The organism is Aminobacter sp. GW821-FHT11F06 (assembly GCF_058808215.1).
This window is the reverse complement of record NZ_JBXARL010000010.1, coordinates 55834-167801: the sequence shown is the minus strand read 5'-3', so window position 1 is coordinate 167801 and position 111968 is coordinate 55834. Positions and strand designations below refer to the sequence as shown.

The following is a 111968-nucleotide window of genomic DNA, read 5'->3' as shown; positions in this document are numbered from 1 at the left end:
GCGCCGCGCCGACGGCACGGTCGACGTTCAGGCGACCACCCAAATGCTCAACGACACAGTGGAGCGCTGGATTCGCGAAGATCCGGGTCAGTGGATGTGGTTCCACAAGCGCTGGAACCTGTCCCAAGGCAAGCGCCGCAAGGTCAATGCCGCCGGCAGGATCGCTGCGGACTCCTGACGGCTTCAGCCGCCGTAATAGTTCATCACCGCATGGCGGGCTTCGGCGAAGAACAACCAGCGTTCGACGACCAGGCCGAACGCGTAGAACAAGACCGCCAACACGGAAGCCAGCGCCGCGATCACGCTGCCGCCGGCAAAAATAACCACCAGCAACAGCATAATGGGTATTGCTCCGCCCACGAGAATTGCCAGCATCGACAGTTTGAGCGCGTGCTTGCGCGCGACGACAAAACCCATTTCGCGGGTCAGGTAATTGTCGTTGATGTGTGGCCGCTCAAACAGCCTGACTTGGCCGATATTGCCGAGGCCGGTTGCGCTCTCCGGGGTCGAGAGTGGCACCAGCGTTCGCAGCCGCTTCCACCACGCGCTTTTCGCCAACCAGGCGGCGATAACAGCAACAAGCGCCAGCGCCGCGCACAAAACGCCGCTGCTCCCCGAGACAACGGCAACGACAGTTGCGAGCAGAAGCCCGCCAGCCGCAGCAAACAGCAGGTAGCACAGCGGCGTGAGGCCGGTGTTCCACGCCTGGATCGCGCGCAGCGAGGCGTAGATCATCGCGGTGCAGTAGACGGTGACGCCACACATCACTGCCCCGACCAGCCCGACCAGCGGAAGGTAGCGGCCTTCGACCACCGCGAACCATGCCGAAACCGTCAACGGCACAAAGGTCGCCATCGCCATCACGCCTTCGCGCGACAGCCAACTCGATCGCCATTGCGACAGCGCCCGCCAGGCGCGCTGCGGATTGCCGAGATGCAGCGTCGACGACAACAGGCCGCCCGAAATCATCATCAGCGCTGCGATATGCGCGAGTTTTGCCGACAAGGTGGAAGCATCGAGCAGGCCAAGCCCAAGCATCGCCGCCAGCCCGTAGCCGAGCCCGGACAGCGTGGTGAACAAGATGATGGAAGGTGCGGGGTGCATTTTTCAGATTCGGTCCAGCATGCCGTCGAGCCAGGCAAAGAAGCCCTTGGCGCCGTCGGTGTTTTCAGCGAGCACGGTCGAACCAGCACTTGCGGCCAGTGGCTTGCGCGCGCGCGGCGGCAGATATTTGTTGGTCGGGCGGGTGCCCTGCTCCGGCATCAGGTCGTAGCCGCCGCGCTCAGCCACCATGCGCGAGACATCTGAAGTCGGATCACCGAGGTCGCCATAGTGCCGGGCATTGGCGGGGCACGTACGTACGCAGGATGGCACGCGGTCGATTTCCTTCAGCGTCTCGTTGTAGACGCGGTCGACGCACAGCGTGCATTTCTTCATCACGCCGGCGGCAAGGTCCATCTCTCGCGCACCGTAAGCGCAGGACCAGGCGCACAGCCCGCAGCCGATGCACTTGCTCTCGTCGACCAGCACGATGCCGTCTTCGGCGCGCTTGTAGGACGCACCTGTCGGGCAGACAGTGACGCACGGCGCGTCCTCGCAATGCAGGCACGACTTGGGGAAATGCACGATGCGTGCCTCGCCCGCCTCGCCGATCACCTGCCCGCCTTCCGGCACGACCTCGAAGGTATGGATGCGGTTGAGGAAGGTGCCTGAAACGTCAGCTCCATACGGGTCCTGATCCGACAGCGCCGCGCCATAGCCGCCGGTGTTCCATTCCTTGCAGCTGATGACGCAGGCATGGCAACCGACGCAGACATCGAGGTCGATGACCAGCCCGAGCTTCTTCGGTGTCGGCAGCGAAGGCAGGCTGGTCATGGTCTCTCCCTTCCTTCTCCCCGTTCACGGGGAGAAGGTGGTCCGAAGGACCGGATGAGGGGCAGCGCAAATTGGCAATCGGAGTGCCGCCCCTCACCTGCCTGCCGGCATCCTCTCCCCGTGAACGGGGAGAGGAGACTTGTCCGCGCCGCAGCAATCCTCATTTCGCCCACTCCTGACCGTAGCGCAGTTCTTGCAAATGCGGCCGTGGCTCACCCGGCTGCGCCACAGCGGGAAAATGCGGCTCGCTGACCTCAGCCCGTTCGGCCTTCTCGATACGCACGCGCAGATCGTACCAGGCAGCTTGGCCGGTGATCGGATCGGAGTTCGACCAGCGCATCCCGTCGCCTTTGGGCGGTAGAAGTTCGTGGATCAAGTGATTCATCAGGAAGCCTTTTTTGGCTTCCGGCGCATCCTTGTCGAGCGCCCAGGCGCCTTCGCGCTTGCCGATCGCGTTCCAGGTCCAGATGGTGCTCGAATTGACCGCCTCCATGCGCGCGATCTCAACCTTGATGCGCCCATGGTGCGAAATCACCCAGACCCAGTCACCGTCGACAAGCCCGATCTCGTCGCAGATCGGCCCCGGCACATAGAGCGGGTTCTTGGTATGGATTTGCCTGAGCCAGGCGTTCATCGAGCCCCAGGAATGGTACATCGCCGCCGGCCGCTGGGTGATGGCGTGATAGGGATATTCCTCGCGGCTGACAGCCGCTTCCTCGAACGGTCGATACCACATCGGCAGCGGGTCGAAGGTGGCGAGGATGCGCTCGCGATGCGTCTCAGGCGCCACCGGCTCGCGCAGGCCTTCGGCCGAGAGCCGGAATTTCTGCAACGTTTCCTGATAAAGCTGGAAGGTCACAGGTTTCGGCTCGTCGAAAAAGCCCATGCGCACGGCGAAATCCTGATAGGCCTTGTTGGCGTACTTGAAGAATTGCGCTTCAAGCGGAATATGCGCCGAAAAGAACGAGCCGTTTTCGATGTAGCGCTTGAGCTGGTCGGGATTGGCCGCGCCGCGCCCGGTGCGGGTGCCATCACTGCCGCGAAAGCCCGCCAGCGGGCCGATACCGGGCCTGCGTTCATGGCGAACGATGTAATCGGCGTAATCCTTGTAGAGCGGCTTGCCATGATTGTCAGCGAAGCCCGGCAGCCGTAGCCGGGCACCGAGATCCAGCAGCACACTCTGGAAGCCGCGCACGTCGCGGTCAGGCTCGACCACTGGCCAACGGATCGCATCCTGCACGGCATCAGGCTCGGAGATCGGCCGGTCCAGCAGCGAGATGCAGTCGTGGCGTTCGAGATAGGTGGTGTCGGGCAAAATGAGATCGGCATAGGCGACCATCTCCGACGAATAGGCATCGGAATAGATGATCTTGGGGATGCGATATTCGCCGGTGGCCGGATCCTTGTCCTCAAGCATCTTGATGACGCCAGCCGTGTTCATCGACGAATTCCACGCCATGTTGGCCATGTAGAGGAACATCAGGTCTATCGGGTACGGGTCGCCGGCATGCGCATTGGCGATCACCATGTGCATCAACCCATGGGCGGAGATCGGCGCATCCCAGGAGAACGCCTTGTCGATGCGCATCGGCCGGCCTTCGGCGTCGAGCAACAGGTCTTCTGGTCCTCTGGGAAAGCCGAGATGCGGGCCCGAAAGCGGCTTGTTGGAACCGAAATGCTCGGCCTTGCCATGCGGCGTCGGATGCGCCTCGACAGGCTTTGGGTAAGGCGGCTCGAAACGGAAAGCGCCGGGGCAATCGACGGCACCGATCAGCACTTGCAGCATGTGCAGCGCGCGGGCCGTCTGGAACCCGTTGGAGTGGGCCGAAATCCCGCGCATCGCGTGGAACGACACCGGCCGGCCGATAAAGGCCTCATGGCGCTCGCCGTTCATGTCGGTCCATGGCTGGTCGATACTGATCGCCTCGTCGAAGGCGACGCGCGCGATCTCGGCGGCGAGACCGCGGATGGTCTCAACCGAAACGCCTGTCTCCTGAGCAACAGCCTCCGGCGCATATTGCGGGTCGAGATACTTTTCCGCGAGAAGCTGGAACGAGGGCACGGCGAAACGGCCGTCAGGCAGCTCGAATCGGCCGGAAAGTGCCGGACGTGCGCCTTTGGTGCCGAGTGGCACGACATGCTCGGTCACGGTTTCGAAGACCTGCGGCTTGCCATTGTCGTCACGCACGAAAAGCCCGTGCTCGGCCGTTCCGGGCGCGTCGACCACCAGCCAGGTCGCATTGGAATAACGCACGATGTAATCGACGTCGATCTTCCGCGCCTTGAGCAGTTCGTGCACGACGGCAAGGATCAGCAGGCCGTCGGTTCCGGGGCGGATGCCGATCCAGTTGTCGGCGACGGACGAATAGCCGGTGCGCACCGGATTGACCGAAACGAAGCGCGCGCCGCGCTTCTTGAGCTTCGAGATACCGATCTTGATCGGGTTGGAGTCGTGGTCCTCAGCGACGCCGAACATGACAAACAGCTTCGTCCGGTCCCAGTCGGGCGCACCGAACTCCCAGAACGCCCCCCCGATGGTCATGATACCGGCCGCAGCCATGTTGACCGAGCAGAATCCGCCATGCGCCGCATAGTTGGGCGTGCCGAACTGCTGTGCCCAAAAGCCGGTCAGCGACTGCGACTGGTCACGCCCGGTGAAAAAGGCAAGCTTCTTGGGATCGGATTGACGGACGCCGTCGAGCCAGCCGGTGGCGAGCGCCAACGCCTCGTCCCAGGAAATCTCCTTGAATTCGCCCGAACCACGCGGACCGGTCCTGAGCAGCGGCGCCTTCAGCCGCGCCGGCGCGTAATGCTGCATGATGCCGGCCGAGCCCTTGGCGCACAAAACGCCGCGATTGACCGGATGGTCGCGGTTGCCCTCGATGTAGCGGACTTTGCCATCCTTGATGTGGACATCGATGCCACAGCGGCAGGCGCACATGTAGCAGGTGGTCTTGCGGACCTCGTCGGAGACGGGTTCCGAAAGCGCAACGTGCGGTTCTGACTTCATCCGGCGAACTCCCTGAGGATGAGTCCTACCGAGGCACCGCCTGAAAGGAAATGCCTTGAAATGGCAGTCTACGGCAAAATTTATCTATGCAGGAAAAAGAACTTGGTTCGGACGGCTAAGGTGCCGCCTAAAATAGAAAGACCGGGGAATCCCCACTCCCCGGTCTTTCCGATGCCCGTCACCCCGACTTAAATCCAGATCAGAAAACAATGGTACGGTCAGTTGCCTTATGCGGCGACCAAAACCAACGTCATGAAATTCCCATCGACAAGCCTGAGCACATTAGCAGCCGCTTTCGTTTCCGGGTATGATTCGCACCCCGGATTGCGCCTCCTGAAGCGCGTTTCGCAGCGGAGGTGAGACAATTACGCAACAAAACTACCGTTGCGTCACCCAACCCCGAACAAAAATGCAACCGCCGATCATGCAGCTCAAAGGCCGCTCGCCTAGTTGGTGACCACGATTCGGGTCTTGCTCGCTCCAACTTCCCTGACCAGCGCATAGAATTTGGCGGCGTTGGCTATCTGCAGCCTTACGCAGCCATGCGATGCCGGGCGGCCAAGTTGCCTGACCGAACCAGTGCCATGGATGGCATAGCCACCATTGTAGAAGACCGAATAGGGCATCGGCGAATTGTCGTATTTGCTCGAATACCACATGCGGTGGAGCCGCTTGGGCCGCCAGCTGCCGCGCGGCGTGACATAGCCCCTGCGCGCCGTGGATACCGGCCACTGGTGGATCACGCGCCCATCCATGCTGACGGTCATTGTCTGCGTCGCGACGTTGACCCTGGCGACAAGAACATCGGCAAGTGCCTGTGTCGGAACTCCAGCGAAGGTCAACGCGGCGACCACGAAGAGCGCTTTGTACATTTTCCCTACACACCTCTTTCCGGCATTTCTGATGCCGGACGAAGATCGCATCATGAAAAGCTGTACGCTTGGTAAACCAAGCGCAAGAGCTGAACGGCAGCGAGCAACACCACCTCAGGTGGAAGCCATGTCCTTGGCTGACATTAAGGTGGCCTAAACCAGCTTCCCGCATCGCCCGCTCTGGCCCAGTTGACTTGCCTCCCCTCGGGCATAGGTTAGCCCGTGCAGCTGGAGCGACGTTCCACGATGCCCCAGCGCGACAACGTGCGGCCAACAGCGGACCGTCGCCCGGAGGATCTCAGAAATGCAACAATCCCAATATTTTAAAGGCATGAGCAGGCGAAACCTGCTGTCGTTGATCGGCCTGACGGCTGGTACGGCGGCGATGTATCAGGCCATGACCAGCCTCGGCCTCGCCGTGGAGTCAGGCTACAAGGGACCGGTCAAGCTCGAAGGCGATCCGAAGGGCGCCACAGTGCTGATTTTGGGTGCGGGCCTTGCCGGCATGACGGCGGCACTCGAGCTTCGCCAGGCCGGATACAAGGTAAAGATCCTCGAATACAACAAGCGGTCAGGCGGCCGAAACTGGACGCTGCGTGGCGGCGACACCTACACCGAGCTTGGTGGCGCGACGCAGAAATGCGAATTCGACGAAGGCCTCTACATCAATCCCGGCCCATGGCGCATTCCCTATCACCACAACGGGCTTCTGGCCTATTGCCGGCGCCTGGGCGTGACGCTGGAGCCGTTCCAGCAGCTCAACCACAACGCGTTTCTGCACAACTCCAAGGCTTTCGGCGGCAAGCCGCAGCGCGTCCGCGACATCAAGATCGATTTCCAGGGCCATGTCTCGGAATTGCTGGCGAAGGTCGCCCACACCGGCAAGCTCGAAGGCGGCGTCTCCAAGGAAGATCAGGAGAAGCTGGTCGAAGCGTTGCGCTCCTGGGGTGCTCTCGACAAGGACTATGCCTACACCAAGAGCGTTGCGAACTCCGAATTCCGCGGTTTCGCCAAGGATCCCGGCGGCGGCCTGGGCGCAGCTCCCATTCCGAGCGACCCGATTGCGCTGACCGACATTTTGAGCTCGGGCCTGTGGGGCAGCCTCGCCAATTTCGCGCTTTACGAGTTCCAGACGACCATGTTCCAGCCGGTCGGCGGCATCGACATGATCGGCAAAGCATTCACCAAGGAAGTCGGCGACCTCATCACCTACAACGCCAAGGTCTCCAAGATTCATCAGGACGACAAGGGCGTCACCGTCACCTATGAGGACGTGACGAAGCCGGGTGCGATGAAGGAGGAGAAGGCCGACTGGTGCATCTGCACCATCCCCCTGACCATCCTCAGCCAGATCGAGATCAATGTCGGCGCCCCCATGCAAGCGGCGATCGAAGCCGTGCCTTACGCCTCGTCGGTCAAGGTCGGCCTGCAGTTCAAGCGCCGTTTCTGGGAGCAGGACGAGCTTATCTTCGGCGGCGTCAGCTATACCGACCTGCCGATTTCACAGATTTCGTACCCGAGCACCAGCTTCAACACCAATGGCAAGGGCGTGCTGCTCGGCGCCTACACATGGAATGGCCCGCACTCTTACGAATTCACCTCGATGGCGCCGGAAGAGCGGGTCAAGCGCGCCGTCGAATACGGCTCGCAGATCCATCCCCAATACAAGGACGAGTTCGAAAACGGCATCTCCATGGCCTGGCACCGCTCGCCCTTCACGCTTGGCTGCGCCGGCGACTGGACCGAGGATGCCCGCAAGGAGCATTACGACAATCTCTGCCAGATCGATGGCCGCATCGTTCTGGCCGGCGAGCACGCCTCCTACATCCCGGCGTGGATGGAGGGCGCGATCCTGTCGTCGCTCGATGCGATCACCAGACTGCATCAACGCGTCGTGGCGGGATGACGGGGTTATGTCCGTTCATCCCTCAACCCTCGTTTTCGCAAGGCATGTCGACATGACCCAGCAATCCAAGCGCTCACTCGGCCTTCTGGCCGCCACCGCCTTCTTCACCGCGTTCACCGCTGCGGGAGCGTTCGCCGATTCGGCGGGCGTCACCTTCAGCGATGGTGACAACTTCACGGAAAAGACCGGCCAGGAACTCTACGCCAACGTCTGCCAGGCCTGTCACATGGAAAAGGGGCAAGGCGCGGTTGGCGCCGGCAAGTATCCGGTACTGGCCAAGAACGAGAACCTGGAATCCGGCGGCTACCCCGTCTACGTCATCTTGCATGGGCTGAAAGGCATGCCGCCGGTCGGCTCCATGATGAGCGACGACCAGGTCGCCGCGGTGGTCAATTATGTCAGGACCAATTTCGGCAACGACTACAAGGATGCGGTCACGGCTGAAGAGGTCGCGGGCGCACGCTGACACATCCTCGCCGAAGTTGGATGGCGATGATGTGCGAATCCAACAGGTTGGAGCGATTGCTCTAGCAACCGGAGCAGCCGGCACACCTTGCCGGCTGCTCCAATTCCATGCGGCAATGAAGGAGTAAGAAATGACAAAGATGCGGATCGGCGCCGCCACGCTTGTGGCCGGACTTTTCCTCACCGGCAGCGCGATGGCCCAAGACGTCGTACGCCACAAGATCCCGAATTCCGATTTCCCGATCGCCCAGGCAGTAGAGGTGCCGGCTGGCAAGACGACCGTCTATGTCAGTGGCGCGGTGCCTACGGTTGTCGACGAAAAGGCCGAAAAGGGCAGCCTGGCGGCCTTTGGCAACACCAAGGCCCAGACGGAAACGGTGTTCAAGTCGATCGAAAAGACGCTCGAGGGTCTTGGCCTCAAGATGGGCGACGTGATCAAGATGCAGGTCTTCCTCGTTGGCGACCCCGAAAAGGGCGGCAAGATGGATTTCGGCGGCTTCATGGAGGGCTACACGCAGTTCTTCGGCACCAAGGAGCAGCCAAACCTGCCGTCGCGTTCGGTGATGCAGGTTGCCGCCCTTGCCGCTCCGGGCTGGCTTGTCGAAATCGAAGTCACCGCCGTTCGCCCCTAAGCTGACGTTTGCGCAGGCTGCTCGACATGGGGTGGCCTGCGCGCTCGACACGGCTGGGCTGATGCGCAAGACTGACTGTCGATCCGCAAAAGTGAATCGTGTCGACCGCATGTATGACAAGCTTTTCAAGACCATAGACGACAGGCGTGAAGAACTGGCCGAGCTGACGGCACAGCTGATCCGCTTTCCGACAATCAATCCGCCTGGGGATGCCTATCGCCCTTGCGCCGAGTTCCTCGGCAACCGCCTGGCCAAACGCGGGTTCGAAGTCGAATATATCCGCGCCGAGGGCACGCCTGGCGACACGGACCGCTTTCCCCGTATCAATGTCGTCGCCCGCTTCGACGGCAGGTCGCGCGGCCAGACCGTGCATTTCAACTCCCACATCGATGTCGTCGAGGCCGGCGAAGGCTGGTCGGTCGATCCATTTGCCGGTGTCATCCGCGACGGCCGTGTCTATGGCCGCGGCGCCTGCGACATGAAGGGCGGGCTCGCCGCCTCGATCATCGCGGCCGAAGCCTTCATGGACGTCAACCCGGACTTTCCCGGTGCCATCGAGATTTCCGGTACCGTCGACGAAGAATCAGGCGGGTTCGGCGGCGTCGCTTATCTCGCCGGCAAGGGCTATTTCTCAAAACCCAAGGTCGACCACGTCATCATCCCCGAGCCGCTCAACAAGGACCGCATCTGCCTTGGCCATCGCGGTGTCTGGTGGGCCGAGATCGAGACCAAGGGCGAGATTGCGCATGGCTCGATGCCCTTCCTCGGCGATTGCGCCGTCCGCCACATGGGGGCGGTGCTGGAAGCCTTCGAGCAGGAGCTGTTTCCCGCACTCGACCGCAAGACGACGCGCATGCCTGTGGTGCCCGAAGGTGCGCGGCGTTCGACCATGAACATCAACTCGATCCATGGCGGCCAGACCGACGATTTCCGCCCCGGCCTGCCCTCGCCCAATGTGCCCGATTCGTGCCGGCTGACCATCGACCGCCGCTTCCTGCTCGAAGAAAACATCGCTGACGTGAAGGGCGAGGTCACCAGCATTCTCGAGCGCCTGAAGCGCGAGCGCAAAAAATTCGACTACGAGATCCGCGACATCATGGAGGTGCAGCCGCTGATGACCGAACGGGATGCGCCCGTAGCGTCGGCCATTGCCAGGGGCATCCGCGAAATTTTTGACAAGGAGCCGGAATATGTCATCTCGCCTGGCACCTACGACCAGAAGCATGTCGCCCGTATCGGCCATTTGTACGATTGCATCGCTTATGGCCCCGGTATTCTCGACCTCGCCCACCGGCCTGACGAATGGGTGGGCATCGACGACATGGTGCAATCGGCGAAGGTCATGGCAATAGGCCTCGACATATTGTTGCGCGGCCAGTTCAAAGGTTGAAAGGGCAAGCAAAGCTGGCTCGTTCGACCAGGAAATTCATTTCGGCAGCGTCGCTGCAATTGCAACAAACTTGATTTACTCGGCCGGAAAATCGCGCTTCTATCCGGCCGGTCGAAGTTGAGCGGGGAGATTTGAGCATGAAGCAGTGGAAAACCATCCTGGCAGCCGCAGCGTTTACCCTGGCATCCAGCGCCGCCGCCATGGCCGCCCGTACCGATCTGGTGCTTGGCATGCCGCTGGAACCGCCTCATCTCGACCCGACAGCAGGCGCAGCGGCCGCCATCGACGAAGTGCTCTACGCCAATGTCTTCGAGGGCCTGACCAGCATCGGCTCGCGCGGCGAAGTGCTGCCCGACCTCGCGCAGAGCTGGACCATTTCCGACGACGGCAAGGTCTATACCTTCAAGCTGCACAGCGGGGTGAAATTCCACGACGGCAGCGACTTTGACGCTTCGGACGTGAAATTCTCGCTCGACCGCGCTCGCGGCGAAAACTCGGTCAATGCGCAAAAGGGCCTGTTCGCGGCGATCGACGCTGTGGAGGTCGTCGACCCCAGCACCGTCAAGGTGACGCTGAAGAACCCGCTCGGCTCGTTTCTGTACAATCTCGGCTGGGGCGATGCGGTGATGGTGGCGCCAGAGAGCGCCGACACCAACAAGGAAAAGCCCATCGGCACGGGTCCGTTCAAGTTCCAGAACTGGGCCAAGGGCTCGTCGATCACGCTGGTCAAGGCTGACGGCTACTGGGGCGACCCTATCGCGCTCGACAAGGCCGAGTTCCGCATCATCCCTGATGCCGCAGCAGCGATCCCTGCTTTGCTTTCCGGCGACGTGCAGGCGCTGCCCAACTTTGCGCTCGGCGACGCGCTCGCCCAGGTCAGGGCCGACCCGCGCTTCAAGGTCGTCATCGGCACGACCGAAGGCGAGACGGTGCTTGCGACCAACAACAAGCGCCCGCCCTTCGACAAGCTCAAGGTGCGTCAGGCAATTGCGCATGCCATCGACCGCAAGGCGCTCATCGATGGCGCCACTGGCGGCCTCGGCACGCCGATCGGCTCACATTTCGCGCCACACAACCCGGCCTATGTCGACCTCACCGGCACCTATCCGCATGATATCGCCAAGGCCAAGGAACTGCTCAAGGAGGCAGGCCTGCCCGACGGCTTCAAGGCGACTCTCAAGCTGCCGCCGGTCGGCTATGCTCGCCAGGGCGGCGAGATCATCGCCTCGCAGCTGCGCGAGATCGGCATCGACCTGCAGATCATTCCGGTCGAATGGGCCGATTGGCTTAAGCAGGTCTTCACCGACAAGGACTACGACCTGTCGATCGTCTCGCATACCGAGCCCAACGACATCGATATCTATGCCCGCAAGGACTACTACTTCAATTACGACAACCCCGCCTTCAACAAGGTGATCGACGAGCTCAACCTGACCTCGGACGAGGCCAAGCGCAGCGATCTCTACAAGCAGGCACAGAAGATCCTTGCCGACGACGCCGTCAACGGCTTCTTGTTCGAGCTGCCGAAGGTCGGCATCTGGGACGCCAAGGTCGAGGGTCTGTGGGAGAATTCGCCCATCCAGGCCAATGATCTGACCAAGGTGAAGTGGGCTGACTAGCGATAGTTCTGTGAACTGCGCTGCTCCGCAACTCCCGCGAGCTTTCGGAGCGGCATTTTCTCGGGCAGTTTGCGTTCGATGACGGCCTATTTGCTCAAACGCCTGCTGATCGGAATGGCGACCCTCGCGGTCGCTTCGCTCGTGGTGTTTCTGATGCTCGAGGTTGTCCCGGGCGATCCGGCACGGCTGATGCTGGGCATGAACGCCAGTGACACTCAGGTCGAACTGCTGCGCGACCAGATGGGGCTTAACCAGCCGTTGATCATGCGCTACCTGCACTGGGCCGGCGGCCTGCTGTCGCTCGACTTCGGAAAATCCTACACCTATTCGGTGCCGGTGATCGACCTAATCAAGGAGCGCCTTGTCGTCTCGTTCCCGCTCGCGGTCATTGCACTCACCTTGTCCACGCTGATCGCCATTCCGGTCGGGCTGTTTGCAGCCGCACGCCGTGGCAAGGCCGCCGACACCGCTGCCATGGCCGTGGCGCAGGTCGGCGTCGCGATGCCCAATTTCTGGTTTGCGCTGCTGCTCGTCTATGTCTTCGCCGTCTGGCTCAGGCTGGTGCCGGCCGGCGGCTTTCCCGGCTGGAGCAACGGTGTCTGGCCGGCTCTCAAGGCGCTGATCCTGCCGGCAGTGGCCCTTGCTCTGCCGCAGGCCGCCATTCTCGCCCGCGTCACGCGCGCCGCGCTGATCGAGGTCTTGGGCGAAGACTACATCCGCACCGCCCGCGCCAAGGGCATGCCGATGCGCGCGGTGCTGTGGCGGCACGCTTTGCGCAACGCCATGATCCCGGTGCTCACCATCATGGGGCTGCAGTTCGCCTTCCTGCTCGCCGGCACCATCATCATCGAAAACGTCTTCTACCTGCCCGGTCTCGGCCGGCTGGTGTTCCAGGCGATCACCCAGCGCGACCTGATCGTGGTCGAAAGCGTGGTGATGCTGCTGGTGGCTGCGGTGGTCGTGGTCAACCTGCTCGTTGATCTCTCATATGCGCTCGTTGATCCGCGCCTGAGGACGCGGCAATGAGCGACGCAGCACCGCACCGCGACGAAACCTTCGGCGACCTCGTCGCCCGCGCACTTGCCAACCGCTCCTTTGTCATCGGCCTGTTCATCACCCTGGTCATTGCAGCCATGGCGCTGGCGTCCTTCTTCTGGACGCCGTTTGACGTCACCAGGCTGATCGTCGCCGACCGGATGCAATCGCCATCCGCAACGCACTGGTTCGGCACCGACCATTTCGGCCGCGATGTGTTGTCGATGATCATGCTCGGCGCCCGCAACTCGATCGCCGTGGCGCTTGTCGCCGTCGTCATCGGCATGGGCATCGGCGTGCCGCTCGGCTGCTGGGCAGCGGCGCGCGGTGGGTGGGTCGACGAGGCGCTGATGCGCTTCAACGACCTCGTCTTCGCATTCCCTGCATTGTTGTCGGCGATCATGATCACGGCGGTCTTCGGCCCCAGCGCGATCAACGCCATCGTCGCCATCGGCATCTTCAACATTCCGGTCTTTGCCCGCGTCGCCCGTGCCGGAGCGCTGTCGATCTGGCCACGCGAGTACATTTTGGCAGCGCGCGCCGCCGGCAAGAACAAGACGCGCATCACCATCGAGCACATCCTGCCCAACATCGCCAACCTGCTGCTGGTGCAAGGCACCATCCAGTTCGCGCTCGGCATCCTCGCCGAAGCTGCGCTGTCTTATGTCGGGCTCGGCACGCAGCCGCCGATGCCGAGCTGGGGGCGCATGCTGTTCGACGCGCAGACGCTGATGATGGTGGCACCCTGGCTGGCGCTCTTCCCCGGCTGCGCCATCCTGCTCACTGTCTTAGGCCTCAACCTGCTTGGCGACGGCATCTCCGACATCTTCGATCCGCGTGCGAGGCGCCGGATATGAGCCTGCTTTCGATCGAAAAACTGTCGCTCAATATCGGCAGCCTGCCGATCCTCAGGGACATAGACCTGTCGATAGCACCGGGCGAAGTCATGGGGCTGGTCGGCGAGTCCGGTTCCGGCAAGTCGATGACGGCACTGGCCATCATGCAGCTTGCGCCCGCCTCCGCACGGGCCAAGGGCCATATCACCTTCAATGGCATCGACATCCTCGGTGCCTCCGAAAAGCAGATGTGCGCCCTGCGCGGCGACGACATAGGCATGATCTTCCAGGAGCCGATGACCGCGCTGAACCCGGTCAAGACCATCGGCGAGCAGGTTGCCGAAGGCATCCGCTGGCACACCAGGGCCAGCCGCGCCGAGGCGGAGGTACGCGCCAGGAAAATCCTCGACCGGGTTGGCCTGCCCGAGCAGAAATTCGCGCTGTCGCGTTATCCGCACGAGCTATCAGGCGGCCAGCGCCAGCGCGTGGCGATCGCCATTGCCTGCGCGCTGAAACCAAAGCTTCTGATCGCCGATGAGCCGACCACAGCACTCGATGTCGTGCTGCAGGCGCAGATCCTCGACCTGCTGAAGGAACTGGTCAGCGAAAACAAGATGAGCCTGCTGTTCATCTCGCATGACCTTGCCGTGGTCACCGAGATGGCGGACAGGATCACCATCCTGCGCCAGGGTGCCGTCGTAGAGACCGGCGACACCGCCCGCACGCTGTCGGAAGCCACTCATCCCTACACGCGCCAGCTCACCCTTGCTTCCACGCACGTGCCGGCGCGGGTGAAGCCGCATGTCGATGACGCAGGAGCAGAAAACCTGCTCGAAGTGTCAAACCTCACGCGCGACTATCCGGGTCGACGCAGGTCGCTGTTTTCCAGGCCGGAGCCGGTCCGCGCGGTGGACAATGTCTCGCTGACGATGAAGCCGGGCGCGTCGGTGGCGCTTGTCGGGCGCTCCGGCTGCGGCAAGTCTACCCTCGCCCGCATGATCCTGGCGCTCGACACGCCGACTTCGGGTGCCATCATGTTTCGCGGCATGAACATCACCGGACGCAGCGAGGCCGACCTCAAGCCCGCTCGCCGCAACATGCAGGTGGTGTTCCAGGATCCCTATGGCTCGTTTGATCCGCGACATACGGTAGAGCGGCTGGTCGCCGAGCCGCTGCACCTGCTGGAACGGCGCCCGGACGCCAAGGAGCGCCGCAATATGGTGGCGCGTGCGCTGCATGAGGTCGGCCTCAACCGGTCCGACATGGAGAAATATCCGCACGAATTCTCCGGCGGCCAGCGCCAGCGCCTGTCCATCGCCCGCGCGATCATCACCAGGCCCAAGCTTGTGGTCGCCGACGAGCCGGTGTCGGCCCTCGACGTGTCGATCCGCGCCCAGATCCTCGATCTGTTCGCCGAACTCAACCACAAGCTCGGCGTCGCCTATCTGTTCATCACCCATGACCTGACGGTCGCCCGCGCCATCGCCGACGACGTTCTGGTCATGCATGAGGGCCGTATTGTCGAGCGCGGCAAGACAGCCCAGGTGCTCGACCACCCATCGTCAGAAGCCGCGCAGTCGCTGGTATCAGCCGCGCCCGATCTGCGCCGGGCGATTGCCCGGCGGCTGCAAGAGCAAGGGTAAGCCGCCGGTTCGCCGGATTTAAGTTGCCGGCTTCACCACATCGACCGGGCTGATGCCAAGCAAATCCAGCGTTCGGCGCAAGAGCTTGACCTCGTTTTCCGCCAGATGGGCGTCGGCCTTGGCGATATCGGCCATGTGGCGCGCGAGTTGCTTGCGCCGCTCAATATCCAGGTCGTGAAACATCGCAATCGCCTGCGAGCCGTTGGTCTCGTAACCGAACTCGTTGAGATATTCGACAACGGCATCGACACTGCCCTCGGCGATACCGAAGGCTTCGGTACAGATCCGGCGAAAGACAGCCATCTCGCTCTCGCTCGCAACGCCGTCGGCCAGGATCATGCGAAAAAGCAACAGCAACTCGGCCGAAAGCACCGGATCGTCGGCGACCTTGCGCACGCCGGGGTCGCCCTCGAACATGTTGCGAATCTGGGTCAGCAATCCTGTCGCCATGCGAATCCCTTCCGTCGAGCTACCTAGTGTTTCCGATATAGAACAAAGTTGGGCGAAAGACACTTGGCCCAACGGCTAAGCCTCGACTGATGCGCCGCCGCTATTGCGCAAGCCGGTTCGCTGTGGTCGAAGGCGGCTGATCCCTCCAGCGCGAAGCTTGGCGCCGATGTTCGACATAACCACCGAAACCCTCCTGTTTTTGACTGCGGCGGCGTTCATCGCCGGCTTCATCGATTCCATTGCCGGCGGCGGCGGGCTGATCACCATTCCAGCACTGCTGCTGGCCGGCCTTCCTCCAGTGGAAGCGCTCGGCACCAACAAGCTGCAATCGCTGTTCGGCTCGGGCTCGGCAACGATCTCCTATGCCGCCAAGGGCCATGTCGATATCGGAAAGCAACTGCCTTCCGCCGCCACGTCCTGCATCGGCTCTGCATTTGGTGCACTGCTGGCAACCGTCCTGCCGATTGAAATCCTGCGCACATTCCTGCCTTTCCTGCTGGTCGCGATCGCGCTCTATTTCGCCTTCAAGCCCAACATGGACGACGTCAACCGCACCGAACGGCTGTCGCCTTTCCTTTTCGGGATGACGGTGGTGCCGCTGATCGGCTTTTACGACGGCGTATTCGGCCCCGGCACCGGCTCATTCTTCATGCTCGCTTTCGTCGCTTTGGCCGGCTACGGCGTGCTCAAGGCCACCGCGCACACCAAGCTGCTGAACTTTGCCTCCAACATCGGTGCGTTTGGCGTCTTCGCGCTGGTCGGCGCCATATCTTGGAAGATCGGCATCGTGATGGGCATCGCCCAGTTCCTCGGTGCGAGGCTCGGCGCCCATATGGCCATGCGCAACGGCGCCAAGCTGATCAAGCCGCTGCTGGTCTGCACCTGCGTCGCGCTCGCCATCCGCCTGCTCATCGATCCGACCAACCCGCTGCGGGCAATGATGGGGTTCTGACGGTTTTGACCGCAAGCTGTCGCTGGGCTAACGTTGTGTTGCCTCAGCGGAGCCAGCACGATGGCAAGCGGCCAACTATCTGCGGAAACATCGGCGGATCTCGCGGCGCAATTCGAGTACGTGCGGCGCGCTCCGTCACCGCTGCTTGCCGGCATCGTCACCGATCTCATCGGTTTTCGCGAACTTGTTTCCGTCTACAGCCGCCAGACTGAAGCCGCCTCGCTGACTGTCCCTCTGGTCATCAGCTTTGGCGAACCATTCGCCATCGGCTTGAGCCGGACGCCCGGCGACAACGACCGCTTCGCAAGCTTCGCCTCCGGCCTGCACGCCGGGCCGGTGGTTATCGATTCCTTCGGCAGATCCTGCTGCGTCCAGGTCAATTTCACCCCGCTTGGCGCCCGCCGTTTTTTCGCCGTGTCAATGAGCGAGCTGGCCGACCGCATGGTACCGTTCGACGAACTTCTTGGTGTCTCGGGCCACCATTTGCGCGAAAGGCTCGGCGAGCAAACCGACTGGCATGTACGCTTGGATATTGCCGAGAACTTCATCATCGAGCGCCTAATGAAGGCAGCTTCCGTGTCCGCCGAAGTCGGCTGGGCGCTGGAGAAGATAATGGCCAGCGGCGGCCGCAGCCGTATTGCCGCCATCGCCGCAGAGATCGGCTGGAGCAGAAAACACCTCGCCACGCGCTTCGCCGACCAGGTCGGCGTCGGCCCAAAGGCGATTGCACGCATCGTCAGGTTCAATCGCGCCGCAAGCCTTTCAAAGCAGGCCAATCGCGCAGGCTGGGCCGATCTTGCGGCCGAGTGCGGCTATGCCGATCAGGCGCATCTCGTTCGCGAGTTTCGCGAGCTTTCAGGTGCTACGCCGACGGGGCTTGGCCTCAGCTGAGCTGCCGGTAACATTTGTTCAATACGGCCAAACGGCACTCGGCCACAGTGGGGTATCGTTCAACTGCCACAAAGGAGGCGCCAGATGCCCGCTCCCGAAGCTCCCCGCATATTCCCGACATTGCGCTACAACAACGCCGCCGACATGATCGATTGGCTGGGCAAGGCGTTCGGCTTTTCCGTCCACGCCCAATACATGAACGGCGCTGACGTCGGCCATGCCGAACTCGCCCTCGGCTCGTCGATGATCATGATCGGCTCGGCGCGCCCCGACGACTACGGCGCCATCGTCGGCGAACCCGGCCCAAATGGCGGCAAGTCGCTCTATGTCGCCGTCGAAGACGTCGACGCAGTCCACGCCCGCGCCAAAGATGCCGGCGCTGTCATCGTCCAGCAACTCACCAACCGCGACTATGGCAGCCGCGAGTTCGTCTGCCGCGACCCCGAAGGCAATGTCTGGTGCTTCGGCACCTACTGGCCAAAGGTCGGCGAACAGGCCACCTGACGGGCGTCAGCGTGCGGCGGCGAAAATCGCGTCGCAGTCGAGATGCCGTTCGAGATGTTCGGCGATCTCGTCCAGGGCGCGTTCGACTTCGGCGCGATAGTCGATGCCCCCCCCCCTGATGCCAAGGCTTTCGAGGAAGCGCCCGCGAAAGCCGTCGGCACCAAACAGGCCGTGCATATAGGTTCCGAATACCTTGCCGTCGGCAGAGGTGGCGCCATCATCGACGCCGTTGATGACAGCTGTGGGCCGCGTGCAATCGGCACCCGTCGTCCGGCCAAGGTGGATTTCGTAGCCCGACAGCGGCTCGCCATAACGAACCGACCGCGCCTCGACATTGCGAACGGTCTTTTCCGGCTCCATCACCGTCTCGACATCGAGCAGGCCCAACCCCTCGGCCTCTTTGACGGTGCCCTCGATGCCCAGCGGGTCGTGCACGACCCGGCCGAGCATCTGATAGCCACCACAGATGCCGACCACATGGCCGCCGCGCCGGCGATGCGCATCGAGATCGCGATCCCAGCCGTTTTCGCGGAAATGCATCAGGTCGCCGATTGTCGACTTCGAGCCGGGAATGACCACCAGCCCGGCATCGTCAGGCAGTGGTTGCCCGGGCGGCACGAACACCACCTCGACCTGGGGTTCGGCACGCAGCGGGTCGAGATCGTCGAAATTGGCGATGCGGCCGAGCATAGGCACCGCCACCTTGAGCGCGCGTTTCTCGCCTCCGGCCAATCGTTCGAGGATCACGGAATCCTCCGACGGCAGAAGTGCTGCCGCCTTGAGCCACGGCACGACACCAAAACAGCGCCAGCCGGTGAAGCGCTCTATGGCGGTGATGCCGTCGTCGAACAGGCTGGCATCGCCACGGAACTTGTTGATGAGATAGCCGACGATCATGCGCCGGTCTTCTTCCGGCAAGATGAGATGCGTGCCGGCAACCGATGCGATCACCCCGCCCCGGTCGATGTCGCCGACAAGGATCACCGGAACGTCGGCGCGGGTGGCAAAGCCCATATTGGCGATGTCGCGCGGACGCAGATTGATTTCGGCCGGCGAGCCCGCGCCCTCGACGATGATGAGATCGGCACCCTCGCCCAGCTTGGCCCACGAATCGAGCACAGCCCCCATCAGTTTCGGCTTCAGTTCCTGATAGTCGCGCGCCTTGGCGTGGCCAAAGACCTTGCCCTGCACCACCACCTGGCTGCCGATGTCGCTTTGCGGCTTGAGCAGAACCGGGTTCATGTGGATCGACGGCTTCACCCCGCAGGCGATCGCCTGCAGCCATTGCGCCCGGCCGATCTCGCCGCCGCCCACCTCGCCCGGAATGTCGGCAACGGCGGCATTGTTGGACATATTCTGCGGCTTGAAAGGCCTGACCTGCAGCCCGCGATTGCGTGCCGCGCGGCACAGCCCAGCCACCAGCACGGTTTTTCCGACATCGGAGCCGGTGCCCTGAAGCATGATCGCCTTGGCCATGGTTCAGCCCCTTCCGCCAACGTTTCCGGTCACTGTCGATTTGGCCGCGAGCGGCCCGCCACGCCAAAGATAGAGCGCGAGCAGCGGGGCGCTGCCGGTGCGCATGGCGTGATTGACATTGGAAGCATGATGGATCACCTCGCCGCCACGCCTTTCGCGAAAGGGCGCATCGCCCATGCGCCACTCCGTGCCACCGGTCAGCGGAATATAGATCTCTTCGGCGACATGGTGATGGTCGGGATAGTCGATGCCGGGGCCGAGAATAAGAAAACCGGCGGCGACCTTCTCGTTCATGAAGTGCCCACGCGTGCCGAACAGCTCGACCCAGCCGTAATTGTCGAGGAAATGCTGGCCGAAATCGGCGGTGGTGTAGGTCTGGTCCCAGTGCAGGGCGTCAGCGCGATTCGCCAGAAGCTCGACCAACTCCCGCTCCGCCGGCGCTGCCATCTCGGCGATACGAGCCATATGCGAAAGGCAGGCCAGGGATTTCGGTGCCAGCCTCCGCGCAGGCATCGCCCAGTCGATATCGTCGAGAAATTCGCCTACAGGCGGGACCGAACCGGCCTTTTGGACATAGCCCCGGAAGGCTCCCAGCAGCTCATCAAATTTTGTCGCCACGTCGCTTCTCGCCCATGCATTTACGCACAGCCGCTCTGTTGAAGGTTAGGTTGCGCGGCTGCATCATTGGTCTAGATTGAACGCCGCGCATAGCCAAAAAAACGACAGGGAGGCCGACATGGACGCCGCAATCGATGCGACAGCCGGTCAATTCGAACTCAACGAAGACCAGCTGGCCATTCGCGAAATGGCAGGCAGTTTCGCCGCCGAACGCGTGGCGCCTCTCGCGCTCGAATGGGACAAGGCCAAGCACTTTCCCGATGACGTCATCCGCGAGACCGGCCCGCTCGGCTTCGGCGGGCTCTATGTCAAGGAGGACGTCGGCGGCTCCGCCCTCACCCGCCTCGATGCCGTTTTGGTCTTCGAGCAACTGTCGAAGGCCTGCCCGGGTTTTTCGTCGTTCATCTCGATCCACAACATGGTGGCATCGATGATCGACCGCTTCGGCAATGCCGAACAGCGCCAGCGCTTCCTGCCCAAGCTGACTTCGATGGAATGGCTGGCCAGCTATTGCCTGACCGAGCCTGGCTCGGGCTCGGATGCGGCGGCTTTGCGCACCCGCGCCGTGCGCGATGGCGACCACTACGTCATCAACGGCGCCAAGCAGTTCATTTCAGGCGCCGGCGACAGCGACATCTATGCCGTCATGGTGCGTACCGGCGCGGATGGCCCCAAGGGCATCTCGACGTTGGTCGTGCACAAGGACACGCCCGGCCTTTCGTTTGGGGCCAACGAGCACAAGATGGGCTGGCACATGCAGTCGACGCGGCAGGTGATCTTCACCGATTGCCGCGTGCCGGTCGAAAACCGCCTTTCCGACGAAGGTGCCGGCTTCGGCATCGCCATGGCCGGCCTCGACGGCGGCCGCCTCAACATCGCCGCCTGCTCTTTGGGCGGCGCCCAATCAGCACTCGACAAGGCGCTCGCCTACACCGCCGAACGCAAGGCCTTCGGCCAGACCATCGACCGCTTCCAGGCGCTGCAGTTCCGCCTCGCCGACATGGAAACCGAACTCCAGGCCTCACGCCTGTTCCTCTATGCCGCAGCCTCGAAACTCGACCACAAGGCGCACGATGCCTCCAAATGGTCGGCCATGGCCAAGCGTTTCGTCACCGACACCGGCTTCAACGTCGCCAACGAGGCGCTGCAACTGCTCGGCGGCTATGGCTATCTACACGACTACGGCATCGAGAAGCTGGTACGCGACCTGCGTGTCCACCAGATCCTCGAAGGCACCAACGAGATCATGCGCGTGATCATCGCGCGGCACATGATTGGAAAATAGCGAATAGGGAGTAGCGAATAGCCAGTAGAGGGCTGGCCTTTCGAGACATCGTTCCTACTCGCTACTCGCTATTCGCCATTCGCTATTTCCGGAGGACCATCCATCATGACCACAGTCGCCTTCATCGGCCTGGGCAACATGGGCAACCCCATGGCCGCCAACCTCGTCAAGGCCGGCCACACAGTGCACGGCTTCGACCTGATGCCCGAGCACCTCGAAACGGCGCGGAGCAATGGCGTCACCGTCATGGCCAACGCCGTTGCCGCAGCCAAGGACGCCGACGTGGTGATCACCATGCTGCCGGCAGGCAAGCATGTGCTTTCGGTCTATGAAGACATCGCGCCGAAGGTGAAAAAAGGCTCGTTGCTGATCGATTCCTCGACCATTGACGTCGACTCGGCCCGCAAGGCGCATGCCATTGCGGCCAAGCATGGCCTGCTGTCGGTCGACGCGCCGGTGTCGGGTGGAACAGGCGGTGCCGCAGCCGGCACGCTGACCTTCATGGCAGGCGGCGCGCAGGCAGCTTTCGACACGGCCGAACCAGTGCTCCAGCCGATGGCGGGACGCATCGTCCATTGCGGCGATGCCGGTGCCGGCCAGGCGGCCAAGATCTGCAACAACATGATCCTCGGCATCTCGATGATCGGCGTTGCCGAAGCCTTCGTGCTCGCCGAAAAGCTCGGCCTGTCGCATCAGGCGCTGTTCGACGTGGCTTCAACATCGTCGGGCCAGTGCTGGTCGCTGACCTCCTATTGCCCGGTGCCGGGCCCCGTTCCCAATTCACCGGCCAACCGCGACTACCAGCCAGGCTTCGCCGCGGCCCTGATGCTCAAGGATTTGAAGCTGTCGCAGGAAGCAGCGCAGCAGGCGGGCGCGGTCACCCCGCTCGGTGCCGAGGCAACCCAGCTCTATGCGCTCTATTCGGCGCTCGGCCACGGCGGCACGGATTTCTCCGGCATCATCAAGTTCCTGCGTGGTCAGCCTGCCTGATCATTCCAAAAAAGTTCAAAATTTAGGTTTGATTAAGCTCTCGCTAACCACGCGGTAACGATGTCCAGCTAAAAAGGTTTGCAAGGGCGGTCTTTCGCAGCCGCCTCGGGCTCCGGATCAGGTCTTGCGTACCGGAGCTGTAACCTTCGCTAGTCAAGCGTCGCGAAGGGCCATGCGTTCAAATGGCAAAGCCGCGTTCCCGTTTCGGGGCGCGGTTTTTGCGTTCAGCACCATTTACGTGCCGGATTTTGTCGCCAGACGGCGGAAATTGGCCCTCACGCGGTTGCTCGCCGGCCGCATTGCTGCCGCGACCGACTGCTGTGCCGCAACACCATTGAGCACCGAGGGCGTGCGCCCCGACAGCACTTCGGGCCAGAACTGCATGGCCGACTGGAAATAAGACATCTGCGCGGCGACAACGCCTTCGGCCATCGCCGCCGTCTTTTCGGTCATGGCAGCCAGAGTTTCACCCCGCAGCATGCCACCCTTGCTTGCTTCGGTGGCCATCATCGGCAAACGCATTGCCATGACCATGGGCGCCAGCATCAGATTGCCGGCAATAGCGGTGGATTGGCGCGAGGCGCGCGTCAGGCGACGGTTCTTCATATGGCTTGCTCCAGCGGGCCTTGGCGGACCGGCGAAGGCTGCCCTCTGGCGACAGCCCTGATGATTGTGCAGTGCACAATACGCGCCCGGGTTGTCATGAACAAGCCGAAACGGCTCAGCCTCTCGGCGCCCTACGAATTGCTCAAGCGATGATCGAACGAGCGCATGGGAATGGGCAGGCTTTATGCCTGCCCAACTTGCTCATTTGGTCCGGCAGCGCCCGGTCTTGGTCGTTTCCTTGTCGCCGTCGTCATAGGCTATGCCAACTTTCTCGCCAGCCAGCGAAACGATCTTGCCCTTGTACCACTCACCAGCGCCCTTGAAGTTGCACTCGACTTTCGTGCCGATCTGCCAATCGTAGGGGCGGACCTTGCTGACGTTGGTCGTCTCACGCTCATTGTCGTCGTATCGAACAGTGATAGTGTCGCCCTGCACCTTTTCGATGACCCCAGCGAACCAATAGCCAGAGCCCTTGTAATTTCCGAGAACCCAATCGCCAGTTGTCTGAGCGCTCGCGGTGCCGAGGGTGGTGGCGAAAATGGCGCCGGCGGCCAACAGAACAGAAATATGCTTCATCAAAATATCACCTTGGGATGCAACCCTAAACAGCCCGCTATTGAACTGTGTAGGAATGCATATTCGAGCCAGTATGAATGCACGATGAAAGCACTTCGCTGGGCGCCGAAAACTGCGGCCCGCAATAGCTGAACGCAGAGGATAGCTTGCCGGGCAGGAGCTTGCCCTGCCCGGCTGGCTTCATGTTCAGGCTTTCCGGAGATCGGCTTCGGCGAGGTCGAGCGCCTTCAGGATACGGTCGAAAGCCATGTCGATGGTGGCGCGGGTCCAGATCAGCGGTGGCGACAGGATCATCGAATCGCCGGTCGCGCGCAGCATCATGCCGTGGGCTATGGCATGGTCGCGCACTTTGACCGCCGCACTGCCAACCGGCGAGAAACGTTCCTTGGTTGCCTTGTCCTTGACGATCTCGATCGCGCCCATCAAGCCGACCGAGCGCACCTCGCCGACCAGATTGTGGCCGGCAATGCGCTCCTTCAGCATCTTGGCGAAATACGGTCCCGTATCGGTTTTCACCCGCTCGACAAGGCCTTCGCGTTCGATGATCTCAAGGTTCTTGAGCGCTACCGCACAGGCCACGGGATGCCCGGAATAGGTGTAGCCGTGATAGAACTCGCCGCCCTTTTCGACCAGCGTATTGGCGATCCGATCGCCGACCAGCAGCGCTGACAACGGCTGATAACCCGACGTCAGCGCCTTGGCTGTGGTGATCGTGTCGGCCTCGATGCCAAAAGTCTGGGCGGCGAACCATTCGCCGGTGCGGCCGTAGCCGGTGATGACCTCATCGAGCATCAACAGCACGTCATGTTTGCGGCAGATGCGTTGCACTTCCGGCCAGTAGCTCGCCGGTGGGATCTTCACCCCGCCCGCGCCCATGATCGGTTCGCCGATGAACGCCGCGACGTTTTCCGCGCCTGCCTCAAGAATCGCATCTTCGACCGCTTTCGCCGCGCGCAGGCCAAAATCGTGGTCGCTTTCACCCGGCAATGCCAGCTCATAGGCGTAAGGCATCATGACATGAACGATGTTCGGCACGGCACCGCCGAGCTGGTGGTGCATGCCTTCCATGCCGCCAAGCGAGGTGCCGGCGACTGTCGAGCCGTGATAGGCCATCTGGCGCGAAATGATGCGGTTCTTCTGAGGCTTGCCTTCGAGCGCCCAGTAGTGGCGCACGAGTCGAAGTGCCGTGTCGTTCGATTCCGAGCCCGACGAGCCATAAAACACCTGGTTGATGTTCTTGGGTGCGAGTTCGGCGAGTTTCTTCGACAGCAGCACCGGGGTCGGCGTCGAGCATTTGAAGAAGGAATTGTAGTAGGGCAGCTCCTTCATCTGCGCATACGCCGCTTCCGCAAGCTCGGTGCGGCCATAGCCGACATTGACGCACCACAGCCCGGCCATGCCGTCGAGCAGCTCGCCACCTTCCGAATCGTAGATGAAGGGCCCTTCCGCGCGCGTGATCATGCGCGAACCGATTTCGCGCAATTCCTTGTGGTCGGTGAACGGGTGGAGGTGATGCGCGGCATCTATCTGCTGAAGCTGCTTCAGCGAATAATTCTGATAAGTCATAAACTTGTGCCTTTCTCTTGAATCAATCCGGCAAGTGCCGGGGCGGATTCGAGATCAGGCGGGCGGCGAATAGCCGATGCGCGCGCACAGCCGCATAAGCTCGGTATGCCGCGTCCGTGGGGACGGCGTCGAAACCGCGCTGGGCAACGGGATATGGGCGTAAAAAGCGCACATGAGAACACTCTAACCCGGCGTTTTGCGACTCCACAAGCGCCGGAAAAATCGTTCTCACGTACTGGTGCTGGAATAAAGGCGCCCTCAGGCGCGTTGATTGCGTGTGTGGCCGGCATTTTGCGGCCAAGCCCAGGGAGCGATCATCATGAAAACGATAGTCTCAGCTTTTGCCGTCCTGCTTGTGAGCACTGCAGCCTTGTATGCGGCCGAACCCGCCAAGGTCATGGAAGGCGCTGGGGGCAAGATCTACACCGACGCCAAGGGCATGACGCTTTACACCTTTGACAAGGATGCCAAGGACAAATCCAACTGCGACGCGACCTGCGTCAAGAACTGGCCGCCGTTCAAGGCCGCTGCCAGCGCCAAGGCAGAAGGCGAATGGACGCTGGTCAAGCGCGCCGACGGCTCGAATATGTGGGCCTATGAGGGCAAGCCGCTCTACACATATGCCGGTGACAAGAAGGCCGGCGACATGACGGGCGACGGCAAGGGCGGCGCATGGCACGTCGCCAAGGCGATGTAGCGACCGATCACGCTCAACAGCAGTGATCCGCCGCCATACATCTCCGCAAGCTGTGGATCGCCCACAGCTTGCAATGCCGGCCTGTGTTCACGAAAACCTGCGCTTGGCGGCGCGATAAAGCGCAAAGGCGACCAGCATCACGTTGAGGCTGACCATCACAGTGGGCAGGCCCGGCGTTCCCAATATCTGCATGGCCACACCGGAACTCGGTGGCCCGACGATACCGCCGACGCCCCACATCAGCGCAAAGGCGGCATTTCCGGCCACCAGTGCGCTACCGCCAAAGCGGTTTCCCAGTTCGACGAGCGCCATCGTGTAGACGCCGTAGCCCACAGCCCCAAGCACGACCAGCACAGGCCAAATCAATGGGGTTGCTATCAGCATTGGCAGCAACAGGGCGCACACCGCGGTAGTGGTCGCGCAGAACACGATCATGGCCCGACCGCCGAAGCGCTCCGCCAAAAGGCCCAGCGGTATCTGCAACAGGATATTCCCCAGGGAAAGTGCCGTCAGCATCGCCGCCAGAATTGCTTCCGGCAGGCCGTATCCGGCGCCAAAGACCGGCAGCAGCGAATAGGTGCTTTGCTGGTTGGCGGCAGAAACGAGAACCGCAAACAGCAGCGCCGGCGCAAGTGCGGCGAAACCAACGACCCCACCAACGGCCTGGCCGTCGTCCTCGAACCCGGCGAGCCCCGCCGACAGCAAGCGCAGCATCACCGCACATGCGACGAAACCGGCGATCGCGACCACAAAGGGCGTCCAGCCCGATGTGCCGACAATGGTGAGCACCAGTGGCCCTGAAGCGTATCCCACGCCCATAAGCGTGTTGAACACGCCCATCACCCGCCCGCGACGCGACGGCGGCGCAAGCGACAGCGCCCAAACCTCGCCGAGAATGTAGAGCGGGTTGATGACCACGCCTACGAGGAAGCGGATCAAGAACCAGGCCACCCAGTCCTGCAGATAGCCGATGGTGAAAAAGCAGAGCGCGCCAGCAAGCGAGCAGCCGATCGCCAGGGGGCGAGCCCCCACCAGTCGCACGGCAAGGGGCACGAAGGGCGCGGAAACGATGAGGCCCAGCGGCATCATCGCAGCCGACAGTCCGATCATCGCCGGAGACATGCCCTGCTTTTGCATCAGCAGCGAAAACAGCGGGTAGCTCAGCCCTTGCGCTGCGCCGAACATCGCCAGCGCAGCGGTCACGCCGCCAAGGGCTGCCCATCTCAATGGTGGCTCAACGGTAGAAATTGGAGATGTCATCGCGGCCACCAAAACGAATCTGTCGAAACAATCCTATCGACGGACCACTACGTCCGGGATGCCTCACCACGCCACAGAGCGTCGGTCCAGGCCCGTGCGTTATGTCGCTTCCCTCGCGCTATTGGTCGCCGCCTCCGCAATGAGGGTTTTTCACCCGGTCCATTATGCCCACGACATTTGCCTTGCCGTGAGGATTCCCATGACCGTGGCCCTGCCCTCCGCCGAACCGGTGCACGCCACCGATCGAGCCCGCCGTGGCGGCCGTGCCGGCAAGCGCGCCGGCGCCTCAGCCGCTTTCGAGCAGCCGCCCTTTCGCCAGCTCAAGATACCCTTTGCGCCAACCAAGCTGATCTCCGACGACCAGCTTGAATCGATCCATCTGGCCTCGCTGAGGGTGCTGAAGGAGATCGGCGTCGACGTGCTGCACGACGAGGCGCGGCGCATCATGAAGGCGCATGGTGCCGATGTGCGTGATGGCTCAGAACGCGTGCGCTTCGATTCCGACATGATCCTCGAGCTGATCTCACATGCGCCGGCGGAATTCACCCTGCACGCCCGCAATCCGGCGCATAATGTGCGTTTTGGCGGCAACAATCTGGTCATTTCGCAGATGGCCTCGGCGCCCAATTGCTCCGACCTCGACCGTGGCCGGCGTCCGGGCAACCAGGCCGACTACCGCAATTTCCTCAAGCTCGCCCAGATGCACAACATCCTGCAAACGACGGGTGGCTATCCGGTCGAGCCTGTGGATATCCACCCTTCGGTGCGCCATCTCGAATGCATCCGCGACCTCGCCACCCTCACCGACAAGGTGTTCCACATCTATTCGCTCGGCAAGGAGCGCAACGTCGACGGCATTGAGATCGCCCGCATCGCCCGCGGCATCTCGCGCGAGCAGATGCTGGAGGAGCCTTCGGTCTACACCATCATCAACACCAACTCGCCGCTCAAGCTCGACGTGCCAATGATGGAAGGCATCATCCAGATGTCGTCGATGGGTCAGGTTGTGATCGTCACGCCCTTCACGCTGTCGGGCGCCATGGCTCCCGTCACCATCGCCGGTGCGCTGGTGCAGCAGAACGCCGAAGCCCTTTCAGGCCTCGCCTTCACGCAGATGGTGCGCAAGGGCGCACCCGTCGGCTATGGCGGCTTCACCTCCAATGTCGACATGAAATCGGGCGCGCCGGCCTTCGGCACGCCTGAATACATGAAGGCCCAGCTGATCGGCGGCCAGCTCGCCCGGCGCTACAACATCCCCTACCGCACCTCGAATGTCTGCGCGGCCAACGCTGTCGACGCACAGGCGGCTTACGAAAGTGTGTTTTCACTGTGGGGCGCGATCCAGGGCGGCGCCAATTTCATTCTCCACGGTGCCGGCTGGCTCGAAGGCGGCCTCCGCTGCTCCTACGAGAAGATGATGCTCGACATTGACCTGCTGCAGATGGTGGCCGAGTTCCTGACGCCGCTCGACCTGTCGGAAGAAGCGCTTGCCATCGACGCCATCCGCGATGTTGGCCCCGGAGGGCACTTCTTCGGCACCCAGCACACCCAGGACCGCTACAAGAACGCGTTTTATGCGCCAATCATCTCCGACTGGCGCAATTTCGAGACCTGGGCCGAGGCGGGCAGTCCAACCGCCGTGGAAAAAGCAAATCGCGTCTGGAAGGAGCGCCTCGCCTCCTACGAGGAGCCATGGATGGACCCGGCCATCCGCGAGGAACTCAACGCCTTTGTCGACAAGCGCAAGGCCGAAGGCGGCGCCCCGACGGATTTTTGAGGAGATTTCCCATGCACAAACGCGAGATCAACTCGCCAGATGCCCCCATGCCCGCCGGAGGCTACGCCCAGGCGATCGAGGTGACCAACAATTCGCGCACGCTTTACATCAGCGGCCAGATTCCGGTCGCCAAGGATGGCTCGGTTCCTAACGATTTCGACAGCCAGTGCTGGCTCGCTTGGCGCAATGTTGAAGCGCAGCTGCACGCAGCCGGCATGAACCTCGACAATCTGGTCAAGGTGACGATCTTCCTTTCCAGCCGCGCTCACGCGCTCGACAACCGCCGCATCCGCGCCGAAGTGCTCGGCGACCGCAAGATCGCGATGTCGGTGATCATCGCTGGCATCTTCGACGAGGCTTGGCTTCTGGAAATCGAAGGCGTGGCAAGCGCCTGACCCCTCAGACCACCTCGCTTGACTCATTTTACGCACAACTGGACATAACCTCATGAAATCCCATGTGAAAGCGGTTGTCATCGGCGGCGGCGTGGTTGGCTGCTCGGTGCTCTATCATCTGGCCCGCGCCGGCTGGACCGACATCATGCTCATCGAGCGCTCGGAGCTGACCTCCGGCTCGTCCTGGCATGCCGCCGGCGGCTTTCACACGCTCAACGGCGACCCGAACGTCGCCAAGCTGCAGGCCTACACAGTCCAGCTCTACAAGGAGCTGGAGGAAGTTTCGGGGCAGTCCTGCTCGCTGCACCTGACCGGCGGCGTCATGCTCGCCGACAGCCCCGAGCGCATGGATTTCCTGCGCCTGGCGCACGCCAAGGGCCGCTATCTCGGCATGGACACCGAGTTGATCACGCCGTCCGAAGCCAAGAAGATGTTTCCGCTGATGGACGAAAAGCACTTCGTCGGCGCCATGTGGGATCCGGTCGAGGGCCATCTCGATCCCTCCGGCACGACGCATGCCTACGCCAAGGCGGCGAAGAAGCTCGGTGCCGAAATCGTGTTGCGCAATCCGGTCAAGGAACTGACGCAGGACGCAGACGGCACCTGGAACGTCGTCACCGAACAGGGAACGGTCCGAGCCGAGCACGTCGTCAACTGCGGTGGCCTGTGGGCACGCGAGATTGGCCGCATGGTCGGCGTCGAGCTGCCGGTGCTTGCCATGGAGCACATGTATCTGCTGACAGAACCGATGCCCGAGGTCGAGGCCTTCAACAAGGAGACCGGCCGCGAGATGATCGGCGTGCTCGACTTCAAGGGCGAGATCTACACACGCCAGGAGCGCAACGGCATCCTGCTCGGCACCTATGAAAAGGCCTGCAAGCCGTGGTCGCCGGTCAATACGCCGTGGGATTTCGGCCACGAACTGCTGGAACCCGACCTCGACCGCATCGCGCCCTCGCTTGAGGTCGGCTTCCAGCATTTCCCTGGCATTGCGAACGCCGGCATCAAGCAAGTCATCAACGGCCCGTTCACCTTCGCTCCCGACGGCAACCCTCTGGTCGGTCCGGTTCAGGGCCTGACCAATTTTTGGGTAGCGTGTGGCGTCATGGCCGGCTTTTCGCAAGGTGGCGGCGTCGGGCTCGCACTGTCGAACTGGATGGTCAATGGCGACCCTGGCTTCGACGTCTGGGGCATGGATGTCGCGCGCTGGGGCGAGTGGGCGAGCCTGCGCTACACCAACGCCAAGGTGCGAGAGAACTATTCGCGCCGCTTCTCGATCCGCTTTCCCAATGAGGAACTGCCGGCGGCGCGCCCGGCGCAGACCACCCCGCTCTATGACACGATGGTGGCCAACAACGCTGTCATGGGAGACAGCTGGGGTCTGGAAACGCCGCTGTGGTTCGCGCCAAAAGGTACCGAGCCCAAGGATATCGTCTCGTTCCACCGCTCCAACGATTTCGAGCACGTCGGCAACGAGGTCCGCGCCACCCGCGAGCGCGTCGGCGTGACCGAGATTGCCAACTTCGCCAAATACGAGGTCTCCGGCCCGGCTTCTGAGGACTTCCTCAACCGGCTGATGACCAACCGCATGCCGAAGAAGGGCCGCATCGTGCTGACGCCGATGCTCAACGAGTTCGGCCGGCTTATCGGCGATTTCACCATCGCAAAAACCAGCGACGACAAGTTCATGATCTGGGGCTCGTCGGCGGCGCAGAAATACCACATGCGCTGGTTCGAAAAGCACCTGCCCAAGGAAGGCTCAGTGCGCATCCACCGCTTCGACCAGACGCTTGTCGGGCTTTCCATCGCTGGTCCCAAGTCGCAAGCGCTGCTTGCCAAGCTCGTCGACGAAGATGTGTCGAGCAAGGCCTTCCGCTTCATGGACTTCCGCGAAATGGCTGTCGGCGGCGCGCCCTGCATGGTCAACCGCATCACCTATACCGGCGATCTCGGCTACGAGATCTGGATGGCGCCAGCCTACCAGCGCCTCGTCTACAAGGCGATCAAGGATGCTGGCGAACAGTTCGGCATCGTCGATTTTGGCATGCGCGCGCTGCTTTCCATGCGGCTTGAGAAAAACTTCCCGACCTGGTTCCGCGAGTTACGGCCGATCTACGGCCCGTTCGAAGGCGCGATGGACCGCTTCATCAAGCTCGAGAAGAACGACTTCATCGGCCGCGAGGCTGCCGCAAAGGAACATGCCGAAGGGCCAAAACTGCGCCGCGTCTCCTTCTATGTCGATGCACATGATGCCGACGTGATGGGCGACGAGCCGATCTGGGCCAAGGTCGGTGCCAAGGATTTCGGCACGATCGAAAAGCCGCACGGCTATGGCGCGCCACGCTTTGACGAGACCGGCAAGGAGGTTCGCGGCTCTGCTGCTGCTGATGGTGCATCGGCGGTGCGCGGCATCGTCGACGGCGACTGGCGCGTCGTCGGCTGGGTCACCTCGGGCGGCTACGCCCACTATGTGCAGAAATCGATGGCCCAGGGCTATGTGCCGGCAGCACTCGCCGAGAACGAGGCTGACGGACTGTTCGAGATCGAAATTCTCGGCCGCCGGCTGCCTGCCCGCATCAATATCGAGCCGCCCTTCGATCCCTCGGGCGAGAAGATGCGCGGATAAAATTCACGCAGACTTGGTCGGCAATTTTGACGCTCAATCACCCCCACTCCGCCTCGCTTCGCTCGGCACCTCTCCCCCTGCCCGGGGGAGAGGAAAGGCAGCGGCGAACTTGGCGTCCTTCCTCTCCCCCGTCTAACGGGGGAGAGGTGGTTTGCGCAGCAAACCGGAGTGGGGGTCGACTCCTCGGCGGCCCGCGATGAACACCGGCATAACCTTCGGCCGTCACCGCAAGATCATGCCTTTCGAGCCGGGTTCGGTCGAACAGTTGCGCGACGAAGCGCGCAGCAAGGCGGCGTCCCTCAATCAGCATGTGCTGGGCTATGGTGCCGTCGCCGAAGCCGAGTGGGCCGCCGCGGGCATCCCGGCGCCCAACCTGCCCGCCATGCGGAAATACCGGCTTGAGCGTATCCGCGCTGAACTCAAGCGGCGCGGCTATGCCGGCGCGCTGCTCTACGACCCCGTCAACATCCGTTACGCCACCGATAGCACCAACATGCAGCTGTGGGTCGCGCACAATCCGACCCGCCATTGCTTCGTCGCCACCGAGGGGCCGGTGGTGCTGTTCGACTATTTCTCCTGCGAGCACCTGTCCGACCATTCCGGCATGGTCGACGAGGTTCGACCGGCGGTGTCGTGGATGTATCTCTACAGCGGTGAGCTGACCGATCTTAAAGTGCGGCGCTGGGCTGAAGGCATCACCGACCTCGTCCGCGAGCATGGCGGCGGTGTCAGCCGCATTGCCGTCGACCATCTCGACCATGAAGGCGTCAACGCGCTCGCCCGGCTCGGCATATCAGTCGGTAATGGCGAAGCGGTGATGGAAAACGCCCGGCTGATCAAATCGGCTGACGAGATTCTTGCCATGCGCCGCGCCATTGTCGCTTGCGAGGCGGCCATGGGCGAGATGGAGCAAACGCTCAAACCCGGCATTTCGGAGAACGAACTCTGGGCCGAACTGCACCGCGGCAATATTGCCCGTGGCGGCGAATGGATCGAAACGCGGCTTTTGTCTTCGGGACCACGCACCAATCCATGGTTCCAGGAATGCTCATCGCGGGTGATTGTGTCCGGCGATCTTGTTGCTTTCGACACCGACCTCATCGGCCCTTACGGCTTCTGCGCCGACCTGTCGCGCACCTGGCTATGCGGCGACGGCCAGCCGTCAAACGAACAGCGCGACCTCTACCGTATCGCCGCAGGCCAGATCGCCCACAATACGGCGCTGATGCAACCAGGCATTACGTTCAGGGAGTTGGTCGAGCGCTCGGCGGTGCCGCCACCCGACTGTTTTCCAGCGCGCTACGGTGTGCTCTACCATGGCGTTGGCCTCGCCGACGAATACCCGACCTTGCCACACGCCGCCGACTGGACCGCTGATACGCCAGACGGCGTGCTCGAACCCGGCATGGTGCTTTGCGTCGAGAGCTATATCGGCCGTCTTGGCGGGCATGAAGGTGTCAAGATCGAGGAACAGATCCTCATCACTGAGACCGGCAACGAGCAGCTTTCGACCTACCCGCTGGACGAAAGATTACTCGCCGGCTGATCCTGCAATTGGACAGCTACGATTTGCTGGAGCGCCGCAACGACTGCGTCCGGCGTCAAGCTGGACGTGATAAATGGCAGCCCCTTGCGTTTGCCGGTCCAGCCGACCACCACGACATCCCTTGACGCCGGCTCGAAGCGTTGCGCCAGTGCCCAACTCTGGCAATCGATGGTCGCGACATCGGCACGGCCCTCGGCGACCGCGATGATCGAGGCGCGGTGACCACCGCTTTCGATGCGTTCGGAAAACAGCCGCAGTCCTTCGCCCATGGCGGCAAGATCGCGCGAAATGCCGATGAAGCCCGACATGGAATCATGGCTGTTGAAGGCAAAATGCTTGTCGCGGATCAGATCGAGCGGGATGAGTGGCGCATCGCCCTCGGGCGCGTGTGCATTGTCGGCGGTGACTGTTCCGCGCCGGATGACAATCGCACTGGAATAGAACTCGCCTCGCCCGCCTTCGATGCCGTCATAGTTTGGTTGGCCGATCACTCTGACCTGCGTCGCCAGGCCGGTCGTCTCCATAGGGCCCCAGCAGGTCTGCCCGAACAACAGCCGGGGATGCCGCCATAGCGTCGGCAGATCGAGTTCGTCGGGCGGCAACGTCGCCGGATCAGGTGCGATGACCGCGCCTGATCCGGCGCGGATATCACCTGGCACCGGCGGCAGGTCGGCGTTGCGTCGAGCCAGGTTTTCCGGCGCATCGATGCCCGATTTGCGGATCGCCGTCCGCAGCTTGGCCCATTGCACATCGATTTGATCGCTGATCTCAGGCCAATCATACATCGGCAATGCGGCAACGAAGTCGGTCATCATGTCATTTCAGGCTTAAATGCTGGAACTGGCAAGCGGAGCGAAAGCTATTCCTTCGGCGGCTCCGCCGGCACGGGGGCTGTGCCAAGTCCGTTGACATTGCGCGCCCTGACGCGCGGCACAAACGCCCTGCCCTGTTCTGGCGCGCGGCGCAGCGCGGGATGACACACCGGCTCCTTGGCGCGGAAGGCATAGGCTTTGATCAGCGCGAAATAGTTCGGATAGGCATAGCCCTTGTTCATCCTGAGCCATTCCTCGCGCCGGGCGCGAAACAGCGCCGGCAGCTTGTACCAGGCAACCGTCGGGCTCTTGTGATGCACGAAGTGCAAATTGTTGTTGAGGAACAAAAGCGACAAGGGCGAGCGCTCGACGATGACCGTGCGCCCTTCGGGGTGCTCGGACCACTGATGCTCGGCAAAGGTTCGGATCGAAATCAGCGACTGGCCGAGCCACGCCGGCACCAGGATGTAAAGCCACAGCGGAATGCCAAAGCCGAATTGGACGATCGGCACGATCACCAAGAGGCCAGCGCCATGCAGCAGCCACGCCTTGCGGATCGCCTTGTCACCCGCGATGACCGCCTTGGCGTCGTCGATGAAGAAGCCGACACAGGCAAGCAGCGGCCCCAGCACGAAGCGGCCAGCCATGGTGTTGTTGATCCGCAGCACGAGCTTCATTGCGTCAGGCAGATCGCTGTGCTGCCACAGCGCGCGATAATAGCTTTCGGGATCGTCGAACGGATCGGTCAGGCGCTCGTCGGCATGGTGGCGCAGGTGGATGGTCTTGAAGCGGCGATACGGCCAGACGAGACCGATCGGCAGCGACACCAGCGCCTCGTTGATACGTGCGTCGCGTGTCGGATGGCCGTGCAGCACCTCGTGCACCAGCGACGACTGCAGCGCCACCGTCAGCGCCATCACGGCAAGGGTTACCACCGGATAAGCGGGCCAGAGCAGCAAGCCGGCAAGGAGCCAGGCGCCATAGCAGGCCAAAATGAGAAACACCGTCGGCCATTCGACCCCTGTGGTCGTGCCGCGTTTGTTTCCCCTGTTTGCCATGCTCTGCCTGCTGTCCTTCGATGCCTGGAACTCGATGATTCCTGACATAATGCTGTCAGTAGGCTTGCGTTTCTGCAACGAGACAATGCGCACAGATTGTTTACATTGCGCTACTTAAGCCGCAGATGTTATGTTTAGTAAACAAATGGGACGATGAATCTATTTTGAGTGGAGTGGGAACCGGGCGTTCGCAAAACCATTCCCCCATTGGACAGGCCATGGACAAGCGCGATCTATCCGAAGTCTTCAGGGAGCGGCTCAAGGCGCTGTTGCAGCGCTCCGGCCTCAACCAGTCGGCCTTTGCCGCATCGGTCGGCATCGACCGTTCGGCGCTGTCGCAATTGCTGTCGGGCACCACGATCCGTCTGCCGCGCGCCGAAACGCTGCTGACAATCGCCACCGCGCACAAGATCTCGCTCGATTGGCTGCTCGGCCTCAGCCAGGACGAAGGCGTCACCGGCGAGATCCGCGAAAGTCTCGAGATCGAGGAGGCCTCGGGCGGTTTCGAACGCACGCTGATCGCCAAATGGCATGCCGAGGCCGCCGGCACCAAGATCCGCTATGTGCCGGCCGGCATACCCGACCTTTTGCGCACCGAAGCGCTGATCGACTATGAGGCCGACATTTCCAACAAGAGCCGCGAGGTTCAGGCCGGCGAGACGCAATACCGCATCGACTACAACCGCCGGCCCGAGACCGACATGGAGGTCTGCATGCCGCGCCACACGCTGGAGATCTTTGCACGCGGGCTCGGCGTGTGGTCGGGTTTTCCCGACACGGACCGCAAGGCCCAGTTGCGGCACATGGCCGACCTGCTCGACGACCTCTACCCGACCTTCCGCCTGTTTCTCTATGACGGGCGCATGCGCTATTCCGTGCCCTACACAATCTTCGGCCATTCCCGCGCCGCGATCTATGTCGGCGACATGTATCTCGTGCTCTACGCCACCGAGCCGATCCGCACCCTGACACGCCATTTCGACAACCTGATCCGTGCGGCCGACATCAACGCTCATGAAACGGCGGCGTTCGCGAGACGACTGGCCGTCGCATCATTTCCAGCCGGCTGGGCCTGATCGGTCAGGTTGAATTTTGCTCTTCAATGCGGCAGCGTGCGGCCGCATTCCGAGGAAAACCATGTCAAACCAGAATCGTATCGTGGTGCCCGCCCAGTCGGGCCGTTCCATCCGCGTCTCGCGCGGCGACCTTGTCCGCATCATCGATCCCAAGGGCCAGCAGGTAGCCGACCTCTGGGCGTTCACGACAGACATGCTGGACTGGCTGAGCACGTCGAACACCCGCGACATCGGCGAACGGCTGTTTCCGAAGGTCGGCGAACATTTCTACGGCACAACCGGAGAGCCATTGCTGACGCTGGTCGAGGATGCCTCGCCAGGCCCGCACGACATGCTCTATCCAGCCTGCAACCATGCGCTTTACGTGCGTGCCGGGTTTCAGGATCATCCCAATTGCCAGGACAATCTGCACGCCGCACTGGCCACAGAGGGCATCAGCTTGCCCTTCACCCCTGATCCGGTCGACCTGTTTCAGAACTCGCTGCCGCAGCCGGACGGCAGCATCGACGTGTTTGCCTCGATCAATCCGCCCGGCGGCTCCGTCACGCTACGCGCCGAGCGCGACCTTTTGCTCGTCGTCACCGCATGTTCGGTCGACCACTATCCCACCAATGGCGGCATCTGCACGGAGATCGAGGTCGAGGTCACAACCGCGCGGTAGCGCCGTTTCTCGAACGCAATCATTGACTAGATATAAAGACTTCTTTATATCGTTATCCATTCTCCAGATATGAAAGTCGCTGTGATGACGACCAATCCGATCGATGCCCTGCTGGCCGAAAAGGGTGTGCTGCTTGCCGATGGCGCAACCGGCACCAATCTGTTCGCCATGGGCCTCGAGGCCGGCGAAGCGCCCGAGCTGTGGAACGAAAGCGCGCCCGAAAAGATCACGGCGCTGCACCAGAACTTCGTCGAGGCAGGTGCCGACATCATCTTGACCAACTCGTTCGGCGGCACGCGTCACCGGCTCAAGCTGCACCACGCCCAGGACCGCGTGCATGAACTCAACAAGCGCGCCGCCGAGATCGCCCGCGCCGTCGCCGACAAGGCCGGCCGCAAGGTCATCGTCGCCGGCTCCGTCGGCCCGACCGGCGAGCTTCTGGTGCCGCTCGGCGCCATGACCTATGACGAGGCGGTCGATGCCTTCGCCGAACAGATCGAGGGCCTCAAGGCCGGCGGTGCTGAAGTCGCCTGGATCGAAACCATGTCGGCGCCGGACGAAATCCGCGCCGCCGCCGAGGCCGCCATTCGCGTCGGCCTGCCCTACACCTATACCGGCTCGTTCGACACGGCCGGCCGTACCATGATGGGCCTGCTGCCCAAGGACATCCACGGCGTCGTCGACGGCCTGGCCCAGACGCCGCTCGGTGTCGGCGCCAATTGTGGTGTCGGCGCATCCGATATCCTTGCCTCGCTGCTCGACATGAGCGAGGCCAAGCCGGATGCCACCATCATCATCAAGGGCAATTGCGGCATCCCGGAATTCCGTGGCACCGAGATCCATTATTCCGGCACGCCCGAACTGATGTCGGACTACGTCCGCCTGGCGGTCGACGGCGGCGCAAGGATCATCGGCGGCTGCTGCGGCACCTCGTTCGAACACCTGGCGGCAATGCGCAAGGCGCTCGACGCCCACAAGAAGGACGTTCGCCCGACCGTCGAGGCGATCGTCGAGCGCATCGGCCCGATGCGCAACAAGCTCGCTGCGCCGAACACCACTGAAACCAGCGAAGGCCGTCGCGAACGCCGTCGCGGCCGGGTCTAAGACACGAAAGTTGCGCGTCCAAGTCGACGCGCGACGATGTCACGAAAAAGCTCCCGCTGAGACAGCAGGAGCTTTTTTTGTTTCAGGCGTTATCAGCCAGGATTACAGGTCTTCGAGGTCGCCTCGCGCTTTCTTGAGGATTTCGCGGGCCTTTTCGGCCTGGGCCGCACTGAGCGAACCGCCGCGCAGGCGGCTGAACAGTGCGAACTTCAAAGCCCTGAACTCTTCGCCGAGCGCCGCGCCGCCGACTTGCGCCGAGGCCTCGTCGATCTGCGCGTTGATCTTTTCGAGCTCAGCCGCATGCTCGGCCAGATAGGCTAGGCCCTGCTCGGTGATCGAATAGAGACGCTTGTTGCCATTGGCGACCGAGGCGACGAGATCCGCCTCCTCCAGCATCTGCAGCATCGGATAGATCGCACCCGGGCTCGGGCTATAGGCGCCCTGGAACTTGGCCTCCAGCGCCTTGATGATGTCATAGCCGTGACGCGGCTCCTCGGCGATCAGGCCAAGCACGACCAGGCGCAGCGCGCCGGGATCGAACATGCGCGGCCCGCGCCCGCCGAATGGTCCGCCACGATGGCGCCCGAACGGGCCGCCCCGGCCGTGATGACCGCCTGCCCTGCTGCTGTCGTCGGACTGGCCCGACATGGCCCAGGCACCACCGCAGCGATGATTGAAATGAGGGGTGAACATGTGAGTACCTCTCCAGGATTGTTGCTTCATGCAGCTATATCTATTCAAAGATATATCTTTTGCAAGATACAACGTAAGAAATTTTTGCCTCGCCTGCTGCCGTGAATGCGAAAAGGCCGGCGAGGTTTCCCGCGCCGGCCTGTCTCGATGGTCATGATAGGGGCAGCCAGGCCGCCCCAAAGCCTGGTTATTCGCTGTTTTCGGCGTAGATCGCGCGGGCCGACCTGAAGTCCATGCCCGAACCTTCCGCTCGCTGTAACATTATCACCACGTCCGATGTGCCAACGTCCGAAAGCAGTTCCAGCGCATGGCTAAACCGCTCATTGTTGAGCGCCGACAAGGCAGTCCGGTGGGCATTTTCGACATCCTTGTCGATCTTGCGCGCTCCACCGGCATCAGTGTCCAAAACTCTGGAGATCGCAAAGAACTGCGCCGGCTTTGTCTGCACATGGACATAGCTGCTGCGCGCAATCGGATCCTGCTGCGTCGCAGCGGTGACAGATGCCTGCAGCGGCCTCGGCTGAATCCCGCCATCCGAAGACGGCATCGACCTGCCATTCGGTCGAACAATCTGACTGAGCCCAGAGCCCAGACCGCCAATAAACATGCACGTCCCCTTACGCATCACCCGCCCCGCCTTAGCCACGAGGTCTTGCCATCTCCTTCCTCAAAAACACTGCATTTGATCGAACTGCCCGATAGTGCGTTCGAAACATTAGGTTTTTCGGAAACGCCAGGCGGACGGCAACCAAAGACAAAAAGCCCTTCGGTGCGCGCCTCGCCGATCGCCGTCAACGAGTGACCTGAGCCGATCTCGCTGGCGTCGACCCAATTTCACCGAGCACGCGGCTGTAGAGCTCTTCCTGTCGCTCAAGCCATTCCCAAGCCTCCGGCCAATTGGCCGGATCGATCGTCCCAATCGGATTTCGGGTCAGGTAACAGAGGTCGTATTCGCCGTTCAGACTGGCGTCGAGTGCAAGTCCCAGCTGAGGCTCCCAGGCAGAAAGCCGGTTGGCGGTGGTGGCATGACCTTCGCCGCGCTGTCCCCGAACGAACAGTCCGACGCTGCGATTGGTCAGGTACAACGAAATGACCAGATCGTCGGATACGTGCCGCCACCGCGAGTAGAGACTGCCATGACGGACGCGCGGGTCGTTGCGGCGGGTGAGATAGCCGTCCCAGAAGACCTTGATCTCACGCGATGACAAAGAGCGAAGCCGGCCATGCGCGATGTCCCATTCGTCCAGCTGCCTGTCTGCCATGGCCTCTCCCTTCGGCGGCACATTTGCAAAGCCGCACGTGCAGACACATACAAAAAGAAAGGCCGACGGAAAGCCCCTTTCCGCCGGCCAGCCACCGCCACTCGCTACTGTTTGCTGTCCTGCAGCGACGATGCCAGCCGCACCAAAGACAGGAATTCGGCGCGATATCCGAACGGATCGCTACCCCGCGCGGCCGTGGCGATCTCGCTGATCCTGTCGAAGCCGAATTTCACGGTCGCGTCCTCGTCGCGCAGCTTCTGGCCGAATGCAGCGACCGCGACCGAAAAGCGCTGGTCGGGACCAGCCGCGTCGAAGCTCGCGACCTCATTCGCCTTGGTCACGGGCGTGGTGATCAGCTTGCTCGTGTCGCCGTCCGGCGCCTTGTAGCGGATCTTGACGAAGGCATATTCGTCGGCGTTCGCCACGCCGCCATTGCCGGCAGTCGCCTCGCCGTAGCGCAGCTTGTCGATCTGCTGGGGTGCGCCCTTGGGCGTGATCTCGTAGATCGCCGTCACCGAATGCCCCGAGCCTATCTCGCCGGCGTCGACCCGGTCGTTGTTGAAATCCTCGCGGTTGAGCGCACGCGTCTCATAGCCGATCAGGCGGTATTCCGAGACTGCTTGCGGATTGAATTCGACCTGGATCTTCACATCCTTGGCGATGGTGAACAGCGTCGAGGAAGCATCCTCGACCAGCACCTTCTCGGCCTCGGCCAGCGTGTCGATATAGGCGGCCGCGCCGTCGCCGTTCTGGGCGATGGTCTGCATCATCTGGTCGTTGAGATTGCCGCGACCAAAGCCGAACACCGACAGGAACACACCAGACTGGCGCTTGTCCTCGATCAGCCGCTTGAGGTCCTCGTCGTCGCTCTGGCCGATGTTGAAATCGCCGTCGGTCGCCAGCATCACCCGGTTGACGCCGTCCTTGACGAAGGATTTCTGCGCCAGCCGATAGGCCTCGCGGATGCCCGCCTCACCCGCCGTCGAACCGCCCGGTGTCAGTGTATCGATCGCCCGCAGGATTTTTGCGCGGTCGGACGCCCTGGTCGGCTCGAGCACGGTGCCGGCATCACCCGCATAGGTGACGATGGAAACAGTATCGTCGGGGCTCAGCTTGTTGACCAGGAGCCGGAATGCCGAGCGCAGCAGCGGCAGCTTGTCCGGCTCGTCCATCGAGCCCGATACATCGATCAGGAAGACGAGATTGGCCTTTGGCTGCTCCGCCGGCTTGACGTCATAACCCTTGATGGCGACGTGCATCAGCTTGGTGTGTTCGTTCCACGGTGTCGGCATGACGCTGACGGTGGTGTTGAACGGCGTCGCGGCAGTTTCAGGCCCCTTCCAGTCATAGGGGAAATAATTGACCATCTCCTCGACCCGCACTGTGTCGGCCTGCGGCAGGACACCCTCCTTCAGCGAGCGGCGAACGAAGGAATAGGACGCCGTGTCGACATCGATCGAGAAGGTCGAGACCGGGTCTTCAAGTGCCGAACGTACGGGATTGGTCTTGAAATCCTCGACGCGGTCGCGGTTTTCAGCCTGCGGCATCGGCATGTCCGATGGCGCGATCTCACCCTGCAGCTGGGTCGTCAGCGTTGGCGCAGCCATGCGGCTCATTTGCGACGCCGCATCCGCCAGCGGCGCCGGTGCAGGCGCTGCCTCGTTCATGACAACCGCTTCTTCGGCAGCCACTTTTGCCTCGGCCCTGGCCGCTTGAGAGGTAGCAGCCAATGGTTTGGCCGACGTAACCTGTACCGTCTCCGCATCGGCCTTCTTCAGCGCAGCGGCCGGCGCTTCTTTCGAGCGCATAGCAGGCGCCTGCGCGATTTCCTGGTCCGCGCCAAAATTGAACGGCGACCCTTCCGTCAGATAAAATGTGGCGTAGCCGGCAATCGGCAGGGCAACGAGCCCGGCAAGAGCCGGTGCTGCGATCAGCTTCTTTTGCATGATGTCTCTCCAGAGCTTTTGTGCTCGCCCTGTGAGACGTTGGCCTTTCGCCGATCCTTGGGTGGCCGCCGGATTTATTTCGAGATCGTAGGCAGCCATCGCCGCAGCCAGTGCGCGCGCCTTGGCATCGGCGCTCGGTGCGGGCACTGGTATATTCCGGAGCATGTCGAGTTCGTTGTCGTCGACCATGGTCACTCTTCCCCGGCCGAACGCATGAGCAGCTTCAGCCGTTTCTTCGCTTCATGGATGTGCCAGGACACGGTGGTCTCGGCGATGGCCATCGCATCGGCCGCCGCCGCGTGGCTCAGCCCCTCGCCATATATGAGCAGCACCGCGTCGCGCTGCTTGTCAGGCAATTGGCGCACCGCGGCCCATAGCCGTTCGGCTGGGTCTTCTGGCGGCAACGGGCCATCTGCCGAAACCAAGGCATGGACGCCATAAGCGGCAGTCTTTGCCGTCTCCCGCGCCGATTTGCGCTGCATATCCCGCGCCGCATTCAACGTCATCGCATAGAGCCAGGTCGTGAAGGCAGAACCGCCGCGATAGTCGCGGATGGCACGGCCAAGCCGCGCGCAGACCTCCTGCGCGATGTCTTCGGCATCCGACCTGTTGCCACACCAGCGCCAGGCGACGCGGTGGACGAATCCGTAGTGTCTTTCGACGAGTTCGCCGAAAGCCGTTCTATCGCCTTCGCGTGCGCGTCCGATCAATTCGCTATCGGAGGCTTCGCTTTCGTCCAGCATCATCGCCATCATTTGTCCGTTGGACGAAAGCTCTTTGGCAATCCTTGGGGTCGTGTGAAAATTTTTCTAGACCGCCTGCCCGGCAGCCCAGCCCGACGACCAGGCCCACTGGAAATTGTAGCCACCCAGCCAGCCGGTGACATCGACGACCTCGCCGATGAAAAACAGGCCGGGGACGGCTTTGGCCTGCATCGTCTTTTGATCCAGCCCCTTGGTGTCGACGCCGCCAAGCGTCACTTCCGCCGTGCGATAACCTTCCGAGCCTGCCGGCTTGATGCGCCAGGCGTTGACCGCCGCATCGACGGTCTTGAGCTGCGCATCGGACAAATCGGCGAGATTGCCGTCAAAGCCGGTGCGCTCGGCGATCGCTTGCGCCAGCTTCTTCGGCAAATGCGTGGCGAGTGCCGTTTGCACCGCCTGCCGTCCATTGGCGTGCTTGGCTTCACGCAGCAGACCGGCGACGTCGGTCCCCGGCAGCATCGAGATCGCGATCTCGTCGCCCTCGCGCCAATAGGACGAAATCTGCAGGATCGACGGGCCGCTGATGCCACGGTGGGTGAACAGCATGGCCTCGGAGAATTTGGTCTTACCGCAAGCGACGTCGGCATCGACCGCGATACCGGAAAGCGGCGCCAGCTTCTGCAAGGTATTGGCATCGAAAGTCAGCGGTACCAGTGCCGGGCGGGTCTCGACCACCGGCAGCCCGAACTGCGCTGCAAGCTCATAGCCAAAGCCGGTCGCGCCCATCTTGGGTATCGACTTGCCGCCGCACGCCACCACCAGCGACGTGCACGCAACCCGGCTGCCGGAGATAAACAGCTCGAACCCGTCAGCGGTCTTGCTGACCTCCTCCACCGTGGTCGACAGGCGCAGTTCAACGCCATTGGCCTGCATCTCCTCGACCATCATGTCGATGATCTGGCGTGCCGAACCATCGCAGAACAGCTGGCCAAGCGTCTTCTCATGATAGGCGATGCCGTAGCGCTCGACGAGCGCGATGAAATTGCGCTGCGTATAGCGGCTCAGCGCCGAGATGCAGAAATGCGGGTTCTCAGAGAGAAAGTTCTTCGGGCTGGCATGAATATTGGTGAAATTGCAGCGCCCGCCGCCGGAAATGCGGATCTTTTCGCCGGGTGCCGCAGCATGATCGATGATCAGCACCGAGCGGCCACGCTTGCCGGCTTCAACCGCGCACATCATGCCCGCGGCACCGGCGCCGATCACCACGACATCAAAGGACTGCATTTCGGAATATTCCCGCTGGATCGCCAGCGCCTTGTTGGCGCGCGAACCCTGTTGGTCGGTCAAAGCTGTTCCCGTGCCTGATAACCGAACCTGTCGGGATGGCAAAGTTGGAAGTTACGCCAGCGTTTCAGCAAAAAACGTCGTCAGCCGCTTCCAGTGGCGTTCGGCGCCTGCCGCGTCGTAGACGCTATGATCGGAAACACACCAGCCATGGCCCATGCCGACGTAGTTTTCGAGGATGTGGTCGACACCGGCTGCGCGTAGACTTTCGGCCAGGAGTGCCGACTGTTCGGGGGGAAAGCTGCCGTCGACGCCAGCCGTGCCGACATAGACACGCGCCTTGAGCTTCGCTGCCTGCCGGTGCGGGCTGTCGGGCGCATCGCTCGCCAGATTGCCACCGTGAAAGCTTGCCGCCGCAACGATGCGGCCGGGATGGGCCGCTGCCGCATTGAGCGCACGGCCGCCGCCCATGCAGTAGCCGACGGTGCCGACGGGGCCGGTGATGCCCTCGGCCTTAAGCGCGTCAAGGAAAGCGCCGGTGTCACGCATGGTCATTTCTTGCGTCGTTGCGCCAATCAGAGCGCGCAGTTCCGCGCGGGTCTTTTCCTCGCCAAAGGCGGTCTTGGCGTCGAATGGTCCGTAAGCGCCGCTGCGATAAAACAGGTCGGGCACCAGAACGGCATAGCCCTCGCCGGCAAGCCGCTCTGCCATCAGGTCGAGTGCCGCGCGTGGCCCGAACGCATCCATGTAGAGGATGACGCCCGAACGTGCCTTGGTCGAGGATCGGAACAGCCCGGCCTTGGCAACGCCGTCAGCAGTCGTGATGGTGATGTCGCGCTTGGTTGCCGTGGTCATGAACTGTCTCCGTTGCAGTTGCGGAGAACATAGTGACTTTACCGCCTGTCGCAACGTCACCGTTGTGAGATCAATCCTGGATCCGGACCGTCCTGGCGCCGACATGCAGCGCGCGCCCTGCGCCCAGGCCCATGACGGTAACGCCAATGCCGAGCGCCACGAACAGGAAGGCGGAGGCCGAAAAGCTGCCAGTCCAGCTGCGGATCAGGCCCACCAAAAGCGGCCCGGTTGCGGCAAGCACATAGCCGACGCCTTGCGCCATGCCCGACAGATGCGCGGCGACATGCGAATCCGGCGAACGCAGCACGATCAGCGTCATCGCAGCCGCGATCAGACCACCCTGCCCGATGCCTTGCAGGATCGCCCAGAACAGCACTGTCGATGTCGGCGCAAACAGGATGCCGAGCAACGCAATCACCGCAGCCGCGGCGAGCGTTACATTGACGCCGCGCTGGTCCTTGCGGCGCACGGCAAAGGACGGCACAGCAAGGCAGGTCACCACCTGCGCCATGACCGACACAGAAACGATGGCGCCCGCGGTGGCGGCATCGAACCCGCGCTCGCGCAGGATCGGCGCCAGCCAGCCGAAGACGCAATAGGCAAGCGCCGACTGCAGCCCCATGAACAACGTCACCTGCCAGGCCAGGCGATCCCGCCACAGGCCGACAACGCGAAAGCCACTGTGGCTTGCCTGCCGCCGACTACCGAGCGCCTGCGGCGTCCAGATCATCAGCACGACCAGCGCCGGCACCGCCCAGGCAGCAAGCGCCCCCGACCACGAGCCGGTGAGCAGATGTTCGATCGGCAGCGTGAGGCCGGCAGCGGCCGCCGAGCCGGCGCACAAGGCCATGGTGTACAGCCCTGTCATCATCGCGGCCTTGTCGGCAAAATCTCGCTTCACCAGTCCCGGCAGCAGCACGTTGCCGATGGCAATGGCCGCACCCGCAAGGAAGGTGGCGACGAACAGCAGCGGAACCGAGCCGAACCAGCGCAGCCCTGTCCCCAGCGCAAGCAAGGCGAGCGCGCCAAGCAGGGTGCGTTCGGCACCGTAGCGTTGGGCCAGTTTCGGCGCGAACGGCGCAAACAGCCCCAGGCACAATACGGGCAACGTCGTCAGCAGGCTCGCGCCTATCGTCGAAAGTCCAGTTTGCTGCATCACCTCGGGCAACAGCACCGACAGGCTGGAAAACAGCGGCCTGAGGTTGAAGGCAATCAGCACGAGGCTTGCACCAAGCACGATCTGGGCAGCACGGCTGCGCAGCACCGGTGGCTGCGGCTTGGGCAGGCTGTCCGCCTCAGCATCGATGAGTTGGTCATCAAGACCGGTGAGTGCCTCTGGCTGACGAAAAGTCTGGTTCATTGAGCAAGCAGTCGTTCGAGTTCGAAAAGCACCGGCGCCATGAAAGCGCGCACGGCCGAGACGGCACCGTCGGGGTCGCTGGCGGCGATGGCGTCGACGATGGCGGCATGGGCCTGATGGGACGGTTCGGGCAGATCGCCACCAAGGGTTGCGTGGATGGTTTCAGTGATGGCAGCGGTGAAGAAGTCGTAGATCTCCATCATCGCCCGGTTGCCGGACGCTGCGACGATCGATTTGTGGAAGGCGATGTCGCGGCGGATGAAAGCCTCGCTGCCGCCATCCGCGACCGTACCGCGCGCAGCGAGCAGTTCACCCATGCGAGCGAGATCGGCCGGCGTGTGTCGCAGGGCAGCAAGGCGTGCCGCTTCGACGTCGAGTGCGGCGCGTGCTTCCCACTGATCGCGCAGGCCGGCGCGCTTGACCCGGTCGAGTGCTGCCGAAGGGTCGACGGCGGAGCGCACATAGGTGCCCGAGCCCTGGCGTGTGTCCAGCAACCCTTGCGAGACAAGCATCCTTACCGCCTCGCGCACAGTGCCACGGCTGACCGACAAGAGATCGCTGAGTGCGGCTTCATTGGGAATGCGCTCGGCCACGGCCCAGCGGCCGCTGACGATTTCGGCGCGCAGGCTATCGGCGGCACTATCGGCAAGATTGGTTCGGATGGCGGGCTGCATTGGCCAATTCATCAAGTCATCAGATGACTTTGGCAATAAGCCCGTGACCGTCTGCCGTCAATGGAACGAATTAGGACAGAGAAACGGCGTGTACGATACCAGTCGCGCGGTGGTGGCCTCGATCCGGTGCGATCAGCCGAGTGCGGCAAAGCTTGCCATGTGAAAGGCCTGCACCTCGGCTGGATAGCGATAGACGGTGCCGAACGGACAAGCGTTGCGGTCGAGACAGCCGCCGGTTCGGCAGGGCCCGCCATGTGCCCCGCGCACATGGCCGAGGCAGTCCTGATAGGCGAAACCGGCGGAAGAATAAGCGTCGACCGGACAGGATTTCAGGCAAGGTTTTCCGTCACATAGATCGCAAAGGTGAATCTGTTCGCGAGGTATCTGAATCGGAATCTCAACATCAAACAACAGCGCCCCACGATAGGCATGCCACAGCCCGTATTCCGGGTGAATGAGAATGCCGAGCGGCGACGGCCTCAGCCCCTCAGCACGCATCGCCCATTGCTGAAACGGCAGATAAGGCTTGTCCGAAGGCGACACGGCGCGAGCTCCGAACTCTGCCGCCACCGCGCCGATGATCTCGCGCGACCATGTATCGAGCGGATTTTTCAGATCGTCCGGCTGGCGCTCGCGCCAGCGCAGGAAATGCGGCCAAGGTGCTGCCCCGGCCTGACCGACCAAAAGGACCGATTTGGCGGGGACGCCAGAGAGACCGGACGGGGCTGGTTCTGAGGCGTCGAAGTTGAACCCGCCACGCGGGATGAGGCCATGGGTGGCCAGGGCCGCAGCGATTTCATCGGTATATTGTTGAGAAGCATGCACTGCCCCTCATCCCCCTGCCGGGACCTTCTCCCCGTATAGTGACGGGGAGAAGGAGAAGCGGAGGCGTCGCGGCCAATCCCCTTCTCCCCGTTCACGGGGAGAAGGTCCCGGCAGGGGGATGAGGGGCGGCGTTACGTTGAAAAACAAGTCAATCACCTCTTGCCCGGATCGGAGAATGCGCTCCGCCAGACTTCCTTGTGAATGATGTTGGCGACTTTAGCCCCGCCTGAATCGGGCTCCTTTCACGTGAAGGCGTCGGGCATCGACGCCTTCTTGGCGGCAATGAAGTCCTTGAGACCGTCATCGATGCCCGGGTCGAGATACGGCGCCTCGTAGCTTTCGAGCCAGCGGCGGGCGAGTTCGTTGGCACGCTGCGGTGCTGTCTTCTGGCCCTCGGCCAGCCATTGCTCGTAGGAATTGTTGTCGGCGATGCTGGAGCGGTAGAATGCCGTCTGGAAATTGGCCTGCGTATGATCGCAGCCGAGATAATGGCTGCCGGGCCCGACCTGGCGGATGGCATCCATCGCCTGGCCGTTTTCCGACAGGTCGACGCCTTCGGAAAACCGCTGCGTCATGCCGAGCTGATCGATGTCCATCATGAATTTTTCGTAGCAGGAGGCGAGACCGCCTTCGAGCCAGCCAGCCGAGTGCAGCACGAAATTGGTGCCGGCGAGAATGGTCGAGTTGAGCGTGTTGGCGCTTTCATAGGCGGCCTGGGCGTCCGGAACCTTGGAGGCGCAGAGCGAACCGCCGGTGCGGAACGGCAGGCCAAGCCGACGCGCCAGCTGGGCGGCACCGTAAGACACCAGCGACGGCTCCGGCGTGCCGAATGTCGGCGCGCCCGACTGCATCGAGATCGACGAGGCGAAGGTGCCAAACAGAACCGGCGCGCCCGGACGGATCAGCTGCGTGAAGGAAGCGCCGGCCAGCACTTCGGCCAGCACCTGGGTCAGCGTGCCGGCAACCGTCACCGGGCTCATCGCGCCGGCAAGGATGAACGGCGTGACGATGCAAGCCTGGTTGTGGCGCGCATAGACCTTGAGCGCGCCCAGCATGGTCTCGTCGAAGACCATCGGCGAGTTGGCGTTGATCAGGCTGGTCAAGACAGTGTTGTTTTCGACGAAATCGTCGCCGAAGACGATCTTGGCCATGGCGATCGTGTCTTCCGCGCGTTCGGGCGCGGTCACCGAGCCCATGAACGGCTTGTCGGAATATTTGATGTGGGAATAGATCATGTCGAGGTGGCGCTTGTTCACCGGCACGTCGACAGGCTCGCACACAGTGCCGCCCGAATGGTGGATCGACGGCGCCATATAGGCGAGCTTCACGAAATTGCGGAAATCCTCGATCGTCGCGTAACGGCGATTGCCGTCGAGGTCGCGCACGAAGGGCGGACCATAAACCGGGGCAAAGACGGTGGCGTTGCCGCCGATCTGCACCGAGCGCTCGGAGTTGCGGGCGTGTTGGGTGTAGATGGAAGGTGCGGTCTTGAGCAGCGAGCGGCACAGGCCCTTGGGGAAGTGCACTCGCTCGCCCTTGACGTCGCAGCCGGCCTCTTTCCACAGCTGCAGTGCTTCGGCGTCGTCGCGAAACTCGATGCCGATCTCCTCGAGCACCGTGTCGGCGTTCTTCTCGATGATCGCCAGCCCCTCTTCGTTGAGGACCTCATAAACGTTGATCTGGCGCTTGATGTAGGTGAGCTGGGTGCCGGGCCCGCCACCCGAACGCGCCGCGCGCCGCGCTGCGGCTCCGCCGCTTGCACCACGCCCGCGCCGCGCGTTCGACGCTTCCTGATCGGTCACGAGGTTTTCTGTCATCGCCGTCATCCCTGAAACACGTTTGGCCGCATGTCGCAGCACCTCGTCGGATCGTAATCATGCACCCTAGGCGAAACGGCTTGCCAGCGCCAACGCCTGTCGCAAAATCGACAAGCAGGTCGGCAAGTTATCAGTCGCTTTCGTTTTGCAGGAGGTCGCAAATCAGCTATGGATTTGGAGCACTTGCAAGCTAGGTATAGCGCAGTAGCCGCACGCTGAATTTCGGCGCTGCATGAGGGAGCCTCCAAAGATGTCCGACGACGAAATCATCCTGTCCGAGCTTTCCGACGACGAACTCGTGCAGCAGATGCACGACGACCTTTATGACGGGCTCAAGGAAGAGATCGAGGAAGGCACCAACATCCTGCTCGAGCGCGGCTGGGTGCCTTACAAGGTGCTGACCGAGGCGCTGGTCGAGGGCATGCGCATCGTCGGCGAGGATTTCCGCGACGGCATCCTGTTCGTTCCCGAGGTGCTGCTTTCCGCCAACGCCATGAAGGCCGGCATGTTCATCCTGCGCCCGCTGCTCGCCGCCACCGGCGCGCCCAAGCAGGGCAAGATGGTGATCGGCACTGTCAAGGGCGACATCCATGACATCGGCAAGAACCTCGTCGGCATGATGATGGAAGGTGCCGGCTTCGACGTCATCGACCTTGGCATCAACAATCCCGTCGAAAAATACCTGGCGGCGATCGAGGAACACCAGCCCGACATCATCGGCATGTCGGCGCTTCTGACGACGACCATGCCCTACATGAAGGTTGTCATCGACACGATGAAGGAAAAGGGCATCCGCGACGACTTTGTCGTGCTCGTCGGCGGCGCCCCGCTCAACGAGGAATTCGGCAAGGCCGTGGGTGCCGACGCTTACTGCCGCGATGCGGCGGTGGCTGTCGAGACGGCCAAGGATTACATGAAGCGCAAGCACAATCTGCGCGCCTCAGCCTGAACAGAAAAAGCCGTGCCTCGCAGCACGGCTTTTTTTGTCGGAGCCTATGGATCTGGCTTATCGCCGAACCGTCTCTTCAACGGCGTGGGCCGTGCCTTTGACATCCCTGCCGACGCCACGAACGGTATTGGCACAGGCCGAAAGTGCAAGCACGCAGGCGATAGCGGCGATTGGTGCAAGGCGTGACAGTTTCATGGACGACGTCTCCCTCATGATGTTTGCAATATTTGCCCATCAGGAACGAAAACCGGCTAAACTGGTTCCATGACCGCGCAGCAAAAGCAAAAACACAGTCCAAGCGAGAAATTGCTGGTCATCGGCTGTGGCATGATTGCGCGCGAAGTACTGGCGGTAAAGCAACAGCTGGGGCTTGATCACCTCGAACTGACCTGCTTGCCGGCTGACTTCCATTTCCATCCCGATCGCATCGCGCCCGCCATGGACAAGGCGATCACCGAAGCAAAGGCGCAAGGTTACCGGCACATCTATGTCGGCTACGCCGATTGCGGCACCGGCGGCTTGCTCGACCGCGTTTGCGAAAAACACGGTGTCGAGCGTATGGCCGGGCCGCACTGCTTTGCCTTTTACCAGGGCGCTGCTGCTTATGCTGAAGTCAGCGACGCCGACATGATGTCGTTTTACATGACCGACTTCCTGTGCCGTCAGTTCGAAGCCTTCTTCATCAAGCCACTCGGCCTCGACCGGCATCCGGAACTTGTGACCGACTATTTCGGCAACTACGAAAAGCTGATCTATCTCGCCCAGACAAACGATCCTGCCTTGGACAAGGTGGCGGAAGATGCGGCTAAGATGCTCGGCCTCGTCTACGAGCGCCGCGCCACCGGCTATGGCGACCTGCCCCAGGCTCTTGCCAATGCCACCGCCGCTGCGGCAGATCATCCAAGCGCCTGAGTCCTCTTCCGAGATTCGGGCGGTTGGGGAGATCATCATGGCTTTTCGCAAACTGATGCTTGCTGCGGTTTTCACTGTATCAGCAGGTTTCGCCCATGCCGACGGCGTGGTGCAGAAACTGATGACGCCAGCCGACAAGGCGCGCCTCGAAAAATACGAGACCACGCGCAAGGAAGCACTGCAGGCGGCCAAGGCGGGTGCCGCAGCCGATGTCGCCACACTTGACCAGATGCTCGCCAAGCCGCTGCTTTCCGTGCCTGACTTCAACATGGCCGGCAACTGGCAGTGCCGCACCATCAAGGCCGGCGGTATCAGCGACCTCGTCGTCTACGGCTGGTTCAAGTGCAAGGTCTCCGACGACGGTTCGGGTTGGCAGCTGGAAAAGCTGACCGGCTCCCAGCGCACCAAGGGCCGTTTCTACGACGATAGCGAAAAACGTTCGATCTATCTCGGCTCCGGCTTCATCGCCGGTAGCAAGCCGAAAACCTATGGCAGCGGCCCCGAAACCGACCAGATCGGCTACACCTTCCGTACCGGCCCCGCGGAATGGCGTATCGAATTTCCAGCACCCAAATACGAATCCAAGCTGGACATCATCGAATTCCGCCGCTGAGATTGCATTCGGCACCAAGCGACATCACATTCGGACCTTCCGGGGTCATCAAGGATTAACCTGGCCGTCGCACACTGCGATGGGGTCAGGCGCGTATGAAGACGCGCCGCAAGTGGGCTAAAGGCTGGATGCAAAGGCAAGACAACGAACCCGACGCGAGCAAGATCGACGCAGCGCCGCAGCGTCGGCGTGGCAGGCGCCTTTCGGCAATATTCGCCCAGCTCGCCCGTGACGCCAAAGGCAGTATCTCCATCGGCGACATCCGCGACACGCTGGGCAAGCGCAGCTTCGCGCCGCTGCTCGTGCTGTTTGCCGCTTTCAACATGCTGCCGCTGCCCCCAGGTGCTTCGGCCGTGCTTGGCCTGCCTCTCTTGATCGTGGCAGCACAGATGGCCTTCGGCAGCAATCGCGCCTGGCTGCCCAGTTTCATCACGCAGCGCTCGCTTTCAGCCGAGCAGTTCCGCACCGTCACCGACTGGGTCATCCCCCGGCTCATCCGTCTCGAAGAAGTGGTGCGGCCACGCTACTGGCCGTTCTGGCGCAAACGCGGCGACCGGGTGATCGGCATCATCGCACTCATCTTGTCGGTCTCGATCACGCTGCCGATCCCGTTCGGCAACTGGCTGCCGGCCTTCGCAACGGCTTTGCTGGGTTTGGCGTTGTCTGAACGCGACGGCATCCTCTTTGCTGTGGGCAGTGTCGTCGGCATGGCCTCGCTAGCTGTCGTTGGCATTGTCGTGGGCGGTGCTGGTTTTGCCACACACGCCTTCCTCGCCTGGCTGGGGTAGACTGGATGGAGCGCAGTCCGATCGTCTTCGTCACCGAGGGCGGCGAACATATCTGGGCCATCATCAACAGCCTGACCGATCGCTTCGGGCCGATATCGGTCGTTCTCGAAACACCCTATTCCAAACGCCAATTGCTGATGCACCGCGCCAAAAAGCTCGGCTGGGTCTCCGTCGCCGGCCAATTGGGCACCATGGTGCTGATCCGCCTCACAAAGCGCTTCATGCATGGCAGTGTCGAACGCCTCATTGCCGAGGAAAAGCTGGAAACCAGACCGCGTACCGGCCAGGAAATCGTTTCGGTTTCTTCGGCAAATGGCCCTGAACTCGTCGAGACAGTCCGCAAGCTTGAGCCGGCCGTGGTGTTTCTCGCCAGCTGCCGGCTCTTGTCAGCCAAAACGCTCGCCGCCGTCCCCTGCCCGGTCATCAACTATCATTCCGGCATCAATCCGAAATATCGCGGCATGAACGGCGGTTACTGGGCGCTTGCAACAGGCGACCGCGCGAATTTCGGCTCGACGGTGCATCTGGTCGATACCGGCGTCGACACCGGATCGGTGCTGTATCAGTCCAGGGGCAAACCCGGCAAAGGCGACACCATCGCCAGCTACGCCATGCGCCAGGCCGCGTTTTCGCGCGACATTTGCGCCAGGGCCATCGAAGACGCGCTCGCCGGTCGGCTGACGCCGGTCGACACCGGACTGCCCTCCCGGCAATGGTACCATCCGACCATCTGGCAGTACCTTTGGACAGGCATCCGTCGCGGCGTCTGGTAGGCCCCGACACCACTATCCCACATCTATCTTTTGCGACACCACGCCGCGTCGCTTTTGAATGCGCGCGCGTCGTCCCATAACAAGCAGCATCCGCATGGTTGCGGCAAAGCTCAACGTGACTGAAAGCGAGACCGAAATGGCCGACCTGATCATCGTCTACTGGCGCGACATCCCTGCACAGGTCATCGTCAAGAAGGGCCGGCAGAACGCCAAGCGTGAATTGCCGCTGCGTTTCACCGAAGCGATCGACATGTGCGCCATGCGAACAGGCGCCGGCGACACCGACGCCTATCTGGCGGATTGGCGCAAGGCCGAGCCGGTTCCGGTCAGCGACGACCTTGAAGCCGAGGCCGACAAGGCGATGGCCGAGATCGATACGAACTTCACACGCGAGCGGCTGGTCGCTCTCGTCAAGGCAGGCGGCAAGGATGGATGATACCCAGCCGACGGTAACCCAGGCGACTTTGGTCAAGAAGGCCGCGCCCAAAAGCGACTACAAGCCAGCCGACGTGTCGCCGCAACGCCGTGTCCAGCGCAGCTATACCGTGCGGCTATGGTCGATACGTCATTCGCGCCTGCTCGAATGGTTCTACAGCAGGTTCGCCGACATCTTCCTGCTGCTGCACCCGCTGTGGAAGAAGATCGGCTATGGCCGCGTCGAGGCCCCAATCAAGTTTGTCGAAAAACGCGTCAAGGGCCTGATGTTCGACTGCCGCATGTGCGGCCAGTGCGTGCTGTCGTCCACCGGCATGTCGTGTCCGATGAACTGCCCCAAGCAGCTGCGCAACGGCCCATGCGGCGGTGTGCGCGCCAATGGCAATTGCGAGGTCGAGCCGGATATGCCCTGCGTCTGGGTCAAGGCCTGGGAAGGCTCGCGCAACATGGTCAAGGGCGACGCCATCCTCAACGTCCAGAAGCCGGTCGACCAGTCGCTGCGCGAAACCTCGGCCTGGCTCCGGGTGACGGCGCAAGCGGCAGCCACACGCGAAACCTCAGCCAAGGAAGTCGCATGACCCCGCCGCGCCCGCGCCAGCCCGACGAACATCCTGATGGCATCGACCTGCCGCTCGATCGCCTGCCCGGCCATTCGTCGCGCGGTCGCCTGGAGCGCGTGCTGCGTCGAGGCGAATTCGCCGTCACCACCGAGCTGAACCCGCCCGACAGCGCCGATCCGGAAGACGTCTACAACCGCGCCAAGATCTTCGACGGCTGGGTCGATGGCATCAATGCTGTCGACGCCTCGGGCGCCAACTGCCACATGTCGTCCGTCGGCATCTGTGCTCTGCTCACCCGCATGGGTTATGCGCCGATCATGCAGATCGCCTGTCGCGACAAGAACCGCATCGCCATCCAGGGCGACGTGCTCGGTGCCGCCGCCATGGGTGTCGCCAACATCCTTTGCCTCACCGGCGACGGTGTGCAGGCTGGCGACCAGCCCGGCGCGAAGCCGGTGTTCGACCTCGACTCGATGTCGTTGCTCGAAACCATCCGCATCATGCGCGACAATGGAAAATTCCTGTCCGGCCGCAAACTGACCACGCCGCCACAGCTTTTCCTTGGTGCCGCGGTCAATCCTTTTGCTCCGCCCTATGACTTCAGGCCCGTCCATATGGGCAAGAAGATCGCCGCCGGCGCGCAGTTCATCCAGAGCCAGTACTGCTTCGACGTGCCGATGTTCCGCACCTTCATGAGCCGCGTGCGCGATCTCGGCTACGACGAAAAATGCTTCATCCTGGTCGGTGTCGGACCGCTGGCTTCGGCCAAGACCGCCAAATGGATCCGCGCCAACGTGCCGGGCATCCACATCCCGGACTCGATCATCGCGCGCCTGGAAGGCGCCCAGGATCAGAAGAAGGAAGGCAAGCAGCTCTGCATCGACATCATCAACGAGGTCAAGGAGATTGCCGGCGTATCGGGCGTCCATGTGATGGCCTACCGGCAGGAGGAATATGTCGCCGAAATCGTCGATGAATCGGGCGTGCTGAAAGGCCGCCGGCCATGGAAGCGCGAGGCCCGTGCCGACGACCAGCGTGTCGCCGAGCGGCTTGAGCACATTTTGCATGACGACGTCACCGAATCGCAGGTCGACATGGTGAAGACCGCGCACTGACAGCCAGGCGCGGCCGCCGCGCTTGAACGAAACCAGACAACGATATAAAGAAATCTTTATATCCTACGGAGGATTCATGACCCGCACCATCGTCGCCTCGGCGACCCGCGAAATCGTCATCGGTTTCGACCAGCCTTTCTGCGTCATCGGCGAGCGCATCAATCCGACCGGCCGCAAGAAGCTGGCCGCCGAGATGATCGCCGGCAATTTCGAGACGGTCATCCGCGACGCGCTGGAGCAGGCTGCCTGCGGCGCCACCATGCTCGACATCAATGCCGGCGTCACCTCGGTCAACCCGAACGAGACCGAGCCGGGCCTTTTGGTGCAGACGCTGGAGATCGTGCAGGGCCTTGTCGATCTGCCGCTCGCCATCGACAGCTCGGTGTCGGCTGCGATCGAGGCCGCACTGAAAGTCGCCAAGGGCCGCCCGCTGGTCAATTCCGTCACCGGCGAGGAAGAAAAGCTCGAGGCCATCCTGCCGTTGATCAAGAAATACAACGTGCCGGTCGTTGCCATCTCCAATGACGAGACCGGCATTTCGATGGACCCGGACGTCCGCTTCGCCGTCGCCAAGAAGATCGTCGAGCGCTGCGCCGATTTCGGCATTCCCGCTCATGACGTCGTCGTCGACCCGCTGGTGATGCCGATCGGCGCACTCGGCGACGCCGGCCGCCAGGTCTTTGCGCTGCTGCGCCGCTTGCGCGAGGAACTCAAGGTCAACACCACCTGCGGGTTGTCCAACATCTCTTTCGGCTTGCCCCACCGCCACGGCATCAATGCCGGCTTCATTCCGATGGTCATCGGCGCTGGCATGACCTCGGCGATCATGAACCCTGTGCGCCCGCAGGAAATGGAAGCGGTCCGCGCCGCCAACGTGCTCAACGGCACCGACGCCAACTGCACCAACTGGATCAAGACCTACAAGGACTACAAGCCTTCAGAGGGCGGCCACGCCGTGGCGGCTCCGGTCGCGGTCAACGCGCCTGGAGATGGCAATGGCGGTCGCCGCCGTGGTGGCCGAGAAGCCCGTATGTCGAGGGGATGATCGGATAAGATTGTGCCTTATGTTGCCCCCCTCTTTCCTGCCGGACATCTCCCCCTCAAGGGGGGAGATCAGCCGGCCGCCATGCCGTCGCTTCTCCTGAAGCGTCGGCGACTGAAGCGGGGCATCTGCGAAGTCCAATCTCCCCCCTTGAGGGGGAGATGTCCGGCAGGAAAGAGGGGGGCGCCGTCGAGCACTGGCGCCGAATGTATTTCGGAAAGCAGCATGCCATGAACTCTCCCGCCAACATCACCGATCCGCTGGTCCTGTTCATGCCGTCGGGCAAGCGCGGGCGGTTTCCGGTGGGAACACCTGTGCTCGATGCGGCGCGCCATCTCGGCGTCTATGTCGAAAGCGTGTGCGGCGGACGCGCCACCTGCGGGCGCTGCCAGATCGAGGTGCAGGAAGGCAATTTCGCCAAGCACAAGATCGTCTCGTCCAACGACCACATCTCGCCCAAAGGGGCCAAGGAAGAGCGCTATGAGCGCGTGCGCGGCCTGCCCGAGGGGCGCCGCCTTTCCTGTTCGGCGACCATCCAGGGCGATCTCGTCATCGACGTGCCTCAGGACACGGTGATCAACGCCCAGACCATTCGCAAGGCTGCCACCGACCGCGTTATCGAGCGCAACGCCGCAGTGCAGCTCTGCTATGTCGAGGTCGACGAGCCTGACATGCACAAGCCGCTCGGCGATCTGGACCGCCTCAAGGTGATGCTGGAAAAGGACTGGGGCTGGAAGGACCTGCTGATCGCCCCGCATCTCATCCCACAGGTGCAGGGTATCCTGCGCAAGGGCAATTGGGGCGTCACCGCCGCCATCCACCGCGACATGGATTCCTCGCGCCCCTTCATCATCGGGCTCTATCCCGGGCTGAAGAACGAGGCCTACGGCATCGCTTGCGACATCGGCTCGACTACGATCGCCATGCATCTGGTGTCGCTGCTATCGGGCCGCATTGCCGCGTCCTCGGGAACGTCGAACCCGCAGATCCGCTTTGGCGAGGATCTGATGAGCCGTGTGTCCTACGTCATGATGAACCCCGATGGCCGCGAGGCGATGACCAAGGCCGTGCGTGAGGCCGTCAACGGGCTCATTGGCAAGGTCTGCGAAGAGGGCCAGGCCAACCGGGAAGACATCTTCGACTGCGTCTTTGTCGCCAACCCGATCATGCACCATCTGTTCCTCGGCATCGACCCGACCGAACTTGGCCAGGCACCGTTCGCGCTTGCCGTATCCGGCGCGCTACAATTCTGGGCGCATGAGATCGGCATCGAGGTCAGTCGCGGCGCGCGTCTCTACACGCTGCCCTGCATCGCCGGCCATGTCGGCGCCGATGCAGCAGGCGCCACGCTGTCCGAGGGACCCTATCGCCAGGACAAGATGATGCTGCTTGTCGATGTCGGCACCAATGCCGAGATCATTTTGGGCAACAAGAACCGGGTCGTCGCCGCGTCCTCGCCCACCGGCCCGGCCTTCGAAGGTGCTGAAATCTCCTCGGGCCAGCGCGCGGCACCGGGGGCCATCGAGCGCGTGCGTATCGATCCCGAAACGCTGGAGCCGAAATACCGGGTCATCGGCACCGACAAATGGTCCGATGAAGACGGTTTCGACGAAGCCTCCTGGACCACCGGCGTCACCGGCATTTGCGGCTCGGCCATCATCGAGGTCGTGGCCGAGATGTATCTCTCCGGCATCATCACCGAAGACGGTGTCATCGACGGTGCGCTGATGGAGAAGAGCCCGCGCATTATCCAGAACGGCCGCACCTTCTCTTATCTGCTGCGCGAAGGCCGCCAGGGCGAGCCGCGCATCACGGTCACCCAAAACGACGTGCGCGCCATCCAGCTTGCCAAGGCAGCCCTTTATGCCGGCGTGAAGCTCCTGATGGAAAAGCAGGGCGTGGAAACTGTCGATACCATCCGCTTCGCCGGCGCCTTCGGTTCGTTCATCGATCCGAAATACGCGATGGTGCTCGGCCTGATCCCCGATTGCGATCTCGACGAGGTCAAGGCGGTCGGCAATGCTGCCGGCACCGGCGCACTGATGGCACTGCTCAACCGCAACCACCGCCGCGAGATCGAAAAGGAAGTCGGCCGGATCGAAAAGATCGAGACGGCACTCGAACCGCATTTCCAGCAGCTGTTTATCGACGCCATGGCGCTGCCCAACAAGGTCGACCCGTTCCCGAAACTGTCGGCAGCGGTCAAGCTGCCGCCGCGCAAGGCAACCAGCGGTGATGGTGATCCCGCCGACGGCTCCCCTCGCCGCCGTTCGCGCGAGGAACGCGCCGCGCGCCGCTCCCGCGACTAACCCGGACCATTGCAGAACTGACGCTTCGGCGAGGCATTCCGTGCCTCGCCGAAGCGCTTTTGTGTTACAATGCCCGTATCGGGTGTGTTTCCGTTACGCAACCATTTCGCCGCGAATCGCGACTCAAGCGAAATCGATACGAAACAATCCCGAACTAGTTTCCGCTTGTCAGCCGTCGCTGGAGGTTCGCCTCCGCATCGGCAGCCGTGCATGACCTCGAAAATCAGGACAGATTTTTGGACAGGATCAAGCACCGATTCAAAGCACCACAAGGCCCGTCCCAAGGGACACGCGGCGCTGTGGGACGAACAGGAGACGACAATGTCGATCATCAGCACGATTGGCCGCTATGGTGCGGCTATCCAGAAGGCGCGCCGCGCGTCACGGTCGGAACGCATGCTCAACAGGCTGCCGCCCGAGATCCAGAAGGACATTGGCTGGCCGGCGCCGGACCACGGAAGGAGACATCAGATGATCTCAACCCTCATGACGCCTGACCGCTGACTGCAGCGAATGTTTCAAGATCGCACGCCATCTGAAACAGAAAGACGCTTAAGCGATATCAAACTGAAACAGAAACGAGCGTAAACTTTTGCCTGGCCGGCGGCGCATCCAGTCTCGCGTGGCGCTGCCGGCCCGTTACTCCTGAGGAGACGACCATGTCCATCATTGGAGAGTTTCACCAGTTCGGTGCCGTGCTGCGGCATGCCTGCCGCGACAGCCGCATCGAAAAAATGATGAATGGCTTGCCGCACGAGCTGCAGGTCGAACTCGGCTGGATCGACGGACCTGCTTCGCATGAGACGGGCACCTCAGGTCAACTCCACAAATATGGCCGCGTGGCGCTGCTGATCAACAAGCTGCCCCTCGATATCCAGATCGAACTCGGCTGGCCGGTCGGTCCATTGGCTCCGGCAACAAACGTGATCGAGTTCGCCAGGCAGAAAGCGCATTGCGCATGACCTTCGCCGAAAAGGTCCGCCTTTTGAGCTTTCGCCGACGCAGCGCCGGCCGGTCGGCCGCGACCGACCGGCGCATGCGTGCGACCCTGATGTGGGCGCCGCGCGCTGACTGAACCCACAAACCCAAGGCACCCCGCAACTGACGGAGGGCCAGATGCCTCTCTTCGACGATCTTGGCCGCATCGGCGCCCGCTACAAGCAGGCGCGACGCGCCCGCCAGACCGCCCGCATCCTCAATGCGCTGCCACCGGAGATCCAGCGCGACCTCGACTGGAACCCGCCGCCATCGCTGATGGCCAAGGCCTACCGCGCGATGGTCATTTCGGTGCGGCGCTAGCGCGGAACCTCAAAACTTGCCGGTCAGGTTGAACGTCTCGAAGGCCGCACGAATGTGTTCGGCAGCGGCCTTGACTGGCGCACTGGCCTCAGGCGCTACGATCATCGCCAGGCTGTAATTGCCGATCTCGGGCATACCGTCCTTGGTGCCGAGTTCGACCAGTTCCTCGCCGATAAATGACCTCGGCAAGGGGGCTACCGCAAGATCGGACAGGATCGCGGCGCGCTGGCCGGCCGTGTGCGCGCTCATATAGGCGACGCGGTAGTTGCGGCCGTCGCGGCCGAGTGCTTCGAGCGCTCCTGCCCGCCAGGCGCAGCCCTCTTCCCAGATCGAGACCGGCAACGGCTCGCGCATATGGGCGCATCCGCCCCTCGCACCCGCCCACACGATCGGTTCGGTCAACAGCACCTCGGCCCCGGCGGCATTGGCCTTGCAGGCGTTGGTGAGCAGCGTGATGTCGAGCGCGCGGTCGTCCATGCGACGCCTGAGATTGCTGCTCTGGTCGATGATCACGTCGACGGCGATCGACGGGTGCGTCTGGGCAAAACGCTTGAGCACATGGGGCAATACGCGTTCGCCAAAATCGTCGGGCGAACCGAGCCGGACCACGCCGATAATGTCGGGAATGATGAATTTCGACACCGCCTCGCGATTGATGGCGAGCAAACGGCGGGCATAGCCAAGCAACATCTCGCCGTCAGTGGTCAGCGTCACCGAGCGCGCGTCGCGCAAGAACACCGAGCGACCCAGAATGTCCTCGAGCTTCTTGATCTGCATCGACACCGCGGAGGGCGTGCGGAACACCGCATTGGCCGCAGTGGTGAAGCTGCCGGTTTCGGCAATCGCCACAAAGGTGCGCAGCACGTCGAGATCGAGCAGCGGCAGCGGATGATTGAGTGGCGCGTTCATGACCGCAGTCCTTCAATTTTTCTGATCGAACACATCATTTCATTTCGATTGATTGAACCTCATCCATGGGAGATAGTCAACATCATCGAAGCAGCGGCCATAGGCCCGCATCGAAGGTGCCCGGAAGCAGAAGCGCGAGATTGCGCGAGAGGGTCAAAACAGCGGTGCCACCGGGCGAGCACCTCAAGCCGGCCTTGAACCGGCCCAGCAGGAAAAGGAAGCCGCAATGTCCATTCTTTCATCGATCGGGCGCATCGCCAACCAGTTCAACGCCGCCCGCACCCGCTTTTATGCCGAACGCTCGATCAGCTCGCTGCCGCTTGAACTGCAAAAGGACATCGGCTGGCCCGAGGCCTTTGATTCCAAGACCGGCTATCGCCGCGGCCATGCTGGCGAAGCTATCTGAAGGTGATTGAGACGAATACGGGACCTGCCGCACGCGCCAGCTATGGCAGGTCCCTCGCCTCCCCACCCATGCGACAGTTGGACGTCAATTCGCACATGAATACATGGCGCACGCGCCAAAAGCCAACGGTCTGTAATGATTGAATATTTGGCTGCCAGCCGCACAATGGCTGAAGCCCGCTATAAGCCGTGTCGTTTTTAAGGTGCACCACTTCGTATTTGCAGCATGCCGGGCCTCGGCCACGCACTATATGCGCATCATCAAACGAGCTGCCCCACTCCAGAACGCGAAGGCACCCCGTGTAACCTCGATGCATGGAGACGTGTCATGAAGATTTTCGCCCGCTTGTTCGGTATTCGCCGCAATACCTCGCTGTCGACCGCGATGGAGCGCCAGCGCCTCGCCAAGACGATGCCCGGCCAGACCGCCGCCATGGCCGCCAACCGGCTCGGCATGCTCGTCGGCTGAAGTCCGCCGCTACCGCTGAACCGAACTCGACCGCCCCGCCGGTACAAGGCCGGGGCGGCGGCTTGCCTTTGGGCTAAAACTCCGCTCCCAAAATGGCCGCCGCAAATGGTCATGTCGCAGATTTAATTTTAGCGACAGCTGCAACCCCATTGACAGCAACGGAATTTGCTGTTGACGCTATGCTATTCGCGACATCGAGTTCGCGTCGTTTCCGGCCAGCGCGAGGGTTCCTTGAACGCCATCAGACATCCGATCAAACGATCGCTTGTGTTCTTCCTTGTCCCCGATTTCACCATGGTTGCCTTTGCGACCGCTCTCGACCCGCTACGCATCGCCAATCGCATGCTCGGCTACGAGGCCTATAAATGGCGCCTCGCCAGCATCGATGGCAAGCCAGTGCGCGCCTCCAACAGCGTCGAATGCGCCGTCAACACCTCGCTTGAAGACGAACGCAAGAAGATGGCGGGGCCGGAACGACCCTCGATGGTCATTGTCTGCACCGGCATCAATGTCGAGACCTACGCCAACAAGTCGGTCTTCGCCTGGCTGCGCGAGGAATATAATCGCGGCGTCGCCGTCGGCGGCCTGTGCACCGGCGCCTATGTCCTGGCCAATGCCGGCCTGCTGTCCAACAAGCGCTGCGCCATCCATTGGGAAAACCTGCCCGGCTTCTCCGAAGCCTTCCCCAAGGCCAATGTCTATGCCGACCTCTTCGAGGTCGACCAGAATATCTACACCTGCGCCGGCGGCACGGCGGCACTCGACATGATGCTGAAGTTGATCGGCGACGATTTCGACGACAATCTCGTCAACCGTATCTGCGAACAGGTGCTGACCGACCGCGTCCGCAGCCCGACCGACCGCCAGCGCCTGCCGTTGCGCGCGCGCCTCGGCGTGCAGAACTCCAAGGTGCTCACTATCATCGAACTGATGGAGGCAAACCTGTCGGAGCCGCTGTCGCTGATCGAGATCGCCGATCATGTCGGCCTGTCGCGCCGGCAGATCGAGCGCCTGTTCCGCACCGAGATGGGACGATCCCCTGCCCGCTATTATCTCGAGATCAGGCTCGACCGCGCCCGCCACCTGCTGATCCAGTCGTCGATGCCGGTGGTCGAGGTGGCGGTGGCCTGCGGTTTCGTCTCGGCCTCGCATTTTTCCAAATGCTACCGCGAGCTTTATGCCCGCTCGCCGCAGCAGGAGCGCATCGACCGCAAGCAGCTTATCGCTGCTTGAGGTCGGGCATCGCATTCACTGGTCGTCGCAATAGCACTCGGCGGACGAGATCTGGTCGTTCCAGTCGCCAAGGGCACGAATGTTGCGATGAAGCTCCTGCGAGTCGCCCTGCATTTGGGTGTGTTCATAGACCGTCAACGTGCAGCCGCGCGCGACGCGGACTGACGAAACCCGGTCGTTCCAGAACTGGCCGCCGCGAAAGCTGACTGCCTGGTCCGAACGCATCGGCAGGACGCGGCCTTGATAGGAATTGTGCTCGTACATCTCGCAGGCAACGTCGTCGTCATAATACTGGGCGCTGGCGCTGCCGATCATCAGCGCCGACGCGAAGGCGGCGATAGCTGCAACACGTTTCATGATTCTCACTTCCCTCTCAGGCTGCGTCCCCGAAGGCGTAGTGATGCGATCCCCGTGGCCAAAATTTGGCATCCGGCCGGATCGCAGAGAGTGAATTGCGCCAGCTCTACCGGCTGTCCCACAGCCAGGATCGATCGCGCCACAACTTCTCGCCGGCCAGGCAGTCGTATTTCGGTCGCGCCTGGGCAAGCACGATAGGCGGATGGGCAGCCTCTTCGGCCGCCCACTGGCGTGAAGCCGGGCCGGCAAGTTCCATCACCAGCTTGCGCCGGATCGCTTCGGGGAACTGCGACCACTCGTTGACCGGAATCATGAAAGCGCCCGGCCCGCCAATGACGCAATCGGCATAATAGCGGTCGAGATCCTCGACGTCGTAAGCATTGCCGAAGCCGCCATTGGTCATGAGCGGCAAGCCATTGATAACAATGCCTTGCGCGACCGCCGCGTCGCGGATGATATCGACCGGCGGCCCCTGGTTGTTTGGTCCATCGCCGGAAATGTCGATCACCCGCTTCGTGCCGCGAAAGGTGCTTTCGGCAAACAGGTCGCTGCCAAATTCGATCGCGCTGGAGATCGACGTGCGCCGCGCGCTGTTGGGCGGCTTGGCCGAGAGCTGGCTTACGACCCGTTCGGCATCGGCCCGGTTGGCAATCACCGTCCAGGGCACCACCACGATCTGCGAAGTCGTCCCGGCCCACTCGACATAGGTGACGGCGATCTTGCCATAGGCACCTTCGGCGATGGCTTCCAGCACGCGCTCATGGGTAAGTGCGGCGGCATAGCCGTGGCGCTGGATTTCGAGTTCGTCGGGCGACATGGACAGCGAGACGTCGACCGCAAGCACCAGTTCGACATCGACTTGTTCGGCTGCACCGGATTGAGGCACCAGCCCAAAGCCCAGCGCCAGCGCGGCGCTGCCTGCAAGAAGAGCTTTGGCCACGGCAGACATTTTGGAAGGGTAAGCGAGAAACGTCCGCTTCAAAAGAATGACCCGGCCAGAAAGCCGGGTCTTTCATTCACAATGTTGCGAAGTGCCGCCGTGAGTTTGCAGCCGTCAGCTCCGCGGCTTGAGGTTTTCCGGGTCGTAGAGCGGCTTGTAGCCGATGGCCACGACTTCAACCGGATAGGTCTCGCCGAAATATTCGACCTTTAGCTTGCAGCCTTCCTGGCAATACGCCCAAGGCAGGTAGGCGAGCGCGATATTCTTGCCGATCGTCGGGCCATAGGCGACCGAGGTCGTGAACGACCGGCGGCCGAGTTCATCGACCAGCGTCTCGCCGGTCTGCGGATCCATCACCGGCATGATGCCCACGGGATAGCGGGCGACGCCCTTTGAATCGACATTGTCGGTCATGACCAGTGTACACAGCATGGCCGGCTGATTTTTCCGCGCCCGGTATTCCTCATGCTTGGCCTTGCCGCTGAAATCGGCATCCTTGACCTTAGGGCGGGCGAGATCGGCCTCCAGCAGATTATATTCGGTCAACAGGTCGGCGTTCTGAAGCCGCAGGCTCTTTTCCATGCGGCGGGTGTTGGCATAGGTTTCGACGCCGAAAGGCATGACGCCGACCGCCCTCAGCGCGTCCCAGACGGCAAGCGCGTCCTCATATTTCATATGCAGTTCCCAGCCCTGCTCGCCGACATAGGAAATGCGGAAAGCCGTGACCGATTTCCCGGCAATCCTGATGTCGCGCAATGCCGCGAACGGGAAGTTCTCCGGCGTCAGCGCTTCGGGTTCCTCGACCACCTTCTGAATTGTCGTCCGTGCGTTCGGCCCCCAGACGCCGAGCGTGACCAGTTCGCTGGTCCGGTCTGTCACCGTGACGTTCAGGCCGCGATCCTGCGCCGTACGCTGCATGTAGCGAAAATCGCGCGGGCCTGCGTCGGCGCCGTCGATCACCCGGCAGCGGTCGGCCATGCGGATCACGGTCAGGTCGGCGCGCACCATGCCGTCATCGTCGAGGAAGTGGGTGTAGATGCCCTTGCCGATATTGGCATCGCCGCCGATCTTGGCCGCGCACAGCCACTCCATCAGCGCGACATGGTCCGGGCCCTCGACGTCGATGATCGCGAAATGCGACAGGTTCACCATGCCGACATCCTCGCTCATGGCGAGGTGCTCGGCATTGGAGACGCGCCAGAAATGGCGGTTGTCCCACTCGTTTTCACGTTTCGGGATGCGGTTGCCGTATTTCTCGAGCAGATGCTCGTTGGCGGCATAACCATGGGCGCGCTCCCAGCCGCCAAGCTCCATGAAATAGCCGCCGAGTTCCTTCTCGCGCTCCCAGAAGGGTGAGCGGCGCACATCGCGGCCGGTCGCGTAAGGTTCGCGCGGATGAACAGCCGGGTTGTAGACCTTCTGAGCGGCCTCGCCGCAGCGCCCTTCGATGAACTTCTCTTCCAGCATGTGCGGGTAGAAGCGGGAATAGTCGATCTTGTTGTGGTCGATGGGCGTGCGCCCGTCGGTCATCCAGTCGGCAATGAGCTTGCCCATGCCGGGGCCATCCTTGACCCAGATGGCAACCGCATACCACAGCCCTCGCACCTTCTGGCTCTCGCCCATCGATGGCCCGCCATCGGTGGTGACCTGCAACAGCCCGTTGAAGGAATGGCTTTCGTTGTAGCCGAGCTCACCCAGGATCGGCGTCAGTTCCATCGCTCGCTCAAGCGGGGCGATGATCTGCTCCATGTCGAGGTCGCGCTGCGAGGGCGAAAGACGCGCCTCGTGCTTTTCGAGGATCTCGCGCGGATGGCAAAGGCGCGGATTGGTCTCCTCGTAGTAGCCCCACTCGATCTGCCCGCCTTCGGCAGTCCTGGGATCGCCGGTGTCGCGCATATAGGCCGAATTGCCCTGGTCGCGCAGCAGCGGCCAGCCGATTTCCTTGCCGGTGCCGGCGAATTCCGTGTACGGGCCAAAGAAAGTCAGCGGATGGTCGACCGGCATGACCGGCAGGTCCTCGCCAGCCATTTCCGCGATCAAACGGCCCCAAAGGCCGGCGCAAACCACGACATAGTCGGCCATGATGGTGCCGCGGTCGGTCACCACACCCTTGATGCGACCGTTGTCGATGACGAGCGACTTGGCCGAGGTATTGGCGAATGCCCGGAGTTTGCCGGCGGCGACACCCTGGTCGACAAGCTTGCCAGCGACCGTCTGCGAACGCGGAATGACGAGACCGGCATCGGGGTCCCACAGGCCGCCCTGCACCATGTGCTCTTCGATGAGGGGAAACTTCTCCTTGATCTCGGCCGGCTCGATCAGCCGCGCGCGTGTGCCAAAAGCCTTTCCTGAGGCGATCTTGCGCTTGATCTCCTCCATGCGGGCGTTGTCGCCGACACGCGCGACCTCAAGGCCGCCGATGCGGGCGTAATGGCCCATCTTCTCGTAGAAATCGATGGAGTAGAGCGTCGTCCAGCACGACAGGAAGTCATGGCTGGTCGCATAGCAGAAGTCGGAGGCGTGCGCTGTCGAGCCGATGTCGGTCGGGATGCCTGACTTGTCGATGCCGACGATGTCGTCCCATCCGCGTTCGATCAGGTGGTGGGCGACCGATGCGCCCACGATGCCGCCCAGCCCGACGATGACGACCTTCGCCTTTTTCGGAAACTCTGCCATTGCCCACGACTCCGAGATGATTTTGCCGGCAGACTATAGAGCGGTGCGGAGCAATTGCAGCCTGTTTGCGACATTGCCAAAAAGCCGCGCGACCTCGCGAAAATTGCTGGGAAACGAAGAGCCTGAAACAGGAGATACTGGCATGCTTAACGTTTTTAACGCCATTTATCTGTAGTTGAGCACGACAACTGCCATTTCGATTGGGTTTGCTTCAGGTGGAGAAGATGAACACGACTGTCGCCCCGCCCGCAGCATCCTTCACCAGCCGCCTTTCGGCTGGTGCAAGAAGCCCGCTTTGCCTTTTGGCGCTGGCCTTCCTGATCGTCTGCCTGCTGCTTGCACTGCCGATCGTCGTGCCTATCGGCCCGATGTATTGGGACGTGGTGATCTACTATGATGCGGCGAACCGTATTTTCGACGGCCAAGTGCCGATCAACGACTTCTTCACGCCGGTTGGCCCGCTCGGTTATTACCTCTTCGCCGGTTGGGTCGCGCTGTTTCCGAATGCGCAGCCGGCCCTCCTGGCGCACTGGTCCCTGCTCGCCATAACGGCGCCGTTGATGGCCCTGGTACTGTGGGATGTCGGCCAGCGTTCGCGCGGCATCGGCTTCGCGCTGCTGGTGCCGTTCCTGATCTTCGCGCTGCTGCCCTTCAACACCCGCGAGTTCTATCCCTTCCCTGGCTCCGACGCTTTTGGCATCTACAACCGCCAGGTCTGCCAGATGCTGTATGTTCTGGTCGCGGCCCTGATGTTCGTGCGCAACCGCTACCTCCTGGTTGCACTGATCGCCGTCATCATGACCGCGTTGTTCTTTCTCAAGATCACCGGATTCGTCGCCGGCGGCATCATCGCCGCCTATGCTTTCCTGGCCGGACGCGTGAAATTTCGATACGCGCTTGCGGCATTGGCCATTTTTGCGGCCACCCTTGCCGCCATCGAACTGGCCTTTGGCATGGTCAGCCAATATGTGGCCGACATTCTCAGGCTGGTGCAGATGAACAGCGGCACGCTGCTGCCGCGCTTCCTGCAATCGGCGTCGATCAATTTCGGCGTCATCCTCGCTGCATCAGCCCTGGCCATCCTGCTGCTCTGGAGTGATCGCCGCAAGCTTTTGGAACGCTTTTCCGCCGACCGGAAAGCCTCACTTCTTGGCGCGGTTTCGACTGTCCTTGATCACCATGGCCTTTGGCTGTTTGCGTTGCTTTTCGCCGGTATCCTGTTTGAGACGCAAAACACCGGCAGCCAGGCCTTCATCTTCCTGGCACCGATCGTGGTCGCGATCCTGCTCAAGGCACCCAAGCTGCTCGGCAAGCCGGTCGTGCTACTCTCGGTTCTGGGGCTTGCCGCTGCGGTCGTGTTGCCGCCCGCCCTGTTCGTCGTCGAACGCGCGGCCCGTGCCTATATCGGGGCGCTCAAGAACCAGCCTATGGCGCAGCGCAACCTGCGCACGTTGGGAGCGATCAACATGCGCAGCGAAGTCGCCGGCCGTGTCGAGCACATGCTGAGCTTCTATCCTGAACATAGCTCGCTCTACACCGACCTCACCAACGCAGGCGAATTGGCGACCCCGCTGCTCTATTCCGATTTCGATTTTCAGATCACCTATCTGCGTAATGTCGACACGGCCATCGACTCCATCCGCAAGCTGGAAGCCGACAAAGGCATCCGCTTCGACACGCTGATGTCGCTGAACTTCGTCAATCCGTTCCCCTGGCTGATGGACCGCTCCGCGCCGCTGCATATCGCCATCGGCGCCGATCCGACGCGCGCCGTGCCAGATCCCGGCTCGACCGAGGAAGCAGCGGTAGCGCAAACGGATCTCATTTTGCTGCCGACCTGCCCGCCGACAACGGCCAATGCCATGCTCTACGACATGTACAAGAGCGCCTTGCCCCAGCATCGCCGCATCAAGCTCGATGCGTGCTACGACGCCTTCGTCCATCCCAGGTTTTTGAGCGCGCTGGACAAGTAGAAGCCCCGAACACCGGACACAAAAAAGCCGGGGCTCACGACCCGGCTATTTTGTTGGCCCGATCCAAGCCGGGCGGTTTACTTCACTTGGCTCTTCACGAAATCCTTGACGATCGAAACGATGCCTCGGCCAAGCAGGCTGTCGAGTGCTGCGATCAGCACATCGACATCGGCGCGGCTGCAGGTCAGCGGCGGCAGTAGCCGGACAACGTTGCGGTTGTATTCGGTGAAGGCGACCAGCACGTCATAATCACGCAGCAGCAGCGCGCCGACAAAGCCGGAGAGCGAGCCCTTGAGCTTGTCGTCGAGCACGCTGACCACCGGGCGCAGCACCATCGGCAAGGTCTGCGAGAAGTCGTGGAACTCGAGGCCGACCATCAGGCCCTGGCCGCGCACGTCCTTGATGATCTTGGGATATTTCGCCTTGAGCTCTTCCAGTCGGTCGAGCAGATAGGCGCCAGTGGTGGCCGAGTTCTCGATCAGGCCTTCGTCGTAGAGCACGTTGAGGGTCTCGATGGCGGTGATGCAGCCCTCGCCGATGCCGCCGAAGGTCGCCATGGCGTGGATCATCGCCGTCTTGGGCGTGCCATAGGCCTTCATGTAGACGTCGCGGCGCGCGATCATGGCAGCCATGGCCGCCTTGCCACCGCCGAGCGACTTGGCGACTGCGGTGATGTCGGGCACAACATTGTAGTGTTCGAAGGCGTAGAAGCGGCCCGAACGGCCAACGCCGCACTGCACTTCGTCGGCAACCCAGATGACGCCGTACTTGTCGCAAAGGGCGCGCAGCTTCTGCCAGTATTCGGCCGGCGCCTTGATGATGCCGCCGCCGCCCTGGATGGTTTCAAGTACGATAGCGCCGATCGCCGGATCGGAACGGAATGCGGCCTCGACCGCATCAATGTCGCCGAAGGGCACACGCACGGTGTTGTCGGTGAGCTTGAACTCACCGCGATAAAGCGCACCGTCGGTGATCGAAAGCACCCCCTTGGTCTTTCCGTGGAACGAGTTCTCGGCATAGACGATCTTGGGACGCGCCGGACCAGCGGCACGCTCGGCGAGCTTGACAGCGGCTTCCATAGCTTCCGAGCCGGACGAGCCGAGAAAAACCATGTCGAGATCGCCCGGCGAAATCTGCGCCAGATTATAGGCAAGCGCCGAGGCAAATTGCGACATGAAGGCGATGCCGATCTCGTGGCGCTTTTCGTCCTGGAACTTCTTGCGCGCCTCAAGCACCCGCGGGTGATTGTGACCAAGCGCCAGCGAGCCGAAACCGCCGAAGAAATCGAGGATCTTGCGACCGTTCTGGTCGATATAGTGCATGCCTTCGGCACGCTCGATCTTGATCTTGTGGAAGCCCAGCAGCTTCATGAAATGCAGCTGGCCGGGGTTGAGATGCGCCTTGAACAGGTCAGTCATCTTGGCGACATCGAGCGCTTTGGCCTGCTCGACCGACATCAGCTTCGGCTTGGCGATAGCTGTCGGCGCCAGTGCCGGCGCCTCGACGATGGCGTGCGAATGAGCGGTGTCCGGCTTGGTGATGAGCGTCATGGTCATATCCTCTATTCGGCCGGGGCGTGCTGCGTGGGCGCTGCGACACCGTCCTTCTTGGCGCGGTATTCCTTGTAGGCGGCGATCAACATGTCCTCGTCGCGGTATTTCGGCACCCATCCGAGCTGGCGCTGGCCCTTGGAAACGTCGAGCACGCACTCCTCGTCGGCGATCAGATATTGTTCAGGGTCCATGATCGGCATGTTCATCATGTCGAGCAGGTCGAGCGTACGCTTCACCGCCCAGCCCGGCGTCGGCAGCAGGATCGATTTCGAGCCGGCATGCTTGACCAGATCGCCGAGCAGCTTGCGCACCGGCGGCGGGTTGAGCGAGCCGAGATTATAGGCCTCATTGGGCACGCCAGCCTTCCATGCAAGGCGCGCCGCTTCCGCGCAATCGAACACCGAGATGAATTGGTAAGGGTTCTTGCCCGAACCGATCATCGGCACGGGAAGGCTCCAGTCGATTAGCTTGAACAGTTTTTCGAGGATGCCGAGACGGCCGGGGCCGATGATCAGGCGCGGACGAAACAGCGAAATGCTCATGCCGCGCACCCGCCATTCGGCGGCCAGTTCCTCCGTCTTCTGCTTCGACCAGCCATATTCGCCGAGCGGCGCAACCGGATGCTCTTCGGTCATCGGCTGGGTCACCGTGTGGCCGTAGATCATGTCGGTGGTGTAGTGGACCAGCTTCGGCGCTGCCGCGTGATCCATCGCCTTGATGATGTTTTCGGTGCCGAAATAGTTCACCGGGAAAAAGAAGTCGTGGCGCTTGGCCCGCACCTGCAGCGGCGACAGCATCTTGGCTGAGAGGTTATAGACCATGTCGTCAGCCTTGATGCCAACGGCTGCGATCGACGCCGGATCGGTGACGTCGCATTGGACGAAGCGAACGTTGCGATAATGCGCGAGGTCGCTCTTGACGATATCGGCGACAACAACCTCGTCGCCGTCGGCGATCAGTTTGGGCGCAAGATGACGACCAACGAAGCCGTCGCCTCCGAAAATGATGTGTTTCATCGCACAAGCTCGCTTGTCTTGGTGGGTTCGATGGAGGCCGCAGCGACAACGTCGCCATGGTCGCGGCCGCTCTGGGCGATCAGCACGGTGCCGACGCAGATGAAGCCGATGCCGGCGATACGCCAGGCATTCAGATCCTCATGGAAGACGAAGTAGGCGAACACCGCGACCGCCACATAGGCCAGGCTAAGGAAGGGATAGGCGAAGCTAAGCTCGACCTTCGACAGCACATAGAGATGCGATGCCATCGAAATGACGAAGGTCAGCAATCCGGCGAAGACCCAGGGGCTGAAGACGATCTGCAATATCTTGATCAGCGGATTGGTGCCCTCGAAAGAAAGCGGACCAAGCGACATCATGCCCTGCTTGAGCATCAGCTGCGCTGCGGCATTGGTCATCACCGTGAAAAGGATGAAGAGAATATATTTCATTGCTTTGTCCGTCCTTCGCACAACCTAGCGGAAAGCCACGAATATTCCGTGAAGCTTTCCCGATAATTTGAACTTTTCTCGCATTTCTCTAACAGGTAGCGATTGTCTATTCGGCCGCCTGTACCGTGTCTCCATTGCGCCCGCCAAGCATGCCGGCGGTACGCGCCCAGAAATTCGACATGAAGGCTGGATCGCGCGCAGCCTCCAGCCGCCGCCAGTCCGGGAAGGAGGCAGCGAAAGTCTCGGCCGACATGCGAGCGTCCTTGTAGGGATTGACCGCGCCGCCAGCGCCCATAGTGATCCGGTCGAGCTCGGCAAGCAGCTTCAGTGTGCGTTGGCCGTGGTTGGGAAAATCAAGCGTCAGCGTGTAGCCGGGCCGCGCAAACGACATCAGCGCCGGCGAGCGCTGGCTGCCAAAACGCTTGAGCACGGTCAGGAACGAACCCTGCCCGGCCCCTCGCGCCGCTGCCAGCAATGCTGGAATGATTTCGCGGGCAGCCTCTTCGGGCACCACGCTCTGGTGCTGGTAAAGCCCGTTCGGACCGTAGAGCCGGTTCCAGTGCGCGACACCGTCGAGCGGAAAGAAGAACTTCTGATAGCTCGACTGGTTTTGGGCAAGACGACCGCGCCGCCAGCCATAGGCGGCGTTGAAGAGTTTCAGGAACGGTCGGTTGAGCAAGGTCAGCGGCGGCTGGAACGGCACCGACAACCTGGCCGCGCCGCTCTCTGCTGAACGGGCACCATAAGGCGCATGGTTGCCGGCCAGCAGCAGCCCGCGCCCGAAATGTTTGCCGCCGGCGAGCTGATCGATCCAGGCGACCGCATATTCATTGTCTCGGTCGGCGGCTTCGGCGAGCTCGAAATATTCGCCGAGATTGCCGAACGGCTTGACGGTCTCGGCAATGTCGAGCGAGGGCACCCGCATCAGTCGGATCGCGGCGGACAGGATGATGCCGGTCATCCCCATGCCGCCGATCGTTGCCCAGAATAGCCGGGCGTTCTCGCTCGGAGAGCAGGTGTAGGTCTGGCCATCGGAGCGCAACAGCGTCAGCCGCTCGACATGACAGCCAAAACTGCCGCGACGATGATGGTTCTTGCCATGCACGTCGTTGGCGATGGCGCCGCCGAGCGTGACAAACTGGGTGCCTGGCACCACGGCGGGGAAAAAGCCGTGCGGCGCACCGTAAGCGATAATGTCCGCGAGCAGCACGCCCGCTTCCGCCTCGATCAGCCCCGTCTCCGCGTTGAAGGAAAGAACTCGCTTGCGCGGCCGCATGTCGATAACCGCACCAGCGCTGTTCTGGCAGCTGTCGCCATAACTGCGCCCATTGCCATAGGCGAGCAGAGACGCTGCACGCGCCGAACCGCCGGTCAAAAGCCTGGTCGCCTCGCCAATATCGAGGACCCGGGATGCTCCCGGATTGGCGCGGCCGAAGCTCTGGTAGTCAGCCGTGCTCATCCTTGCAGTCCCGCCACCACAAGCAGCGCCGCGCCGGCGAGAACGACGATCTGGCTGCGCCAGTCGCGAATGATGAAAACCACCGGGTCTTCATGCAGTTCGTCACGGCGGGCGAGGATCCAGACCCGCATGGTGAGGTAAAGCACGATCGGCGCCAGCGGCCATACAAGCCACGGATGTGGGTAAAGTTCGCGCACCGCACTGCTGTCGATGTAGAGCGCCAGAACCAGCGCCGACGAAAAGGCCGAGGCCATGCCGGCCTGGGCGACGATGTCCTGGTCCTCGATGCGGTAGCCGCGCCCCGCAATACGCTCGCCAACGCTGAGGCTCGACGTGCGCAATTCGACATAACGCTTCACCAGCGCCAGCGAGAGGAAGAAGAAGATCGAGAAAGCGAGCAGCCAGAACGACACGTCGACGCCAGTCGCCGCAGCACCTGCAAGGATACGCAAGGTGTAGAGCCCTGCTAGCGCCAGCACGTCGATCAACAGCATGCGCTTCACCGACAGCGAATAGGCGGTCGTGGCGACAAGATAGACGAGCAGCACGCCGACAAACTCGATCGTCGTGAAGGCTGCCGTCACAAGGCTGATGACCAGCAGGATCGCTACCGACGCGAGGCCGAACGGGATCGACAGCTTTCCGCTGGCGAATGGCCGTTCGCGCTTGGTCGGATGCGCGCGATCGAGCGTCAGATCGAAGAAATCGTTGAGGATATAGATGGCCGACGCTGCCGCGCTGAACGAAATGAAAGCCAGCGCTGCCGGCACCAGCATGTCGAGATTGAAATATTTGTGCGCCAGCACCAGCGGCACTGCGATCAACACATTCTTGAGCCACTGGTGGACGCGCAGCATCTTGAGGATGGTGCGCAAACTCGGCTTCTGCGCCCCAATCAGCTCGGAGCCATGGTTCACCTGCCAGCGTGCGGCGGCGCGGTCGGGCGCGACAACGATCGCCTCCCGCGCGGCGTCGAACACCTTGAGATCGTGGCGACTGTTGCCGGCATAGTCGAAGCCGCCGTCGCCATAAGCGTCCACAAGCGCCTTGCGCTTGCGTTCGGCGGTGAGGTTTTCGGCGCCATCGCTGGCGAGCACGGCGTCGAACAAACCGAGATGCCGGGCGATGGCCTCGGCAAATTTGCGCGGCGTACCGGTGGCAAGAACGATCTTGCGGCCATGCGCCTGCTCTTCGCGGAGCCGCTCCAGGACCTCTGGCCGATAAGGCAGCGTCGCCGGATCGATGTCGACGGCCGCGGCAATCGCCTGCTTGAGCCGTGCCGGCCCCTTCAACAGCCAGAACGGCACCAGGAGGATGTTGAGCGGGTTCTTCTTGAGAAGGGCAAAAAGGCCCTCCCAAAGTAGATCGGTAGCGATCAGCGTGCCGTCGAGATCGACAGCGAGCGGTATCGCCCTGTTTTCTGAACGCGCGTCCATCGAATGCCTGCCCTGCCCCCTAGCCGGACGGCATGAACCTTCCGGACCCCATGTCTGGCCTTTAGCGCAGGGCATCATTCGGGATGGTTAAGGTGGGTATCAGAAGCGGTGCCGGCTGCATTTATTTCGCCAGTCATGCTTAAGCAGGTGTTAGCAGAGTGCAGAAAAGGCCGAGCTGTTGCCCGGCCTTTTCGATCACTTCGCAAGTGTTGGCTGGCAAAACTTACTTGATACGAGCAACGCCGCCCGAAATCTCTACTGTTTCCGCACCGGTCAGAGCCTCACGGTCGCCGTTGGGCATCGTCACGAAGCAGCCATTCGAGCAGAACTCGACGGTTTCGCCGGCGGCCAGCGCGAGTTCCGTCTTGGAACCGCCTTCCGTGACGATCAGCGTACGCGGCTCGGAGTCGAGGTTTACCGCGCTCGCGGCATGCGCCGCGCCCGACAAGGCCAGGAAGAGCGCGCCTGCGGCGACAAGAAACCTGTTCATTCTGCACTCGGTGTTTCCACCGCCCCTATTTATTTTCGCAAGGCATTCTCGCCGTTTGCAGGAGAGCTTATATGAGTCCGAAGCTGAACGGCAACTGAATGCCTTGTTCATGCCACAATTGCTTGTCGCGCGTCGCGCTTATTCCGGATCCGGTTTTTTGGATCTTCCCGGCTTGCGTGCAGCAGCGGCTTCGGCAGCACGTTTGCTGCGCGCCTCTTCCACTTCCGCCACCTGGGCTTCGACCTGCTCGTCATCGACAGGCCATTTCTCGGCAGGCTTGGTATCATGGGCGCGCGGTGTCGAAGGGATATCGATACGCTCGCGCGCGAACGCCTCGATGACAGCAAAGCGGACATCGTTCTGCACTGTGTTGCTGCCCAGAAGGTCGGCCAGGAAGAACCTGATCTCGAATTCCAACGCAGCTGGGCCAAAATTGGCAAACAGCACAAAGGGCTCCGGATTCTTGAGAATCATCGGATGCGAACGGACGATGTCGAGCATGATTTGATGGGCCCGCTTGACGTCGCTGTCGTAGGCGATGCCGACCTTGATGTCGACGCGTCCGAGTTTGTTGCGATGGGTCCAGTTGCCGACCGCGCTGTTGATCAGTTCCGAATTGGGCAGGATGACCGACTGGCGCTGGAAGGTCTCGATCTCGGTGGCGCGCACGCTGATCTTCTTGACCGTGCCCGATACAGCGCCCGCAACGATCCAGTCGCCAACCTTGAACGGCCGCTCGGCAAGCAGGATCAGGCCGGAAACAAAGTTGGACACCACGTTCTGCAGGCCAAAACCAATACCGAGGGAAAGCGCACCGGCAACGAGCGCGAGATTGGAAAGGTCGATGCCCGCCGCCGAAATCGCGATCAGCCCTGCCAGCGCTACGCCGGCATAGCCGACGGCCACGCGGATCGAATTGCGCACACCGGCATCGACCTTGCCGCGCGCCATCACGGAGCCGTCGAGCCATCCCTGGAACCAACGTGTCAGGAAATAGCCAAGCGCGAAGACGACGATGCCGGAGAGGATGCCAGCCGGCGAGAAATTGAAGCTGCCGATCTGGAAACCCGAGCCGATCTTATAGAGCCAGGTGACCATGTCGCCCGGCTGGAAGCCCCATTGGAACAGGATCAGCGGCACACCAACGACCAGCACCAGAAGGTTGATGACGATGCTGGTCACCAGTCCGAGCTGGTCGAGCGTCGTATCGTCGAGGGTGAACATCCTCTTGATACGGCGGCCGACAGTGGTCTTGATGAAGGCGTCTTCCTCATTGATCGCCTGCGACGACAGGAAGCCGATATACATGGTGGCGAGGATCGCTCCCGTGACCACGATCTGCTGCGAAACAAAGCGCGCCAAGCCGATAAAACCCAGCAAGGCCGCCACTATGGTGACCCCGCCTAACGTAAGCAGGACGTACCGGAAAAGACGCGGCCAAGGCTTCGGACGGCCATCTTGGTCGACGAACGGCTTGACCAGGCCAATCAGAACGACAAGCACGCCGATGATGACAGTCGATGCCAGTGCTTCGCCGACAGTCAGTGCCAGCGGCGATCCGAGCACCTGGTAGACCGAGCTCAAGAAGTAGTCGAGGCCGGTGAACAAGGCGGTGGCTATGATCAGCAGCATCAGCCAGCGCGCGGCACCGCTCTCGACCGGGATCAGCCGCCAATTGGGCAGCTTGGGCGACAGCACGGCCATGCCCAGCCGCGAGACGAAGAAGACGATGGCGATGACGTAGAACAACGACGACAGCATCGCGCCGATATCGCCGCGCAGCACCGCGAAATAGTCGAACAGAAAATAGGTGACGCCGAGGAAGACGACGAGCGCCGACGTCTGCATCAGCGTAGACCAAAAGGCAACCGAGAGCCTGCTGAGGTAGGACGGCTCCTCGACCCTGGCGTCAGCCTCAAAAAGCCGGCCGAACATGCGCCGTCCGCCGATGATGATGACGGCGGCGGCGGCCAAGGCAAAGAAGGTCGCGGCCAGCATCGACTTGAGCTTGAAACTGACGACGAAGCGAACCCAGGACGAGACGGTGCTGTAGAGATCGGTCATCTCGGCCTTGAAGGCCTGCATGACCTCGAAGGCCAAGGCAAAGTTGATTTCGTAGCGCTTGGTCAAAAGGTTCTGGAACAGATCCCGGCGTATTTCGGTGATCTGGCCGGTAAGCTTGTTGATCCGGATCGAGAGGTTCTCGGCAACGCCAAGAACGGCATTGATCTCGGCCTTTTCTGCGGTCAGGCTTTCGCGCTCGCTGGTGACCACGGCAGCCTCAGGCGGCTTGCCTTCAGCCGGCGGCTTGCCCAACTGCTCCAGACGGGCGTTGATCTCGGTGATGCGCGGGCGAAAAGCGACGCCGCTTTGCAGCAAATTGCGCGACAATTCCTCAAGCTGAAGGCGGATATCGACAAGTCCGGCGTCATCCTGCGAATTCTCTTCCACCTTCTTCTGCAGCGCGTCGACCTTGCTGGAAAGGCTGGCGATGACCTCCTGCTGGTCGGCGATCACGCCGGCTGGCGCCTTGCCGAGATCCTGTGCGTTCGCCTGCGACAGAAGCGCGACGGCGAGGATGAACACGGTGACGCCGATGCGCCGGACTGCGGAGAAAAACATGATTTGTCAGAGACTCTCGGTCTGTTTGCCAATTGGCAAGGCGCGCCATTGATAAAGATGCTCATCCGGCCGGGCAAGCCGGAGCTAGACTGACCGATTCAAAAGTCGGCCTAACGAAAGGCAATGGCGGAATATTGGCTTTGATCTAGAGAAGCTGCCTATAGTGTTCGCACACAGCCCCATAGGATGATTTGCAGGATGGCGGAATATTCGGCCTTTTCGCTTCTCAAAAACGCGCTCAGCGGCAACCGCGACTGGAAGCCGGCCTGGCGTAAGCCAAGCCCCAAGGCATCTTATGACGTGGTGATCGTCGGCGGTGGCGGACATGGCTTGGCGACGGCCTATTATCTCGCCAAGGAGCACGGCATCACCAATGTGGCGGTGCTGGAAAAGGGCTATCTTGGCTCCGGCAATGTCGGCCGCAACACCACTGCCATCCGCTCCAACTACCTGCTGCCGCAGAACACGCGTTTCTACGAACACTCGATGAAGATGTGGGAGAACCTCTCCCACGATCTCAACTACAATGTGATGTTTTCGCAGCGCGGCGTGCTCAACCTTGCTCACACACCTGGCCAGCTCGACGATCTCGCGCGCAAGGGCAACGCCATGCGCCATCTCGGCGTCGATGCCGAGCTGATGACGCCGGCCCAGATCGGCCGCCGTGTGCCCGGCCTCGACATGTCGCAGTCGGCGCGCTTTCCGATCTATGGCGGGCTGATGCAGGAACGCGCAGGCACCGCCCGCCATGATGCGGTGGCCTGGGGTTATGCGCGGGGCGCCAACCGGCGCGGCGTCGACATCATCGAAAATTGCGAAATCACCGGCTTCCTGCGCGACGGCGACCAGGTGGTTGGCGTTACCACAAACCGAGGCGAAGTCCGCGCCAGGAAGGTGGCGGTTGCCGTCGCCGGCAGCACGGGCCGCGTGATGCAACTCGCAGGCATCGACAAGATGCCGATCGAGAGCCAGGTGCTGCAGGCCTTCGTGTCGGAATCGCTAAAACCCTTCCTCGACACGGTGCTGACCTTTGGCATGGGCCATTTCTACGTCGGCCAGTCCGACAAGGGCGGCCTGATCTATGGCGGCGATCTCGACGGCTACAATTCCTACGCCCAGCGCGGCAACCTGCCCATCGTCGAAGAGGTGATGAGCGAGATGGTAGCACTCTTCCCAAGTCTTGCGCCGGTGCGCGTGCTGCGCTCGTGGGGCGGGGTCTGCGATATGTCGATGGATGGTTCGCCGATCATCACCACCGGTCCGCTGCCCGGCATGTATCTCAATTGCGGTTGGTGCTATGGCGGCTTCAAGGCAACGCCCGCTTCCGGCTTTTGCTTCGCCCACACCATCGCCAGGGACGCGCCGCACGAGTTGAACGCGCCTTTCACGCTCGACCGTTTCAGCCGTGGCACCGTCATCGACGACAAGGGCCAGGGCCCGACACCACGGCTGCATTAGGGGTTTGCTTCATGTTGATCACCTGCCCCTATTGCGGTCCGCGCGACGTCTCCGAATTCGCCTATCAGGGTGACGGCAACCGCAAACGCCCCGACCCGGCCTCGACCGATCCCGAGGCGTGGAATGCCTATGTCTATGACCGACTGAACCCGGCGGGCGCGCATAACGAGATCTGGCAGCATGCCGGCGGTTGCCGCGCGCATCTTGCCGTCGTGCGCGACACGCTGACCCATGACATATCGAGCGTGCGCTTTGCCCGCGAACATGGCGCCCCCACCCATGGCCGCCGCAAGTCGGGAGCCAAGGCATGAGCCCGCGCCGCACACCATCGGCCGGCCGCATCGACCGGCTGCGCACCATCCGCTTCACTTTCGACGGCACCGCCTATGCCGGGCATCAGGGCGACACGCTCGCCTCGGCGCTGCTCGCCAATGGCGTTTCGCTGTTTGGCCGCTCGTTCAAGTACCATCGCCCGCGCGGCGTCCTGACTGCGGGCGTCGACGAACCCAATGCGCTGGTGACGGTGCTGCGCGGCGAGGTCCGCGAACCCAACATTCCCGCGACGATGGTCGAAATCCATGACGGCCTTGTCGCCGTCAGCCAGAACCGCTTTCCCTCGCTCGCTTATGACTTCAGCGCGATCAACCAGCTTGGCGGCAAGGTCCTCTCGGCCGGCTTCTACTACAAGACCTTCATGGGTCCGGTGATCGGTCCGCTCAAAGGCACCCGGTTCTGGATGCTGTGCGAAAAGATCATCCGCCGCGCCGCAGGCCTTGGCCGCGCGGGTCATACCCCCGATCCATCCCGCTACGAGCGCATGAACGCGTTCTGCGACGTGCTCGTCGTCGGCTCAGGCCCCGCCGGCCTTGCAGCGGCACGCGAGGCAGCCACGTCGGGCGCACGCGTCATCCTGGCCGAGCTCGATCCCTCCTTCGGCGGTTCCGCCAACTGGTCCGGCGAGACCATCGACGGTGAACCCGCAGCCGCCTGGGCATCCGACATCGTCGGCGAGCTCAGGGATCATGACAATGTCCGCCTGCTCAAGCGCACCACCGTCTGGGGCTATTATGACGGCAACACGCTTGCGGCCATCGAGCGCGTCGGCGACCACAAGGCAACGGTTGCCAAGGGCGCGCCGCGCCACCGCCACTGGACAATCCGGGCCAGGAATATCGTGCTCGCCACTGGTGCCTTCGAAAGGCCGCTGGTATTTCCCGGCAACGACCGGCCGGGCGTGATGATGGCCAGTGCCGCCATGCGCTACGCCAATCAATATGGCGTCCTGCCGGGCGACAAGATCGCCGTCCTCGCCAACAATGACAGCGCCTACCGCGCTGCTGCTGCCCTCAACAAGGCAGGCGCCACCATCGTTGCCATCGCCGACCTGCGCCAGGACATCTCGGAAGCCTGCCGAAAGCTCGCACAGGCATGCGGCGCCGAACTGCTCGCCGGCCATGCGGTGATCGGCACCGAAGGCGGCAAGAAGCTGACCGGCGTGAAGCTGGCGCCCTTTTCGATCGCCGCCGGCGTATTGCCGGGCAGCGCGCGGAACATCGAGGCCGATTGCCTGGTCGTCTCGGGCGGCTGGTCCCCAACCATCCATCTCGCCAGCCAGGCCGGCGCGCGGCCGGTCTGGGACGACGATCTGCAGGCGTTCCTGCCGCCAGAAGCCGGTAAAGGCTGGTGCGGCGCCGGTGCCTTCAATGGCACATTCGCCACGTCCGAAGCCATTTCGGAAGGTTTTGCTGCTGGTCGCAAGGCTGCCGGCCAGCCCGAACTTGAAATCGGGACACCGCCCGATGTCGAACCGGTTGCGCTCGATCCACGCCCTGCCCCGGTCTTCGAGATCAGGGCCAAGGGCAAGTCCTTTGTCGACTTCCAGCACGACGTGACGGCTGACGACGTTCGCCTCGCCCATCTCGAAGGCTTTGTCTCGGTCGAGCATCTCAAGCGCTACACCACCCTTGGCATGGCGACCGACCAGGGCAAGGGCTCCAACGTACCGGGCCTCGCCATCATGGCCGAGGCCGTGGGCAAGCCGATCCCAGAGGTCGGCACGACGCGCTTTAGGCCCCCCTACGCGCCGGTCTCCGTCGGCTCGCTTGCCGCCGAGCGCTTCGGCGACCTCAAGCCCGACCGGCTGACGCCGATGCACGACTGGCATCTCGAAAACGGCGCAACGATGTATTCGGCCGGCCTGTGGCATCGCCCGATGATCTATGGCGAGGCGGGCGAGACGATCGAACAGGCCTATGTCAGAGAAGCGCAGATGACCCGCCAAACCGCAGGCATTGTCGACGTCTCGACGCTCGGCAAGATCGCCGTGCAGGGGCCTGATGCCGCCGAATTCCTCGACCGCGTTTACACCAACATCTTTTCGACGCTACCGGTTAGCAAGGCGCGCTACGGCCTGATGCTGCGCGAGGACGGCCTCGTCTTCGACGACGGCACCACCTGGCGGCTCGGCGACAATGATTTCCTGATGACCACCACGACGGCCAATGCCGGCAAGGTCATGCAGCATCTCGAATATTTCCTCGACGTTGTCTGGCCCGAACTCAAGGTTCACCTGACCTCGGTCACCGATCAGTGGGCGGGTGCGGCCATCGGCGGCCCCAGGGCGCGTGAAATCCTCGCCTCGTGCGTCACCGGCACCACTGTCGACAACGAGGCTTTGCCCTTCATGGGCATCGTCCATGGCGAGATCGCTGGCGCGCCTGTCATGATCTGCCGGCTGTCCTTTTCCGGCGAGATGGCCTTCGAGGTCTATTCAGGCGCGGGCCACGGCACCCACATCTGGGAAGCGCTGATCGAGGCCGGCAAGCCGTTCGGCATGGTGCCCTACGGGCTTGAGGCGCTGGGCACGATGCGCATCGAAAAGGGTCACGTCACCGGTGCCGAGATCGATGGCCGCACCTCGGCGCGCGACCTGCATCTTGGCTGGATGCTGTCGAAGAAAAAGCCCTTCATCGGCTCGGCGATGATGGACCGCGAGGGGCTGGTCGCCTCCGGCCGGCTCGAACTTGTCGGGCTGATCTCGCTCGACAACCGGCCGCTGAATGGCGGCGCGCATATCGTGGCGGAGGTCGACACGGAAAACCCCCATGGCTCGCTCGGTCACATCACCGCTGCCTGCTTCTCGCCCGCCCTTGGCAAATATATCGCGCTGGCGCTGGTTTCCGGCGGCAAGGCGCGCCACGGCAAGCGGGCCCATGTTTCCGACCCGCTGCGCAACCGCTTCGGACCGGTCGAGATCGTCAGTCACCATTTCTTCGACCCCGAAGGGAAGCGCATGCATGGTTGAGCAGCTTTCACCGCTCGAACCCGTGTTCCGGCCCGGCTCGCACGGCAATTTCGTCGATGGTGTCGGTGTGATACTTTCCGAGATCGCGCCCGGCTCCATCGTTCAGCTTGCCGCATGGCCCGGCGAGGAAAAAAAGCTGATGGTCACAATCAGCTCGATCACCGGCCTCAAGCTGGCCGACGGCGCCGGTGCCGGCGCGTCTTCCGACCGCTACGCCGCTTTCGGCTTCGCACCGGGCAAATTCCTGGTCACCGACACGTCGGAGGGACTGGCCATGACCTTCGCCGGCAAGGTCGCCTCCACAATTGGAACCGTCACCGACCTGTCGCATGGCCGCACGGCCATCCGCGTCACGGGCACGAAGGCGGAATGGGTCTTGGCAAAACTCTTCGCTATCGATTTTGCGCTCGCCGCCTTCCCCCGGGGCTCGGGCATCTCGACAACCCATCACGACATCTTCGCCCAGATCCAGCGCGGCGGACCCGACAGCTTCGACCTCTACGTCTTCCGCTCGTTTGCCCGTTCGTTCTGGAAGATGCTGTGCCACGCCTCGGACGAAGTTGGCTACGAGGTGCGCTGATAGCCCCCCAGTTTGACCTGACGGAGGAAACGACGATGGAATTCATCAATTCGCCCGAGGCCAAGGCACTCAAACTGCCGTTCAGCCAGGCCGTGCGTGTCGGCGATATTCTTTATCTCTCGGGCGCGCTCGGCAACCGCCCGGGAACACTCGAACTCGTGTCCGGCGGGATGGAAGCGGAAGCGCGCCAGACGATGGAGAACATCGGTGCAATTCTGAGGGAAAACGGGCTCGATTTCACCGACCTGTTTAAATGCACTGTCATGCTGGCCGATATGGCCAAATGGCCCGACTTCAACAAGGTCTATGTCAGCTATTTCGATACAGGCCGCCTGCCGGCACGCTCAGCATTTGGTGTGAACGGCCTGGCACTTGGCGCGCAGGTCGAAATGGAATGCTGCGCTTATATCGGCAAACGAACGGGCCCCTGACCTTATTTCAGGAACTGCACCCACTCGTCGAGTGGCGCACGGTCGGTACGGAACGTGCTCTCCGGCTTGGAGGTGTCCTCGTGGCCGAGCGCCATGCCGCAGACCACGACTTCCTCCTCGGGAATGCCGAGCACCGGCCTGATCTGGCGGTGATAGGGCGCGAACGCCGCCTGCGGACAAGTGTGCAGGCCCCGCGCCCGCGCCGCGATCATGATGTTCTGCAAGAACATGCCGTAGTCGATCCACGAGCCCTGGTTGAGCCGGCGATCGATGGTGAAGATCATGCCGACGGGCGCATCGAAGAACACGAAGTTGCGATCGTGCTGGGCGCGCATGCGGTCGACGTCGCGCCGGCCGATGCCGAGTGCGCTGTAGAGCCCGAAGCCGTTGGCGCGGCGACGACCGAGATAAGGCTCGAAAAACTGGTCGGGGTAATATTTGTACTCGTCCCAGACAGCCTTTTCGGCGCGCACACCTGAATTCAGGATCACATCGCCGATACGCTGCTGGGTCTCGCCGGAGGTCACATAGACCTTCCACGGCTGCATATTGGTGCCCGAGGGCGCACGCGCGGCAACGTCGAGGATGTCGCGAATGACAGCATCGTCGATGGGAGTCGGCAAAAAGGCGCGCACGGAGCGACGCGAAATGATTGCCTCGTCAACGATATCGGTCTCGTCGAACTTTTGCGGTTTTTGGTCCGGTGCCAGCATCAGCTGTCCCTATGGCATCGATCTTGTCGGAACGCCCCTCACCGCCCGTCCGAACCGAGCCTTTGCACTCTCGCCAAGAGTCTCGCAAGAGAAACTTGCTGTTTCATGAAAATGCGCTTGAAATTTTCACAGAGATGCCATCTCATGAAATCTGACGATAAAATTTCACGAGAGAACTCGATTGAGTCCCATAACCACCTTGGCGCGTAAGGAAAGCGACATTGCCAGCGGCCTGCTCGCCAACGATTTGCGCGCATTGCGCAAGTCGCGTGGCCTGACGCTGACCGAAATTGCCTTGAAACTCGGACGCTCAGTCGGCTGGGTCAGCCAGGTCGAGCGCGGACTGTCGATACCCTCGATCGGCGACCTCAGGGCTTTCGCCGAGCTGTTCGGCGTGCCGGTCAGCCTGTTCTTCGCCCATGAAGCACCTGTGGAAGCCGAGCGCGGCGTGATCGTTCGTGCCGGCCGCCGCCGCACGCTTGGCACAAGCGATTCCGGCTTGGTAGAAGAGCTCTTGTCGCCCGATCTCGGCGGAAGTTTCGAGATGCTGCGCTCGATCTTCGCACCGGGCGCCGAGTTGCGCGAACCGGCATCGCGGCCGACCGAAGAAGCCGGTTACGTCGTTTCGGGCAGCTTCGACATCGAGATTGACGGCACGTGGCACAGGCTGGGCGCAGGCGACAGCTTTCGCTTCGACCACAAGCCGTTCCGGTGGAGGAACCCGGGATTTGTGCCAGCGGTGGTCATCTGGGTCGTATCGCCACCCGTCTATTGATCGCACGCAGGGAGGAAGAGATGGCTGATTTGCCGAGCACGGCGCGCGTTGTGATCATCGGCGGAGGCGCGGTTGGCGTGTCTTCGCTCTATCATCTCGCCAAGGCCGGCTGGACCGACTGCGTGCTGCTTGAAAAGAACGAGCTGACCTCCGGTTCAACCTGGCATGCAGCCGGCAACGTACCGACCTTCTCGTCGTCCTGGTCGCTGATGAACATGCAGCGCTATTCGACCGAGCTTTATCGCGGGCTGGCAGACGAAGTCGACTACCCCATGAACTACCACGTCACCGGCTCGCTGCGCCTCGCCCACAGCAAGGCGCGCATGCAGGAGTTCCAGCGCGCCAAGGGTATGGGCCGCTACCAGGGCATGGACATCGAGATCGTCGGTGTCGACGATATCAAGCCGCGTTACCCCTTCATCGAAACGCATGAATTGAAGGGCGCGCTCTATGACCCGAACGACGGCGACATCGACCCGGCCCAGCTGACCCAGGCGCTGGCCAAGGGCGCGCGCGACATGGGCGCCAGGATCATCCGCTTCTGTCCGGTGATATCGGTACGCCGCGAGAACGACGAATGGGTCGTGGTCACCGCGCAAGGCGAGATCCGCTGCGAAAAAGTGGTCAACGCTGCAGGCTATCGCGCCGCCGAGGTTGGCAAGATGTTCGGCCGCGACGTGCCGATGATGGTGATGAGCCATCAATACATCCTGTTCGATGAAATCCCCGAACTGGCCGCGTGGTCGCGCGAAGCGGGCAAAAAACTGCCGCTGCTGCGCGACGTCGATACCTCCTACTATCTGCGCCAGGAAAAGAACGGCATGAATCTCGGCCCCTATGAGCGCAACTGCCGCGCGCACTGGGCGACACCCGGCGATGCGATGCCTGCGGATTTCTCCTTCCAGCTCTATCCTGACGATCTCGACCGGCTCGAGCACTATCTCAACGACGCCATCGCGCGTGTGCCTATCCTCGGCACCGCCGGCCTGTCCAAGGTCATCAACGGGCCGATCCCCTATGCGCCTGATGGCAACCCGCTGATCGGGCCGATGCCGGGCGTTCCCAATGCCTTCGAGGCCTGCGTGTTCACCTTCGGCATCGCCCAGGCAGGCGGTGCCGGCAAAGTGCTGGCCGAATGGGTGACCAAGGGCGAGACCGAATGGGACATGTGGTCGTGCGACCCGCGCCGCTTCACGTCCTTCGCTTCTGCCCCCGACTATGCCGTTGCCAAGGGCATGGAGGTCTATGGCCACGAATACGCCATCCACTTCCCCAGGCATGCCTGGCCGGCGGGGCGTAACCGCAAGCTTTCGCCGATCCACGACCGGATCGCAGCACTCGGCGCGCAGTTCAATGCTTACAATGGCTGGGAGCGCGCTACATGGTACGCCAAGCCGGGCGACGACCTGTCTGAGGAATCGACACAGACTTTTGCCCGCTCAGGCCCATGGGAAAAGCACATCCGCGAGGAATGCCTTGCCGTGCGCGATGCCGCCGGCATTCTCGACCTGCCCGGCTTCTCGCGTTTCCGCCTGCACGGGCCAGGATCACGCGCCTGGCTCGCGACCATGATCACCGGCGTTGTCCCCAGGCCAGGCAAGATCGGCCTTGGCTATTTCGCAGACAATGCCGGCCGCATCGTCACCGAAATGTCGATCCTGGCGCTGGACGAGGACTATTTCGTCCTGATCACAGCAGCCGTGGCCGAATGGCACGATTTCGAGTGGCTGCGGAAACACCTGCCCGAAGCTTCTGAAATCGCCGTCGAAAACGCCACTGAAAGCTTGTCGTGCCAAATCCTTGCGGGTCCCAATACGCGCAAGATCCTGGCGCAGGTCACAGAGGCTGACCTGACGCTGCCCTGGCTTTCGCACCAGTCATGTCACATCGCGGGCCGCTGGTGCCAACTCGTGCGCGTCTCCTTTGCGGGCGAACTCGGCTGGGAAATCCACACCAAGGTCGAGGATACGGCGGCGATCTTCGACGCCGTCTGGGCAGCGGGCCAGAAGCACGGCCTAAAACCCTTCGGCATGTTCGCGCTCGACGCGCTCCGGCTCGAAAAAGGCTATCGCGCCTGGAAGGGCGATTTGTCGACCGACTACACCATTCTGCAAGGCGGACTCGAGCGCTTCGTCAAATGGGACAAGCCGGAATTTCGCGGCAAGACAGCCCTGCTCAGCGAAAAGCAGCAGGGGGTGAAGAAGCGTTTCGTCACGTTGGTGATCGACAACCCGGGCGATTGCGACGCGCCCTATATGTCGACGCTCTGGCACGACGGTGTGATCGTCGGCGAGACCACGTCAGGAGGTTGGGGCTACAGGGTGGACAAATCAATTGCGCTGGGCATGCTGCGGGCCGATCTGGCCGCGCCCGGCACCAATGTGGAAGTCGAGATTTTCGGCGAGCGTTTCAAGGCGACGGTCCAGGAAGACAAGCCCTTGTGGGATCCCGAAAACGAAAGGCTACGCTCCTAATGACCCTTCCCTTCCCCGATCGAGCCTTTGGCGCCTTCATGTTCGACATGGACGGCACGATCCTGAGCTCGATCGCCTCCACCGAACGCGTCTGGACCGCCTGGGCGATCAAACACGGGCTCGACGTCAAAACCTTCCTGCCGACCATTCACGGCGTTCGGGCGTACGAGACGATTTCCCGGCTGAACCTTCCGGGCATCGATCTGATGACCGAGATCGAGGAGTTGACGCAGGCCGAATTCGACGACGTCGACGGCATCGAACCCATCCACGGCGCATCCAACTTCCTCAACGCGCTGCCCACCGAACGCTGGGCGATCGTGACCTCGGCGCCCCGCAGGCTGGCGATCCGCAGGCTTGAAGCAGCCGGCCTGCCCATTCCGCGACTGATGGTAACAGGTGAAGACGTTGCCAACGGCAAGCCTGCGCCTGACTGCTTCCTGCTTGGCGCCGAGCGGCTCGGCCACAAGCCACAGGACTGCCTGGTGTTCGAGGATGCGCCGGCCGGTATCCGCGCAGCCGAGGCTGCGGGCGCGCAGGTGCTGGTCATAACCGCCACGCACAATCATGCCGGTGGCACACCCCATCCTTCTGTTTCTGGCTACGGCGCGCTGACGCCCCGACTCGACAGTTCCAGCAGGCTGACGCTCGCCCGTCTTGCGACCCTCATGGACGTGGGAGCCTGACATGCCAAAACCCTCATCGCGCATTTCCGGCATCGTTCCATCTGGCAAGGATGGTTGGGAGGTGCATTTCGCCGCCATGACGCGCCAGCAGGCTGGCGAAGACATCATCATGCTGTCGGTCGGCGACCATGACTTCGACACGCCCGCCGAGACTGTCGAAGCTTGCGTCGCTGCGGTTCGTGCCGGCCACCACCATTACACCCAGCTTCCCGGCCTGCCGCGGCTGCGTGCCGCGATGGCCAGGATTTCGACCCGCTGCACCGGCCTCGACACCGCCCTTTCCGAAATCATCGCCACGCCGGGCGGCCAGGCCGCCCTCTACGCGGCGGTGCAGGCAACGCATGATCCGGGCGACCACGCCATCGTCGTTGCGCCCTATTACGCCACCTACCCCGGCACCTTCCGTGCTGCCGGCGCCAGCTACACCGTTGTCGAAGCGCAAGCCGCTGACGGCTTCCAGCCGCGTGCTGCCGACATCGAAAAGGCGCTCAAGCTCAACACGCGCTCGATCCTCATCAACACGCCGAACAATCCGACAGGCGCTGTCTATTCGCGCAAATGCCTGGAAGACATCGCCGAGCTTTGCATCCGCCGCGACCTTTGGCTGCTGTCGGACGAGGTCTACTGGACCTTAGGCGGCGGCGAACACGTCTCGCCGCGAGCCCTGCCCGGCATGGCCGAGCGCACGCTGGTCATCAACTCGATGTCGAAAAGCCACGGCATGACCGGCTGGCGCATCGGCTGGCTGACCGCCCCGGCCGACCTCGTTTCGCTGGTCATCAACCTCAACCTCGTCACCACCTACGGCCTGACCGATTTCGTCAGCCGTGCCGCCATCGAGGCGCTGGAAAACGATTACGGCGTCGAAAAGATCGCCAAAACCTATGCCGACCGCCGCAATCTGTTCCTCAACGAGGTGCGCGGGCTCAACAACGTCACCGTTCGCGGTTCCGAGGGCGGCATGTATGTCATGCTCGACATCAGTGCCATCGAGCCCGACTGCGAGAAGTTCGCCTGGGATCTGCTCGATTCAGAAAAGGTCGCTGTCATGCCGGGCGCAAGCTTCGGCGACGCCGCCGCCGGCCACATTCGCATCAGCCTTTGCCAGCCCGACGACGTGCTCAAGGAGGCCGCCGGCCGCCTCAGGCGCTTCGCCACCAGCTACGAGAGATCAGCTGCATGACCGAACTTCCCGCCCGTGCCCGCGCCGTCATCATCGGCGGCGGTGCGTCAGGCTGCTCCGTCGCCTACCACCTGGCGAAACTGGGCTGGACCGACATCGTGCTTCTGGAGCGCAAGCAGCTCACCTCAGGCACGACATGGCATGCGGCGGGATTGATCGGGCAACTACGCGCCTCGCAGAATATGACGCGGCTGGCGAAATACTCCGCTGACCTCTACGTCAAGCTCGAGGCCGAAACCGGTGTGGCCACCGGCATGCGCCAGGTAGGCTCCATCACGGTGGCGCTGACCGAGGAACGCAAGCACGAGATCTACCGGCAGGCGTCATTGGCACGCGCGTTCAATGTCGACGTGCGCGAGATTTCGCCCAACGAAGTCAAGGAGATGTACCCGCATCTCAACGTGTCTGACGTCGTTGGCGCGGTGCACCTGCCGCTCGACGGCCAGTGCGACCCGGCGAATATCGCCATGGCGCTGGCCAAGGGTGCACGCCAGCGCGGCGCCAGGATTGTCGAGAACGTCAAGGTCACCAAGGTCCACACCAGGGATGGCCGCGTCTCGGGTGTCTCTTGGGCGCAAGGCGGCGAGCAAGGCACCATCGAGACAGACATTGTCATCAACTGCGCCGGCATGTGGACACGTGAGTTGGGCGCCCAGAACGGCGTCACGATCCCGCTGCACGCCTGCGAGCATTTTTACCTCGTCACCGAGGCCATCCCCGGCCTTGGTCGCCTGCCCGTTCTGCGCGTACCCGACGAGTGTGCCTACTACAAGGAAGACGCCGGCAAGATGATGCTCGGCGCCTTCGAGCCGGTCGCCAAGCCCTGGGGCATGGACGGCATCCGCGAGGATTTCTGCTTCGACCAGTTGCCCGAAGACATGGACCATTTCGCGCCGATCCTCGAAATGGGCGTGAACCGCATGCCGATGCTCGAAACGGCCGGCATCCATACCTTCTTCAACGGCCCCGAAAGTTTTACGCCCGACGACCGCTACTACCTCGGCGAAGCCCCTGAACTCGGCGGCTATTGGGTCGCGGCCGGCTACAATTCGATCGGCATCGTCTCGTCAGGCGGTGCCGGCATGGCGCTGGCGCAGTGGATCCACGACGGCGAAGCGCCCTTCGACCTGTGGGAAGTCGATATCCGCCGCGCCCAGCCGTTCCAGAAGAACAGGCGTTATCTCAAGGAGCGGGTTTCCGAGACACTCGGCCTGCTTTACGCCGACCATTTTCCCTATCGCCAGATGGCGACTTCGCGAGGCGTGCGCCGCTCGCCCCTCCACGAGCATTTGAAAGCCCGGGGCGCCGTCTTCGGTGAAGTCGCCGGCTGGGAGCGCGCCAACTGGTTTGCCAAGCCTGGCCAGGAACGCGAGTATAAATATTCCTGGAAGCGGCAGAACTGGTTCGGCAACCAGCGCGACGAGCATCTGGCCGTTCGCAACGGCGTCGGCCTGTTCGATATGACCTCCTTCGGCAAGATCAGGGTCGAAGGCCGCGACGCGCTCACCTTCCTCCAGAAACTCTGCGCCAACGATATGGACGTCGCGCCAGGCAAGATCGTCTATACCCAGATGCTGAATGCGCGCGGCGGCATTGAGAGCGACCTGACCGTCACGCGGCTTTCGCCAACCGCCTTCTTAGCCGTTGTGCCGAGCGCAACGCTCCAACGCGATCTTGCCTGGTTTCGCAAACATCTGGCCGACGAATTCGTCGTCATCACCGATGTGACGGCTTCCGAAAGCGTGCTCTGCTTGATGGGACCGAGATCGCGCGAGCTGATCCAGAAAGTCAGCCCCAACGATTTTTCCAACGAAAACAACCCGTTCGGAACGTTTCAGGAGATCGAGATCGGCATGGGCTTGGCCCGCGCTCATCGCGTCACCTATGTCGGTGAACTCGGCTGGGAACTTTATGTCTCCACCGATCAGGCCGCGCACGTCTTCGAAGCCATTGAGGACGCCGGCGCCGACATTGGGTTGAAACTTTGCGGCCTGCACACGCTCGATTCTTGCCGCATCGAAAAGGCTTTCCGCCATTTTGGTCACGACATCACCGACGAGGATCACGTGCTCGAAGCCGGCCTCGGCTTTGCCGTGAAGACGGCAAAGGGCGATTTCCTTGGCCGAGATGCCGTGCTGCGCAAGAAGGAATCGGGTCTTGGCCGCCGCCTCGTCCAGTTCCGCCTCACCGATCCCGAGCCGCTGCTGTTCCATAACGAGGCCATTGTCCGCGACGGCAAGATCGTCGGCACGATCACCTCGGGCAATTACGGCCACCATCTCGGCGGCGCCATCGGCCTCGGCTATGTCCCCTGCACCAACGAAACCGAAGCCGACGTGCTTGGCTCGTCCTACGAGATCGAGATCGCCGGCGAACGGTTCGGGGCGGCAGCCTCGCTCAAGCCGATGTACGATCCCAAGTCCGAGCGCGTGCGGATGTAGCCACCCCTTACAAAATGGGCCGCGCTGACATATTCAGTCCAAGGCGAGTTTGAGCGGCGAGGCCTGATTGTGACGAAACAGAAGCGACGCATCTGGTGGGGCGACTTCAAGGCGGCCGACTTTGCGTCGATCGATCCTGAAAAGACAATCGCCGTCATCCCCCTCGCCGCCATCGAGCAGCACGGCCCGCATCTGCCTGTTTCGACCGACCTGACGATCATGGAAGGCATGCTGGCAGAGGTTTTTGCCCGGTTGCCAGAAGCTCTCGACGCTCGTTTCCTGCCCATCCAGGCTGCCGGCAAATCCGACGAGCATATCCATGCACCGGGTACGCTCAGCCTGCCGGCAAACATGCTGGTCGATGCCTGGACCGAGCTCGGCGCCTCCGCTGCCCGCGCCGGCGTGCGAAAATTTGTCTTTCTGACATCCCATGGCGGCAATGAAGAGGTGATGGGCATCGTCTCGCGCGAACTGCGCGTGCGCTTCGACGCCCTGTCTGTGCGGTCGAGCTGGGGCCGCTTCGGCCATCCCGACGGTCTTTATCCGCCGCGCGAGATCCAGCTCGGCATCCATGGCGGCGATGTCGAGACATCGCTGATGCTGCATTTCCGTCCCGATTTGGTCGACATGGCGAAAGCCGAAGATTTCACCTCGAGCTTTGCCCTAGCCGAGAGCGAATTCGAGCTGTTGCGCCCGCACGGCCCGCACGGTTTTTCCTGGATTGCCGACGATCTCAACCCGCATGGGGTGGTCGGCAACGCTGCAATCGCCACCGCCGAAAAAGGCCGCCTCACAGCTGGCCATCAGGCCGAAAGTTTCGTCCGTCTGCTGCAGGACATCCGCAAGGCGAAGCTATCGGAGTGGCTGAGCTAACCGACCAGCGCCCGCCAGGCCTCGAAATAGTCGCGCAACGATCCGTTGGCCGTTGCTTCCACAGCCCGGAAAGCAGGCTGGCGAACCGCGTCGGGCGCTGCCAGCAGCGCCGCGCCCAGGCTGGTGCCCGTAGCACTACCGGAACCGGAGAGCACGTTGCGGCCGGTGGCTGCGGCAAGCATGGCGCAATAGATACGGTTTTTCGCAAACGGCCCCTCGACGATCACCGGCCCGCCCGCACCGGTCAGCTCCAAACAGATCGCCGTCATCATGGCCAGATAGAGCGACACCGCAGCGAAGCGTTCGGCCGGCGAGCGCGCCTCGCCCAACCAGGAAGATTGCCGCTGTGGAAACGGCCCGGATCCCTGCTGGACCGATGGCATCAACATCACCCCGCCTGCGAGAACGGCCGTGAGATCGGCATCGTCGCAATCCTCCCTGCCCGGTTCGACCAGCAGGGAAAATTCGCGCCCGCCCATGAAGCGCGCCGAAGCCACAGGATCGCCGAGCGCGTTGACGTTGATCAGGCAGTCACGCTCAGGATCGAGGTTTTGCGGCGCACCGCCGACTGAAAGCACGACGACCCATGTGCCTGTCGACACCACCGAAAACGGTGCCGCTTGCTGGAGCAGGTGCGGATAGAGCGAGGCGTTTGAATCGTGGATGCCGCAGAATACGGGCGTGTCTTGAGGTATGCCGATTTCCTCGGCCAGGTCCGGCAGGACAGTGCCGAGGAAATCGCCTGCCTTGCGCACCGGCGCCATGCGTCCGCGCCAGCCCATCCGGTCGATCAGGCTCGACCATGTCCCCTCAGCCGGCCGCCAAAGATCGGTGTGGCAGCCCAGCGACGTCGTCTCATTGGCAAGCACGCCGCACAGGCGGAACGCCCAATATTGGGGATAGGTGACGATCATTGAAACCAGCGCGAATTCTCTAGGAAATGCCGTGGCTTGCCAGAACAATTGCGCGCCGAGATTGAGCCCCAGCGGCAGGCGCGGCGTGCCGGTTTCGGCAAAAGGCGGGCGCGCGATGTCGTAATCCGCCGCAAGGCTGTCGGGACCATCATGCTCGTAGTCGAGCACCGGCATGGCAAGCGAGCCATCGGCGGCAAGAAGCGCGGCTGTGGCGCCATGCGTTGTCACCGAAATCGCGTCGATCGGACGCTCGCCATGGAGCTCGGCCAGGCTCTGCTTGACGAAACCCCACAGCGCCTCGCAATCGAAATGCGGATAGATGCCGTGGCGGACCACGACATTGGGCGTGCGGCGAACGGCGATTTCCGACAGCGTTTCGAGGTCGACCAGCGCCACCTTGGCGTTGGTCTTGCCGATGTCGATGACGGCGACGGTGCGAGGCCTGGTCATTTCATATGGAAGACGGTTTGCAGCGGCACCGAGAGCGGCTCGTTGTCCGCATTGGTCGCCATGATGTCCGCCATATGCGCCCACCAGCGTTTCATGACGGGATGGTCTGGCAGCGCGTCCATGGTGTGGTCCGCGCGGCGCCACAACACGCCGAAGAGCGTGTTGGTCTCCTCGTCGAGATGGATCGAATAGTCGGAAACGCCGGCATCTCTAAGCAGCGTCACCAACTCCGGCCAGATCTCGTCATGGCGCTTGATGTACTCGGCCTTCATGCCTGCCTTAAGCTGCATCTTGAAGGCATGTTTCTCGGCATTCATGCCACACGCCCCCTGCTGAAGCGGCCCCAAAGGATCGGCAGCGCGATGACAAGGATCAACAGCAGGCCGATGAAGATTGACATGACGATGCCTGGCACGTTGAGCAGGCCAAGGCCGAAGGTGACCAGCCCCATGATCAGCGCTGCCAGCACCACGCCCAAGATGCTGCCGGCACCGCCGAGGATGCTGACACCGCCGAGCACCACCATGGTGATGACTTCGAGTTCATAGCCCTGCGCGATCGACGGACGCGTCGAGCCGAGCCGGGAGGTGATCAAAACCGCCGCGATGCCCGACATCAGACCGGTAAGGCAAAACAGCACGAACTTGATGCGCCCGACGCGCACGCCGGAAAACTGTGCGGCGACCGCATTGTTGCCGATGGCAAAGATGTGCCGGCCAAAACTCGTCCGATGTAGCACGAACCAGTAGACGGCGGCGGCAAGCACAAAGAGAGCGAGTTCGAACGACACCACCCACCAGACATAACCCTGGCCAAAGAACGCGAAGGACGCGGGATAGCCCTTGTAGGCCTGGTCGCCGAGGATGATGAAAGCTGTGCCGCGAAACAGGCTCATCGTGCCAATGGTGACGACGATCGACGGCAAGCCAAGGCCGGTGACCAGCAGACCGTTGAAGGCGCCGCAGACGAGCCCAACGCCGACGCCGATCAGCACAAGGCCTGGCGTATCGACACCGACCTGCGCCGCCATGCCCATCATGGTCGAGGCGAGTGCGATGATCGCCGCCACCGACAAGTCGATCTCGCCAGAAATGATGAGCAGCGCCATGGCGAGCGCGATCAGGCCCTTTTCGGTGAAATTGAAGGTGAGGTCGGAGAGCGACCAGACGTCGAGGAAATAAGGCGAGGCAAAGCTATTGACGATGAAGATCGCAACGGCGACTGCTACCAGCAGCGCCTCCCACGAGAAGATCGCCGAACGCAGCGGCTTGTCGAGCCGATCGGGGATGCGCCGTGGCGTGGGTGTGGTGTCGGTCGCGCTCATGCCGCTTCCGCCTTCCTCAGGATGATACGGCCCTGCTTGCGCTCGCCGCGCGCGTTGAGCACCACCGCAAGCAGGATGGCGCTGCCCGAGATCGCCATCTGCCAGAAGGGCGAAACGTTGATGACCGGAAGTGCCGTCGAGATGATGCCGAGGAACAGCGCCCCGAGCACGGCACCCGCGACCGAGCCGATGCCGCCGGCGATCGAAATGCCGCCGATGACGCAGGCCGCGATGATGTTGAGCTCATAGCCATTGGCGACCTCGACCGAGGCGATGACGTAGCGTGAAATCCAGAGATAGCCGCACAGGCCTGCGACCGCGCCCGAAATGCAGAAGGCGAGGAACTTGGTGCGGCCGACATCGATGCCGGCATAGACCGAGGCCGTCGGATTGACGCCGATGGCATAAAGCGAGCGGCCGACCGAAGTCCTGGTCATCAACACGAAGAACAGGGCAATGACAACGATGGCGATCCACGACAGCACTGGCACGCCGAGCATTTGCATGCGCTGCAACCCGACAAAGGCCGGGCTCATCTGGTCGGCATTGACCCAGGCACCGCCCGAAATCAGGAAGGTGGCACCGCGATAGATGGTGAGCGTGCCGAGCGTGACCACGATCGGCGGAATGCCGAGTTTCCACACCAGCAGGCCGTTGAGCGCGCCGAGCAGCAGGCCGACGCCGATGGCGACCAGCATCAGCAGCGGGATCGGAAATGCCGGGAAGGCGGCGTTGATCATCGCCACCACCATGCCGGTGAAAGCGAGGTTCGAGGCCATGGAAAGGTCGATAGAGCGCGTCAGGATGACGACCATCTGGCCAAGCGCCAGGATCATCAGGATCGAGGTGTCGTTGAAGACCGTTGCCAGATTGCCAGGCCGCGCAAAACCGGGGAAGCGGATCGAAATCAGCACGACGAGTGCCGCGATTGCCGCGAGCAGCCAGATCTCGCGATATCTTGCCAGCGTCTTCATGCGGCGATCCCCGCGGCAGCCTGCACCAGCGTCACGGCGTCGAGCGCTTTGTTGTCATAGACAGCGGCGATGCGGCCTTCGCGCATCACCACCACGCGGTCGGACATGCCAAGAATTTCAGGCAGCTCGGACGACACCATGATCACCGACAGCCCTTGCGCGACCAGCTCGGCCATGAAGGAATGAACGGCCGCCTTCGAGCCAATGTCGATGCCCTTGGTCGGCTCGTCGAGGATAATCACCTTGGGGTCGGTGGCGAGCCATTTGGCGATGACCACCTTCTGCTGATTGCCGCCCGACAGCGTGCCGACGTCCTGGCTGAGCGAGGATGCACGCAGGTCAAGCCGCTCGGTGTATTTGCGCGCCAGGGCGAATTCGTCTTTCAGCTGCAGCACGCCGGATTTCGAGGTGCGCTTGAGCGACGGCAGCGAGACGTTCTTGAAGATCGGCAAGCCGATGACGACACCTTGCTTGCCACGTTCCTCCGGAACGTAAACCACACCTGCCTCAATGGCTTCGGCAGCTGAGCGCGGCGCTACAGAAACGCCGTCCAGCGTCATGGTGCCCCGGCTCGTCCTAGTGATGCCGAAAATCGCGTGCATGAGCTCGCTGCGGCCAGCGCCGACGAGACCGTAGAAGCCGAGTATCTCGCCCTTGTGCAACTCGAAGCTGATGCCGTCGAATTCGGTGGGATGCGACAGGTCCGAAACACTCAGCACCGGCGCACCGATCTGCGGCTGGCGCTCCGGAAAAATGTGATCGACAGCGCGCCCGACCATCATCTTGACGATCTCGTTCTGGCTGGCGTCGGCGAGCATCCCCTCGCCGATCATCTCCCCATCGCGGAAGACGGTGTAGCGCTCGGCGATGCGGTAGATCTCATCGAACTTGTGGCTGATGAACAGGATCGCCTTGCCCTCGCGCTTAAGCAGCTCGATCAGCTCGAACAGATCCTCTATCTCCTTGGCAGAAAGAGCAGCGGTCGGCTCGTCCATGATGACGATCTGCGCGTCGATCGACATCGCGCGGGCGACTGCCACCAGATGTTTGTTGGCGATGCCAAGGTCCTTGAGGCGCGCGTCGGGATCGATATGGGCGGCCCCCATGCCCTTCAGCACCTCGCTTGCCCGGCTACGCATGGCGCGCCAGTCGATAGTGCCGAAGCGGGTCCGTGGCGCATGGCCCAGGAAGATGTTTTCCGCCACGGACAGATCGTCGAACAGCACGGTTTCCTGGTGGATCGCGGTGATACCTTGCTCGAAGGCGTCATGCGCGCTGGCGAGCGAAACCTGCCTGCCATCGACCGTGATGGTACCGGCATCGGGCCGGTAAATGCCTGTGAGAATCTTGACCAGAGTCGACTTGCCGGCACCGTTTTCGCCGATCAGCGCCGTCACCTGCCCCGGATAGAGCGACAGCCCTACATTGTGCAGCGCGCGCACACCCGGAAAAGTCTTGGTGACACCTGCGAGCGTCAGTCGCGGCGTTGCCGGATGATCGCGCATAGGCGTCTGGGTCGTGTGGGCTTTCGTGTCCATATCCGTCTCAGGCCCTGTGGCAGGTCTGGGGAAAGGCGCGGCGGGACAAGTGCCCCGCCGGCCATGACGTTCCGGGATCAATAGATCTTCGAGAACTCTTCGATGTTCTTCTTGTCGAAGGTGAAGGGTGCGGCCATCGGTGCCGAGTTGGTGTCATCGAGCGTGACTTCACCGACGCGGCCGATCGAAAGCTTGGCGCCCGGCTTTGCTTCCATCTTCTTCACCGCCAGGTCATGGGCGAGATAGATGGCGGAGTAGCCGAGGTCGATCGGGTTCCACAAAGCGACCGCCTGCGAAGCGCCGTTGTCGATGAACTTCTTGAACTCGGACGGCAGAGCCAAACCGGTCACATTCACCTTGCCGATCAGGTTTTCGTCGGTGACGACCTGGGCGGCGGCAACGACGCCGACTGTGGTCGGCGCGATGATCGCCTTGAGGTTCGGGTAAGACTTGAGCAGGCCCTTGGCTTCGTCGGTGCTCTTGGCCGAGTCGTCATCGCCATAGACGGTGGCGACGAGATTGATCTTGGGGAACTTCTCCGGCAGCGCCTTCTTGGCCGCCTCGATCCAGGCATTCTGGTTGGTCGCGGTCGAGGATGCCGACAGGATGGCAACGTCGCCGCCCTCCGGCAGGTAGTCGGCGGCGAGCTTAATGATGGTCTCGCCGATCAGATTGGTGTCGGACGGGTTGAGGTGGACCTGACGGCCTTCGGGCGCGACGCCCGAATCCCAGGAGATCACAGTGATGCCACGTTCCATTGCCTTCTTGAGAGCCGGCACCAGCGCGTCGGCGTCATTGGCGGAAATGGCGATGGCATTGACCTTCTGGGCGATCAAAGCGTTGATCACCTCGATCTGCGCTTCCGCGGTGGCCTTGGTCGGGCCGGTGTAGATCACCTCGACATCGCCGAGCTCCTTGGCCGCCTCTTGCGCGCCCTTGTTGGCGGCGTCGAAGAAGCCGTTGCCGAGCGACTTCACCACCAGGGCGATCTTGACGTTTTCGGCATGCGCGGCAGTCGCGAACATGGCGGCCGACAATGCTGCGGCGACCATCAGTTTCCTTAGAATGCTCATCGTTTCCTCCCTAGAGCGTTGCATTCCATCAGCACTGCGGCGAGGCCATCCCTCATGCCTGCAGCGAAGATTCCTCGGTATTCCTCACCTGGCTTTTGGCGACGACCAGCGACACCCCGGCACTTTCCAGCATGGCGGCCTCGCGGTCCTCGATGTCCTCGTCGGTGATGACGGTGGTTATCCGCGCCAGTCCGCACAGGATCAGGCTCGAACGCTGCTTGAACTTCGAAGAGTCGACCAGAACGACAAGCTCATCGGCCTGGTCGATCAGCTTCTGTTCGGCCTGGATCAGCAGCGGATCACCTTCCATCAGGCCGAGCGGCCCAAGCCCCTGCGCGCCCATGAACATGCGCCGTGCATAAAAATTGCGCGTCACGTCATTGTCGAAGGGCGACAGGATGATGTTCTGCTCGCGATAGATCGTTCCGCCCGACAGCATCACCGTGTTCTTGGAATGCTTGAGCAGGTGCTCGGCGATCGGGAACGAATTGGTGAAGATCGGCATGCGCCGGTTGGTCAGGAAGTGCACCATCTGGAAGGTCGTGGTGCCGCCATTGATGATGATCGGCTCGCCATCCTTGCACAACTCCACGGCCTCGCGGGCAATCGCCCGCTTCTTGGAGGCGTTGAGCGTTTCGTTGACGCTGAAGGGGCGGCCGGCAAGGCCGACGAACTGCGGCGGGGTGATGGCCTCGGCGCCGCCGCGCACACGGCGCAGGCGCTTTTGGACATGCAGGGCTGCGATGTCGCGCCGGATCGTCGCCTCTGACGACGAGGTCAGGTCGACCAGTTCCTGTACCATCACCACAGGCTTTTCCTGGATGGCGGACAGAATGATCCGGTGGCGTTCTTTTTCGTGCATGGTTCCTCCCTGCATGGCCATTAACTCACCCCAACCGCGCAGTGTCAATCATTTCCAATCAAATATTTTCATTGTGCAGTGCATCATGATTGAACTTGATCGTTTCTGATTGACACGTCGCGGTCGGCCGTGTGATTTTGACGTCTATCACGCACTGCTGTCTCGTGTGCACCGGGAGGATCAGACATGTCAGAAACGCGCTCCAGCTCGCGCCTCGCCAATCTTTGGGACGACGCGAAAGCCGCCGTCATGAGCGAGCCGCAGCGCCTGCTCTATCGCTCCAATCTGCTCGGCTCCGACAAGCGCATCACAAATTTTGGCGGCGGCAACACCTCGGCCAAGGTCATGGAAAAGGACCCACTGACCGGCGGCATGGTCGAGGTGCTGTGGGTCAAGGGCTCCGGCGGCGATGTCGGCACGATCAAGCTCGATGGCTTCTCCACCCTCTACCAGGACAAGCTCAACGGCCTGAAGCAGCTCTATCGCGGCGTCGAATTCGAAGACGAGATGGTAGGTTACCTGCCCCATTGCACGTTCAATCTGAACCCTCGCGCGGCCTCCATCGACACGCCGCTGCATGCCTATGTGCCCAAGAAGCATGTCGACCACATGCACCCTGACGCGATCATCGCCATTGCCGCTTCGAAAAACAGCCGGGAGCTGACGAGGGATATATTTGGCGGCGAGATCGGCTGGCTGCCATGGAAGAAGCCCGGCTACGAATTGGGCCTGTGGCTGGAGAAGTTCTGTCAGGAAAACCCTGATGCCACGGGCGTCGTGCTCGAAAGCCACGGCCTGTTCACCTGGGGCGACACGGCCAAGGAAAGCTACGCAACCACCATCCGCATCATCAACCGCGCCATCGAGTGGTTTGAGCAAAACACCGCCGGCAAGACGATCTTCGGCGGCGTCGCTCGCCCCACGCTGTCGGCGCCAGAGCGGCGCGCCGTGGCTGCCAGGCTGATGCCGGCGATCCGCGGCCTGATCTCGGCATCGGAGCCAAAGGTCGGCCATTTCGACGACCAGAACGCGGTGCTGGAATTCGTTGGCTCAAACGAACTCGAAAGCTTAGCGGCTCTCGGCACCAGCTGCCCCGACCACTTCCTGCGCACCAAAATCCGCCCGCTGGTGGTCGATTTCGACCCAGCAAGGCCCGACATCGACAAGACACTGGCCGGCCTGACCGGCGCTGTCGAAGACTACCGCAAGGGCTACGCCGCCTATTACGAGCGCTGCAAGCGCGCCGACTCGCCCGCGATCCGCGACCCCAATGCGGTCGTCTATCTGGTGCCCGGCGTCGGCATGATCACCTTCGCCAAGGACAAGGCGACAGCGCGCATTTCAGGCGAGTTCTACGTCAACGCCATCAATGTCATGCGCGGCGCCTCGACGGTCTCGACCTATGTCGGCCTGCCCGAGCAGGAAGCTTTCGACATCGAATATTGGCTGCTCGAAGAGGCAAAGCTCCAGCGTATGCCCAAGCCGAAATCGCTGGCAGGCCGTATCGCGGTCGTCACTGGCGGCGCCGGCGGCATCGGCAAGGCGACGGCGGCGCGGCTGTTGCGCGAAGGCGCCTGCGTGGTGCTGGCCGATATCGACCAGACGGCCCTTGAGAGCGCCGAGCAAGAGCTATCCAAAGCATTCGGCAAGGATTTCGTCCGCCCCATCAGGATCGACGTGACCAGCGAAGAACAGGTCATATCAGGCTTCACGGATACGGCGATCGAGTTCGGTGGCATCGACATTTTGGTGTCCAATGCCGGCCTTGCCTCGTCCGCGCCGATCGAGGAGACGACGCTCGCTTTGTGGAACAAGAACATGGACATCCTGGCAACAGGCTATTTCCTTGTGTCGCGCGAAGCGTTCAAGCTGTTCCGCACCCAAAAGATCGGCGGCAACGTCGTCTTCGTCGCCTCCAAGAACGGCCTTGCCGCCTCACCCAACGCAGCCGCCTATTGCACCGCCAAGGCTGCCGAAATCCATCTCGCGCGCTGCCTGGCGCTGGAAGGTGCGGGCGAACAGATCCGCGTCAATGTGGTCAACCCGGACGCTGTGCTGCGCGGTTCGAAGATCTGGACCGGCGAGTGGAAGGAACAGCGCGCGGCGGCCTACAACATGTCGACCGACGAGCTGGAGGAGCACTACCGTTCGCGCTCGATGCTGAAGCGCTCGGTATTCCCGGAGGATATTGCCGAGGCGATCTATTTCTTCGCCTCCGACATGTCTGCCAAGTCGACCGGCAACATCATCAATGTCGACGCCGGCAACGCGCAGAGTTTTACGCGGTAGGACGAGGCGCTGCCCCTCATCCCCCTGCCGGGACCTTCTCCCCGTATAGTGACGGGGAGAAGGGGGCTGGCCGCAACGGCACCGCTTGTCTCCTTCTCCCCGCCTGCGGGGAGAAGGTCCCGGCAGGGGGATGAGGGGCAGCGCAAGTCGAAAAAACTTGGGAGGAATTTGCAGTGACCGAACAGATCATAGCGGCCGGGATCGTCGCAAAAGACAATGCCGCGCGTGAAACCAACCTCCGCCGCGACTACGACGCTTTGGGTGAGCAGCTGGAGCGGCGCGGCATCGAGATCGACGCCATCCGCGACAAGGTCCAGAATTTTGGCGTCGCGATCCCTTCCTGGGGTGTTGGCACCGGCGGCACACGTTTTGCCCGGTTTCCGGGCACTGGCGAGCCACGCGACATCTTCGACAAGATCGAGGACTGCGCCGTCATCAACGAATTGACCAAGGCGACACCGACAGTTTCGCTGCATATCCCCTGGGACAAGGCCGACGCCAACAGGCTGAAGCAGGCGGCGAGCCGCTTCGGCCTCGGCTTCGACGCGATGAACTCCAACACCTTCTCCGACGCCAAGGACCAGGCGCGTTCCTACAAATACGGATCGCTGTCGCACGCTGACGCCGGCACGCGAAAGCAGGCCATCGAGCACAATCTCGAATGCATCGAGATCGGCAAGACGCTAGGCTCCAAGGCGCTGACGGTGTGGATCGGCGACGGCTCGAATTTCCCCGGACAGGTCAATTTCGCCAAGGCCTTCGAGCGTTATCTTGATTCGATGCGCGAGATTTATGCCGCCTTGCCGGACGACTGGCGGCTGTTTTCCGAACACAAGATGTACGAGCCAGCCTTCTATTCGACGGTCGTGCAGGACTGGGGCACCAACTACATCATAGCAAAGGAATTGGGATCGAAGGCGTATTGCCTCGTCGACCTTGGCCACCACGCGCCCAACGTCAACATCGAGATGATCGTCTCCAGACTGATCCAGTTCAAGAAACTCGGCGGCTTCCATTTCAACGATTCGAAATATGGCGACGACGACCTCGACGCCGGCTCGATCGACCCGTACCGGCTGTTCCTGGTCTTCAATGAGCTTGTCGATGCCGAGTTGAACCAGGCCGACGGCTTCAACCCGGCGCACATGCTCGACCAGAGCCACAACGTCACCGACCCGATCGAGAGCCTGATGCTGTCGGCGGTAGAAGTGCAGCGCGCTTATGCGACAGCACTTCTTGTCGACCGCAAGGCGCTGGAAGGCTTTCAGGACACCAATGACGCACTGATGGCGACCCAGACGCTGAAGGCCGCCTACCGAACCGATGTCGAGCCGATCCTTGCCATGGCTCGACTCAAGTCAGGCGGCGCCATCGACCCAGTCGCCGCCTACCGCGCGGCGGGCTACCGCGCCAAGGTAGCTGCGGAGCGTCCGGCAGCCGTCGGCGGCAGCGGCGGTATCGTCTAAAGCTCCAGTCCGAAGGGCACACCTTCGAAACAATCGGCACCACGACCGATTGCGGCAATGGCCGCCACCATGCGGCCGTCGCGGCCCAAAATCTGGTCGGCGACGGCGATCAGCCTTGGATTGGGCGTCGCCGATGGCGACAGCCGGCGCAGCGTTGTCGCAAGCTCTGTCTCGTTACGTGACGGCGAGAATGCGGCAGCGATGATGTAGGCCGAGGCGGTCGAGCGGCTGACCCCGGCGTAGCAGTTGATCGCCAATGGCCGCGACCGGTCCCAGCTGCCCGCGAAATCCAGGATACGGCGTACATGCGCCTCGCCGGGAAGCGTCATGCCGTCCTGCTCGACTGAAATGTCGTGCATGTTCATCAAAAGGTGGTTTTCGGCGCGGATCGCCTCCGGGCGCGTCATCTCTGTGCCTGCCGACAGCAGCGAGATCAGCCGTTCGGCGCCGATACGCGCAACCGTCTCGTCGACCTTGGACAGCGGGCAGACATAGATCATCCGACCGCGCCCTTCATTTCTTGCCGGTCCTGCGCCCAGTCGCCAAGCGCCACATCGAGCCGCCGCCATTCCAATTCCGAGCCTGGCAGGCCGCAACGCAGCTGCGTCGGTCGATCAGCGAAGCTGCGCACCAGAATGCCTTCGCGGCCAAGTGCCTGGAACAGGCTGGCCGCATCCTCGATATCAACATGGCGGAACAGCGAGGTGCCACCGGTCACGATCACGCCGGCGCGGGCGAAAGCCTGATCGAGACGGTGCGCGGCCTTGGTCAATGTCGCCCGCATCTCGCGGTGCCAGTCGGAATCAGCCAGCGCCTTGGCACCATATTCCAGCGCCGGCACGGCCACCGACCAGGGGCCGAGTTCTTCTTCCAGCCGCCCTGATATGGTCTGACTTGAAATGGCAAAACCAAGCCTGATGCCGGCAAGCCCGAAGAACTTACCGAACGAGCGCAGCACAACGATGCCGCCCAGATCGACATCACCGGCAATGCTGTCGGCCAGCGGCCCGACATCCATGAAAGCCTCGTCGACAATCAGAAGCCCGCCTTTGGCGCGCAGCTTTTCGGCAAGACCGAGCAGGTCCGTGCGGGAGACAATGCGCCCATCGGGATTGTTCGGATTGACCACCACGGCAAGGTCGGCTTCGGCCAGACGCTCGAACTCGCGCACCTCGGCCACCTCATGCCCGGCAATCGCTGCGGCCCGCGCATGCTCCTGATAGGTCGGCCCGAGCACGAAGGCCCGACCGGGCCGCACCAGCGAAGCAATGCGTGGAAGAAGGATCTGCGTGCCCGGCGCGGGTACAACATTGGCCGCCGTCGGCGCGCCGTAAGCGGTTGCGGCTATTGCTGCCAGGTCGCGCGCACGGCCCGGCTCGGGCAGGCGCGACAAGGCTGTGGCAGGCAGCTCGAAAAGCGGATAGGAGTGCGGGTTGATCCCGGTCGACAAGTCGACGAACGGCTCGGGCGCTCCAGGAAACAGCGCCTTCGCCCGCTCCAGGCTGCCGCCGTGGTCGACCGTCCCAGTCCTTCGTCCATTAAGAAGCGTCATGTTCGTTCCGCTTGCCTTCCTGTCGCTTCTGTTTGAACTCGGTCTCGGTTATCCGGACCGGCTGGTGCGTGCCATCGGCCACCCGGTGATCTGGATCGGCAAGCTGATATCCTTTCTCGACACCAGCCTCAACCGCGCCACCGATACCGACGCCAGGCGCCGCTTTTTGGGCGTGGTTGCCCTCGCCGTCATCGTCGCCGTGCCGGCCGCGCTTGCCTTTACCGTCGAGCGCCTGTTCGGGCTTGTCCCTTTCGGCATACTTCTCACAGCAATCGCCGCCTCGAGCCTTGTCGCCCAGCGCAGCCTGGGCAGCCATGTCAAGGCGGTGGCCGACGCGCTCGACAGCGGCGGCATTATCGCCGGCCGCAAGGCAGTGTCGCAGATCGTCGGCCGCGACCCTGAAAGCCTCGACGAGGCTGGCGTCAGCCGCGCGGCCATCGAAAGCCTGGCCGAGAACTTCTCCGACGGCATCACCGCCCCTGCCTTCTGGCTCGCCGTCTTTGGCTTCGCCGGCGGTGCCGCCTACAAGGCCGCCAACACCGCCGATTCGATGATCGGCCACCGCACCAAGCGCCACGAAGCTTTCGGCTGGGCTGCCGCGCGGTTTGACGACCTGATCAACCTGCCTGCGTCGCGGCTGACCGCCCTGCTGATCGTGCTTGCCACCTTTCTCGTGCCTGGCACCGACCCGCACCGCGCGTGGCAGGCTGTCTGGCGCGACGCAAAAAAGCACCGCTCGCCCAATGCCGGCTGGCCCGAGGCTGCCATGGCCGGCGCGCTCGGCCTCGCCCTTGCCGGACCACGCGCCTATGGCGGCGTCATTGTCGACGACGCCTTCATGGGCGACGGTGGCCGGCGCGAAGCCAATGCCCAGGATATCCGTGCCGCCCTCCGGCTCTACTGGACGGCAGATGCGCTGATGGTCGGCGCTATGGGATTGATCGCCGTCATCTTCTGGCTTTAGGCCGCAGATCCCTCAGAACTCGATCCCCTTCTGCGCCTTCACCCCAGCCGCAAAATGGTGCTTGGTCGCGCCCATTTCGGTGACGAGATCGGCGGCCTCGACAAGGGCTGCCTTGGCGTTACGGCCGGTGACGACGACATGCAGGCCTTCGCGGCGCGCCGACAGCTTTGCCACCACGTCTTCGAGATCGAGATAATCGTAGCGCAACGCGATGTTGAGCTCGTCGAGTACGACCAGTGCGATGGAAGGATCGGCCAGCAACTCCTGCGCCTTGGCCCAGGCCGCTTCGGCCGCCGCTATGTCGCGCTTGATGTCCTGCGTTTCCCAGGTAAAGCCTTCGCCCATCGTGTGCCAGACGACGCGGTCGCCGAAAGCTGCGAACGCATCCTGCTCGCCCGAATGCCACGCGCCCTTGATGAACTGCACCACGCCGACACGATGGCCGTAGCCGAGCATGCGCAAGGCCAGCCCAAAGGCTGCCGTGGACTTGCCCTTGCCGGGACCGGTGTTGACGATCAGCAGGCCCTTTTCGACAATGGTCTTTTCCGCCACCTCGGCGTCCTGCACTGCCTTGCGCTTGGCCATCTTTGCGCGATGACGCTCGGCTTCGGTCTCGTTGATTTCCTTCATCTCATTTCACCTTCATCGGCAGGCCGGCGACCAAAAACAGCACCTCGTCGGCACCGGCTGCCACCATTTGATTGAGCCGTCCGGCTGCGTCGCGGAAACGGCGCGCCAGCGCATTGTCGGGAACGATGCCGAGCCCGACCTCGTTTGCAACGACAAACCACGGGCCGCGCGGCCGCGCCAACACTTCGGCAAGCCGCAAGCTTTCAGCCTCGACGTCATGCTCGGCCAGCATGTGATTGGTCAGCCACAGCGTCAGGCAATCGACAAGTACCGGCTCGCCGTCGACGACACCAGCGAGAACGCCAGCTAGGTCAAGCGGCGCATCAAGCGTCCGCCAGCCCTCGCCGCGCCTGGAGCGGTGGATATCGATGCGCTCGCGCATCTCGTCGTCATAGGCTTGCGCGGTGGCGATGTAAGTCCACGGCGCAGGAAATGTCGTGATCAGGCGTTCGGCATGCGCGCTCTTTCCAGAGCGCGCACCGCCTAGCAGAAATGTCAGCTTCTCAGGCAAAGCTGCCGCGCAATGCGCCCTGCGAACCCATGAAACGCTGCCGCACAGCCCCGGCGACAGCACCGAGCACCACCCAGAACACCAGATTGGTGATGGTCACGGCAACGACGAAACTGTGATGCAGGTCGGCTGGGATCGGCGAGTCGTGGCTTTCAGGCTGCGGCGCACCAATGATGTGCGGCGCAACGATCAGTGCCACACCGAGGATGGCGAGCGGCAGCGACTGCTTGAAAGCGATCAGCGCGAGGCCGGCCGCAGTGGCGACGACAGTGGAAATCCACCAGATCTGGCGGTCGCCAAGATCGGCAGCCGGCATGGCCGGCAGTTCCGGTGGCAAGCCCAGGCCGGGTGCGAGCGTAAAGACGGCGAAGCCGGCAAAACCCCAGAACACGCCCTGGCGCCAGTTGGCGATGCCGCCGGCGAACTCGGAAACCGCGACCAGGATCAGCGCGAAAGCGACGCCGCTGACGATGTTGGCCAGTGCCGAATAGGCGAAGCGCTCAAAGCCGTCGGCGGGCGCCCAGGCTTCAGCTTCCTCTTCAGCAGGTGCCACGGCTTGTGCCGCAGGTGCTGGCGCTGTGACCTCGGCACCAGCGGCCGGTGCCGCGGCATGGTCATGGCCGCCGGCGTTCTCATATGTTTCGGCCTTGAGGATCAGCGGAACGGTTGCATAGGTTTGGAGCGCGGCAAGGATCACGCCGGCCAATAGGCCGCTGATCGCCGCGATGAACACGACGTTGCGAAATACAGACATGGTTGGGGTGCCTTCGTTAGTGGCAGGGGAAAGCCATCGAGTGGCGATAGTCGTGGGCAGCGTTGTGCACCACGTCCATATGCGAGAACCCGAGGAAGCCAACAACGAAAAGGCCGAGCAGCGCCGCAAGCGCGAGCTGCATGGTGCGCGACTGCGAGGAAACGTCGGCGCCGATTGCAGAAACAGTAGTCATCTTAAAGTCCTTTCGCCCTCCACCCGAGGGCCTCGAGAAGTGTCCCTGTCGCCGGCAGGTCTCCTGGCTTGCGGATCGACACCCTTCCCCGCCTTCCCGAAGCAAGCTTCAGTGGCATTTGGGGAGAGCTAACCGCATACAGTTGCGGGGGCAGCCACGGCTTCGGACCTTCAACAGGCCCTTACCGCATTCCCTCTTGATTCCGTAACGGAACCGACGACGCCGCGACTATAGAAACAAATGCCTTGGGCGGCAAACCAAATTCCGACGCCGGGCGGTGCGAATGCGGCGTTTTGGCGATCAGGTCCGGGCCGCGATTCGTTCGGCCACCAGATGCTGCAGCCGCCACAGATGGCGGTCGTGGATGGCGCGCTGCTCGAGGTTCTTCACCACATTGTAGAGATAGTCCGCCGCTGAGCCCCAATGGCCGCAGGTCGTGGCCAGCCGCTCGACGACTTCGTCTTCGCCAAGAGCTCCGGCATAGGCGCGGCCGGCTCGATTGACGACGAAGGCAAGTGCGGTCAGCGGACCGTCATCTGTGGCAAGGGTCAGCCAGCGCGGCTTGTAGGTCGAAGGCTTCAGCGTCATCTCGCGGCGGTAGAGCTTGTCGAGCTGCGCGCGCCTGTCGCCGTCCATGAGCCTGAGCGCCACGCCCTTGCACTGGCCGCCGCGATCCATACCCATCATCAGGCCGGGCTGCTCTTTCGTTGCCCGCCAGCGATTCATACCGACGCAAAACGAACGATGCCAGCCGCGCGCCAGCGCCACCTTCTCTTCGGTATGCTCGACCTCAGGCTTCCAGATCAGCGAACCATAAGCAAACAGCCATAGCGGGCCGTTGTTGGGATGCGCCGAAAGCGTTTCATCGATCATCGCCTCGTAGTCGGCATCGTCGAGATGCACCGCATCGGGGTCTGGCCCGGCATCAGCCACGTCGCGATAGCAACGCGCCACCAGCTCTTCGGTCAGCGACATCATGCGTCCGGTCATTTGCGCCCCTTCAATTCCTTAACCCTGTGCATGACTGGCCACACTGCTCTCTACCGCCCCGCTTCAACCATGATAGTGCTGCAGGGGCGCTGCAACACCCGAAAACGCCGAAGCGAATGGCCATGACCATGCATCCGAGCACTGAACAAGTTCAAGCCCCCTCGCGGCGCGTGTCGGTCATCGACATCGCCCGTGGCATAGCCCTCGTCGCCATGGCGATCTACCACTTCGCCTGGGATCTCGAATTCTTCGGCTACGCCGATCCGGGCATGACCGCCTATGGCAACTGGAAGCTTTTCGCGCGCTGCATCGCATCGAGCTTCCTGTTCCTCGTCGGCGTCAGCCTGGTACTGGCCCATGCCAAGGGTATCCGCTGGCCCGGCTACTTCAGACGGCTGGCCATGGTGTCGGCGGCGGCGCTGGCGATCACGGTGGCGACCTGGTTCGCCATGCCCGACACTTTCATCTTCTTCGGCATCCTGCATCAGATCGCGCTCGCCAGCGTACTCGGCCTCGCCTTCTTGCGCCCGCCGGCACTGCTGACGCTGGTCATCGCCGCCCTGGTCATCGCCGCACCCAACTATCTGCGCTCTGACGCCTTCAACCACCCCGCGCTTTTGTGGATCGGCCTGTCGACAGTCAATCCGCGCTCCAACGATTTTGTGCCGCTGTTTCCCTGGTTTGGCGCCGTGCTGGCCGGCATCGGCGTTGCCGGCCTTGCGCTCAAAGCCGGCCTGTTTGAGAAACTGTCCCGCCTGCAACCCGGCGCCTGGTCGCGGCCGCTGAGCTTTTTCGGCCGCCACAGCCTTGCCTTTTACCTCATCCACCAGCCGGTGATGATTTCGCTGGTCTGGGTCTTCGCCCAAATTTTCCCGGCCCCTGTCGAAACGCGCGAGGTCACCTTCCTCAAATCGTGCCAGCGCTCGTGCGAGCAAAGCCGCGACACGGATTTCTGCTCGCGCTACTGTGTGTGCATGCTCGACGAGCTGCAAAAGGATGATTCGTTCGACCGCCTTTACGCGGCTGACCAGAGCCCGGCGCTCAAGGCGCATGTCGGGCAGACAGCCGGCATGTGCTCGACCAACACCGACAACCAGACGATACCAGGAGGAGCGCAATGACCGACCTCAACGCCGCCGCCCCCAGCAAGGTGCCGTGGCCGCCGATCGTCTATCTCCTGGCGATCGTTGTGGCTACAGCCCTCGGCCTGCTCTACCCCTTGCCATGGATCACCGAGCCGCTGTCGGACCTGCTTTACGCCGCCGGCTGGCTGGCGCTGGTCGGCGTCGTTGCGATCTACTACTCCGCCATGCAGACGCTGAAGCGCGCCAAGACCACGATCCGCCCCGACAGGCCCTCGGAGCATCTGGTCACCTCGGGCGCCTTTTCCTTCACCCGCAACCCGATCTACTTCGCCAACACGCTTTTGATGATCGCCATCGGCCTGATCACAGCCAGTGTCTGGTTCATCGTCCTTGCGGTGATCGCGGCCTACGCCACGCAAAAGCTCGCCATTGTGCCAGAGGAAAAGCACCTGCAGGCTCGTTTCGGCAAGAAATACATCGATTACAAGAAGAAGGTCCGGCGCTGGATCTGACCAGCGCTCAGGTGTTGACGCCGAGTTCGACCAGCCGTTCGACACAGGATTCCTCGGCCTGGTCGAGTTCGGCCAGCGTCTCCTCAAGGTCGCGCCGCTTCTGGCGCAGATCTTCGCGCTTTTCTTCGATGCGCTTGATCATCAGCTTGAGTTGACCGACTTCGCCGGGCGGTGCGCGATACATCTGGATGATCTCGCGGATCTCGTTGATCGAGAAACCAAGCCGCTTGCCGCGCATGATCTGGCGGATGAGCTGCCGATCAGACGGGCGGAACAGCCGGGTGCGGCCACGGCGGACAGGCTGCACCAGCCCCTCATCCTCATAAAAGCGCAGCGTCCGCGTAGAGATGTCGAATTCGCGGGTCAGTTCGGTGATCGAGTAGTATTCCCGCATCGTCTCTCCACCCCGCGGGCGTCGCCGCGCCGCCTTCAAATCATGCCGCGCTAGCCGAGGCGATCACGCCGGGCGACTGTAAACGCCGCGCAGCCAAAAGGACCCTTTTTGATCCCAAAGGAGTCTCGCACGCGACTTACGTAAAAGTCAATTGAACCCCTACCTCGCAGCCGCACCAAGAT

At 62.3% G+C, this 111968-nt stretch carries 108 protein-coding genes and 1 riboswitch (2 of these 109 only partly in view); of the genes, 55 read left to right on the top strand and 53 right to left on the bottom strand.

The window, feature by feature from the left end; translation table 11 throughout:
• A protein-coding gene (locus AC1RTB_RS22595; protein ID WP_492881178.1) for a lipid A biosynthesis lauroyl acyltransferase crosses the window boundary here: on the top strand, positions 1 to 178 show its final stretch. It extends 770 nt beyond the left edge of the window; 178 of the gene's 948 nt are visible here — the last part of the coding sequence; its start codon lies off the left edge, out of view; its stop codon occupies positions 176 to 178.
• Positions 179 to 183: 5 nt separating this feature from the next.
• Here AC1RTB_RS22595 and AC1RTB_RS22590 read toward each other — a convergent pair whose 3' ends face one another.
• The 4 genes from AC1RTB_RS22590 to AC1RTB_RS22575 form a co-directional block, all read right to left on the bottom strand.
• A complete protein-coding gene (locus tag AC1RTB_RS22590) occupies positions 184 to 1104 on the bottom strand; it encodes a dimethyl sulfoxide reductase anchor subunit family protein (protein ID WP_492881100.1) in 921 nt (306 codons plus the stop codon).
• 3 nt (positions 1105 to 1107) lie between these two features.
• The gene (locus tag AC1RTB_RS22585; protein WP_492881099.1) at positions 1108 to 1875 is read right to left on the bottom strand and encodes a 4Fe-4S dicluster domain-containing protein; all 768 of its coding nucleotides are present in this window, start codon (positions 1873 to 1875) and stop codon (positions 1108 to 1110) included.
• 160 nt (positions 1876 to 2035) lie between these two features.
• Positions 2036 to 4885, bottom strand: a complete 2850-nt coding sequence (locus tag AC1RTB_RS22580; RefSeq protein WP_492881098.1) for a molybdopterin oxidoreductase family protein — start codon at positions 4883 to 4885, stop codon at positions 2036 to 2038.
• Between the two features lie 446 nt (positions 4886 to 5331).
• Positions 5332 to 5757, bottom strand: a complete 426-nt coding sequence (locus AC1RTB_RS22575) for a L,D-transpeptidase (protein WP_492881097.1) — start codon at positions 5755 to 5757, stop codon at positions 5332 to 5334.
• A gap of 304 nt (positions 5758 to 6061) precedes the next feature.
• Here AC1RTB_RS22575 and AC1RTB_RS22570 point away from each other — a divergent pair, with 304 nt between their 5' ends.
• The 8 genes from AC1RTB_RS22570 to AC1RTB_RS22535 all read left to right on the top strand — a co-directional run bounded on the left by AC1RTB_RS22570 (position 6062) and on the right by AC1RTB_RS22535 (position 15283).
• Positions 6062 to 7663 carry a flavin monoamine oxidase family protein gene (locus AC1RTB_RS22570; RefSeq protein ID WP_492881096.1) on the top strand — a complete coding sequence of 534 codons (1602 nt, stop codon included), beginning with the start codon at positions 6062 to 6064 and terminating at the stop codon, positions 7661 to 7663.
• 52 nt (positions 7664 to 7715) lie between these two features.
• Positions 7716 to 8129 carry a c-type cytochrome gene (locus tag AC1RTB_RS22565; RefSeq protein WP_492881095.1) on the top strand — a complete coding sequence of 138 codons (414 nt, stop codon included), beginning with the start codon at positions 7716 to 7718 and terminating at the stop codon, positions 8127 to 8129.
• 130 nt (positions 8130 to 8259) lie between these two features.
• On the top strand, positions 8260 to 8760 hold the full coding sequence (locus AC1RTB_RS22560) for a RidA family protein (RefSeq protein ID WP_492881094.1): 501 nt from the start codon (positions 8260 to 8262) through the stop codon (positions 8758 to 8760).
• A gap of 109 nt (positions 8761 to 8869) precedes the next feature.
• Positions 8870 to 10150 (top strand): acetylornithine deacetylase/succinyl-diaminopimelate desuccinylase family protein, encoded by a 1281-nt coding sequence (locus tag AC1RTB_RS22555; RefSeq protein ID WP_492881177.1) that lies wholly within the window; start codon positions 8870 to 8872, stop codon positions 10148 to 10150.
• Between the two features lie 137 nt (positions 10151 to 10287).
• A complete protein-coding gene (locus AC1RTB_RS22550; RefSeq protein WP_492881093.1) occupies positions 10288 to 11769 on the top strand; it encodes an ABC transporter substrate-binding protein in 1482 nt (493 codons plus the stop codon).
• A gap of 78 nt (positions 11770 to 11847) precedes the next feature.
• On the top strand, positions 11848 to 12795 hold the full coding sequence (locus tag AC1RTB_RS22545) for an ABC transporter permease (protein WP_492881092.1): 948 nt from the start codon (positions 11848 to 11850) through the stop codon (positions 12793 to 12795).
• Complete coding sequence (locus AC1RTB_RS22540) at positions 12792 to 13661, top strand: ABC transporter permease (RefSeq protein WP_492881091.1); 870 nt, start codon at positions 12792 to 12794, stop codon at positions 13659 to 13661. Before AC1RTB_RS22545 ends, AC1RTB_RS22540 begins: the two co-directional genes overlap by 4 nt.
• On the top strand, positions 13658 to 15283 hold the full coding sequence (locus AC1RTB_RS22535; RefSeq protein WP_492881090.1) for an ABC transporter ATP-binding protein: 1626 nt from the start codon (positions 13658 to 13660) through the stop codon (positions 15281 to 15283). Before AC1RTB_RS22540 ends, AC1RTB_RS22535 begins: the two co-directional genes overlap by 4 nt.
• Positions 15284 to 15301: 18 nt before the next feature.
• Here the strand turns inward: AC1RTB_RS22535 and AC1RTB_RS22530 are convergent, their stop codons facing one another.
• The gene (locus AC1RTB_RS22530) at positions 15302 to 15733 is read right to left on the bottom strand and encodes a tellurite resistance TerB family protein (protein ID WP_492881089.1); all 432 of its coding nucleotides are present in this window, start codon (positions 15731 to 15733) and stop codon (positions 15302 to 15304) included.
• A gap of 166 nt (positions 15734 to 15899) precedes the next feature.
• Here AC1RTB_RS22530 and AC1RTB_RS22525 point away from each other — a divergent pair, with 166 nt between their 5' ends.
• The 3 genes from AC1RTB_RS22525 to AC1RTB_RS22515 all read left to right on the top strand — a co-directional run bounded on the left by AC1RTB_RS22525 (position 15900) and on the right by AC1RTB_RS22515 (position 18080).
• The gene (locus tag AC1RTB_RS22525; protein WP_492881088.1) at positions 15900 to 16685 is read left to right on the top strand and encodes a TSUP family transporter; all 786 of its coding nucleotides are present in this window, start codon (positions 15900 to 15902) and stop codon (positions 16683 to 16685) included.
• A gap of 60 nt (positions 16686 to 16745) precedes the next feature.
• A complete protein-coding gene (locus tag AC1RTB_RS22520) occupies positions 16746 to 17576 on the top strand; it encodes a helix-turn-helix domain-containing protein (protein ID WP_492881087.1) in 831 nt (276 codons plus the stop codon).
• A gap of 84 nt (positions 17577 to 17660) precedes the next feature.
• Positions 17661 to 18080, top strand: a complete 420-nt coding sequence (locus tag AC1RTB_RS22515; protein WP_492881086.1) for a VOC family protein — start codon at positions 17661 to 17663, stop codon at positions 18078 to 18080.
• A gap of 6 nt (positions 18081 to 18086) precedes the next feature.
• Here AC1RTB_RS22515 and AC1RTB_RS22510 read toward each other — a convergent pair whose 3' ends face one another.
• Both AC1RTB_RS22510 and AC1RTB_RS22505 read right to left on the bottom strand, forming a co-directional pair.
• Positions 18087 to 19556, bottom strand: coding sequence for a cobyric acid synthase (locus AC1RTB_RS22510; protein WP_492881085.1), 1470 nt, complete (start codon positions 19554 to 19556; stop codon positions 18087 to 18089).
• A 3-nt stretch (positions 19557 to 19559) separates the two neighbouring features.
• Positions 19560 to 20174: a dimethylsulfonioproprionate lyase family protein gene (locus AC1RTB_RS22505; RefSeq protein ID WP_492881084.1), complete on the bottom strand. Its 615-nt coding sequence runs from the start codon at positions 20172 to 20174 to the stop codon at positions 19560 to 19562.
• Between the two features lie 118 nt (positions 20175 to 20292).
• Here AC1RTB_RS22505 and AC1RTB_RS22500 point away from each other — a divergent pair, with 118 nt between their 5' ends.
• Both AC1RTB_RS22500 and mmsB read left to right on the top strand, forming a co-directional pair.
• Positions 20293 to 21459: an isobutyryl-CoA dehydrogenase gene (locus AC1RTB_RS22500; RefSeq protein WP_492881083.1), complete on the top strand. Its 1167-nt coding sequence runs from the start codon at positions 20293 to 20295 to the stop codon at positions 21457 to 21459.
• A gap of 105 nt (positions 21460 to 21564) precedes the next feature.
• On the top strand, positions 21565 to 22449 hold the full coding sequence (mmsB, locus tag AC1RTB_RS22495; RefSeq protein ID WP_492881082.1) for a 3-hydroxyisobutyrate dehydrogenase: 885 nt from the start codon (positions 21565 to 21567) through the stop codon (positions 22447 to 22449).
• 234 nt (positions 22450 to 22683) lie between these two features.
• On the opposite strand, the gene AC1RTB_RS22490 is transcribed toward mmsB, so the two are convergent.
• The 3 genes from AC1RTB_RS22490 to AC1RTB_RS22480 all read right to left on the bottom strand — a co-directional run bounded on the left by AC1RTB_RS22490 (position 22684) and on the right by AC1RTB_RS22480 (position 25197).
• The gene (locus tag AC1RTB_RS22490; protein ID WP_492881081.1) at positions 22684 to 23055 is read right to left on the bottom strand and encodes a hypothetical protein; all 372 of its coding nucleotides are present in this window, start codon (positions 23053 to 23055) and stop codon (positions 22684 to 22686) included.
• 201 nt (positions 23056 to 23256) lie between these two features.
• Positions 23257 to 23631, bottom strand: coding sequence for a tudor domain-containing protein (locus tag AC1RTB_RS22485; RefSeq protein ID WP_492881080.1), 375 nt, complete (start codon positions 23629 to 23631; stop codon positions 23257 to 23259).
• A gap of 186 nt (positions 23632 to 23817) precedes the next feature.
• A complete protein-coding gene (locus AC1RTB_RS22480; RefSeq protein ID WP_492881079.1) occupies positions 23818 to 25197 on the bottom strand; it encodes an aspartate aminotransferase family protein in 1380 nt (459 codons plus the stop codon).
• Between the two features lie 319 nt (positions 25198 to 25516).
• On the opposite strand from AC1RTB_RS22480, the gene AC1RTB_RS22475 reads away from it, so the two are divergent.
• Positions 25517 to 25894 (top strand): COG4315 family predicted lipoprotein, encoded by a 378-nt coding sequence (locus AC1RTB_RS22475; protein ID WP_492881078.1) that lies wholly within the window; start codon positions 25517 to 25519, stop codon positions 25892 to 25894.
• 87 nt (positions 25895 to 25981) lie between these two features.
• On the opposite strand, the gene AC1RTB_RS22470 is transcribed toward AC1RTB_RS22475, so the two are convergent.
• Positions 25982 to 27154 carry an MFS transporter gene (locus AC1RTB_RS22470; RefSeq protein WP_492881077.1) on the bottom strand — a complete coding sequence of 391 codons (1173 nt, stop codon included), beginning with the start codon at positions 27152 to 27154 and terminating at the stop codon, positions 25982 to 25984.
• Between the two features lie 199 nt (positions 27155 to 27353).
• Between AC1RTB_RS22470 and AC1RTB_RS22465 the strand changes: the two genes are divergently transcribed.
• The 4 genes from AC1RTB_RS22465 (at position 27354) to AC1RTB_RS22450 (ending at position 33498) form a co-directional block, all read left to right on the top strand.
• Positions 27354 to 28931, top strand: coding sequence for a trimethylamine methyltransferase family protein (locus AC1RTB_RS22465; RefSeq protein WP_492881076.1), 1578 nt, complete (start codon positions 27354 to 27356; stop codon positions 28929 to 28931).
• An 11-nt stretch (positions 28932 to 28942) separates the two neighbouring features.
• Positions 28943 to 29326, top strand: coding sequence for a RidA family protein (locus tag AC1RTB_RS22460; protein WP_492881075.1), 384 nt, complete (start codon positions 28943 to 28945; stop codon positions 29324 to 29326).
• Positions 29327 to 29378: 52 nt separating this feature from the next.
• A complete protein-coding gene (locus AC1RTB_RS22455; RefSeq protein WP_492881074.1) occupies positions 29379 to 31952 on the top strand; it encodes a GcvT family protein in 2574 nt (857 codons plus the stop codon).
• Positions 31953 to 32148: 196 nt separating this feature from the next.
• A complete protein-coding gene (locus tag AC1RTB_RS22450) occupies positions 32149 to 33498 on the top strand; it encodes a M24 family metallopeptidase (protein WP_492881073.1) in 1350 nt (449 codons plus the stop codon).
• Here the strand turns inward: AC1RTB_RS22450 and AC1RTB_RS22445 are convergent.
• On the bottom strand, positions 33465 to 34310 hold the full coding sequence (locus AC1RTB_RS22445; protein ID WP_492881176.1) for a phosphate/phosphite/phosphonate ABC transporter substrate-binding protein: 846 nt from the start codon (positions 34308 to 34310) through the stop codon (positions 33465 to 33467). The two genes, AC1RTB_RS22450 and AC1RTB_RS22445, sit on opposite strands and share 34 nt — an antisense overlap.
• A 47-nt stretch (positions 34311 to 34357) precedes the next feature.
• A complete protein-coding gene (locus AC1RTB_RS22440) occupies positions 34358 to 35368 on the bottom strand; it encodes a fatty acid desaturase (protein WP_492881072.1) in 1011 nt (336 codons plus the stop codon).
• 218 nt (positions 35369 to 35586) lie between these two features.
• Between AC1RTB_RS22440 and AC1RTB_RS22435 the strand changes: the two genes are divergently transcribed.
• The 3 genes from AC1RTB_RS22435 (at position 35587) to bmt (ending at position 38209) form a co-directional block, all read left to right on the top strand.
• Entirely contained in the window at positions 35587 to 36444 is an 858-nt protein-coding gene (locus AC1RTB_RS22435; RefSeq protein WP_492881071.1) for a helix-turn-helix domain-containing protein, read from the top strand.
• Between the two features lie 61 nt (positions 36445 to 36505).
• Positions 36506 to 37105 (top strand): DUF1989 domain-containing protein, encoded by a 600-nt coding sequence (locus AC1RTB_RS22430; protein ID WP_492881070.1) that lies wholly within the window; start codon positions 36506 to 36508, stop codon positions 37103 to 37105.
• Between the two features lie 84 nt (positions 37106 to 37189).
• Entirely contained in the window at positions 37190 to 38209 is a 1020-nt protein-coding gene (bmt, locus tag AC1RTB_RS22425) for a betaine--homocysteine S-methyltransferase (RefSeq protein ID WP_492881069.1), read from the top strand.
• A 102-nt stretch (positions 38210 to 38311) separates the two neighbouring features.
• Here the strand turns inward: bmt and AC1RTB_RS22420 are convergent, their stop codons facing one another.
• The 11 genes from AC1RTB_RS22420 to AC1RTB_RS22370 all read right to left on the bottom strand — a co-directional run bounded on the left by AC1RTB_RS22420 (position 38312) and on the right by AC1RTB_RS22370 (position 49629).
• Entirely contained in the window at positions 38312 to 38902 is a 591-nt protein-coding gene (locus tag AC1RTB_RS22420) for a PadR family transcriptional regulator (RefSeq protein ID WP_492881068.1), read from the bottom strand.
• A gap of 187 nt (positions 38903 to 39089) precedes the next feature.
• Positions 39090 to 39509: a hypothetical protein gene (locus tag AC1RTB_RS22415; protein ID WP_492943840.1), complete on the bottom strand. Its 420-nt coding sequence runs from the start codon at positions 39507 to 39509 to the stop codon at positions 39090 to 39092.
• Positions 39510 to 39693: 184 nt separating this feature from the next.
• Positions 39694 to 40164 (bottom strand): hypothetical protein, encoded by a 471-nt coding sequence (locus tag AC1RTB_RS22410; RefSeq protein WP_492881066.1) that lies wholly within the window; start codon positions 40162 to 40164, stop codon positions 39694 to 39696.
• Positions 40165 to 40268: 104 nt separating this feature from the next.
• Positions 40269 to 42299 carry a vWA domain-containing protein gene (locus AC1RTB_RS22405; RefSeq protein ID WP_492881065.1) on the bottom strand — a complete coding sequence of 677 codons (2031 nt, stop codon included), beginning with the start codon at positions 42297 to 42299 and terminating at the stop codon, positions 40269 to 40271.
• Between the two features lie 2 nt (positions 42300 to 42301).
• On the bottom strand, positions 42302 to 42862 hold the full coding sequence (locus AC1RTB_RS22400) for an RNA polymerase sigma factor (RefSeq protein WP_492881064.1): 561 nt from the start codon (positions 42860 to 42862) through the stop codon (positions 42302 to 42304).
• Between the two features lie 57 nt (positions 42863 to 42919).
• A complete protein-coding gene (locus tag AC1RTB_RS22395) occupies positions 42920 to 44098 on the bottom strand; it encodes a BaiN/RdsA family NAD(P)/FAD-dependent oxidoreductase (protein ID WP_492881175.1) in 1179 nt (392 codons plus the stop codon).
• Between the two features lie 114 nt (positions 44099 to 44212).
• Positions 44213 to 44953, bottom strand: a complete 741-nt coding sequence (locus AC1RTB_RS22390) for a dienelactone hydrolase family protein (protein WP_492881063.1) — start codon at positions 44951 to 44953, stop codon at positions 44213 to 44215.
• 70 nt (positions 44954 to 45023) lie between these two features.
• On the bottom strand, positions 45024 to 46313 hold the full coding sequence (locus tag AC1RTB_RS22385; RefSeq protein WP_492881062.1) for a CynX/NimT family MFS transporter: 1290 nt from the start codon (positions 46311 to 46313) through the stop codon (positions 45024 to 45026).
• Entirely contained in the window at positions 46310 to 46987 is a 678-nt protein-coding gene (locus AC1RTB_RS22380) for a FadR/GntR family transcriptional regulator (protein ID WP_492881061.1), read from the bottom strand. The genes AC1RTB_RS22385 and AC1RTB_RS22380 overlap by 4 nt, the downstream gene beginning before the upstream one ends.
• A gap of 132 nt (positions 46988 to 47119) precedes the next feature.
• Positions 47120 to 47812 (bottom strand): hypothetical protein, encoded by a 693-nt coding sequence (locus AC1RTB_RS22375; protein WP_492881060.1) that lies wholly within the window; start codon positions 47810 to 47812, stop codon positions 47120 to 47122.
• Between the two features lie 242 nt (positions 47813 to 48054).
• Positions 48055 to 49629, bottom strand: coding sequence for a trimethylamine methyltransferase family protein (locus tag AC1RTB_RS22370; RefSeq protein WP_492881059.1), 1575 nt, complete (start codon positions 49627 to 49629; stop codon positions 48055 to 48057).
• 250 nt (positions 49630 to 49879) lie between these two features.
• On the opposite strand from AC1RTB_RS22370, the gene AC1RTB_RS22365 reads away from it, so the two are divergent.
• Entirely contained in the window at positions 49880 to 50578 is a 699-nt protein-coding gene (locus AC1RTB_RS22365) for a corrinoid protein (RefSeq protein WP_476786156.1), read from the top strand.
• A 57-nt stretch (positions 50579 to 50635) separates the two neighbouring features.
• Here AC1RTB_RS22365 and AC1RTB_RS22360 read toward each other — a convergent pair whose 3' ends face one another.
• Entirely contained in the window at positions 50636 to 50773 is a 138-nt protein-coding gene (locus tag AC1RTB_RS22360) for an entericidin EcnAB (RefSeq protein WP_492881058.1), read from the bottom strand.
• A 69-nt stretch (positions 50774 to 50842) separates the two neighbouring features.
• Here AC1RTB_RS22360 and AC1RTB_RS22355 point away from each other — a divergent pair, with 69 nt between their 5' ends.
• The 12 genes from AC1RTB_RS22355 (at position 50843) to AC1RTB_RS22300 (ending at position 60424) form a co-directional block, all read left to right on the top strand.
• Positions 50843 to 51490 (top strand): DUF1638 domain-containing protein, encoded by a 648-nt coding sequence (locus AC1RTB_RS22355; RefSeq protein ID WP_492881057.1) that lies wholly within the window; start codon positions 50843 to 50845, stop codon positions 51488 to 51490.
• Between the two features lie 37 nt (positions 51491 to 51527).
• Complete coding sequence (locus tag AC1RTB_RS22350) at positions 51528 to 52103, top strand: DUF4893 domain-containing protein (protein ID WP_492881056.1); 576 nt, start codon at positions 51528 to 51530, stop codon at positions 52101 to 52103.
• A gap of 128 nt (positions 52104 to 52231) precedes the next feature.
• Positions 52232 to 52891, top strand: coding sequence for an exopolysaccharide biosynthesis protein (locus tag AC1RTB_RS22345; protein ID WP_492881055.1), 660 nt, complete (start codon positions 52232 to 52234; stop codon positions 52889 to 52891).
• Positions 52892 to 52896: 5 nt separating this feature from the next.
• Entirely contained in the window at positions 52897 to 53664 is a 768-nt protein-coding gene (locus tag AC1RTB_RS22340) for a formyl transferase (protein WP_492881054.1), read from the top strand.
• A gap of 136 nt (positions 53665 to 53800) precedes the next feature.
• Entirely contained in the window at positions 53801 to 54100 is a 300-nt protein-coding gene (locus AC1RTB_RS22335) for a virulence factor (protein ID WP_492881174.1), read from the top strand.
• Positions 54093 to 54677, top strand: a complete 585-nt coding sequence (locus AC1RTB_RS22330; RefSeq protein WP_492881053.1) for a methylenetetrahydrofolate reductase C-terminal domain-containing protein — start codon at positions 54093 to 54095, stop codon at positions 54675 to 54677. Before AC1RTB_RS22335 ends, AC1RTB_RS22330 begins: the two co-directional genes overlap by 8 nt.
• Positions 54674 to 55774 carry a methylenetetrahydrofolate reductase gene (locus tag AC1RTB_RS22325; protein WP_492881052.1) on the top strand — a complete coding sequence of 367 codons (1101 nt, stop codon included), beginning with the start codon at positions 54674 to 54676 and terminating at the stop codon, positions 55772 to 55774. Before AC1RTB_RS22330 ends, AC1RTB_RS22325 begins: the two co-directional genes overlap by 4 nt.
• 76 nt (positions 55775 to 55850) lie before the next feature.
• Positions 55851 to 56819: a methyltetrahydrofolate cobalamin methyltransferase gene (locus AC1RTB_RS22320; protein WP_492881051.1), complete on the top strand. Its 969-nt coding sequence runs from the start codon at positions 55851 to 55853 to the stop codon at positions 56817 to 56819.
• A 227-nt stretch (positions 56820 to 57046) separates the two neighbouring features.
• Complete coding sequence (locus AC1RTB_RS22315) at positions 57047 to 59125, top strand: ASKHA domain-containing protein (RefSeq protein WP_492881050.1); 2079 nt, start codon at positions 57047 to 57049, stop codon at positions 59123 to 59125.
• A 321-nt stretch (positions 59126 to 59446) separates the two neighbouring features.
• Positions 59447 to 59629: a hypothetical protein gene (locus AC1RTB_RS22310; RefSeq protein WP_492881049.1), complete on the top strand. Its 183-nt coding sequence runs from the start codon at positions 59447 to 59449 to the stop codon at positions 59627 to 59629.
• Between the two features lie 155 nt (positions 59630 to 59784).
• Positions 59785 to 60087: a hypothetical protein gene (locus AC1RTB_RS22305; protein ID WP_492881048.1), complete on the top strand. Its 303-nt coding sequence runs from the start codon at positions 59785 to 59787 to the stop codon at positions 60085 to 60087.
• Between the two features lie 154 nt (positions 60088 to 60241).
• The gene (locus tag AC1RTB_RS22300) at positions 60242 to 60424 is read left to right on the top strand and encodes a hypothetical protein (protein WP_492881047.1); all 183 of its coding nucleotides are present in this window, start codon (positions 60242 to 60244) and stop codon (positions 60422 to 60424) included.
• Between the two features lie 9 nt (positions 60425 to 60433).
• On the opposite strand, the gene AC1RTB_RS22295 is transcribed toward AC1RTB_RS22300, so the two are convergent.
• Entirely contained in the window at positions 60434 to 61333 is a 900-nt protein-coding gene (locus tag AC1RTB_RS22295; protein WP_492881046.1) for a LysR substrate-binding domain-containing protein, read from the bottom strand.
• Between the two features lie 226 nt (positions 61334 to 61559).
• Here AC1RTB_RS22295 and AC1RTB_RS22290 point away from each other — a divergent pair, with 226 nt between their 5' ends.
• The 3 genes from AC1RTB_RS22290 to AC1RTB_RS22280 all read left to right on the top strand — a co-directional run bounded on the left by AC1RTB_RS22290 (position 61560) and on the right by AC1RTB_RS22280 (position 63440).
• Positions 61560 to 61739, top strand: coding sequence for a hypothetical protein (locus AC1RTB_RS22290; protein ID WP_492881045.1), 180 nt, complete (start codon positions 61560 to 61562; stop codon positions 61737 to 61739).
• A gap of 327 nt (positions 61740 to 62066) precedes the next feature.
• Positions 62067 to 62207 (top strand): hypothetical protein, encoded by a 141-nt coding sequence (locus AC1RTB_RS22285; protein WP_492881044.1) that lies wholly within the window; start codon positions 62067 to 62069, stop codon positions 62205 to 62207.
• A gap of 294 nt (positions 62208 to 62501) precedes the next feature.
• Entirely contained in the window at positions 62502 to 63440 is a 939-nt protein-coding gene (locus tag AC1RTB_RS22280; RefSeq protein ID WP_492881173.1) for a GlxA family transcriptional regulator, read from the top strand.
• A 15-nt stretch (positions 63441 to 63455) separates the two neighbouring features.
• Here the strand turns inward: AC1RTB_RS22280 and AC1RTB_RS22275 are convergent, their stop codons facing one another.
• The 3 genes from AC1RTB_RS22275 to AC1RTB_RS22265 all read right to left on the bottom strand — a co-directional run bounded on the left by AC1RTB_RS22275 (position 63456) and on the right by AC1RTB_RS22265 (position 67413).
• Positions 63456 to 63797 (bottom strand): peptidase inhibitor family I36 protein, encoded by a 342-nt coding sequence (locus AC1RTB_RS22275; RefSeq protein WP_492881043.1) that lies wholly within the window; start codon positions 63795 to 63797, stop codon positions 63456 to 63458.
• A 106-nt stretch (positions 63798 to 63903) separates the two neighbouring features.
• Positions 63904 to 64746, bottom strand: a complete 843-nt coding sequence (locus AC1RTB_RS22270; protein ID WP_492881042.1) for a DUF1194 domain-containing protein — start codon at positions 64744 to 64746, stop codon at positions 63904 to 63906.
• Positions 64747 to 64851: 105 nt separating this feature from the next.
• Entirely contained in the window at positions 64852 to 67413 is a 2562-nt protein-coding gene (locus tag AC1RTB_RS22265) for a GcvT family protein (RefSeq protein WP_492881041.1), read from the bottom strand.
• A gap of 224 nt (positions 67414 to 67637) precedes the next feature.
• On the opposite strand from AC1RTB_RS22265, the gene AC1RTB_RS22260 reads away from it, so the two are divergent.
• Positions 67638 to 69386, top strand: a complete 1749-nt coding sequence (locus tag AC1RTB_RS22260; protein ID WP_492881040.1) for a hypothetical protein — start codon at positions 67638 to 67640, stop codon at positions 69384 to 69386.
• A 77-nt stretch (positions 69387 to 69463) separates the two neighbouring features.
• On the opposite strand, the gene AC1RTB_RS22255 is transcribed toward AC1RTB_RS22260, so the two are convergent.
• The 7 genes from AC1RTB_RS22255 to AC1RTB_RS22225 form a co-directional block, all read right to left on the bottom strand.
• Positions 69464 to 70936: an aspartate aminotransferase family protein gene (locus AC1RTB_RS22255; RefSeq protein WP_492881039.1), complete on the bottom strand. Its 1473-nt coding sequence runs from the start codon at positions 70934 to 70936 to the stop codon at positions 69464 to 69466.
• 11 nt (positions 70937 to 70947) lie between these two features.
• Complete coding sequence (locus AC1RTB_RS22250) at positions 70948 to 71955, bottom strand: NAD-dependent epimerase/dehydratase family protein (RefSeq protein WP_492881038.1); 1008 nt, start codon at positions 71953 to 71955, stop codon at positions 70948 to 70950.
• The gene (locus AC1RTB_RS22245; RefSeq protein WP_492881037.1) at positions 71952 to 72386 is read right to left on the bottom strand and encodes an EamA family transporter; all 435 of its coding nucleotides are present in this window, start codon (positions 72384 to 72386) and stop codon (positions 71952 to 71954) included. The genes AC1RTB_RS22250 and AC1RTB_RS22245 overlap by 4 nt, the downstream gene beginning before the upstream one ends.
• A 106-nt stretch (positions 72387 to 72492) precedes the next feature.
• Positions 72493 to 73845, bottom strand: a complete 1353-nt coding sequence (locus AC1RTB_RS22240; protein ID WP_492881036.1) for an FAD-binding oxidoreductase — start codon at positions 73843 to 73845, stop codon at positions 72493 to 72495.
• The gene (locus AC1RTB_RS22235; protein WP_492881035.1) at positions 73842 to 75281 is read right to left on the bottom strand and encodes a UbiA family prenyltransferase; all 1440 of its coding nucleotides are present in this window, start codon (positions 75279 to 75281) and stop codon (positions 73842 to 73844) included. Before AC1RTB_RS22235 ends, AC1RTB_RS22240 begins: the two co-directional genes overlap by 4 nt.
• A gap of 223 nt (positions 75282 to 75504) precedes the next feature.
• A complete protein-coding gene (locus tag AC1RTB_RS22230) occupies positions 75505 to 75771 on the bottom strand; it encodes a hypothetical protein (protein WP_492881034.1) in 267 nt (88 codons plus the stop codon).
• A 138-nt stretch (positions 75772 to 75909) separates the two neighbouring features.
• On the bottom strand, positions 75910 to 78393 hold the full coding sequence (locus tag AC1RTB_RS22225; protein WP_492881033.1) for a mechanosensitive ion channel family protein: 2484 nt from the start codon (positions 78391 to 78393) through the stop codon (positions 75910 to 75912).
• A 198-nt stretch (positions 78394 to 78591) separates the two neighbouring features.
• Here AC1RTB_RS22225 and AC1RTB_RS22220 point away from each other — a divergent pair, with 198 nt between their 5' ends.
• From AC1RTB_RS22220 to AC1RTB_RS22200, 5 genes are read left to right on the top strand one after another with little or no spacing between them, the layout of a single operon-like run.
• Positions 78592 to 79851 (top strand): sarcosine oxidase subunit beta family protein, encoded by a 1260-nt coding sequence (locus AC1RTB_RS22220; protein WP_492881032.1) that lies wholly within the window; start codon positions 78592 to 78594, stop codon positions 79849 to 79851.
• An 11-nt stretch (positions 79852 to 79862) separates the two neighbouring features.
• Entirely contained in the window at positions 79863 to 80162 is a 300-nt protein-coding gene (locus AC1RTB_RS22215; protein WP_492881031.1) for a sarcosine oxidase subunit delta family protein, read from the top strand.
• Positions 80159 to 83155 (top strand): sarcosine oxidase subunit alpha family protein, encoded by a 2997-nt coding sequence (locus AC1RTB_RS22210; protein WP_492881030.1) that lies wholly within the window; start codon positions 80159 to 80161, stop codon positions 83153 to 83155. Before AC1RTB_RS22215 ends, AC1RTB_RS22210 begins: the two co-directional genes overlap by 4 nt.
• Positions 83148 to 83735, top strand: coding sequence for a sarcosine oxidase subunit gamma family protein (gene soxG / locus AC1RTB_RS22205; RefSeq protein WP_492881029.1), 588 nt, complete (start codon positions 83148 to 83150; stop codon positions 83733 to 83735). The genes AC1RTB_RS22210 and soxG overlap by 8 nt, the downstream gene beginning before the upstream one ends.
• Before the next feature lie 35 nt (positions 83736 to 83770).
• Positions 83771 to 84166: a RidA family protein gene (locus tag AC1RTB_RS22200; protein WP_492881028.1), complete on the top strand. Its 396-nt coding sequence runs from the start codon at positions 83771 to 83773 to the stop codon at positions 84164 to 84166.
• Between the two features lie 2 nt (positions 84167 to 84168).
• Here the strand turns inward: AC1RTB_RS22200 and AC1RTB_RS22195 are convergent, their stop codons facing one another.
• Positions 84169 to 84879 (bottom strand): nitroreductase, encoded by a 711-nt coding sequence (locus AC1RTB_RS22195; RefSeq protein WP_492881027.1) that lies wholly within the window; start codon positions 84877 to 84879, stop codon positions 84169 to 84171.
• A gap of 181 nt (positions 84880 to 85060) precedes the next feature.
• Here AC1RTB_RS22195 and AC1RTB_RS22190 point away from each other — a divergent pair, with 181 nt between their 5' ends.
• From AC1RTB_RS22190 to AC1RTB_RS22165, 6 genes are all read left to right on the top strand, one after another.
• Positions 85061 to 85654 (top strand): helix-turn-helix domain-containing protein, encoded by a 594-nt coding sequence (locus AC1RTB_RS22190; protein WP_492881026.1) that lies wholly within the window; start codon positions 85061 to 85063, stop codon positions 85652 to 85654.
• A 20-nt stretch (positions 85655 to 85674) separates the two neighbouring features.
• On the top strand, positions 85675 to 88128 hold the full coding sequence (locus AC1RTB_RS22185) for a GcvT family protein (RefSeq protein WP_492881025.1): 2454 nt from the start codon (positions 85675 to 85677) through the stop codon (positions 88126 to 88128).
• Positions 88128 to 88814: an HAD-IA family hydrolase gene (locus tag AC1RTB_RS22180; RefSeq protein ID WP_492881024.1), complete on the top strand. Its 687-nt coding sequence runs from the start codon at positions 88128 to 88130 to the stop codon at positions 88812 to 88814. Before AC1RTB_RS22185 ends, AC1RTB_RS22180 begins: the two co-directional genes overlap by 1 nt.
• A gap of 1 nt (position 88815) precedes the next feature.
• The gene (locus AC1RTB_RS22175) at positions 88816 to 89997 is read left to right on the top strand and encodes a pyridoxal phosphate-dependent aminotransferase (protein ID WP_492881023.1); all 1182 of its coding nucleotides are present in this window, start codon (positions 88816 to 88818) and stop codon (positions 89995 to 89997) included.
• Positions 89994 to 92438, top strand: coding sequence for a GcvT family protein (locus tag AC1RTB_RS22170; protein ID WP_492881022.1), 2445 nt, complete (start codon positions 89994 to 89996; stop codon positions 92436 to 92438). The genes AC1RTB_RS22175 and AC1RTB_RS22170 overlap by 4 nt, the downstream gene beginning before the upstream one ends.
• A gap of 69 nt (positions 92439 to 92507) precedes the next feature.
• Complete coding sequence (locus AC1RTB_RS22165; protein ID WP_492881021.1) at positions 92508 to 93311, top strand: creatininase family protein; 804 nt, start codon at positions 92508 to 92510, stop codon at positions 93309 to 93311.
• Here the strand turns inward: AC1RTB_RS22165 and AC1RTB_RS22160 are convergent.
• The 7 genes from AC1RTB_RS22160 to AC1RTB_RS22130 form a co-directional block, all read right to left on the bottom strand.
• Entirely contained in the window at positions 93308 to 94675 is a 1368-nt protein-coding gene (locus AC1RTB_RS22160; RefSeq protein WP_492881020.1) for an FGGY-family carbohydrate kinase, read from the bottom strand. The two genes, AC1RTB_RS22165 and AC1RTB_RS22160, sit on opposite strands and share 4 nt — an antisense overlap.
• A complete protein-coding gene (gene rhaM, locus AC1RTB_RS22155; protein WP_492881019.1) occupies positions 94672 to 94992 on the bottom strand; it encodes an L-rhamnose mutarotase in 321 nt (106 codons plus the stop codon). Before rhaM ends, AC1RTB_RS22160 begins: the two co-directional genes overlap by 4 nt.
• The gene (locus tag AC1RTB_RS22150) at positions 94989 to 95999 is read right to left on the bottom strand and encodes an ABC transporter permease (protein WP_492881018.1); all 1011 of its coding nucleotides are present in this window, start codon (positions 95997 to 95999) and stop codon (positions 94989 to 94991) included. Before AC1RTB_RS22150 ends, rhaM begins: the two co-directional genes overlap by 4 nt.
• Positions 95996 to 96973, bottom strand: coding sequence for an ABC transporter permease (locus AC1RTB_RS22145; RefSeq protein ID WP_492881017.1), 978 nt, complete (start codon positions 96971 to 96973; stop codon positions 95996 to 95998). The genes AC1RTB_RS22150 and AC1RTB_RS22145 overlap by 4 nt, the downstream gene beginning before the upstream one ends.
• Entirely contained in the window at positions 96970 to 98511 is a 1542-nt protein-coding gene (locus tag AC1RTB_RS22140) for a sugar ABC transporter ATP-binding protein (protein ID WP_492881016.1), read from the bottom strand. The genes AC1RTB_RS22145 and AC1RTB_RS22140 overlap by 4 nt, the downstream gene beginning before the upstream one ends.
• Before the next feature lie 77 nt (positions 98512 to 98588).
• Positions 98589 to 99584, bottom strand: a complete 996-nt coding sequence (gene rhaS, locus AC1RTB_RS22135; protein WP_492881015.1) for a rhamnose ABC transporter substrate-binding protein — start codon at positions 99582 to 99584, stop codon at positions 98589 to 98591.
• 52 nt (positions 99585 to 99636) lie between these two features.
• Positions 99637 to 100446 carry a DeoR/GlpR family DNA-binding transcription regulator gene (locus AC1RTB_RS22130; protein ID WP_492881014.1) on the bottom strand — a complete coding sequence of 270 codons (810 nt, stop codon included), beginning with the start codon at positions 100444 to 100446 and terminating at the stop codon, positions 99637 to 99639.
• Positions 100447 to 100632: 186 nt separating this feature from the next.
• On the opposite strand from AC1RTB_RS22130, the gene AC1RTB_RS22125 reads away from it, so the two are divergent.
• Both AC1RTB_RS22125 and rhaI read left to right on the top strand, forming a co-directional pair.
• The gene (locus AC1RTB_RS22125) at positions 100633 to 102735 is read left to right on the top strand and encodes a bifunctional rhamnulose-1-phosphate aldolase/short-chain dehydrogenase (RefSeq protein WP_492881013.1); all 2103 of its coding nucleotides are present in this window, start codon (positions 100633 to 100635) and stop codon (positions 102733 to 102735) included.
• A 173-nt stretch (positions 102736 to 102908) separates the two neighbouring features.
• Positions 102909 to 104201 (top strand): L-rhamnose catabolism isomerase, encoded by a 1293-nt coding sequence (rhaI, locus tag AC1RTB_RS22120; RefSeq protein WP_492881012.1) that lies wholly within the window; start codon positions 102909 to 102911, stop codon positions 104199 to 104201.
• On the opposite strand, the gene AC1RTB_RS22115 is transcribed toward rhaI, so the two are convergent.
• Positions 104198 to 104701: a tyrosine phosphatase family protein gene (locus AC1RTB_RS22115; RefSeq protein ID WP_492881011.1), complete on the bottom strand. Its 504-nt coding sequence runs from the start codon at positions 104699 to 104701 to the stop codon at positions 104198 to 104200. The two genes, rhaI and AC1RTB_RS22115, sit on opposite strands and share 4 nt — an antisense overlap.
• Positions 104698 to 105753 (bottom strand): threonine-phosphate decarboxylase CobD, encoded by a 1056-nt coding sequence (cobD, locus tag AC1RTB_RS22110; RefSeq protein WP_492881010.1) that lies wholly within the window; start codon positions 105751 to 105753, stop codon positions 104698 to 104700. Before cobD ends, AC1RTB_RS22115 begins: the two co-directional genes overlap by 4 nt.
• Between cobD and cbiB the strand changes: the two genes are divergently transcribed.
• Positions 105752 to 106717 carry an adenosylcobinamide-phosphate synthase CbiB gene (gene cbiB, locus AC1RTB_RS22105; RefSeq protein ID WP_492881009.1) on the top strand — a complete coding sequence of 322 codons (966 nt, stop codon included), beginning with the start codon at positions 105752 to 105754 and terminating at the stop codon, positions 106715 to 106717. The genes cobD and cbiB overlap by 2 nt on opposite strands.
• A 12-nt stretch (positions 106718 to 106729) precedes the next feature.
• Here the strand turns inward: cbiB and cobO are convergent, their stop codons facing one another.
• The 5 genes from cobO to AC1RTB_RS22080 all read right to left on the bottom strand — a co-directional run bounded on the left by cobO (position 106730) and on the right by AC1RTB_RS22080 (position 109795).
• The gene (gene cobO / locus AC1RTB_RS22100) at positions 106730 to 107347 is read right to left on the bottom strand and encodes a cob(I)yrinic acid a,c-diamide adenosyltransferase (protein ID WP_492881008.1); all 618 of its coding nucleotides are present in this window, start codon (positions 107345 to 107347) and stop codon (positions 106730 to 106732) included.
• Between the two features lies 1 nt (position 107348).
• On the bottom strand, positions 107349 to 107858 hold the full coding sequence (gene cobU, locus AC1RTB_RS22095; protein WP_492881007.1) for a bifunctional adenosylcobinamide kinase/adenosylcobinamide-phosphate guanylyltransferase: 510 nt from the start codon (positions 107856 to 107858) through the stop codon (positions 107349 to 107351).
• Positions 107851 to 108612 carry a CbtA family protein gene (locus AC1RTB_RS22090; protein ID WP_492881006.1) on the bottom strand — a complete coding sequence of 254 codons (762 nt, stop codon included), beginning with the start codon at positions 108610 to 108612 and terminating at the stop codon, positions 107851 to 107853. Before AC1RTB_RS22090 ends, cobU begins: the two co-directional genes overlap by 8 nt.
• A 16-nt stretch (positions 108613 to 108628) precedes the next feature.
• On the bottom strand, positions 108629 to 108805 hold the full coding sequence (locus tag AC1RTB_RS22085; RefSeq protein ID WP_476788323.1) for a CbtB domain-containing protein: 177 nt from the start codon (positions 108803 to 108805) through the stop codon (positions 108629 to 108631).
• 36 nt (positions 108806 to 108841) lie between these two features.
• A riboswitch (cobalamin riboswitch) is annotated at positions 108842 to 109038 on the bottom strand.
• Between the two features lie 67 nt (positions 109039 to 109105).
• Entirely contained in the window at positions 109106 to 109795 is a 690-nt protein-coding gene (locus AC1RTB_RS22080; protein ID WP_492881005.1) for a gamma-glutamylcyclotransferase, read from the bottom strand.
• A gap of 122 nt (positions 109796 to 109917) precedes the next feature.
• On the opposite strand from AC1RTB_RS22080, the gene AC1RTB_RS22075 reads away from it, so the two are divergent.
• Positions 109918 to 110916 carry an acetyltransferase domain-containing protein gene (locus tag AC1RTB_RS22075; RefSeq protein WP_492881004.1) on the top strand — a complete coding sequence of 333 codons (999 nt, stop codon included), beginning with the start codon at positions 109918 to 109920 and terminating at the stop codon, positions 110914 to 110916.
• A complete protein-coding gene (locus AC1RTB_RS22070; protein WP_492881003.1) occupies positions 110913 to 111392 on the top strand; it encodes a methyltransferase family protein in 480 nt (159 codons plus the stop codon). Before AC1RTB_RS22075 ends, AC1RTB_RS22070 begins: the two co-directional genes overlap by 4 nt.
• 7 nt (positions 111393 to 111399) lie before the next feature.
• On the opposite strand, the gene AC1RTB_RS22065 is transcribed toward AC1RTB_RS22070, so the two are convergent.
• Complete coding sequence (locus AC1RTB_RS22065; protein ID WP_476783864.1) at positions 111400 to 111786, bottom strand: MerR family transcriptional regulator; 387 nt, start codon at positions 111784 to 111786, stop codon at positions 111400 to 111402.
• 159 nt (positions 111787 to 111945) lie between these two features.
• Positions 111946 to 111968, bottom strand: partial view of a magnesium transporter gene (mgtE, locus tag AC1RTB_RS22060; RefSeq protein WP_492881002.1) — the 3' end only. 1408 nt of this gene lie beyond the right edge of the window; only the last 23 of its 1431 coding nucleotides appear in the window; its start codon lies off the right edge, out of view — the gene reads right to left on this strand; the stop codon is at positions 111946 to 111948.

Excerpts from the sequence above, each read along its gene's own strand:
- AC1RTB_RS22565 (WP_492881095.1), top strand. The coding sequence starts at position 7,716 with ATGACCCAGCAATCCAAGCGCTCACTCGGCCTTCTGGCCGCCACCGCC.
- AC1RTB_RS22295 (WP_492881046.1), bottom strand. The coding sequence starts at position 61,333 with ATGAACGCGCCACTCAATCATCCGCTGCCGCTGCTCGATCTCGACGTG.
- AC1RTB_RS22265 (WP_492881041.1), bottom strand. The coding sequence starts at position 67,413 with ATGGCAGAGTTTCCGAAAAAGGCGAAGGTCGTCATCGTCGGGCTGGGC.
- AC1RTB_RS22310 (WP_492881049.1), top strand. The coding sequence starts at position 59,447 with ATGTCGATCATCAGCACGATTGGCCGCTATGGTGCGGCTATCCAGAAG.
- AC1RTB_RS22210 (WP_492881030.1), top strand. The coding sequence starts at position 80,159 with ATGAGCCCGCGCCGCACACCATCGGCCGGCCGCATCGACCGGCTGCGC.
- AC1RTB_RS22530 (WP_492881089.1), bottom strand. The coding sequence starts at position 15,733 with ATGGCGACAGGATTGCTGACCCAGATTCGCAACATGTTCGAGGGCGAC.
- AC1RTB_RS22160 (WP_492881020.1), bottom strand. The coding sequence starts at position 94,675 with ATGACCAGGCCTCGCACCGTCGCCGTCATCGACATCGGCAAGACCAAC.
- AC1RTB_RS22140 (WP_492881016.1), bottom strand. The coding sequence starts at position 98,511 with ATGGACACGAAAGCCCACACGACCCAGACGCCTATGCGCGATCATCCG.
- AC1RTB_RS22465 (WP_492881076.1), top strand. The coding sequence starts at position 27,354 with ATGACCGTGGCCCTGCCCTCCGCCGAACCGGTGCACGCCACCGATCGA.
- AC1RTB_RS22270 (WP_492881042.1), bottom strand. The coding sequence starts at position 64,746 with ATGTCTGCCGTGGCCAAAGCTCTTCTTGCAGGCAGCGCCGCGCTGGCG.
- AC1RTB_RS22275 (WP_492881043.1), bottom strand. The coding sequence starts at position 63,797 with ATGAAACGTGTTGCAGCTATCGCCGCCTTCGCGTCGGCGCTGATGATC.
- AC1RTB_RS22285 (WP_492881044.1), top strand. The coding sequence starts at position 62,067 with ATGAAGATTTTCGCCCGCTTGTTCGGTATTCGCCGCAATACCTCGCTG.
- AC1RTB_RS22420 (WP_492881068.1), bottom strand. The coding sequence starts at position 38,902 with ATGTTCACCCCTCATTTCAATCATCGCTGCGGTGGTGCCTGGGCCATG.
- AC1RTB_RS22315 (WP_492881050.1), top strand. The coding sequence starts at position 57,047 with ATGAACTCTCCCGCCAACATCACCGATCCGCTGGTCCTGTTCATGCCG.
- AC1RTB_RS22580 (WP_492881098.1), bottom strand. The coding sequence starts at position 4,885 with ATGAAGTCAGAACCGCACGTTGCGCTTTCGGAACCCGTCTCCGACGAG.
- AC1RTB_RS22350 (WP_492881056.1), top strand. The coding sequence starts at position 51,528 with ATGGCTTTTCGCAAACTGATGCTTGCTGCGGTTTTCACTGTATCAGCA.
- AC1RTB_RS22255 (WP_492881039.1), bottom strand. The coding sequence starts at position 70,936 with ATGACGCTCATCACCAAGCCGGACACCGCTCATTCGCACGCCATCGTC.
- cbiB (WP_492881009.1), top strand. The coding sequence starts at position 105,752 with ATGTTCGTTCCGCTTGCCTTCCTGTCGCTTCTGTTTGAACTCGGTCTC.
- AC1RTB_RS22070 (WP_492881003.1), top strand. The coding sequence starts at position 110,913 with ATGACCGACCTCAACGCCGCCGCCCCCAGCAAGGTGCCGTGGCCGCCG.
- AC1RTB_RS22240 (WP_492881036.1), bottom strand. The coding sequence starts at position 73,845 with ATGAGCACGGCTGACTACCAGAGCTTCGGCCGCGCCAATCCGGGAGCA.
- AC1RTB_RS22365 (WP_476786156.1), top strand. The coding sequence starts at position 49,880 with ATGTCCGACGACGAAATCATCCTGTCCGAGCTTTCCGACGACGAACTC.
- AC1RTB_RS22085 (WP_476788323.1), bottom strand. The coding sequence starts at position 108,805 with ATGACTACTGTTTCTGCAATCGGCGCCGACGTTTCCTCGCAGTCGCGC.
- AC1RTB_RS22430 (WP_492881070.1), top strand. The coding sequence starts at position 36,506 with ATGTCAAACCAGAATCGTATCGTGGTGCCCGCCCAGTCGGGCCGTTCC.
- AC1RTB_RS22300 (WP_492881047.1), top strand. The coding sequence starts at position 60,242 with ATGCCTCTCTTCGACGATCTTGGCCGCATCGGCGCCCGCTACAAGCAG.
- AC1RTB_RS22390 (WP_492881063.1), bottom strand. The coding sequence starts at position 44,953 with ATGACCACGGCAACCAAGCGCGACATCACCATCACGACTGCTGACGGC.
- AC1RTB_RS22200 (WP_492881028.1), top strand. The coding sequence starts at position 83,771 with ATGGAATTCATCAATTCGCCCGAGGCCAAGGCACTCAAACTGCCGTTC.
- AC1RTB_RS22555 (WP_492881177.1), top strand. The coding sequence starts at position 8,870 with ATGTATGACAAGCTTTTCAAGACCATAGACGACAGGCGTGAAGAACTG.
- AC1RTB_RS22560 (WP_492881094.1), top strand. The coding sequence starts at position 8,260 with ATGACAAAGATGCGGATCGGCGCCGCCACGCTTGTGGCCGGACTTTTC.
- AC1RTB_RS22305 (WP_492881048.1), top strand. The coding sequence starts at position 59,785 with ATGTCCATCATTGGAGAGTTTCACCAGTTCGGTGCCGTGCTGCGGCAT.
- AC1RTB_RS22415 (WP_492943840.1), bottom strand. The coding sequence starts at position 39,509 with ATGTTTATTGGCGGTCTGGGCTCTGGGCTCAGTCAGATTGTTCGACCG.
- AC1RTB_RS22185 (WP_492881025.1), top strand. The coding sequence starts at position 85,675 with ATGGCTGATTTGCCGAGCACGGCGCGCGTTGTGATCATCGGCGGAGGC.
- AC1RTB_RS22325 (WP_492881052.1), top strand. The coding sequence starts at position 54,674 with ATGACCCCGCCGCGCCCGCGCCAGCCCGACGAACATCCTGATGGCATC.
- AC1RTB_RS22490 (WP_492881081.1), bottom strand. The coding sequence starts at position 23,055 with ATGAAGAACCGTCGCCTGACGCGCGCCTCGCGCCAATCCACCGCTATT.
- AC1RTB_RS22250 (WP_492881038.1), bottom strand. The coding sequence starts at position 71,955 with ATGAAACACATCATTTTCGGAGGCGACGGCTTCGTTGGTCGTCATCTT.
- AC1RTB_RS22410 (WP_492881066.1), bottom strand. The coding sequence starts at position 40,164 with ATGGCAGACAGGCAGCTGGACGAATGGGACATCGCGCATGGCCGGCTT.
- AC1RTB_RS22245 (WP_492881037.1), bottom strand. The coding sequence starts at position 72,386 with ATGAAATATATTCTCTTCATCCTTTTCACGGTGATGACCAATGCCGCA.
- AC1RTB_RS22075 (WP_492881004.1), top strand. The coding sequence starts at position 109,918 with ATGACCATGCATCCGAGCACTGAACAAGTTCAAGCCCCCTCGCGGCGC.
- AC1RTB_RS22175 (WP_492881023.1), top strand. The coding sequence starts at position 88,816 with ATGCCAAAACCCTCATCGCGCATTTCCGGCATCGTTCCATCTGGCAAG.
- AC1RTB_RS22360 (WP_492881058.1), bottom strand. The coding sequence starts at position 50,773 with ATGAAACTGTCACGCCTTGCACCAATCGCCGCTATCGCCTGCGTGCTT.
- AC1RTB_RS22535 (WP_492881090.1), top strand. The coding sequence starts at position 13,658 with ATGAGCCTGCTTTCGATCGAAAAACTGTCGCTCAATATCGGCAGCCTG.
- AC1RTB_RS22525 (WP_492881088.1), top strand. The coding sequence starts at position 15,900 with ATGTTCGACATAACCACCGAAACCCTCCTGTTTTTGACTGCGGCGGCG.
- AC1RTB_RS22370 (WP_492881059.1), bottom strand. The coding sequence starts at position 49,629 with ATGACAGAAAACCTCGTGACCGATCAGGAAGCGTCGAACGCGCGGCGC.
- AC1RTB_RS22195 (WP_492881027.1), bottom strand. The coding sequence starts at position 84,879 with ATGCTGGCACCGGACCAAAAACCGCAAAAGTTCGACGAGACCGATATC.
- AC1RTB_RS22290 (WP_492881045.1), top strand. The coding sequence starts at position 61,560 with ATGTCCATTCTTTCATCGATCGGGCGCATCGCCAACCAGTTCAACGCC.
- AC1RTB_RS22445 (WP_492881176.1), bottom strand. The coding sequence starts at position 34,310 with ATGACCGACTTCGTTGCCGCATTGCCGATGTATGATTGGCCTGAGATC.
- soxG (WP_492881029.1), top strand. The coding sequence starts at position 83,148 with ATGGTTGAGCAGCTTTCACCGCTCGAACCCGTGTTCCGGCCCGGCTCG.
- AC1RTB_RS22385 (WP_492881062.1), bottom strand. The coding sequence starts at position 46,313 with ATGAACCAGACTTTTCGTCAGCCAGAGGCACTCACCGGTCTTGATGAC.
- AC1RTB_RS22450 (WP_492881073.1), top strand. The coding sequence starts at position 32,149 with ATGAACACCGGCATAACCTTCGGCCGTCACCGCAAGATCATGCCTTTC.
- AC1RTB_RS22520 (WP_492881087.1), top strand. The coding sequence starts at position 16,746 with ATGGCAAGCGGCCAACTATCTGCGGAAACATCGGCGGATCTCGCGGCG.
- AC1RTB_RS22130 (WP_492881014.1), bottom strand. The coding sequence starts at position 100,446 with ATGCACGAAAAAGAACGCCACCGGATCATTCTGTCCGCCATCCAGGAA.
- AC1RTB_RS22090 (WP_492881006.1), bottom strand. The coding sequence starts at position 108,612 with ATGTCTGTATTTCGCAACGTCGTGTTCATCGCGGCGATCAGCGGCCTA.
- mmsB (WP_492881082.1), top strand. The coding sequence starts at position 21,565 with ATGACCACAGTCGCCTTCATCGGCCTGGGCAACATGGGCAACCCCATG.
- AC1RTB_RS22590 (WP_492881100.1), bottom strand. The coding sequence starts at position 1,104 with ATGCACCCCGCACCTTCCATCATCTTGTTCACCACGCTGTCCGGGCTC.
- AC1RTB_RS22515 (WP_492881086.1), top strand. The coding sequence starts at position 17,661 with ATGCCCGCTCCCGAAGCTCCCCGCATATTCCCGACATTGCGCTACAAC.
- AC1RTB_RS22220 (WP_492881032.1), top strand. The coding sequence starts at position 78,592 with ATGGCGGAATATTCGGCCTTTTCGCTTCTCAAAAACGCGCTCAGCGGC.
- AC1RTB_RS22400 (WP_492881064.1), bottom strand. The coding sequence starts at position 42,862 with ATGGCGATGATGCTGGACGAAAGCGAAGCCTCCGATAGCGAATTGATC.
- AC1RTB_RS22455 (WP_492881074.1), top strand. The coding sequence starts at position 29,379 with ATGAAATCCCATGTGAAAGCGGTTGTCATCGGCGGCGGCGTGGTTGGC.
- cobO (WP_492881008.1), bottom strand. The coding sequence starts at position 107,347 with ATGAAGGAAATCAACGAGACCGAAGCCGAGCGTCATCGCGCAAAGATG.
- AC1RTB_RS22345 (WP_492881055.1), top strand. The coding sequence starts at position 52,232 with ATGCAAAGGCAAGACAACGAACCCGACGCGAGCAAGATCGACGCAGCG.
- AC1RTB_RS22575 (WP_492881097.1), bottom strand. The coding sequence starts at position 5,757 with ATGTACAAAGCGCTCTTCGTGGTCGCCGCGTTGACCTTCGCTGGAGTT.
- AC1RTB_RS22440 (WP_492881072.1), bottom strand. The coding sequence starts at position 35,368 with ATGGCAAACAGGGGAAACAAACGCGGCACGACCACAGGGGTCGAATGG.
- AC1RTB_RS22475 (WP_492881078.1), top strand. The coding sequence starts at position 25,517 with ATGAAAACGATAGTCTCAGCTTTTGCCGTCCTGCTTGTGAGCACTGCA.
- AC1RTB_RS22235 (WP_492881035.1), bottom strand. The coding sequence starts at position 75,281 with ATGGACGCGCGTTCAGAAAACAGGGCGATACCGCTCGCTGTCGATCTC.
- AC1RTB_RS22330 (WP_492881053.1), top strand. The coding sequence starts at position 54,093 with ATGGATGATACCCAGCCGACGGTAACCCAGGCGACTTTGGTCAAGAAG.
- AC1RTB_RS22225 (WP_492881033.1), bottom strand. The coding sequence starts at position 78,393 with ATGTTTTTCTCCGCAGTCCGGCGCATCGGCGTCACCGTGTTCATCCTC.
- AC1RTB_RS22150 (WP_492881018.1), bottom strand. The coding sequence starts at position 95,999 with ATGAGCGCGACCGACACCACACCCACGCCACGGCGCATCCCCGATCGG.
- AC1RTB_RS22355 (WP_492881057.1), top strand. The coding sequence starts at position 50,843 with ATGACCGCGCAGCAAAAGCAAAAACACAGTCCAAGCGAGAAATTGCTG.
- AC1RTB_RS22215 (WP_492881031.1), top strand. The coding sequence starts at position 79,863 with ATGTTGATCACCTGCCCCTATTGCGGTCCGCGCGACGTCTCCGAATTC.
- AC1RTB_RS22550 (WP_492881093.1), top strand. The coding sequence starts at position 10,288 with ATGAAGCAGTGGAAAACCATCCTGGCAGCCGCAGCGTTTACCCTGGCA.
- cobD (WP_492881010.1), bottom strand. The coding sequence starts at position 105,753 with ATGACGCTTCTTAATGGACGAAGGACTGGGACGGTCGACCACGGCGGC.
- AC1RTB_RS22380 (WP_492881061.1), bottom strand. The coding sequence starts at position 46,987 with ATGCAGCCCGCCATCCGAACCAATCTTGCCGATAGTGCCGCCGATAGC.
- AC1RTB_RS22485 (WP_492881080.1), bottom strand. The coding sequence starts at position 23,631 with ATGAAGCATATTTCTGTTCTGTTGGCCGCCGGCGCCATTTTCGCCACC.
- AC1RTB_RS22260 (WP_492881040.1), top strand. The coding sequence starts at position 67,638 with ATGAACACGACTGTCGCCCCGCCCGCAGCATCCTTCACCAGCCGCCTT.
- AC1RTB_RS22405 (WP_492881065.1), bottom strand. The coding sequence starts at position 42,299 with ATGGTCGACGACAACGAACTCGACATGCTCCGGAATATACCAGTGCCC.
- AC1RTB_RS22460 (WP_492881075.1), top strand. The coding sequence starts at position 28,943 with ATGCACAAACGCGAGATCAACTCGCCAGATGCCCCCATGCCCGCCGGA.
- bmt (WP_492881069.1), top strand. The coding sequence starts at position 37,190 with ATGACGACCAATCCGATCGATGCCCTGCTGGCCGAAAAGGGTGTGCTG.
- AC1RTB_RS22540 (WP_492881091.1), top strand. The coding sequence starts at position 12,792 with ATGAGCGACGCAGCACCGCACCGCGACGAAACCTTCGGCGACCTCGTC.
- AC1RTB_RS22180 (WP_492881024.1), top strand. The coding sequence starts at position 88,128 with ATGACCCTTCCCTTCCCCGATCGAGCCTTTGGCGCCTTCATGTTCGAC.
- AC1RTB_RS22320 (WP_492881051.1), top strand. The coding sequence starts at position 55,851 with ATGACCCGCACCATCGTCGCCTCGGCGACCCGCGAAATCGTCATCGGT.
- AC1RTB_RS22570 (WP_492881096.1), top strand. The coding sequence starts at position 6,062 with ATGCAACAATCCCAATATTTTAAAGGCATGAGCAGGCGAAACCTGCTG.
- AC1RTB_RS22585 (WP_492881099.1), bottom strand. The coding sequence starts at position 1,875 with ATGACCAGCCTGCCTTCGCTGCCGACACCGAAGAAGCTCGGGCTGGTC.
- AC1RTB_RS22080 (WP_492881005.1), bottom strand. The coding sequence starts at position 109,795 with ATGACCGGACGCATGATGTCGCTGACCGAAGAGCTGGTGGCGCGTTGC.
- AC1RTB_RS22395 (WP_492881175.1), bottom strand. The coding sequence starts at position 44,098 with ATGCAGTCCTTTGATGTCGTGGTGATCGGCGCCGGTGCCGCGGGCATG.
- AC1RTB_RS22170 (WP_492881022.1), top strand. The coding sequence starts at position 89,994 with ATGACCGAACTTCCCGCCCGTGCCCGCGCCGTCATCATCGGCGGCGGT.
- AC1RTB_RS22115 (WP_492881011.1), bottom strand. The coding sequence starts at position 104,701 with ATGATCTATGTCTGCCCGCTGTCCAAGGTCGACGAGACGGTTGCGCGT.
- AC1RTB_RS22335 (WP_492881174.1), top strand. The coding sequence starts at position 53,801 with ATGGCCGACCTGATCATCGTCTACTGGCGCGACATCCCTGCACAGGTC.
- AC1RTB_RS22145 (WP_492881017.1), bottom strand. The coding sequence starts at position 96,973 with ATGAAGACGCTGGCAAGATATCGCGAGATCTGGCTGCTCGCGGCAATC.
- AC1RTB_RS22480 (WP_492881079.1), bottom strand. The coding sequence starts at position 25,197 with ATGACTTATCAGAATTATTCGCTGAAGCAGCTTCAGCAGATAGATGCC.
- AC1RTB_RS22280 (WP_492881173.1), top strand. The coding sequence starts at position 62,502 with ATGGTTGCCTTTGCGACCGCTCTCGACCCGCTACGCATCGCCAATCGC.
- AC1RTB_RS22435 (WP_492881071.1), top strand. The coding sequence starts at position 35,587 with ATGGACAAGCGCGATCTATCCGAAGTCTTCAGGGAGCGGCTCAAGGCG.
- AC1RTB_RS22500 (WP_492881083.1), top strand. The coding sequence starts at position 20,293 with ATGGACGCCGCAATCGATGCGACAGCCGGTCAATTCGAACTCAACGAA.
- rhaS (WP_492881015.1), bottom strand. The coding sequence starts at position 99,584 with ATGAGCATTCTAAGGAAACTGATGGTCGCCGCAGCATTGTCGGCCGCC.
- rhaM (WP_492881019.1), bottom strand. The coding sequence starts at position 94,992 with ATGAATGCCGAGAAACATGCCTTCAAGATGCAGCTTAAGGCAGGCATG.
- AC1RTB_RS22340 (WP_492881054.1), top strand. The coding sequence starts at position 52,897 with ATGGAGCGCAGTCCGATCGTCTTCGTCACCGAGGGCGGCGAACATATC.
- AC1RTB_RS22065 (WP_476783864.1), bottom strand. The coding sequence starts at position 111,786 with ATGCGGGAATACTACTCGATCACCGAACTGACCCGCGAATTCGACATC.
- AC1RTB_RS22125 (WP_492881013.1), top strand. The coding sequence starts at position 100,633 with ATGTCAGAAACGCGCTCCAGCTCGCGCCTCGCCAATCTTTGGGACGAC.
- AC1RTB_RS22470 (WP_492881077.1), bottom strand. The coding sequence starts at position 27,154 with ATGACATCTCCAATTTCTACCGTTGAGCCACCATTGAGATGGGCAGCC.
- AC1RTB_RS22230 (WP_492881034.1), bottom strand. The coding sequence starts at position 75,771 with ATGAACAGGTTTCTTGTCGCCGCAGGCGCGCTCTTCCTGGCCTTGTCG.
- AC1RTB_RS22510 (WP_492881085.1), bottom strand. The coding sequence starts at position 19,556 with ATGGCCAAGGCGATCATGCTTCAGGGCACCGGCTCCGATGTCGGAAAA.
- AC1RTB_RS22545 (WP_492881092.1), top strand. The coding sequence starts at position 11,848 with ATGACGGCCTATTTGCTCAAACGCCTGCTGATCGGAATGGCGACCCTC.